Raw genomic sequence first — 111,879 nt, 5'->3', positions numbered from 1 at the left:
GTGACGAACCTTGTGGTCGGCATGCTCTCCGAGTCGTCGATCGCCAAGCTCATCGCGGGCCCCCTGGAAGCGCTGGGTGTCCCGTCCTCCGCGTCGAACTCGGTGGCGCTGCTCATCGGTACGGCGCTCTCGACCGTCTTCCTGATGGTCGTCGGCGAGCTGGTGCCCAAGAACTGGGCGATCTCCTCACCGCTGTCCGTGGCCAAACGGGTGGCGACGCCGCAACGCTGGTTCAGCGCCGCGTTCCGCCCGTTCATCGCCCATCTGAACAACACCGCGAACCACGTCGTACGCCGCTTCGGCCTCGAACCCGCCGAGGAACTGGCCTCCGCCCGCGGACCCCAGGAGCTGGTGGCGCTCGCCCGGCACTCCGCCAAGGAGGGCGCCCTGGAGGCGGACACCGCCGAGCTCTTCGTCCGCACGCTGAACCTCGCCGACCTGACCGCGGAGAACGTGATGACACCGCGCGTCCAGGTCATGGCACTGGACGTCCAGGCGACCTGTGAGGACGTGGCGAACGCGACCCGGGCGACCGGCCTGTCCCGGTTCCCGGTCTACCACGAGAGCCTCGACGAGGTCGTCGGGGTCGCGCACATCAGGGACGTGCTGACCGTGCACGCCGCGAGCCGGACCCAGACGCCCGTCTCGCAGATCATGCGCGAGCCGCTGCTCGTACCGGAGTCGCTGACCGTCGACCGCCTCCTGGACCGGCTCGCCGGCAAGCGCACGATGGCCGTGGTCATCGACGAGTACGGCGGCACGGCCGGCGTGGCCACCCTGGAGGACATCGTGGAGGAGGTCGTCGGCGAGGTGCGCGACGAGCACGACCCGCACGAGACGCCCGACCTCGCCCCGGCCGGAACGGACGCCGAGGGCCGGGCGCTGTACTCGGCCGACGGTTCCGCCCGTACCGACCAGCTCGCCCGGGTCGGACTGCGCGTGCCCGACGGGCCGTACGAGACGCTGGCCGGTTTCATCGCGACCGAGCTCGGCCGGATCCCCTCCGAGGGCGACAGCGTCGAGGCCGGTGACTGGCGGCTCGACGTCGTGGACGCCTCGGGACGGCGGGCCGCACGGGTCCTGCTGCACGCCCCGGACGACGCCGAGGAGAGCACGCGATGACCGTCGTACAACTGCTGATCGGCCTCGCGACGCTCGTCGTGAACGCCTTCTTCGTCGGGGCCGAGTTCGGGCTGATCTCGGTGCGCCGCAGCCAGATCGAACCGCACGCCGAGCGGGGCGACCGGAGGGCGCGCAGCGTGCTCTGGGGCCTCGAACACGTCTCGGTGCTGCTCGCGACCGCGCAGCTCGGCATCACGCTGTGCACCCTGGTCCTCGGCATCGTGGCCGAACCCGCCATCGCGCACCTGCTGGAGCCGGTGTTCCACGCGGTGGGCGTCCCCTCCGGCGCGGGCCACGCGGTCTCCTTCGTCATCGCGCTCACCCTGGCGACGTATCTGCACATGCTGCTCGGTGAGATGGTGCCGAAGAACGTGGCCCTCGCGGAGCCCGTGCGGACGGCGCTGGTGCTCGGACCGCCGCTGGTCGCGCTCTCCCGAGCGCTGCGCCCGGTGATCTTCGCGATCAACGCCTTCGCCAACGGACTGCTGAAACTGCTGCGGGTCGAGACGAAGGACGAGGTCGCGGCGACCTTCTCCGACGACGAGCTCTCCCGTCTGGTGAAGGACTCCAGCGCGGCGGGGCTCATCGACCACCGCGCCCAGGAGCGGCTGCGGGACGCCCTGGAGCTCGGCCGCCGCCCGGTGCACGACGTCGTGCTCCCCGTGGAACGCGTCGTCTACGCGCGCGTGGGTGTCACCCCGGAGGAGCTGGAGCGGCTGTCGGCGGAGTCGGGGTTCTCCCGCTTCCCGGTCGTCGACGACGGGCGCCGGATCGTCGGCTATCTGCACGTCAAGGACGCGCTGGACGCGGCCCCTCGCGAGGTGCCGTTCCGCGTGGAGGACATGCGGCAGATCGCCCGGGTCCGGGAGAGCACCCCGCTCGACGACGTCCTGACCGCGATGCGGCGCAGCCGTACCCATCTCGCGGCGGTCATGGGCAGCGACGGCCGGCTCACGGGACTGGTGACCATGGAGGACGTCCTGAGAGAGCTGTTCGGACAGCCGGCGTAGGGGTTGCCTTCGGGGGCCGGTACGGAACAGGCGTTCCGTACCGGCCCCCGTCCCGACTCCATCCCCGACTCCAGTCCGACTCCGGTCCGACCCCGACTCCGGTCTGGCCCCGACTCCGGTCCGACCGGCACCCCCGCCCGGCCCGACCCCGACCCCTGGGTCGGCCCCGGTACGGCGCCGACCCCGGTAGGACGGTCCGACCGACCGATGGGTATGTGTTCGGGTTACCATCTTTGACGCCATGCAGATGAATGCCTCATACACCAGCCTCGTCGCGGTCGGCGACTCCTTCACCGAGGGCATGTCGGACCTGTTGCCCGACGGCTCCTACCGAGGATGGGCCGACCTCCTCGCGGGCCGCATGGCGGCCCGGACCCCCGGTTTCCGCTACGCGAACCTCGCGGTGCGCGGCAAGCTGATCGGGCAGATCGTCGACGAGCAGGTGGACGTGGCCGCCGCCATGCGGCCCGATGTGATCACGTTGGTCGGCGGCCTCAACGACACCCTGCGCCCCAAGGTCGACATGGGGCGGGTCCGCGGTCTCCTGGAGGAGGCCGTTGAGCGGCTGGCCCCGGCCTGCGAGCGACTCGTCCTGATGCGCAGCCCCGGCCGCAACGGTCCGGTCCTCGAACGCTTCCGGCCCCGCATGGAGGAGCTGTTCGTCGTCGTCGACGAGCTCGCCGAGCGGCACGGCGCACTGGTGGTCGACCTCTACGGGGCACCCGCGCTCGCCGACCCCCGCTCATGGGACGTCGACCGGCTGCACCTGACCGGCGAGGGACACCGCCGGGTCGCGGAAGCGGTGTGGCAGACCCTCGGATACGAGGCCGAGGACCCGGACTGGCACGTCCCGTCGGCGCCCACCCCGCCACCGGGCTGGGTCTCCCGCCGCACCGCCGACGCCCGGTTCGCCCGGCAGCACCTGCTGCCGTGGATCGGGCGACGGCTGACGGGCCGCTCGTCCGGCGACGGCCGGCCGGCCAAGCGTCCCGAGCTGCTGCCCTACGAAGGTCCCGTCACGGGCGGACGCCGGGACTGAGCGCGCACGGCGTCCGAGCGGACGGGGCGGTGAAGCCGGCCCGAAGGGGCGGCCTCCGCCGTGTCAGCTCTCTCGAGTGACACGGCGGCCCATGCTCCGCATAGGTGAGGACGCTACCGGATCACCCCTCGGCCGCCACAGGGCGCACGGGGGGCGCTCGACAGCGCGGGTATGCAGTTGATGCGCCCGCCCACACGCCCGTGAGTACGGCCGGGCCCGGCGCGTACGCCGGGCCCCGCCGACGGCCCCTCCAGCTTTGCGGAGCATGGAGAGGAGCCGTCTCGCCATCCCTGTGAGGGATGGCAAGTAACAGGCCAGCCGGGAGTTCCCGCTGGAATCAACATCAAAGCACTCGAGCGTTGGCCTGAGAAGTACACCCCTGAGCACCGCCCAGGGAACTTGCCGGCACCTGTCCGCGGGCGTGGCCGGGGCAAAGGCGTGGGAGCACCTTTTGGCACTGACACGCCAACGGTGGACCGATCAGGGCCGATGTGCCCCATCGGCACCGTTGCGGTGGGTTGCGGGCAGGGTGAGAAACCAGCCATCCCGGGCAACGGTGCCTACTGCCTGCCAGGATCGCTCTGCGCCAGGTGCAGTACACGGATAGTGAGCGTTCGTGGACGCGTCGCCCCGATTCGCCTCGTACAGAGGCGCTGGGCACCACGAGTGAGAAACAGTCAGCCGAAGCGGCGCCCCCTCCGGGGATCACGCACTGTCGCCGGTGATTCCGCCGGAGGGCAGGGGGGTGGCCGTCAGCGGGCCGTGCGCCATGACGATCGAGGCGAGCGGGTACGGGGGCCCGTCCGTGCCGCGCAGGACCAGCAGCGGCATCCCGCGCTCGTCCTGGCGCCGGCCGAGGGACAGCCAGATCCGGTCGGTGCGGTCGACCTGCCCCATCCCGAGGTCGTAGATCCGCCCCCAGAGGAAGAACGGATCGGCGGCCGTGTCGCTCGCTTCCTGGAGGAGTTCGGGGACACCGTGCGCGGTCAGGTGGACGGCGACGCCGTCGAGGGTTCCGGCGGCCACCTGGGCGTGCCCGGCCGTCCTGGTCCGGACGTTGCGGGGAGCGCCGATCGCGTCGAGCCAGTACTCCCAGTCGTCCAGGCAGGTGGCCTTGATGGCCACCGTGACCCGCTCGCCGTCCGCCATGATCTGCATGGCCTCCAGGCGGGCGAGGTGGTCGGACTGCAGGCTCGCGGCCACGGAGACCGCGCGGGCGGAGGCACTGCCCCATCCGACCGTGCGCGACCGCGCGGCAGCCGGCCGCACCCGCGGGACCTGGCCGTCGACGCGCTGCGGTACGGGTGCGGCCCCGTGGTCCGCCGTGCCCCGTCCGGCGCCGCGGGCGGCGAGATGCAGCACGATCGCACCGCGCGCGGGCGGCACGAGCGGCGAGGCCAGGGCGGTGCGGTCGTGCCGGGGCTCCGTGTCCTCGCCGCCGGGAACCGGTCCCGCGTGGTCCGGTACGGACGCGGGAGCGCGATCGTGCCGGGGCTCGGACTCCTCCCCGCCGGCCGCGGTCTCCTCACCGTCCGGCCCGGGCGCGGGGACACGGTCGTGCCGCGGCTCGAAACCGCCGGCAGGGCCCTGCTCCGCACTATCGGGCGCGGGTGCGGACGCGTGGTCGTGCCGCGGTTCGAGGTCGCCGCCGGAGATCCACCCTCTGACGTCGGGCACCGACGCGGGCCCGGCGTCACGCCGGAACTCGACATCGCCACCGGAGATCAGGTCCCTGACATCGGGCAGGGAAGCACGCACAGCCTCGCGCCGGGGCTCGACGTCGCCGCCGAGGACCAGGCCCTTGCCGTCCGGCACGGCCGAGGACGTGCGGTCGTGCCGTGGTTCCACATCGCCGCCGGAGATCCGGCCCCTGGCGTCCGGCACGGAAGCGGGCACGGCGTCGTGCCGTGGCTCGACATCGCCACCGGGGGTCCGCCCCCTGACGACCGGCAGGGAAGCGCGCTTGACGTCATCGCCCGGCTCGACGTCGGCGGCAGGGGGCCCGGCCTCGTCGTCCGGCGCGGTCGAGGGCGCCCGGCCGTGTCGTGGCTCGACATCGTCGCCGGGGATCAGCCCCTTGCGGTTCAGCGCGGTGGCGATCCGCATCGCGACCTCGCTCGGGTAGCCGCAGTCCTCGACGATCGTGTCCACGGCCGCGTGGTAGGCCTCCGGACAGTGCACGGCCTCGACCTGTGTCCGCAGCCGTTCGAGGACACCGGCTCCGCCGGCCTCCACCAGACGCCCCTGCGCCTCCAGGTCTGCGACGAACTCCCGGGCGAACGCGCTGAGTTGCTCGGCAAGATTGGCTTCGACGACCGAACGGATCCCGGGCACGGTGGTCATGCCGCCACCCCCAGGTACTCACTGCGGAGCTTGGCCAGGGCCCTGAACTGCAGGGTCTTCACGGCGCCTTCGGACCGTGACATCTGCCGTGCCGTCTCCAGCACCGAGAACTCCATCAGGAAGCGGCGCGTGAGGACTTCGCGCTGTGGTGGCCGCAGCTGCTCCAGGGCCCGGCGCAGCAACTCCTCGTCCAGACTGATCAGTACGGTGTCCTCGGTGCTGACCGTGAGGTCCTCGTCGAAGCCGAGCATGTCCTCGACCACGAACTCGCGTCGCTGGGCACTCTTGCAATGGTCGATGACCTTGTTCCGGGCGATGGTGATCAGCCACCCGACAAAGCCGATGCCGCGATAAGTGAAGGTCTCGCGTTTCATCCAGGCGTTGAGAAAGGTCTCGCCGGTGATGTCCTCGGCGACCTGCCGATTGCGTACACGGCGCTGTACGTAAGCCAGTACCGCGGGGTGATGCAGAGCGTAGAGCTCCCCGAAAGCGTCCCGGTCGCCCGCGAGCGCGCGGGCGATAAGGGCCGGTTCTCTGGTGTCGAACCGCGGTGTGGCGGCGTTAGCCTCGGCGATCAAGGCCTACTCCGTTCATGAGTGGATGAACTGTGGTGGGCAGGTGCTGCGACGGTCCGCTCCGGCCATGGCCGGGCTCGGGCGCCGGATGACCGGGTCGTCGTGTCCGAAGGTTTCGAGGCGTCCCCACGGTTGCCTCGCAGCTCCGGAGCCTGGTCGAGCTGATGCCGAGGCGGTGCAAATAGGGTCCCCTCAAAGGGACTTGCATACGTGCGACTAACTCACAGTCATGCAACATATGCAACTTGCGTACACGTACGCAAGTTGCTTCGCCGGTATGAAGACGAGACTTTTTGTGGGGAACTGGCGTACGAGCCGTCCCCCTTGGCCTGCCATGACTCTTAAATGCCGATTGACCTGCGAAGATGCACGCATGCAAGTCGCGTGCAAGTTGCATACACGCGCGCTACTCTCCGGAACATGCGGAGCATGGAAGAGTCCCCCCACGAGTCCCGCGGTGAGCGACAAGCTCTCGCAAGGAGGGTGGGCGAGTACCTCACAAATGCCGCGACAGCGGCCGGGTACGACGTACGCCCACGAGCCGGTGGCCGGGCTCAACTGGCCATCGCGATTGGAGTGAGCCTGACGACGATCAGCAGAACACTGGAAGGAAAAACCCTCCCCCTTCCCTCGCAACTGACCACATGGGCGTCAGTACTTGGCCTCGACCAGCGAGAGATGTTGGTGAACAGCGGCATGCTTCCGCCGGAACACGGGCCTCAGCCTGCGACACGGAGGGTAGCCTCGGTATCACTCACCCCGGAGGAGGCCATGGACGCATGGGGAATCACTGATCTCAGAATCCGCACAATGCTCAGCGGGAACATCGTCCAAGCGATCGAGCTCCAAAAGGATCTCGATGCCGACGACAGCCGGGGGGCCACTGCAAGGGGGTAACAAAACGTGGCGTACAGACTGGCAACCGCGTCCGCCGCCAGCTGCACAGCCGGCTGGACATTCGTGGGCGTGGGCGTCTGGCACCATGCATGGGAATCGGCGACAGTCGGGATCGGCCTGTTGACCATGGGCGTGGCCGGGGCACTAGCTGCCCTGCTCCGCCATACGGTGACTCAGGTCGACACCCGCACACGACATGATCTCAGCGTCCTGGCGGAACACCGACGACGTCTCGAGCTGGACCTGCAAAAACACGAGCTGGACCTGGCCCGGCGAGAGAAGGCCATGGCTCGCAGGGCCACCATCACAGCCATCCGACTCGGCAGTCATGCCAGAGCCCTCGACGAGGCGCGCAACGCGAACACGGCACTGCGCGCCAAGAACTCCCAGCTCATGCAGGAGATCGAGGAAGTCAACGACGAGCGCAACCAGCTGATCACGGCAGAGCTCACCTTTGCCCACGACCGGTTCACCTCACGGACGTACGGGGGTCTGCGCGCTGTCGTCGGCAGCGAGCAGTCCCACCCCGATCCGCACGCACAGGCGGGCTACGGAAGCCGCCCCCCGCGTTCCGGATCCTGAGCACCACCCTGCGAAAAGGTTCCACCGAGCCATCCACCCATCAATACGGTGAACAACTCCCCTCTGTTCAAAGGAGTTGAGCGTCAATCCGCCGCGATGACAGGCGGACGCAGGAGCGACGACGCGGTCTGCGGTGCGCGCCGAGTGCGACACCTCCGTCCCGTCCCCGCACCTCTCACGCACGCCCCGGTCCGCCGGGGGGTGCCGCTCCGCGACGACCTGGGCATCCGGGACGCCGCGGACATAACAGGAGTGGCGCCGGACAGCCGGTATGCTCCATACACGTGACTGCCGCGCCTGCTAAGCCCCGTATCCCCAACGTTCTCGCCGGACGCTACGCCTCCGCCGAGCTCGCCACGCTCTGGTCCCCCGAGCAGAAGGTGAAGCTGGAGCGTCAGCTCTGGCTCGCCGTGCTGCGGGCGCAGAAGGACCTCGGGATCGAGGTGCCGGACGCCGCCATCGCCGACTACGAGCGCGTCCTCGACCAGGTCGACCTCGCGTCCATCGCCGAGCGCGAGAAGGTCACCCGGCACGACGTGAAGGCCCGGATCGAGGAGTTCAACGACCTCGCCGGCCACGAGCACGTGCACAAGGGCATGACGTCCCGCGACCTCACCGAGAACGTCGAGCAGCTTCAGATCCGGCTCTCCCTCGAGCTGATGCGCGACCGCACCGTGGCGGTCCTCGCCCGGCTGGCCAGGCTCGCCGGCGAGTACGCCGAGCTGGTCATGGCCGGCCGCTCGCACAACGTGGCCGCGCAGGCCACCACCCTCGGCAAGCGCTTCGCGACCGCAGCCGACGAGATGCTCGTCGCGTACGGCCGTCTCGAGGAACTCCTCGGCCGCTACCCGCTGCGCGGCATCAAGGGCCCGGTCGGCACGGCCCAGGACATGCTCGACCTGCTGGGCGGTGACGCAGCGAAGCTCGCGGACCTGGAGCGCCGGATCGCCGGGCACCTCGGCTTCTCCGAGGCCTTCACCTCCGTCGGCCAGGTCTACCCGCGCTCGCTGGACTACGACGTCGTGACCGCGCTGGTGCAGCTCGCGGCCGCCCCGTCCTCCACCGCGAAGACCATCCGTCTGATGGCCGGGCACGAGCTGGTCACCGAGGGCTTCAAGCCCGGTCAGGTCGGCTCGTCCGCGATGCCGCACAAGATGAACACCCGCTCCTGCGAGCGCGTCAACGGTCTGATGGTCATCCTGCGCGGCTACGCGTCGATGACCGGCGAGCTGGCCGGCGACCAGTGGAACGAGGGCGACGTGTCGTGCTCGGTGGTGCGCCGGGTCGCGCTGCCTGACGCGTTCTTCGCGCTGGACGGTCTGCTGGAGACTTTCCTGACCGTCCTCGACGAGTTCGGCGCGTTCCCGGCCGTTGTCGCCCGCGAGCTCGACCGCTACCTGCCGTTCCTGGCGACGACCAAGGTCCTGATGGGCGCGGTGCGCGCCGGTGTCGGCCGTGAGGTCGCCCACGAGGCGATCAAGGAGAACGCCGTCGCCTCCGCCCTGGCCATGCGCGAGCAGGGCGCCGAGCGCAACGAACTGCTCGACAAGCTCGCCGCGGACGAGCGGATCCCGCTGGACCGCGCGCAGCTCGACGAGCTGATGGCCGACAAGCTGTCGTTCACGGGAGCCGCGGCCGACCAGGTGGCCGTCGTCGTCGGCCGTGTCGAGGAGATCGTGAAGCAGCACCCCGAGGCCGCGGGCTACACGCCCGGCGCGATCCTCTGACCCACCTCGCACACGCGGACCGGGAGGCCGCTCGCGACCGGCTCGTACCGTCGTCGCGGGCGGCCTCCCGGCGTTCACCGTCGGTGTGGAGCGCTGACGCAAGCCGTGTTCGGCCGCGCCGAAGACGCTGGTCAGCCTGGGCAAAAGCGGAGTTCAGCCGCCGCGGGAGCGGTGTACAGCCCTGGCGGGAGCGGGATGCAGCCGTCGCGAGAGCGGCGTGGAGCCGTGCCGGAAAGGGCGTAGAGCCGTGCCGAAATCGGGTCGCGGACCGGGCTCCGTCTGGGCAGAATCCGGCACATGGAGCGCCTGTCGGAGATCGCGAGCGACCTGACCGAGGTCAACGGCATCGTCGGCGTGTGCCTGGGCGGCAGCCGGGCCAGTGGTACGCACGGTCCCGACTCCGACTTCGACCTGGGCCTGTACTACCGGCCACCGCTGGACACCGCGGCCCTGCGCCGGCTCGCGGCCCGGCTGACCGGTGGCCCGGTGGAGGTGACCGAGCCCGGCGGCTGGGGGCCGTGGGTGGACGGTGGCGGCTGGCTGACCGTCGACGGCCATCGCGTCGACTGGATCTACCGCGACCTGGACCGGGTGCACCGCGTCTGGCGGGACTGCCGGGCCGGGCGCTTCGAGATCGGTGTCCAGCCGGGCCACCCGCTGGGCGTGTACTCGCACTCCTACGTCGGTGAGGTGGCCGTCGGGCAGGTCCTCGCCGATCCCGGTGGCGAGCTCAGGAACCTGCGGGAGCTGACGCGCCACTACCCCGGACCGCTGCGCGAAGCGCTCATGGACAACGCGCGGTGGGAGGCGCCGTTCATCCTCGCGGCCGCCCGCAAGGGAGCTGCGCGCGGAGATGTCTTCTACGTCTCCGGCTGCCTCTTCCGCGCGGTCGGGCTTCTCACGCACGCCCTCCATGCCCGGGCCCGGCGCTGGGTGCTGAACGAGAAGGGGGCGGTTCGGGCCGCGGGGGAACTCGCCGTCGCCCCGGCGGACTTCACCGCGCGGGCTCACGGGCTGTTCTCCGCGCTCGGCACCACTCCGGAGACACTGACCGCCACGCTCGACGACGCCGCCGGACTGGTCGCCGACGTGTGCGACCGCCTCGACCGCTGATCAGCTCCCCGCAGGGGCTCGACGCGTCACGGCGGGTCCGTCTCCGTGATCACCGCCAGCAGCCTGAACTCCTGGCCCTCGCCCAGCCGGGAGACGCCGAGAGCGAGCCAGCGGCCGGTCTCCTGCACCCGCCACACCTGGGCGTTCCTCATGTGCGAACCGAGGGAGGCCCAGGGCTCCGGTATTCGCTCGTCGCCCTGCTCGGCACGCAGGAACACTCCGTCCAGGCTGATCCACTCCGGATCCCCCCACCGGTCGGCGAGCCGCTGAGCGAGCGCTTCACGCAGGGCTTCGTACTGCTCGGCCTCCTCCCGCTCGCCGTGACCGTCCCCCGTTGGACCGGCGCCGCGCTCCAACTCGACGACATGGAAACCGGGTCCCCCGGGAGGGCCGTACGACCCGGCGACCGACCCGCCGCGCCCCGTGGGAAAGTCCTCGGCGCACAGCCGGTCGATCGTGGCGAGATGCCGCGCGATGGTCATGACGTCCAGTAAAGCCGCCGCCACTGACAATTGGTGAGGCGTCAGGAAGCCAGTGCGCTCAGGCGTCCCGGCGCCGGACGCACCACGCGCCCGCTCCCAGAGCCGCCGCCGCCCACAGCGCCGTCACCGCGAGCCCGCTCCAGGGTCCGAGAGCGCCGTCCCACGAAGCGTGCAGGACCGTCTGACCGGCCTTGTCCGGCAGGAAGTCCGCCACGCTCCCCGACGCCGACCCGACGACGAAGGACACGATCAACAGGAACGGGATCAGGATGCTCAGTGTGGCGACGCCGCTGCGCAGGACGGCCGTCAGGCCCGCCGCGAACAGGGCCATCAGGGACAGGTAGACCGCGCAGCCCACCACGCCCCGCAGTTCCGCCGTCCAGGTCAGGGCGTCCGCCCGGGACCCGAGCACCGACGTACCGACCACCAGACTGGACACGCCGGTCACCAGGCCGATCCCGAGGGCCGGCACGCCGATCGCCACCGTCTTCGCCAGGAACCAGCGCCCCCGGTGCGGAACCGCCGCGAGCGACACCCGAAGCGCGCCGCCCCGGTACTCGGCCGCGACCGCCTGGGCTCCGAAGGTGATGGCCGCGATCTGGCCGAAACTGACACCGAAGAACGTCGAGAACAGCGGGTCGAACTCCGGGCCGTCGGAGTCGTCGAGGCCCGCGAGCGCGGAGAACGCGACCGTGGAGAGCAGGACGGCCAGCAGGCCCCAGAGGAGCGGGCGCAGGGTACGGATCTTGATCCATTCCGCGCGGAGTGCGGGTGCGAAGGACATGGTCACGCCTCCTGGGGCTGTGTCGGGGCGGCGGCGAACTCGGTCTCGGTGGCGGTCAGGTCCAGATAGGCCTGCTCCAACGTGCCCTCTTCCGCGGCGAGTTCGAGGATGGAGAGTCCGGCGGCCGAGGTGAGGCGCCCGATGTCCTCCAGCCGCGCGTCGTACGCGGTCCAGCGGCCCTCCTCGCCCTCGGCGGCCTCGACGCCGTGTTCCGCGAGCAGGGCGCCCAGCGCGCGGCTGTCCGTGCTGCGCACCCGGACGCGGGGCTGCACGCGCGCGTCGATGAACTCACGCCTCGGCATGTCGGCCAGCAGCCTGCCGCGGCCGAGGACGACGAGCTGGTCGGCGAAGGAGGCGGTCTCGTTCATGAGGTGGCTGGAGACGAGGACGGTGCGCCCCTCCCGGGCCAGCCGGCGCAGCAGCTCCCGGATCCAGATGATTCCTTCTGGATCCAGCCCGTTCGACGGTTCGTCCAGGAGCACCACGGGCGGGTCGCCGAGGAGGGCGGCCGCGATGCCCAGGCGCTGACGCATGCCCAGGGAGTACGTCTTCACCCGGTGGCGGGCTACCGCGGCGAGCCCGGTCTCCTCCAGCACTTCGTCGACCCGGCGTTCGGGGATCCGGTTGGTGGCGGCGAGTGCCCGCAGGTGGTTCCGGGCGGTCCGTGACCCGTGGGCGGCTCCCGCGTCGAGCAGGGCGCCCACCTTCCGGAGCGGTTCGTCGAGGGTGGCGTACGCGCGGCCGCCGATGACGGCGGTGCCGGAGGTGGGCCGGTCCAGGCCCAGCACGAGCCGCATGGTGGTGGACTTCCCGGCGCCGTTGGGGCCGAGGAATCCGGTGACACGGCCCGGGAGGACGCTGAAGGTCAGGTGGTCCACGGCGCGCCTGCTGCCGTACTCCTTGGTCAGGTCTTGGACGTCGATGCTGGTCATGGGCACAGCCTGGCCGCCGCCCGCCCCCGCTCGCCTCCCCCGCGGGTGGAGATCGTCTCCCCCGCCCGGGGGAGGTCTGTTGTCGGTGCCCGCTGGCAGGATGGCGCGATGGCCCGATTTCTGCGCCCGCTGCTGTGGGGGACGACGTACACGCGACTGCTGCACCTGTGGGTGCCGATGCTGTTCGTCAGCGTGTGGCTGTTCATCGACATGTCGAAGCCGTGGGTGCCGGCGGTGCTGCTGATACCGCTCGGACTGATCCCGGCCGTGCGGCGGGGCGAGGGTGTGCAGGCGCGGTTCATGCTGGCGCCGGGCGAGCGGGGCGGCGAGGACACGGTGTTCTCGGTCGCTCCCTCCTCCTGCTGGCGGGACCGGTGGCGGACGGTGCTCTGGCTGGAGGCGCGCCTGCTGCTGGGGGCGGCGGCGTCCGTGGTCACCGTGTGGCTGCCCGTGTTCGCCGTCGACCTCACCCGAGCGGCCCTCGGCCACTGGCCGTCCGGCGACCCCGTGGTGCGGCTCCTGGACCCGCACTGGAGCTGCGCGCTGCTGATTCCTGTGCCCCTGCTCGCCCTGTACGGCGCGGTGGTCGGGCTCGGTGAGCTGGTCACGGCGCTCGCGCGACGGCTCCTCGGCCCCTCCCCCGGCGAGCGGCTGGCCGCGCTGGAGGAGCGCACGGAGCAACTCCTGGAGCGCAACCGCATCGCCCGTGAGCTCCACGACTCCATCGGCCACGCGCTCACCGTCGCGGTGGTGCAGGCCGGTGCCGCGCGCGCGGCCGGCGACCCGGAGTTCACCTCCCGCGCCCTGACCGCCATCGAGGAGACCGGAAGGGCCGCTCTGGAGGACCTGGAGCGGGTGCTCGGGGTGCTGCGCGAGGCGGAGCGCCCGGCGAGCGGCCGCCCCACGCTGACCGACGCGGACCGGCTGCTCGAATCGGCACGCACCTCGGGGGCCAAGGTGGACGCCGAGGTCTCGGGCCCGTTGGACACGGTGGCCGGTCCGGTCTCCCGGGAGGGCTACCGCATCCTCCAGGAGTCGCTCACCAACGTGCTCCGGCATGCCGGGAGTGTTCCGGTGCGGGTGCGTATCGAGGTCAGGGACGGCACGCTCTCCCTGGAGGTCCGCAATCCGCTGCCGGACGGCAGATCCGGCGCCGGGCGGGGCAGCGGTCTGCGCGGCATACGGGAGCGGGCCGCGCTGCTCGGCGGCAGCGCCCGTACGGGCCCGCACGAGGGCGACTGGCAGGTCCATGCCGAGCTGCCGTTGCACTGATCTACGCTGGCCGGATGCCGGTCACCGTTCTGCTCGTCGACGACGAACCCCTCGTACGCGCGGGTCTGCGCGCCGTTCTCGAGGCGCAGCCCGACATCGAGGTCGTCGGTGAGGCCGCCGACGGCGCCGCCGTGATCCCGCTGGTCCGCCGGCTGCGACCGGACGTGGTCGCCATGGATGTCCGGATGCCCCTGATGGACGGCATCGAGGCCACCCGCGCGCTGCTGCGGACGGTCGCGGACCCGCCGAAGATCCTCGTGGTGACGACGTTCGAGAACGACGAGTACGTCTACGAGGCGCTGCGCGCGGGTGCCGACGGCTTCCTGCTGAAGCGGGCGCGGCCGGCCGAGATCGTGCACGCGGTGCGGCTGGTGGCCGAGGGCGAGTCCCTGCTGTTCCCCGCCTCCGTGCGGCAGTTGGCGGCCGACTACGGTGAGGGCGGGGCCAGTCCGGCGGCGCGGGCGGCCATGGAGCGGGCCGCGCTGACCGAGCGCGAGGCGGACGTGCTGCGGCTGATGTCCCGGGGCATGTCCAACGCCGAGATCGCCGCGCGGCTGGTCGTCGGCACGGAGACGGTCAAGTCGCACGTCAGCTCCGTACTGGCGAAGCTGGGGGCCCGGGACCGTACTCAGGCGGTCATCGCGGCCTACGAATCGGGGTTCGTGGCGCCGGGCTGACGGCGGCCCGCGGACGGAAAGGGTCCCCGGCCCTCGCCGGGGTCCGCCGCGACGAGTACGATCCGGCCAACACGCGTACGAGCTGGGAGGACGGACGTTGGGGCAGTTGACCGGCGGGGATCCCTCTCTGCTGCGACGGATCAATTCCGCTGTGGTCCTGCACGCCTTGCGTGCCACGGACTGTGCGACGCTCACCGAGATCACCCGGGTGACCGGACTGTCACGGCCGACGGTCGAAGGGGTCGTCGAGGGACTGATCGAGAACGGGCTCGTCGTCGAGAAGGCGGCCGAGGAGGGCGCCACGCGGCGCCAGGGGCGTCCGGCGCGCCGATACCGGTTCCGGGCCGAGGCGGGGCACCTGCTGGGCCTGGAGATCGGCCCGCACCGCGTCGCGGCGCTGCTCGCGGACCTGGACGGGCGCGTGATGGGCGCGATGGCCAAGGACGTGGACGAGCGGGCGTCCGCCGACGAGCGGCTGGAGCGGCTGCGGGTGGCGGTCGCCGAGCTGCTGCGCCGGGCGGGCGTCGCCCGCAGTTCGCTGCGCGCGGTGGGTGTGGGAAGTCCCGGGATCGTGGAGGCGGACGGCACCGTACGCCTGGGCACCGCGCTGCCGGAGTGGACCGGGCTTCCGCTGGGCGAGCGGCTGAGCCGTTCCTTCAAGTGCCCGGTGCTCGTGGAGAACGACGCCAACGCGGCGGCGGTCGCGGAGCACTGGAAGGGCGCGGCGACCGAGTCCGACGACGTCGTGTTCGTCCTGGCGGGGCTGAGCCCGGGGGCCGGCGCCCTGATCGGCGGGCGGCTGCACCGCGGATTCGGCGGCGCGGCCGGTGAGATCGGCGCGCTGCATCTGCTGGGGCGTGACGTCACCCCCGAGACGCTGCTCTCGACGACGGACGAGCCGTTGCACCCGCTCGACGAGCAAGCCGTCGCCAAGGTGTTCGCGCTGGCCAAGGACGGCGACCAGCGGGCGCGCGCGGCGGTCGAGCGCTTCATCCAGCGGCTGGTGCACGACGTGGCGGCCCTGGTCCTGGCCCTCGACCCGGAACTCGTCGTCATCGGCGGCTGGGCCGCCGGCCTCGACGGCGTACTGGAGCCGCTGCGCAGGGAGTTGGCGCGCTACTGTCTGCGTCCGCCCAAGGTGGCGCTCTCGATGCTGGGGGAAGCCGCGGTGGCGACGGGTGCGCTGCGGCTGGCGCTCGACCACGTGGAGGAGCAGTTGTTCGCGGTGGAGGGATCCGTGACCGCGCGCCGCTGAGACGCGAGCGACGCGGCGGTCCGGGCCGGGCGACGGCTCAGGAGGCGCGGCGCTCCGGGTCGTGGTGGATCTCCACGCCGCCGGAATCGCCGAAGGTGAGCCGGCAGGTGTCCGCGCGGTACGTGGCCACGGACACCGCGACGGTACGCCCCTCGGTGAAGAAGCGGGTCGTGACGACGAGAACGGGCGCGCCGGGAAGCCGGTCGAGCTCCTTGGCGTCGTCCGCGCGGGCCGAGCCCAGCTCGACGGCACGGTCCTGGCCCTCGAGGTCCAGGCGCTGGAGCTCGCGCAGCACGGCACGCGCGCGTGCGGCGCCCGAGGGCGCGTCGATCGCCGACAGGTCCGGCACCGAGGACGCCGGGATGTAGAGGAGTTCGGCGGCGACGGGCTGGCCGTGCGTCACCAGGGAACGGCGCACGGTGTGCACCGGCTCGCCGTCGGCTGTCTCCAGGATGCCGGCCACCGCCGCGGGGGGCGCCGCCACCGTGCAGTCCGCGGCGTGCCAGGTGTCACCGGCCGCCCCGGGCCACACATGCTGTTCCGTTCCCACGGCCACGCCCATGCGCGGGGGCGCGACGGTGGTGCCCACACCGCGACGGCGCTGCAGCCGGCCTTCCAGTTCGAGCTGCTCGAGTGCCTGGCGCAAGGTCGCCCGGGCGACACCGAAGCGGGCCGCCAGATCACGTTCGTTGGGCAGGATCTCGCCCACGGTGAACTCGGAGTCCAGCGCTTCGCTGAGCACGGTCCTCAGGTGCCAGTACTTCGGTTCCGGCACCGATTCCAACTGCGTGGTCCCCACCCTGTCCTCCGCAATCGCCGTGGCCCGGCGGCGTTTTAACGCCCTTGTTTATTAAAGGTTCCTGCACTATCCGCGACGATAGGGCCGCCCCCACCCTTGGTCAAGACCAATCCTCGAACCCTTACCGATTGCACAGGCGCCCGGCCGCGGAGCGTTCACGGGGTGTTCTCACCGGGCGACGTCCGTGACACAACGCCGAAAGCCCCCGTACAAAGACGGGGGCTTCCGTTGTCCCGGGGCAGCTCGGTGGAAGGTGTCCGCCGCCGGCTAGCCGGCGGGGATCGACACCAGCTTCTCGGGGTTGCGCACGATGTAGACGCACTGGACACGGCCGTCCGCGACGTCGAGTTGGACGATGCTGTCGGGCTTGCCCCCGGACAGCACGAGCACCGCAAGACCGCCGTTGACCTCGAGGAAGCGCAACTCCAGTGCGGACACGCTCTTCTTGGTGACCCCGACGACGAACCGGCCCACCTTCTCGGCCCCGTCGAGGACGCGCTGCGGCGCCCGGGTGAGGCCGCCGCTGTCGCCGATGAGCCGCGCCTCCGGAGCCAGCAGGGCCATCAGCCCCTCCAGATCCCCCTCGCCCGCCGCGGCGAGGAACCGCTCGGTGAGGTCACGGCGTTCGGCCGGGTCCACCTCGTAGCGCGGCCGCCGTTCCCCGACGTGCCTGCGCGCACGACCGGCGAGTTGACGCACCGCCGGTTCGGTCCGGTCGAGAATCGCCGCGATGTCGGCGTACGGGTAGCCGAACGCCTCCTTCAGGACGAACACCGCGCGCTCCAGGGGTGACAGGGACTCCAGGACGACGAGGACGGCGAGGGAGACGGAGTCCGCGAGCAGCGCCCGTTCGGCACTGTCGGGCACGGTGTCGCCGAAGTCGGTGACGTACGGTTCCGGGAGCCAGGGTCCGACGTAGGCCTCGCGGCGCGTCTGGACCTGGCGCAGCCGGTCGATGGCCAGCCGGGTCGTCACGCGGACCAGGTACCCGCGCGGTTCACGCACGTCCGACCGGTCCTCGGCGGACCAGCGCAGCCACGCTTCCTGGACGACGTCCTCCGCGTCCGCCACGCGTGCGAGCATGCGGTACGCCACACCCATCAGGACGGGGCGGTGTTCCTCGAAGACGTCGGTCGCCGTGTCGATTGCCACCGCACCATCCCACCCGACACATTCCCGGGTGTCCAGGCGAAACAGCCGGGCGAATCCGCCGCGCCGGAGCACAATGACCGCGGACCGCCGGTGGCCGACGGTCCGGACAACGGGAGGAACGACGATGCGATACGGGGTACTGGGCACGGGAGACGTGGGGCGCGCCCTGGCCGGCAAGCTGGTCGAGCTGGGCCACGAGGTCTGCCTGGGTTCGCGGACCAAGGACAACGCGGCGGCCGTCGAGTGGGCGGACGGCGCGGGTCCCACGGCCCAGCACGGCACCTTCGCGGACGCGGCGGCGTTCGGCGAGGTGGTCGTGAACGCGGTGGGCGGGCGGATCGCGCTCACCGTGCTGCGGTCGGCCGGGGAGGAACACCTCGACGGCAAGGTGCTGTTGGACGTCTCCAATCCCCTGGCGATCGAGGACGGCGAACTGCGGCTGTCCCCGGTGGAGTCGGACAGTGTGGGCGAGCAGATCCAGCGGGAGTTCCCGGGCACCCGCGTGGTGAAGAGCCTCAACACCGTCAACTGCCAGGTGATGGTGGAGCCTTCACGGGTGCCGGGCGAGCACCAGATCTTCGTCTCGGGTGACGACGAGAGCGCCAAGGAGCAAGTGACGGCGCTGCTTGGCGAGTTCGGCTGGCCCGCGCAGCGGGTGTTCGACCTCGGGGACATCCGGACCGCGCGGGCGGTGGAGATGTACCTGCCGCTGTGGGTCAAGCTCATGCAGAACATCGGGCACGCGGACTTCAACATCGAGGTGCGCGGGGCGCGTTAGCTCGGGCCGCTGGGCCGGAAGGGGCCCAGGTGCGGCATGCGGCGAGCGTGGGGGTACGGGCATCCGGCCGACGCCGGTTGCCCGGGCCCGGCCCGGCGCCACCGTCCCCGCGGTGCGGCGCCCGGCTTCAGGCACACGGCTCGGGGTTCGTGTCGGCGTGGGGTTCGCGACGGCGTGGGGTTCGTGACGGCTCGGGGTTCGTGACGGCTCGGGGCTACCCGTCGGTAGCAGTTGCTGACAAGCTGTCTACGAGATGGTTCGTCACGGCGCTCAGACGAGGAGCAGTCCCATGTCCGACACGGTCACCGTCAGCCTCCCCTCACCGCGCGGCCCGAAGGCGGTCACCGTGTCCTACGCGCGCGAGGGCACCGGCGAACCGCTGCTCCTGCTGCACGGCATCGGCCACCACCGCCAGGCCTGGGACCCGGTCATCCCCATCCTCGCCGCCGAACGCGACGTCGTCGCCGTCGACCTCCCCGGCTTCGGTGTGTCCCCGGCGCTGCCCGACGGGCTCACCCACGACCTGCCGACGGTGGTTCCCCTGCTCGGCGCGCTGTGCGAGGCGCTGGAGATCGGGCGGCCGCACGTGGCCGGCAACTCGCTCGGCGGTCTGCTGGCCCTGGAACTGGGCCGCGAGAAGCTCGTACGTTCCGTCACCGCTCTCTCGCCCGCCGGCTTCTGGTCGCCGGTGGAGCGGCGGTACGCCTTCGGCCTGCTGATCGCCATGCGCCAGACGGCCCGCCGCATGCCCCTCCCGGTGATCGAGCGGCTCTCCCGCTCCGCGGCCGGGCGGGCCGTGCTGACCAGCTCCATCTACGCCCGGCCCGGCCGCCGTTCACCCGAGGCGGTCGTCGCCGAGACCCTCGCGCTCGCGCACGCCGAGGGATTCGCCGAGACCCTCCGGGCGGGTACGAACGTCCAGTTCACGGACGACATCCCGACGCTCCCCGTCACGGTGGCCTGGGGAACCCGCGACCGGCTGCTGATCCGCCGCCAGGGCGTCCGGGCCAAGCAGATCATTCCGCGGGCCCGGCTGGTGCGGCTGCCCGGCTGCGGCCACGTCCCGATGAACGACGACCCGGCGCTCGTCGCCCGCGTCATCCTCGACGGAAGCCGCTGAGCCCTCCCGGGTCACGGTCGTCGGGCGGCTCCTCGTGGCAGCCCGGTGACCGCGCCGAAGGACGAGGCTCAACGCACCCGATCCGAGGGCGACTCCGGCACCCACGAGGGCGCTTCCCGCCGCCTGCGCGATCCCGTAGGCACCCGTGCCCACGAACGGCGCGGTGCCGGCGGCGGAGACCGGGATGAGGCCGGAGAAGAGCGTGGCGCGCTCCGCGCCGATGCGCTGCACGCCCATGTACCAGCAGACGAAGCCGACGACCGTGACGACCGCCGCCTGCCACAGCAGGGCGGTCGCCTCGGTCGCGTCCGGCACCCGCAGCCACGCTCCGCGGTCGGTGATCACCCCGACCAGCGCCGATTCGGCCGCGGCGACGGCGCACACGGTGGCCGACAGCAGCCGTGGCCCGAGCGGACGCAGAACCGGTACGGCGAGCACGGCGAAGCCGGCCTCCCCGGCCAGCGCGCCCACCGAGCAGAGGATCCCGGCCGCGTCCGTGCGGCCCCATCCCTGAACGGTGAAGGCGCCGAGGGCGACCAGCAACGCCCCGTACAGGACACGGCGTTGTGGACGGCGGCCCTCCTGAAGGGGCACGAGCACCGCGACGACGACGGGGGCGCAGCCCACGAAGACGCCGGGGACCGCCGGTTCGGCCGTGCGCTCGGCGGCGAGCACCGCCAGGTTGAAGCCGACCATGCCGACGGCCGCGACCAGCGCGAGCCGCCCCCACTGGCGGGCCGTGAGCCGGCGCAGCGGGGCGACACCGCCCCGGCCGACGAGGGGCAGCAGAAGGACGCAGGCGAGGCCGTAACGCAGGAACTGGCCGCCCGCGTACGGATAGTGGCCCAGGAGACTGTTGGCGGTGAAGGACCCTCCGACGAGGACACAGGCGAGGGCGGCGAGCAGCGCGCCCCGGGCGGTGGTGGCGTTCATGACCGTCACGCTATGAACGGGCGTGGCCCGGTTTAAGGTCCACTTCCATGACGTCATCGGGGACCAATCGCGGCGGGCCACCGCGTCCCGCTCCGACAGCACCGGCCACGGCTCCGGCAGGTCCGGCCACGGCTCCGGCAGGTCCGGCCGCGGCTCCGGCAGGTCCGGCGGAATCGGCGCGCCCGTGGACGGCCGCGTGGGAGCTGCTCCTTCCGGCCGCGTCCGCTCCGGCGCGCGCGCGTGGACGCACCCTTCAGGCCGCGCTGCGCGAGGCGGTCCGCTCCGGGCGGCTCGCTCCCGGCACCCGGCTGCCGTCCAGCCGCGAGCTGGCCGGGGATCTCGGCGTGTCGCGGGGGCTGGTCACCGAGGCGTACGAGCAGTTGACGGCGGAGGGCTATCTGCGCAGCGACCGGGGGTCCGGCACCTGGGTCGGCGGCGCGGTCCGGGGCGTCGGCCCACGCGCGCGTGACCGTGCCCCGGGGGCGGCGGGCGTGCGGGCCGACTTCGTAGCCGGAAGCCCCGACCTGTCGCTGTTCCCGCGCTCCGCCTGGGCCGCCGCGCACCGGGGAGTCCTGGCCGAACTGCCCCACCGGACGCTGGGATACCCGGACCCGCGCGGTCTGCCGCGACTGCGGACGGCCCTGGCCGAACTCCTCGTGCGCCGCCGGGGTGTGGTCGCGGACCCGGAGCGCCTCGTCGTGGTCTCCGGGGTCGCCCAGGCGATGACACTGCTCGGATTCACGCTGCACGCGCGCGGGACACCCCGCGTCGGCGTGGAATGTCCCGGCAGTCCGGACCTCGGCTCGCTGTTCGCCTCGGCCGGCGTCGACACCGTGGCGCTGCCGCTCGACGACGACGGTCTCGCGATCGCCCCGCTCGAATCCTCCGGTGTACGAGCCGTGGTGACGACACCCGCCCACCAGTTCCCCACGGGGATCGCGTACTCGGCGCGGCGCCGGACCGAACTCCTCGACTGGGCCCGGTCCGTGGACGGGCTCGTGATCGAGGACGACTACGACGGGGACTTCCGCTACGACCGTGCCCCGGTCGGTGCCCTCCAGGGGCTGGACCCCGAGCGCGTCGCCTACACGGGCTCGGTCAGCAAGTCGCTCGCGCCCGGGCTCCGGCTCGGCTGGCTCCTCGTCCCTGCGGACCGTTTCGAGGAGGTGGTCGAGCGCAAACGCACCATGGACCTCGGCAACCCCGTCCTCGACCAGGCGCTCCTGGCCCGCTTCGTCGAACGCGGCGACTACGACCGGCACCTGCGCCGCTGCCAGCGCGCCTACCGGGAGCGGCGTGACGTCCTGGTCACCGCCCTGACGGAGCACTTTCCGGGTGCGGAGGTCTCCGGCATCGCGGCCGGTCTGCACGTCGTGGCCGCGCTGCCCGGCCGGTACGGGCCACAGGACCGCTTCCTCGCACGGGCGGCCTCGGCCGGTGTCGTGGTCCGGCCGACGTCGCACTACGGAGCGACGGCCGCGGACGGCGTACGACTCGTGCTGGGCTACGCCCATCTGCCGCCCGCACGGATACGGGACGGCGTGCGGCTGATGGCGCAGGCCGTGCACGGCCGGGGCGCGCTCGACGGGTCGTCGGCGCCTTGAGACGCCGTGGACGGGGTGGGTGCCTCTTGGCCGACGCGGCGCGGCGACGCGGTCACCCGGCCGGCACGGCTCCACGGGCGGCACCATGGCTGCGGCCCAGTAGACGCGGCAACGTAGTTGCGGGCCAGCGGGCGCCACTCCGTGGGCGCTGCTCCTTGGGCGCGACTCCATGGGCGGCATGTCGGCCCTCCACACCCCAAGGCCGGTTGTTCACCCGTGGTTTGCGTGCGCGCTGCGGCGCACCAGTAGGTGTGGCTCTGCACACTGGCCGAATCCGTCCCCGGAGGCGTATCCATGGCGCACCATCCGTCCAGCTCGTTCCCCCATCGCCGCAGCGTGCTGCGCGGCTCCCTGGCCGCCTCGGCGGCACTGACCCTGCCCACCACGCTCGGCGCGGCGCCGGCGTCCGCCCTGTCCGGCCGGCCGACGGCGGGCTGGGGCGTCCAGACCGGCGACGTGACCACCGACTCCGGTCTGGTGTGGGTGCGTTCCGACCGGCCCGCGCGGATGATCGTCGAGACCTCGGCGACCGCCTCCTTCCGGAACCCGCGCAGATGGCACGGTCCGCTGCTCGGCGCGGACACGGACTTCACGGGAACCACCCGGCTGCGCGGGCTGCCGTCCGGTGAACAGATCCACTACCGCGTCGTGCTCGCCGACCCGGACGACCCCCGGCGCACGGGCGAGCCGGTGAGCGGGACGTTCCGCACGGCTCCGCACGGGCGGCGCGGCGGTGTGCGCTTCCTGTGGTCGGGCGACCTGGCGGGGCAGGGCTGGGGCATCAACCCGGACATCGGCGGCTACCGCATCTTCGACGCGATGGCCCGCCTCGATCCCGACTTCTTCCTGTGCAGCGGCGACAACATCTACGCGGACGGACCGATCGCCGCGACGGCCGCGCTCCCCGGCGGGGGCACCTGGCGGAACATCACGACCGAGGAGAAGTCCAAGGTCGCCGAGTCGCTGGCGGAGTTCCGCGGCAACTTCCGCTACAACCTGCTCGACGAGAACCTCAAGCGGTTCAACGCCCAGGTGCCGTCCGTGATCCAGTGGGACGACCACGAGGTCCGGAACAACTGGTACCCCGGTGAGGTGGTCGCCACCACGGACACGCGTTACACGGAGAGGAGCGTCGACGTCCTGGCGGCGCGGGCGCGGCGCGCGTTCGGCGAGTACTTCCCCGTGTCGACGCTGCGGCCGGGCGACCGGGAAGGACGCGTGCACCGGGTCGTCCGTCACGGCCCGCTCCTGGACGTGTTCGTGCTGGACATGCGCACCTACCGCAACGCCAACTCACCGGACATTCAGACGACGGATCCGCAGGGCATCCTCGGTGCCGAGCAGCTGGACTGGCTGAAGCGCGAGATGTCGCGTTCGCGGGCGGTGTGGAAGGTGATCGCCGCGGACATGCCGCTCGGCCTCGTCGTGCCGGACACGACCGAGGGACAGCCGAACATCGAGGCCGTGGCGCAGGGCGACCCCGGCCTGCCGCTCGGGCGCGAACTTCAACTGGCCGAACTTCTGCGGTTCATCAAGCACCGGCGGATCACCGGAACCGTGTGGCTCACCGCCGATGTGCACCACACCTCGGCGCAGCACTACCAGCCGTCGCGGGCCGCCTTCACCGACTTCGAGCCGTTCTGGGAGTTCGTCTCCGGCCCGCTGAACGCCGGAGCATTTCCGGCGAGCGCGCTGGACGCCACCTTCGGACCGGAGCGGGTCTTCGTGAAGGCACCCGTCGCCTCGAACGTCTCGCCCGCGGGCGGCTACCAGTTCTTCGGCGAGGTCGACATCGACGGCGGCAGCGGCGAACTGACGGTACGCCTGCGCGAACAGGACGGAACCGTGCTGTTCACCCAGACACTCCAGCCGGGCCGCGTAGGCGAGTAGACACCCCGAGCCGCCGTGCCCGGCACACCGGCCCCCCCGGCCACCCGGCACGGCGGACCCACCGCGTGAGCTCACCCTCCGTCGACCTCACGACAAGTCTTCGCAGGTCAGGGAGGATTGTCAGTGGTCGGATCTACGGTTTTTGCATGACGCGATCTTTGCAGGCCGTGGCCTACACCCGACCCTCCGCTCTGGAGTCCGTGCCCGGTGGGCGGCGGCTGGGCCTCGAGACCTCGCGGGGTGCCACGCCCGCGGGGATCGAGGACCATCCGCGCTTCTTCGCGGGCTTCCTGACCTCACCTCAGGTGGCCGCCGCGGGGCTGCTGGCGGTCGCCGACGTGGCCGCCGCGCGTTACTACCAGCCTCAGCTGCCGGCGTCCCTGGATCCGGTGGTCACGGGCAACGGTGACCGTCTCCGCTTCGAGTCCTTCTCGGGCTGCGGCGGGGTGTACGCGCGTCTGGACGTGCTGACACCGGGCCTCGACGGCGACGAGATCGGGCACGGGACGACGAACGTCGACGTCAACAACCCGCTGCGCGAGGCCCTTTCCCGCATCGGCACGGACGATCCGCTGCATCTTCGGGTCGGCCCCGACGACATGGCCGTCACCACACTGGACGGACCGGTGGTGGAGAAGAAGGTGCCGCTGCCCGACCGCTGGCTGCGGGGGTTCGCCGAGGCCCAGGTGACGGCGGCCGGGTTCGACCTGCGGGCCGAGCTGCCCGCGGCGGAGGCCGTGCGGTTCCTGCGCTCGCTCCCGCGCGGCCCCGTGCGCGGCAGGTCCGGCGGCCCCCAGTGGGTCGTGCCGGTGGGCCGGGGTCTGCGTCCGACGACCCGGCCGGTGCCGGGAGCCGTGTGTCTGCCCGGACCCGACCGGCTGGTCGCTCTCCAGCGGGTGCTGCGCCACGCGACGGCCCTGCGCGTCTACGGACCGCCGGTCACCGGGAACGCCGCCCCACTGGCCGGCGCCTGGGAAGCCGTCCTCCCCGGAATGCGGCTGACGCTCACGCTCTCGCCGGACGCGTCCCGGGGCTTCTCCGGGGAGGGCGGGGTGCTGGACGCCCTCGCCACCCACGAGGCCGCCGAGGACGCCGAGCCGATCGCGGTCCTGCTGGCCTGGGAGCCGCGCGTCGACGTGGGCGACCTGGCCGCCGCCTCCGGCCTGCCGGCCGAGCGGGTGAGAGCCGCCCTGGTCCGTCTGGGCACATCGGGCCGCGTGGGCTACGACACTGCGGAAGCCGCGTACTTCCACCGGGAACTGCCCTACGACGCGGGGCGGGCCGAGCGGCACAACCCGCGCCTGAAGTCCGCCCACGCCCTGGTCTCCGCGGGTGCGGTCGCCCTGGACGGAGCCATGGGCACGGTGACCGCGGACGACGGACATGTGCACCGGGTCCGCGACGACGCCGGAACGCTGAGCTGCTCCTGCCTCTGGTGGGCGAAGTACCGGGGCGGCCGCGGGCCGTGCAAGCACGCCCTCGCGGTGCGGATGGCACGGCGGGGCACGGGACAGGACCAGAAATTCCAGGAAGTTCCGTTCGACGGGGGCCATGGACGATGAGTGACGAAGCGCTGATGAAAGCCGTACGGGCGGGGCGGACGGTCGAGGCCGCCGGGCTCCTGGACGGGATGACCGATGCCGAACGCCGGTCCTGTCTGCCCGCGTTGAAGGAGCTGCGCAAGGAACTGCGGTCCGCGCCGTGGAACGCGGCCTCCCGCGTGGCCCATCCCGCACTTCATGCGGCGGGAGCGGCGTGTCACACGGGCGCCGCCGGCGCGGCGGCCTGGATCGCCGGCGCCGACATGCGCTGGTCCCAGGCATCCCCCGGTGTCCTGCTCCATGTCCTCGGCGACCGCGAGTCCGACTGGCTCGCCGATCTGACACACCGCCTGGCCGCCCGGCCGACGACGTCCCAGGTCCCGTTCGCCCTGCTGTCGGGCCTGGTGGGGCTGTCCGGCTGCCCGGTTCCCGCGACCGATGCGTACATCGAGGGCTGGTTGCTGCACGTCGGCAGCTCGTGGCCCGGCGGCGGCAGCGTGGCGCAGCGACTGCGCAAGGAACCGCATCTGTCCGAGATGATCAGCGCGTTCTTCGAGTCGGCGGGCCTCACGATCCAGATCGCCTGGGTGTTCGGCGACGGACCGGGGAGCTGGTACAACGCGCTCGCGGAGCTGGCCGAGGAAGGGACCCTCGACCGCAAGGTCTTGGTGGACGCCTGTGTCGCTCGGCTGCTGCGGGGTGGCGTCCCGGCCGACCAGCGGGTGTTCGTGCGTCTGCTGTCGTCGCTGGCCCCGACGCGTGACGAGGAACGCGAGCGCGTCGCCGACTGGACGGCGCTCGCCTGCCAGGCCGTGCCGGCCGTCGCCTGGCACGCGCAGTCGGTGCTCGCCTCGCTCGCGCTGGACGACGAGTTGACGCTCAGGCAGCTCGCCGAGATGTCCTCGGGCGTGCTCTTCCGTACGGAGAAGAAGCTGGTGCGCGCCCAGCTCGTGCTGCTGGGGAAGGTCCTGAGACGTGATCCGTCCGCGGCGGACGTGCTGCTGCCCGTCGTCGCGGAAGCCTTCGGGCACGAGGACACGGAGATGCAGGAGCGTGCGCTGAAGCTGCTGGAGCGCCATGCCGTCGCGCTTTCCGCCTCCGCCGGCACGCCTTCCTCCGACGCGCCTTCCGCCTCCGACGACGCGCGAGGCCGACTCGCCGAGCTCAGCGCCGACTTGAGCCCGGGACTGCGGCTGCGGGCCCAGCAGGTCCTCGGCATCGAGGGCGCCGTGTCCGCCGAGACGGTCCAGGAAGAGGTGCTGCCGCCCGTTCCTGAGCGGGAGCGGCTGGCGGCGGCTCCGGAGTCGGTGGCCGAACTGGCCGAGGAGGTCAGCGCGATACTGGCCTCGGGTGGCGGGGTCGCCGCGTTCGAGCGTGCCCTGGACGGCCTGGTCCGCCATGCCCACCGTGACCGGGACGCGCTGGTGAAGGCCCTCGGTCCGGTGGTCGCGCGCTGCTGGTGGAGGGACCGCGAACCGAGCTACCCGGTGGTGAACCGCGTCTTCCGTGAGTCGGCGCAGGGTCTCGAAGTCGTCCTGGCCTCCCTGTTCGAAGGGGTCGGCATGGACACCCTCCATGCGGCGGTGCAGCACGGACCGGCGAGCGGGGACTGCCACCACACCGCGCTCACCCGCGCCGTCGACGCGCGCCTGTGGGAGGCGGCCCACCGTCTTCGCACCGATCCGATGCCGTTCCTGCTGGCCACTCCCACCTGGGACAGCGGGCTGCTGGAGCCGGACGAACTCGTGGAACGCCTCACCGAGTACCGACGGCTCGACGCCCGGCCGGGCCCGGCAGACTTCGCGCAGGCCCTTCTGCGCGTGCGGCGCGACGACGCCGCGACGGTGTCGGCGGCCGCGGCACGGGCCCGGACGCTCGGCAGCCCGGAGGGGTACCGGCTGGCGCAGTGGCTCACCTCCGAGGGCCCCCTGCTCCCGGTGGTCCGCCGACGGACCCATGGCCTCCGCGTTCTGTTGGAACTCGGCGAGCTCGAAGAGATACAAGGGCTGTTTCCCAGGGAGTTCCGGCCGCTGGGCCGCCCACTCACCGTGTTCAAGGATCGCTCGTACTGCCGGCACTGGGGCGCCACGGACCAGCAGCACTGGATCGCCGTCGTACCGGGACGCCGGGAACTGGTGGCGGCGCGTCTGCTGCGTGACTTCAGCACGGCCGTGCTGGAAGACGGCCGCATGGGTGCGGCGGTGCTGCCGTTGCTCGCCGAGGCCGACGGCACGGCGGGCGAGGCACTGCATCTGTGTGTGGCGTACGGGCTCGGGGCCCGGCATCCGGAGGACCGGCTCGCCGCGGTGGACGCCCTGCTGGTCCTCGCGGCCCGCGGTCAGCTCGACGCCGGGCGGCTCGGCGCGGACCTCGGGGAACTGGTGCGCAGGGGCACGCTGAAGAAGTCCCGGCTGGCCGAGTCGATCCGCACGGCGGCGGCCACGGGTGCGTACGCCACCGTGTGGGCGGTGCTGCGCGGCCTGTTGCCGGTCGTGCTGGCCGACCTCGCCGACGGTGCGGGCGGTGCCGCCGTGCGAGGGCTCGGTGACCTCTTGGCGGTCGCCGCCGACTGCGCCGAGCGGTCCGGGGCGCGTGACGATCTCCCGCATCTCGCCGGTGCCGCCGGACAACGGGGTTCGTCCAGGGTGGTGATCCAGGCCCGCCGGCTGCGGACCGCGCTGACACCGGGGGCCGTTGCCTGAGAGAGGCCCTCAAGAGAGCAGGCCGTCACGTGACACGGAAGGTGCCTCGCCCGACACACAAGACCTTCGCAGGACGCCGGAGACGGTCCGGCGTCTCTGACCAGGTGGGCGGCCACGTCCCGCGTTCGAGGCAAAAGCCCCGTAAAAAGAACTTCAAAACGGACAGAACGACACTTAACCGATCAGTCACAAGCCGTTCGTGATCACGCAACACCGTTCCTTCACAGTGACTGTATGACTCCAGACATGTCTGATGTGACGCGTGCGAAGCACGGACGGCCCGTTCACCACTGGCGCCGGGACGTCGTCGAACTCGCCGCGCTGTTCACGGCCGTGGCGGTCGCGGACGGCGTGGCCAATCTGATCGGGCACGGGCCCGACGGTCCAGCGCTGCTGGTGATCTCAGCGGTGTTCCTGGCCGCCACGGCGGGATTCCACACATGGTGGGCACGCCGCCACGGTCACGCGCCGCCGACGAGCGATACCGGCGCCCGGCCGCCCTCGGACGGGCGAACGGGCGCGCTTCCCGGGGAGGACGCGGCGGCCTCCCCGGCACTGCCCGCCGTCGAGGCGACGGTGCTCCTGCGGATGCGTACGACGGTGAAGGACGCCCCGGGTTCGCTCGCGGCGCTGTGCACGGCGCTCGCACGGCACCGGGTCGACATCCTGAGCCTCCAGACGCACCCGCTGGCCGACGGCACGGTCGACGAGTTCCTGCTGCGCGCGCCCGCCGAGCTGGCCACCTCCGAGATCACCCGCGGTGTGGCACAGGCCGGCGGCAGCTCCACCTGGATCGAGCGGGCCGACGCCCACGATCTGGTGGACGCGCCGACCCGGGTGCTCGGCCTGGCCACCCGTACCGCTCTCGACGCCTCCGAACTGCCGCTGGCGCTGCGGCAGTTGCTGGGCCGGTGCACGATCCGTTCACTGCCCGCCACCTCTCCCGTCTCCGGCCGGGCGACGGAGGGGGCTCCCGTGGAGGGCGCGCTCGAGGACACGGTGATGCGGCTGCGCGCCCCGCAGGGCGGCGTGATCACGGTCGAGCGGCCGTATCTGCCGTTCACCCCCACCGAGTTCGCCCGGGCACGGGCGCTGGTCGAGCTGGACGCGCGGCTCGGCCCGCGCGTTCCGCTCGGACAGGACATGCTGACGCTGCCGGAGGGCAACGCGATCACCGTGCGTCGCGCGGACGTCTCCGATCTGGAGGCCGCCAAGGAGATGCACGAGCGCTGCTCGCCGCGCACGCTGAGCATGCGGTACCACGGCCCCGTCGGGGACGCGGACCGGTACCTCAACCACCTGCTCAGCCCCAGCTTCGGGCGCACCCTCGCCGTGCGGACGGCGTCCGGCAGGATCGTCGGGCTCGGCCATCTGCTCTGGGACGGCGACGAGACGGAGGTCGCGCTGCTCGTCGAGGACGAGTGGCAGCGGCGCGGCATCGGCGTCGAACTGCTCGGCCGTCTGGTGGCGATGGCCGTCGAGGCCGGCTGCGAGAGCGTGTACGCCGTCACGCAGGCGTCGAACACCGGCATGGTCGCCGCCATGCGCGGCCTCGGCCTCCCGCTCGACTACCAGATCGAGGAGGGCACCCTGGTCATCACCGCCCGCCTGGAGACGTCGTCGGTGACGTCGCCGTACGCCCAGCACCATGGTGACGGCTACGCCCAGTACGGAACGGCGACCGAGACGGGCGGCGCGGGAACGGGCAAGCGCCGCAGCTAGCCCGGAAAGTCCGCGCTGGGCCCGGACGCCGTGGTGCTCGTCCACGAGTGCACCGGCACGCACACCCTGGACCCCCTGCCCGACGAACTGATCCCGGACGAGGGAGCGCCCCCGGCAACCTTCACGGTGCCGGGGGCGCTCCCTCCCCCGTTCCCCCGGCTCATGCCCCGGCGCGGAGCCCCAGCGCCGAGTCCAGGTCGGACCACAGGTCCTCCACGTCCTCCAGGCCCACGGACATGCGCAGCAGCCGGTCGCTCACGCCCGCGTCGTGGCGGTCCGCCGTGGGGACGATGCGGTGGCTTATGGAGGCCGGGTGCTGGATGAGGCTGTCCACGCTGCCGAGGCTCACGGCGGGAGTGATCAGCCGGACGCCGGCGATGACCTCGTGCGGGTCGCCGTGCACCTCGAAGGCGATCATGGCTCCGCCGATGCGCGGGTAGTGGACGCGGGCGACGCGGGGATCGTCGGAGAGCCGGCGGGCGAGTTCCGCGGCGTTCGACGAGGCGGCCCGGACCCGGACGGGCAGGGTCGACAGGCCACGCAGCAGCAGGTAGCCGGCCAGCGGGTGCAGCACACCGCCCGTCGCGAAGCGCACCTGGCGCAGCTTGCGCGCGAACTCCTCGTCGCACGCGACGACGCCGGCCATCACGTCCCCGTGACCGCCCAGGTACTTGGTGGCGCTGTGCAGCACCAGCCGCGCGCCCTGCTCGACGGGGCGCTGCAGCACGGGGGTGGCGAAGGTGTTGTCGGCGAGGAGCGGGACGGTCCCGCAGGCGTGGGCCACGGCACGGAGGTCGAGTTCGGCGAGCGTCGGGTTGGCCGGCGACTCGACCATCACGAGACCGGTGTCGGGCCGCAGCGCGTCGGCGATCCCGGCCGGGTCGACCCAGGTGACCTCGGTGCCGAGCAGCCCGGCGGTCAGGAGGTGGTCGCTGCAGCCGTACAGCGGGCGGACGGCGACGACATGGCGCAGGCCCATGGCGTTGCGTACGAGGAGGACGGCGCTGAGGGCGGCCATGCCGCTCGCGAAGGCGACGGCGCTCTCGGTGCCTTCGAGGCGCGCGAGCGCGGTCTCGAAGCGGGCGACGGTGGGGTTGCCGAGGCGGGCGTAGACGGGCGGGCCCTCGGGTTCGGCGCCGTCGGCCGCGAAGGCGTCGATCCGGGCTGCCTCGCCGCGGCTGTCGTACGAGGGGTAGGTGGTGGACAGGTCGATCGGGGCCGCGTGCAGCCCCAGTGCGGCCAGATCCTCCCGGCCGGCGTGCACGGCTTCCGTGGCGAGTGCCCTGGCCGGAGCCGTGATGACCTGGCCGATTCCGCTCAGGTCGTCCTGCGCGTCCTGCGCGCCCTGCGTGTCGTACACAACGGAGTCCATGCGCGGAAGCCTGAACACCGGGCGGACTTTCGGCGGCGCATCCCGTGTTACGTTCGCGCCATGGCCGATTCTGTCGTACTCGATCCGGTGGATCTTCATCTGTTGCGGTTGCTGCAGAACGACGCCCGGACGACCTACCGCGATCTCGCGGCTCAGGTCGGCGTCGCGCCGTCGACCTGTCTCGACCGGGTGACCAGGCTGCGCAGGGCAGGAGTGATTCTCGGCCATCAGCTGCGGCTGGACCCGGCGAAGCTCGGACGCGGTCTGGAGGCGTTGCTGTCCGTGCAGGTCCGGCCGCACCGCAGGGAGCTGGTGGGACCCTTCGTCGACCGGATCCGGCTGCTGCCGGAGTCGCGGACCGTCTTCCATCTGACCGGCCCCGACGACTACCTCGTGCATGTCGCGGTCGCGGACATGGCGGATCTGCAGCGGCTGGTGCTCGACGAGTTCACCTCGCAGCGTGAGGTGGCGAGGGTCGAGACGCGGTTGATATTCCAGCAGTGGGACTGCGGCCCCCTGCTGCCGCCCGCGCCGCCGGGCACATCGTCCCCGGCCAAATCCGGCTGATGCGGTGAGAAGCCCGGTAGAGCGGGCTGACGCGGCGCCCATGCCCGTATGAGGATGTGCGCATGTCACAGACGAAGAACCCGCTGCCCCGCGAGGTCGCCGACGCGTACGTCGACGAGCTCATCGCCCTCGACCCGGTTCTCGGTACGTATCTCGGTGTGAAGGAGAGCCACGGCAGGCTTCCCGACAACTCGCCCGCCGGCCAGGAGGCCGTCGCCGAGCTGGCGCGGGTGACGCTCGCGCGGCTGGAGGAGGCGGAGCGTCGGCCGGGCGCGGAACGTGACATCGAGCGCCGTTGTGCCCGGCTGCTGCGTGAGCGGCTCACCGCCGCGCTCGCGGTCCACGAGGCCGGCGAGGGCCTGCGCGCGGTCGGCAACCTGCACACGCCGGTGCACTCGGTCCGGCAGGTCTTCACCCTGACGCCGACGGAGACCGACGAGGACTGGGCCACGGTCGCGGAGCGGCTGCGCGCGGTGCCGGCCGCGCTCGCCGGGTACCGGGAGTCCCTCGCGCTGGGGCTCGACCGGAAGCTGTACGCGGGCCCGCGTCCTACGGCGACGTTCGTCGAACAGCTCACGGAGTGGTCGGACACGGACGGACAGGGCCTCGGCTGGTTCGAGGACTTCGTGACGGCGGGCCCCGGTTCCGCGCGCGAGGAGCTGGACGCGGCGGCGCGGATCGCGACCGAGGCCGTGATCTCCCTGCGGGACTGGATGCGTGATGTGTACGCGCCGACGATCGAGGGCGCGCCGGACACCGTGGGCCAGGAGCGGTACGCGCGGCTGGCGCGCTACTTCAACGGTACGGATCTCGACCTCGACGAGGCGTACGCGTACGGCTGGGCCGAGTACCACCGCCTCCTGGCCGAGATGCGGACCGAGGCCGAGAAGATCCTGCCCGGCGCGGCCACCCCCTGGGTCGCTCTCGCGCACCTCGACGAGCACGGCCGGCACATCGAGGGCGTCGACGAGGTCCAGCAGTGGCTCCAGGGGCTGATGGACGAGGCGATCACCGCGCTGGACGGCACACACTTCGAACTCGCCGAGCCGGTACGGAGGGTGGAGTCCCGCATCGCGCCGCCCGGCGGTGCGGCGGCCCCCTACTACACCGCCCCGTCGCAGGACTTCTCACGGCCGGGCCGCACCTGGCTGCCCACGATGGGGCAGACCCGCTTCCCCGTCTACGACCTCGTCTCGACCTGGTACCACGAGGGCGTTCCCGGCCATCACCTCCAGCTCGCGCAATGGGCGTACGTCGTCGACGACCTGTCCCGCTACCAGGCGACCGTCGGCCAGGTCAGCGCCAACTGCGAGGGCTGGGCGCTCTACGCGGAGCGGCTGATGGACGAGCTCGGCTTCCTGAACGACGCGGAGCAGCGGCTCGGCTATCTCGACGCGCAGATGATGCGGGCCGCCCGGGTCATCGTCGACATCGGTATGCACCTGGAGCTGGAGATCCCCGCCGACTCGCCCTTCCACCCGGGCGAGCGGTGGACTCCGGACCTGGCGCAGGAGTTCTTCGGCGCGCACAGCAGCCGTCCGGCCGACTTCGTGGAGAGCGAGCTGACCCGCTACCTCACGATGCCCGGCCAGGCCATCGGCTACAAGCTCGGCGAGCGCGCCTGGCTGCTCGGCCGTGAGAACGCGAAGAAGCGCCACGGTGACGCGTTCGACGCGAAGGCCTGGCACATGGCCGCCCTGTCCCAGGGTTCCCTGGGCCTGGACGACCTGGTGGACGAGCTCTCCCGGCTCTGACCGCCCCGCGCGGCGGCCGTCTCCCGGCCGCCGCGCGCATGACCGCGGGACCTCGGCGGTGTCCCGCGCCGGGACGCCGCCGAGGCCGCAGGACGCGTTGAGGCGCCAGGACCTCAGGAACTCAGGGCGTCAGCCGACGCAGGTGTACGAGTCCGACCCACGTCTCGGGTCCCGGTTCGACGCGGGCCGCCCGGACCCCGTACCGGCCCGGTTCGAGGATCACGCGCAGATGGTCCGCGCTCCCGGAGGCGGTGCCGGGCCGGGCGGCGTCGAAGAGGACGACGGGGCCCGGCACCCTCCACTCCACTTCCTGTTCCCAGCGGGCCTGCGAGAGCGCCGCCGGGACGAGGGCGAGCAGGTCGGCCTCGGAATCGGCGGCGCACCAGCGGACGAAGGCGTCGTGCTCGGGGAGGTAGGCGGTCGAGGCGGGATCGTCGCCGAGGACCAGGGCCCTGGTGTCGCCCACGGGCAGAAGGCCGATGAGCCCGTCGACGTCACACGCCCGGTCGTAGTCGCAGGAGAGGTCGTCGCCGTCGGCCCCGGACCAGAACGGGAGCACCGTCTCCGGTATCGCTATGAGCGGCCCGCCGCCCGACTCGACCCACTGGACCGCACCGGGCTCCGCGTATCTTGGCATGCGCAGAAGCTACACGGCACGCGTCCGCCCCAATAGGACGCACAGTCCCGCGAAACGGATTCCGGACACCGGCGGGCGCAGGGGGCCGGGACCGTCGCCCCAGCCCCCTCCCCCGGGTCAGCAGCCGCAGTCCTCGGCGTCCACCGGCGCCGTCAACGGGTCCTCGGCGCGGCGCTCACGGCCCTGCCAGGTCTCGAACTCGAAGCCCTCGCGCGCCCAGTACTCGAAGCCGCCGAGCATCTCCTTGACCTGGAAGCCGAGTTCGGCGAGGGCGAGGGCCGCGCGGGTCGCGCCGTTGCATCCGGGTCCCCAGCAATAGGTCACGACCGGAACGGACTTGTCCAGAAGCCGCTCGGCCTGCTCGGGGACGAGGGCCGTGGGCAGGTGGACCGCGCCGGGGATGTGGCCCTGGTCCCACGAGGCGGTGGAGCGGGAGTCGAGGACGACGAACCCGGGGTCGCCGCCGGCCGCGAGGGCCGCCGCCACGTCGGACACGTCCGCGTGGAACGCGAGGCTCGCGCCGAAGTAGGCGGCCGCCGCGGCGGGGGACGCCGCCGGCACGCGCAGGACGGCGTTCGTCGCCGTGGAACCGGTCACCGTGTCGTTCTTCGTGATGCCCTCGGCAGTCGCAGTCATGGCCTGGCCTTTCTTGAACCGTGGCCCCGCCGGACGGATGCCGCCCTTGCCACCCCGGTGCTTCCTGCGCACCTCGTCCCGCGGGACTTCCCGACCAGAAATCTACGGGGACCGGTCCGCTCCCTGAAGTGACGATCCACGGCAGTACTGTTGATCGGCCGGGGATTCTCCTGGTATTCATCGGGGATGACCGCGTATTCCCCGGACGCCACCGACTGGCGCATCCTGGACGTCCTCCAGCGCGAGGGCCGGGCCAGCTTCACCGAGCTGGCACGGGCCGTCTCGATGTCCGCGAGCGCGGTCACCGAGCGGGTGCGGCGCCTGGAGGAGGCGGGAGTCATCCAGGGGTACGCGGCCGTCGTGGACCCCGAGAGCCTGGGGCTGCCGATCCTGGCGTTCGTCCGCCTCCGCTACCCGAACGGCAACTACAAGCCGTTCCACGACCTCGTCGAGGTCACGCCCGAGATCCTGGAGGCACATCACGTCACGGGCGACGACTGCTTCGTCATCAAGGTCGCCGCCCGGTCGATGGGCCACCTGGAGACGGTGTCGGGCAAGATCGGCACGCTCGGTTCGGTGACGACGAGCGTCGTCTACTCCTCACCACTGCCGCGCCGCCCCCTGGGCCACTGAGACCGCCCCGGCGCGGGCCGGAACCATCAACGGCCAGAACTTCCCCCTGCCGGGCCGATCACGCGCCCCGCTGCCGTACGACCGACCCCGTTCTCCCCTTGACGACCTCCAGCTGGGCGTGGATGCGGCGGCGCAGGTCGCCGACGTGGCTGACGATGCCGACGCTGCGGTCGCGTTCCCGCAGCGAGTCGAGGACGTCGAGCACCTCGTCCAGGGTCTGGTCGTCCAGGCTCCCGAACCCCTCGTCGATGAAGAGCGTGTCCAGCCGCACCCCGCCGGCCTCGTCGGTGACCACGTCCGCGAGACCGAGTGCGAGGGCGAGGGAAGCGAAGAAGGTCTCGCCGCCGGAGAGCGTCGCTGTGTCGCGCTCGCGTCCGGTCCAGGCGTCCACGACGTGCAGTCCGAGCCCGCTGCGTCCGCGGCCCGCCCGGTCGTCCGAGTGCACCAGGGTGTAGCGCCCCGACGACATCCGCTGGAGGCGGACCGTCGCGGCGGCGGCGACCTGCTCCAGCCGGGCGGCGAGGACGTACGCCTCCAGACGCATCCTGCGTTCGTTGTCCGCAGAGGTACCGGCAGCGAGCCCGGCGAGCCGGGCTACACGCTCGTACTCCTCGCGCAGCGGGGCGAGCCGTCGGGCGCCGCCGGTCGCGCGGGTGGAGAGCGTGTCCAGCTCGGCGCAGCGCCGGGCCGCGGCGTCCTGCGCCGACGCGGTGTCCCGCAGCCGTCGGGCGGCGCACTCCGCCGCCCGTTCGGCGGCCGTCAGGTCGGCCGGAGGCCGCCGCGCGGCGGCCGTGGTGTCCGCCTCGGCGAGCACGGCGCGCACCGAGGACTCCTCCAGCTGCCAGGCGTCGAGCTGCCGTTGCAGATCGCGATGGGCCACGTCGTCGAGCATCGCGGCGGCCGCCGCCTGCGGGGTCTCGAATCCGGCGCGGAAGGCCGCGTCGGCCAGCCGCGCGTCGGCGTCCTTGAGGCGGCGCGCGACGTCCTCCGCCGCCCGGACGCCGTCCGCGGCCTCGGTGAGCAGCGCGACCTGCCGCTCCAGCTGCGTGGCCCGCTCGGACACGCTCCCGGCCGCGCCCCGTGCCTGCTCCAGCTCCCCTTCCAGCGAGGCCCTCTCGCGGTCGAGGGAATCCCGGTGCGAGGCCCGTGCGGCGACGCGCCGGGCGGCGTCCTGCTGTGCGGTCAGCCGCCGCTCGTGCTCGCGTTCGGCCTGTTCGCGGGCCTCGCGCGCGGCGTGCAGTCCGGAGGCCACGGTCCGGGCCCCGGTGTGCAGGCGCTCCAATTCCTCGGCCTGCTCCTCCAGTTGCCGGGTCGGCGCGTCGCCCGCCTCGGCGGTGGCGGCGGCCAGTGCCTCGCGCACGAAGCCGAGGCGGCGCTCGGCCTCGGCGCGCTGCTCGTCGGCGGTCCGGTGGGCGGCAAGCGCCCGCTCCTCCGTCTCGCGGTCGACGTGACCGGCGATCTTCCGTGCGGGCGCCGGGTGTTCGGTGGCACCGCACACGGCGCAGGACTCGCCGTCCACCAGACCGGCGGCGAGTTCGGCGGCGATGCCCTGGAGACGCTGTTCCTTGAGGTCGAGCCAGCGGGCGTGTGCCTCGGTGGCCCGCTCGCGCGCGGCGAGGCTCAGGTCGTGGGCGGTCTCGGTGTCCCGGGCCAGCTCGTCCCGGAGCCGGGCGGCGGCGAGGCGCTTGACGGCCGGTTCGCGCTGGACGGCGAGCTGTTCGGCGCGCGCCGCGGCCTCCTGCGCGGTCTCGACCCGCGCCTCGACACCCGCGCGGGTCTCCTCCCAGTCGGCGAGCCAGCTCTCGGCGTCCTGGAGGACGTCCTCGTCGGCGCGTTCCTGGCGGTCCAGCGAGGCGCGCTCCGCGGCGAGTTCACCGAGGCGCCGCTCGGCGCGGCGTGCCGATTCCAGGCCGCCCAGTTCCTCGGCGGCCTTGCGCGCGGCGGTCGCGAGACCGGGCGCTCCGGCACCGGCGAACGTCTCGGGCAGGGCGGCACGCGCCCGGGTCTCCTCGGCGGCCGCGCGCCGGTGCTCCGCCTCGGCGGCGTCGCGCAGTTCGAGTGCGGGGGTCACGGCCTCGGCCTTGCGCGCCCGCTCCATGCGCGTCCTGGCGGCGTGGTGGGCGTCGGCGCGCTGCTCCAGGCGCGCGGCCCGCTCCTGCGCCTCGGTGAACCGGCGCTGCAGCCGGTCCACTTCGCGTACGTCGTCGAGCGCGCGGTCGGCGGCGGCCTGCTCGGATTCCGCGGCCCCGCGGGCGCCGCGGGCGACGGTCAGCGCCTCGCGAGCCGTGCTGCGGGCGACGGCGGCCCAGGCGAGCACCGCCTCGGCGAGGCCGGGGTCGCCGGGCGCGAGGTCGGGCAGCGGCTCCTCGACGACGCGCCCGGCCGCCTGCTGCATGCGGTGCGCGTCGGCCAGCAACGCGGTGTCCCCGGCCCGTACTTCGGCCTCGGCGGCGCGGCGGCGTTCGGCGAGGCGCTTCTCGACCTCGGCGAAGCGGTGGGTGTCGAAGAGCCTGCCGAGCAGCTTTCCGCGGGCTTCGGCGTCGGCCCGCAGGAAGCGCGCGAAGTCGCCCTGGGGCAGCAGCACGACCTGGCAGAACTGCTCGCGGCTCATCCCGAGGAGCTGGGTGATCTCCTCGCCGATCTCCTGGTGGGAGCGGCTGAGGTCCTTCCAGGACGCGGCCGTTGAGTCGTACTCGCGCAGCCAGCTCTGGGCCTTCTCGGTCGTCATTCCCTTGCCGCGCAGCTTGGGGCGCTCCCAGGGCGGCTGCCGGGTGACCTCCAGCCGGCGTCCGGCGACACTGAGTTCGAGGCGGATCTCGGTGCGGGCGTCGGGTGCCGCGTGGTCGCTGCGCAGGCCGAGGCCCTGACCGCTCTGCCGGGCGCCGGGAACCGCTCCGTACAGCGCGTAGCAGACGGCGTCGAGGACGGAGGTCTTGCCCGCGCCCGTGGGTCCGTGCAGCAGGAAGAGCCCGGCGGCGGACAGTTCGTCGAAGTCGACGCTCTGGGCGCCGCCGAACGGGCCGAAGGCGGTGATGTCCAGGCGGTGCAGCCTCATCGGTTTCCCTCGGTCTCCGGGCGGGCGGCCCGCTGGGTGTGCGGCGGACGTGCGGTCACCGGGCGGTCTCCCGGACGGTCTCGTCGGCCCGGACGGCGTCGAACGCGTCCCGGAGCACGGCCTGTTCCCGGACGTCGGGGCCCACGCCGCGCACGTGGGCCACGAAGTCCTCGGCGATCTGTTCCTCGCTGCGGCCCGCGATCCGCCGGGCGTAGGAGACGCCCGGGGCCTGCGGGGAGCGTTCGGGGTCGAAGACGAGGCTGAGCGTGTGCGGGAAGCGTTCGGCCAGCCGGGCCATGGGGTCGCCGGGCCGCACCGGGTCGGTGAGGGTCGCCTCGACCCAGGCGTCCGTGTGCCGCTCCAGCGCCGGGTCCGCGAGCAGGTCCTCCAGGTGTCCCCGCAGGCGGGCCAGCGGGCGGGGCACCGGACAGTCGATCCGCTCGGTGGCCAGGGAGCCGTCGGGGCCGAGGTCCACGAGCCACATGCTCTTGCGGTGGTCCGCCTCCGAGAAGGAGTACGGCAGCGGGGACCCCGAGTAGCGGACGCGCTCGGTGATGGTCTGGCTGCCGTGCAGATGGCCGAGTGCCGTGTAGTCGGCTCCGTCGAAGACTCCGGCGGGCACCGAGGCCACGCCGCCGACGGTGATGTCCCGTTCGCTGTCGCTCACCTCGCCGCCGGTGACGAAGGCGTGGGCGAGGACGACGGCGCGGGTGCCCGGCGCGCGGCCGGCGAGGTCGGCGCGCACGCGGTCCATGGCGGCGGCCAGCACGGTCTCGTGGCCCGCCTTCTCCACCCCGAACTCGTCCTTCACCAGGGCGGGTTCGAGATAGGGCAGGCCGTAGAAGGCGACGTCGCCGTGGGCGTCGGTCAGCACCACCGGGGTGCCGCACCCCGCGGGATCGGTGCGCAGATGGACGCCCGCGCGCCCGATGAGTCCGGCGCCGACGCCGAGCCGGCGCGCCGAGTCGTGGTTCCCGGAGATCATCACGGTGGGCACGCCGAGGTCGGCCAGGCGGTGCAGGGCGTCGTCGAAGAGCTGGACCGCGGCCAGGGGCGGCACGGCACGGTCGTACACGTCTCCCGAGACGACCACCGCGTCGACCTCGCGCTCGCGCGCGGTCGTGACGAGATGGCCGATGAAGCGGGACTGGGCGTCGAGCATGTTCACCCGGTGGAACGCCCGGCCCAGATGCCAGTCGGAAGTGTGCAGGAGCCTCATGATCCCCGAAGAGTAACGGCCGGGTCTGACATCACGGGCGGTTACTCCCGTATCGACCCACCCCGACCGCCGCCTCGACGCGCCTCTTCATCCGGAATTGCCTGGATTGTCAGGCATCTCCGTAGGCCTCGCCGCCCAGCTCGAAGCCGGCCGTCCCCGCGGTCACGTCGGCCAACCAGGCCCGGAAGGAGTCCACATCGGCGTCCGGCAGCCCGATCTCGATGGCGACGGCCTCGCCGTAACGCACATCACGTACCTCCCGGCCGGTCGAGCGCAGATCGTTCTGCACCTTGCCGGCCCGCTGGTGGTCGACGGTGACCGTGGCCAGCCGGAAGCGGCGGCGGGTGATCGTGCCCATCGCGTCCAGCGCCTCGCCCACCGAGCCGCCGTACGCCCTGATCAGTCCGCCGGCGCCCAGCTTGACCCCGCCGTAGTAGCGGGTGACGACGGCGACCACGTAGCGCATGTCGCGGCGCAGCAGCATCTGGAGCATCGGGACACCCGCGGTGCCGCCCGGTTCGCCGTCGTCGCTCGCCTTCTGCACGGCGCCGTCGGCCCCGATGACGTACGCGAAGCAGTTGTGCGTGGCGTCCGCGTGCTCCTTCCGCACCGCGGCGATGAAGTCCTGGGCCTCCCGCTCGGTCGCGGCCGGGGCGAGGGCGCACAGGAATCGGGAGCGGTTGACCTCGGTCTCGTGCACGCCCGCGTGGGCCACTGTGCGGTACTCGTCCTGCATCAGGCCAGCGTATGCGCTGCGCGCACACCACCGACGGCCCGGGGCGGCACCCGCGCACGGCGGGCAGGGGACGGGGCCGTCGTGCGGCGCGAGGGCCCAGGGTCGTCCACCGGACGCGCGCACGGCCGCCCGCGCAGGACGGTGCGGCGTACGAGGACGGGCTACGAGCCCCCGTACGGACCGCACGCGCCCGGCCGCGACGGCACCGGGCCCCCCGTCACGGACCGGACACGGACCCGGTCGCACGTGCCCCGGCGGGACGGCATCGGGACCCCGGACACGGACCGGACAACCCCCGCCGCCCGTGCCCGGCCAGGACAGCACCAAAGCCCGGTCACGGACCGACATCCCCGACATCCCCCGCCGCGCGCCCCGGACAGGACAGCACCGGGGCCACGGACACGGACCGGACAACCCCACGCCGCGCGTGCCCGGCCAGGACAGCACCGGGACCCGGTCACGGACCGACCTCACACCCGGCCGACCGCACTCGGCGACCGCACCCGGCCAGCCGCGTTCCGCCGGGACGGCATCCGGACCCGGACAGGTCACCCGGGCACCCGGGCACCCGGGCACCCGTCGGCCGCCTCTCACGCCTTCTTGCCCCTGGGCACCACCACGTCCGTCAACAGCGCGTCGCCCCGGCCGAGTTCGTGCCAGGACGTGCCGTGCCAGACCAGGACCGCGACGGCCGAGGTCGGGAACTTCGTGCGGACCCGGTGCAGTGTGTCGTCGAGGCCGTCCCCGGCCAGTTCGAGGACCAGCTCCTCCAGGCCCGGATTGTGTCCGATCACCAGCAACGTCCGTACATGTTCGGGGACTTCGCGGACGGCTTCCAGCAACTCCGGCACGTCCGCCCCGTACAGCCGAGCGTCGAGCAGCACGGACGGCGGGGTGCCCCACTCCCGCGCCGCCAGTTCCCAGGTCTCCCGGGCACGTACGGCGGTCGAGCACAGCGCGAGGTCGGGCAGCAGGTCGGCCTCCGCCAGGGCGCGTCCGACGGCGGGGGCGTCACGACGGCCGCGCGTCGCGAGCGGCCGCGCGTGATCGGGCACCCCGTCGGGCCAGGCGGACTTGGCGTGCCGCAGGACGATCAGTCTTCGCCGCGGCCCACCGGCCGCCGGGGCGGTCACAGCGCGGCACCGATCTCGCGGGTGAGTTCGAGGCCGAGCAGCCGGTCGGCGTGGGCGTACGTCTCGAACCGGGCGCCTTCCGGGATGCCGGAGGTCTCCACCGACCGCAGCACGTCCAGCACGGCGAGCACGTCCAGGTCGTCCTCCCACGCGGCCCGCAACCGCAGGCGTACGTCCTCGGGGATCGGCTTGGAGGGCCGTGTCGCCCATCCGGCGACGGCGGCGCGCCAGCGCGCGAGCGTGCCCTCCGCCTCGGCGAGCGCGTCGGCGTCGACGCTCAGCGGCTGATCCCGTCGCCGGGCGAGCAGCGCCAGCCGCAGAACGGTCGGGTCCCCGGGCTCGGGAGCGGAACCGTGCGCGGTGTCGACCGGAGCCACCTCGACACGCGGCCCCTCCGTCGCCTCGGCTCCCTGGGCGACCACGTCGATGGTCCGCGTCGCCGCCGGTCCCGGTTCCGTGCCCGGGTGATCCTCGAACGGCCGGATCCCGAGTTCGGCGGCGCGCGTCCGAAGCCCTGCCTCGCCCCAGGAGTCGGCCCGGCCCCCGGGGGCGGCGCGGTCCGCGGTCTCCGCCGGTTCCGGTGCCGAAGTCAGCGTCGCCCAGGCCGGATTGCCGCCGATCTCCAGGGCCCGCACCAGGACGTCAGCGACCAGGAGCACGCGCAGTCCGGTGATGTCGGACCCGGGCGGGCGGGCGTGGACGCGGACGAGACCGCGGCGGGCGAGGGCTGCGTCGACGGGTTCGCCCGTGCGGGCGTCGAGGATACGGAGCACGAGGTGAGCCTAGGCGGACGTGCGGGCGGGCGCGGGGAGGTGGGGACCGTTCCGGACACGCGCCCGCCCGTCGGCCCCGACCGTGACCGGCCGGGGCTCCCGGTGACGGCGGGCGGGGCGACGACGACCGTGAACACCGGCTGCCGTACGGTCCGTTCGGGTCCGGGGCCGGGCGGGGGCTTCGTCGCGCCGGGGCGCGGACACCGCCTTGACATCCGCTCCCACCACCGGAAAGCTGACCGACCAGTCGGTATGAAGGAGTGGGCCGTGAACGGGATGAGCATCTCCACCGCCGCCGGTGTGTTCGACGCCGTCACGGCGGGTCCGCCCGACGGCCGCCCGGTCCTGCTGCTGCACGGCTTCCCGCAGACAGGGCTCGTCTGGCGGCGGCAGATCGCCGCGCTGGCCGCCGAGGGCCACCGCGTCGTGGCGCCCGACCAGCGCGGCTACTCCCCCGGCGTGCGCCCGGAGCGGGCCGAGGACTACCGCATCGGCCTCCTGGTCGCGGACGTCCTCGCGATCACCGAGGAGCTGGGCTGGCCGACGTTCGACCTGGTCGGCCACGACTGGGGCGGCGCGGTCGCGTGGTGGACCGCCGTCGGCCATCCCGGGCGCGTCCGCAGCCTGACGGTCGTCTCCACTCCGCACCCGGGCGCTCTCGCCGAGGCCCTGCGCTCCGACGACGACCAGCACGCACGGTCCCAGTACATGAGGGACTGGCGCGAGACGCCGGCGACCGAGCAGCGCATGCTGGCCGACGACGCCAAGCTGCTTCGTTCGCTCTACGGCGAGAAGGTGCCGCGGGCGAGCGCCGACGCCTACGTCCGGCACCTCACCCGGCCGGGCGCCCTGACCGCGGCACTGAACTGGTACCGGTCCGGCCGCCCCGACGGCGAGATCGACGTCGTCAAGGTGCCCACGCTGTACGTCTGGAGCACGGGCGACACCGCGTTCGGCCCGGGCCCCGCGCGGGAGACCGGACGCTGGGTCGACGCGCCGTACCGGTTCGAGATCCTGCCGGACCTCGGCCACTGGATCCCGGAGGAGGCGCCCGAGACGCTGAGCCGTCTGCTGCTCGACCATCTGCGAGCGCACGGCGGGCGGAATCAGCACGCCCCGCTCACTGTTGACGATGACGGCAGACACTGACCGATTCCCCTGGAGGCCGAGCGTGTACGGCGACTCAGAGACGATCCGCAGGATCCTGACCGAGACGGGCGACACCTGGGCGATCGTGGGACTCTCGTCGAACCGGCGCCGCGCGGCCCACGGCGTCGCCGACGTCCTCCAGCGGTACGGCAAGCGGATCGTGCCCGTGCACCCGAAGGCCGAGACAGTCCACGGCGAGCAGGGGTACGCCTCCCTCGCGGACATCCCCTTCGAGGTGGACGTCGTCGACGTCTTCGTGAACAGCGACCTCGCGGGGCCGGTCGCGGACGAGGCCGTCGCCGTCGGCGCCAAGGCCGTCTGGTTCCAGCTCGACGTGATCGACGAGGCCGCGTACGAGCGGACGCGTGCCGCGGGGCTCGACATGGTGATGGACGTCTGCCCGGCCATCGAGATCCCGCGCCTGGGCTGACGCCGGAGGGCGACCCGCGCAGCCCCGATGCGATCAAAGGCGGCCTGGGTCAATGCTGTTGACGCCCCGCGGCCCGCACCGGTTTCCTGCTCGGGTGCCCACCACCCTTCGCGTCGAAGCGCCGGCCGACGAGACCCGTCTCGCGGACTGGCGGCATGTCCACAATGTGATCGTCCCGCCCGCCGCGATGTCGCTCGACGAGGTGCGCGAGCGCGCCCGCCGCTATCGCCTGGAGGTCGCCTATCTCGGCGACGTCCTCGTGGGCTGCACGACCGTGCGTCCGCCCACCGGCGGCAGCGCGACGGCGACCGTGATCGCGCGCGTCCTGGCCGAACACCGCGGGCGGGGCTTCGGCGAGCAGCTGTACGCGCGCGGCCTGGCGCAGGCTCGCTCGATGGGGGCCCGGGTGATCGAGACCGTGGTCCTCGCGTCCAACGAGGCCGGACTGCGCTTCGCCCAACGTCACGGCTTCACGGAGATCGAGCGCTATGTCCTCCCCGGTGAGACCGCGGAGTGGGTCGACCTCAGACGGGACTGACGTCCCGCCGGGCACCCGGGCGGTCCGGGCGCCCGCGCCCTCCGCGCCCCGGGGCGTCCGCCGGCCGGTCCCCGGCGGGCCGCCCGACCGTCACCGCGTCACGCCGGAAGACCGAGGTCCGGATCGTTGGGGCGGTCGCCGCGGCGGCCGGCCTGCCGGTCGAGGAACGCGGTGATCGGCGCGCGGAAGGCCTCCGGGTCGTCGATCCAGGGGAAGTGGCCCGCGCCCGGCAGGACGGCGAGGTCGGCCCGGGCGAACAGTTCCGCGACGGCCCCCGCCACCCGCGGCAGCGGTCCGCCGTCCAGCTCGCCCGCGACGAGCAGCACGCGTGCGTCCCAGGCCGCCACGACGGCTCGGGCCTCGTCCGGCCGGAAGGCTCCGGGGCCCGCGTAGCGCTCGGCGGCCTCCTCGTTGTACTGGTCGGCGTCCTCGGCCGCGTGCGCCTTCGCCGCCGCGTCCCAACGGCCGTAGAAGAACGGGGCGGCGGTGTCGACGTCGGCTTCCGTCGCGGTGCCCGCCCAGAGCCGTGTGTACGCCTCGTGCGCGCCCTCGAACCACGGTTCAGCCTTGCGCAGCACCGCACTCTCCGCGCGGTGTTCCGGGGTGAAGTCGACGCCCAGGGCCCGCGCCCGTCCGGTGACCATGGTGAGCGTGCGGACGTGCCCTGGATGGCGGACCGCCCACAGGAGCGCGAGATCGCAGCCCGCGGAGTGCGCGAGGAGATCGACCCGGTCGAGTCCGAGGTGCGCGCGGAAGGCCTCGACGTCGGCGACCTGCCGGTCGCAGCGGTACGTCGCCGGGTCCGCCGGACGCTCCGAGTCGCCGGTGCCCCGCAGATCGAGCACGTAGAGCCGGCGGTTCCGCGTCAGTCCGCCGAGATCTCCCAGGTACGCGGAGGCGCGCATCGGTCCGCCGGGCAGACAGAGCAGCGGTTCGCCCTCGCCCCTTGCGTGGTAGGTGAGTCGGGTTCCGTCGGGTGCGATGAAGGAGGGCATGCGGGACATCGTCAGCCGCATCGCAGCGCGCGGGCAAGCTGTTTAACGACGCGTCAAACCGCGTGCTCCAGACCGTCGTTGACCGTCCCGGTGCTGGGCATACGCGCATCTCGACGCCGGCTCGCGTGGCCTTCGCCTCCGGTTCTCCTGCCGTACGCCTCCGATCGCTTCCATCGGGGGATGGACCACGCCGTTCCGCGATTCCGCCGAAACGGCGGGAACAAGGTGATCGGCGGACAATCGGAGCACGGGCAGAGGAGGGCCGGATGACGGAACTGCTGGCAGGGATGCGGGTGGACTACACCGATCACGACGACCCCGTACTGATCCGGCCGGACGGCAGCCCGGTGGACACCTGGCGGGAGAACTATCCGTACACGCGGCGCATGGAGCGCAAGGAGTACGAGTGGCACAAGCGGCTCCAGCAGATCGAGCTGCTGAAGCTGCAGGGCTGGATCAAGGAGACCGGCCGGCGGCTCGTCGTCGTCTTCGAGGGGCGCGACGCGGCGGGCAAGGGCGGCACGATCAAGCGGTTCACCGAGCACCTCAACCCGCGCGGCGCCCGTGTGGTGGCGCTGGAGAAGCCGACCGAGCGGGAGCGCGGGCAGTGGTACTTCCAGCGGTACGCGGAGCATCTGCCGACCGCGGGAGAGATCGTGATGTTCGACCGGTCCTGGTACAACCGGGCGGGCGTGGAGCGGGTGATGGGATTCTGCACCGACGACGAGTACCGGCGCTTCATGCGGCAGGCACCCGCCTTCGAGCGGATGCTCGTCGACGACGGCGTGGACCTGGTCAAGTTCTGGTTCTCGGTCTCGCAGAGCGAGCAGCGCACCCGCTTCACGATCCGTCAGGTCGACCCCGTACGGCAGTGGAAACTGAGCCCCATGGACCTGGCCTCGCTGGACCGCTGGGACGACTACACGGCGGCCAAGGTCGCCATGTTCCGCGAGACGGACACCGCGCAGGCACCCTGGACCGTGGTGAAGAGCAACGACAAGAAGCGGGCCCGCGTCGAGGCCATGCGCAGTGTCCTCGCCCGCTTCGCCTACGCCGACAAGGACGAGGAGGTCGTCGGCAGCCCCGACCCGAGCATCGTGGGCGCGGCGGCGAACCTGCTGGAGGAGGGCGAGGACGACGCCCCCTTCACGGGTGACCGCACGGTCACGAACGACGGCACGCTCACGCGCTGACGCCCGCACCCGCGAACGGCCTCAGTCGTGCGCCGGGCGGTCGGAGAGGCGGTGGTCGGCCAGGCTCAGCGCCTCGTCGACCACCCGGCGCAGATGACCGTCCCCGAGCGAGTAGATCACCCGGCGCCCTTCCTTCCGTGTGTTCACGAGCCCGGCGAGACGGAGCCGGGCCAGGTGCTGGCTGACGGCCGGGCGGGCGGAGCCGCACCGCTCGGTCAGCGTCGTGACATCGGCCTCGCCGCCGGTCAGGGCGTGCAGCAGCGTGAGACGGGTGCGGTCGCCGAGAAGGGCGAGGAGTTCGGCCGCGAGCGCGAACTGTTCCTCGCCGGGGGTGCGCGGGTGCGCATCGTGCGCAGGTGATAGGTGCATGCGTGCGCTCATACGCACATAATGGCCTCGTGGACACCAGCGCGTCCACTCCCGCGCACGGAAGGGGACGCACGTGAACGACCGGCAGGAACATCACCACGAGGCCGGGGGCCACGACCACCACCTTGCGCAGGGCCACGGCCACGGCGCCGGCCAGGGCCACGGCACCGACTCTGGCTCCGGCACCAGCTCCGGCACCGGTTCCGGCACCGGCTCGGGCTCCGGCCACGGCACCGGCTCCGGCACCGGCTCCGGCAGCAGCGGCAGCGGCAGCGGCAGCGGCAGCGGCAGCGGCAGCGGCCAGGGTCACGGCTCCGGCACCGGTTCCGGCGGCGGCAGCGGCAGCCACGACGGTGAGGACGACCGTGGACGGCCGCACCGCCACGACCACGCGCATGCGGGCGAGGACGGACATGTTCACGGCGCCGGCCACGGGCACTCCCCCGGCCGGCCGCACCCGCGCACCCGGCAGGGGAGCCACGGTCACCCGCACGGCCGCGGGAGCCGGCTCCGCCATCTCCTCACCCCGCACTCCCACGAAACGGCCGACAAGCTCGACTCCGCGCTGGAAGCCTCGGCCCGGGGCATGCGGGCCCTGTGGGTCTCGCTGGCCGTCCTCGGCACAACGGCCCTGGCGCAGGCGGCCGTTGTCGTCCTGTCGGCATCGGTGGCGCTGCTCGGCGACACCGTGCACAACGCCGCCGACGCGCTGACCGCCCTGCCGCTCGGCATTGCCTTCACGCTGGGCCGCCGGGCGGCGACCCGGCGCTTCACCTACGGCTACGGGAGGGCGGAGGACCTGGCGGGCATCGTCATCGTGCTGACCATCGCGGCCTCCGGGGCCTTCGCGGCCTGGGCAGCGGTCGGCCGACTGCTGGACCCGCAGCCCGTACGGCACCTCCCGGCGGTCGCGCTCGCGGCCCTCGTCGGCTTCGCGGGCAACGAGTGGGTCGCCCGGTACCGCGTCCGCGTCGGGCGCGAGATCGGCTCGGCCGCCCTGGTCGCGGACGGACTCCACGCCCGTACCGACGGATTCGCCTCGCTCGCCGTGCTGGTGGGCGCGGGCGGCGCGGCCCTCGGGTGGCAACTCGCGGACCCGATTGTGGGGTTGGCGATCACCGCCGCGATCCTGCTGGTGCTGCGCGACGCCGCCAGGGAGGTCTTCCGGCGTGTGATGGACGCCGTGGAGCCCGAGTTGGTGGACCGGGCCGAGCAGGCGCTGCGGCGGGTCGACGGCGTGCGCGACGTGGGGGAACTGCGGCTGCGGTGGATCGGGCACAGGTTGCGGGCCGAGGTGGCGGTCGTGGTGGACGGTGAGGCGACCGTGCGTCACGCGCACGACATCGCCGTGAACGCCGAACATGCGCTGCTGCATGCCGTGCCGAAGCTGACCGCGGTCCTGGTCCATGCCGATCCGGCTCCCGCGCCCGGTGTCGCGGACCCGCACCGGGCGCTGGCGCATCACTCGGCCGCGTGAGCGGATGACGCCGCGGGCGGGGATGGAGCGGGCAGGGGCACAGGCGACTTTCGCCCCCTCCGCCCCTGCCCGTCCCGTACCTGGGGCTCCGCCCCAGACCCCGCTCCTCAATCGCCGGAGGAGCTGAACTGTTGCCCCGTACCCGAGAGGTGGACCCCTGGGGCTCCGCCCCAGACCCCGCTCCTCAAACGCCGGAGGGGCTGAACTTTTGCCGGTCGGGGCTGAATGGCTTCGGCTCAGGCCGGGATGCCCAGGCCCTCCAGTACCACCGCGTTCGGGAGTTCCGCGAACGCCTTGCCCGGCAGCAGGAGTTTGCCGCGTCGGCGGCCGCTGCCCACCAGCACGTACGGCAGCTCGACCACGGCCGAGTCGACCAACACGGGCCAGTCGCCGGGGAGTCCGACGGGGGTGATCCCGCCGTACTCCATGCCGCTCTCGCCGGTCGCGAGGTCCATCGGGGCGAACGAGGCCTTCCGGGCGCCCAGTTGACGACGGACGACACCGTTCACGTCGACGCGGGTGGCGGACAGCACGACACACGCGGCGAGCGTGGTCTCGCCGCCCCGCTTGCCCGCGACGACCACGCAATTGGCGGACGTGTCGAGCAGTTCCTTGCCGTAGTGCTCGACGAAGACGGCGGTGTCGGCCCATTCGGGGTTCGTATCGACGTAGACGATCTGTTCCGCGGGGGTGCCACCGCTCCACTCGCGCACCGCGTCGGCGACGGGGCGGGTGAGTTCGTCCAGGCGGTCGGGGGCCGGGAAGGCGTGGTCGAAGTGTCCGATGGGTGCGCGCATGCCCGCACGCTAACAGCCGCACGGACCCGCCCGGGGCGGGCGCCGGGCCTCAGTGCACGAGCGGGACCGAGACGGCCATGACCATCGCGACCGGGACCTCGCCCTCGTTGGCGTAGGCGTGGGGGGCGTCGGCCTCGAACGACGCGCTCGCACCCTCGGGGACGAGGTGGTCGACGCCGTCGACGGTGATCGTCAGATCGCCCGAGATGACGTGCACGAGTTCGACGGTGCCCGCGGGGTGCGGGTCGGAGGGGCTGCCCTCGCCCGGCATGAGCCGCCAGTCCCACATCTCCAGCGGGCCGGGCGCCTCGGTGCCCGCCAGCAGCCGGTTGTAGCTGCCCGCTTCGGTGTGCCACAGCCGTACGGCCTGGTCGGCGGGGACGATCCGGACCCGGGGACCCTGCTCGTAGTCGAGCAGGGTGGTGATGCTGACGCCGAGCGCGTCACCGATCTTGACGACGGTACCCAGACTGGGATTGGTCCTGGCCTGCTCGATCTGGATGAGCATGCCGCGGCTGACTCCGGCGCGAGCGGCCAGCGCCTCCAGGGTGAAGCCGCGCTCGGTGCGCCAGCGCTTCACATTGCGCGCCAGGGATTGAGTCAGCAGGTCGAGATCCGACACATTCCGTCCAATATTTTGAATGACAGAGTTCAATCGGGTGAACTATCGTGGGATGCACCTGATCGTTCACCGAACTGTACTGCGAGGCCCCCCGTGACAGCACTCTTCGCCCTGGCCACCAGCCTCCTGTGGGGCCTGGCGGACTTCGGCGGAGGTCTGCTGACCCGGCGCACGCCCGCGCTCACGGTGGTCGTCGCCTCCCAGTCGATCGCGGCGGTGGTCCTCGGCGCGATCGTGCTGGCCACCGACGGCTGGAGCGCGGCGGGGCCGGAACTGTGGTTCGCGGTCGCCGCCGGCCTGGTGGGCCCGGTCGCCCTGCTCTCCTTCTACAAGGCGCTCGCGCTCGGGCCGATGGGCGTGGTCTCGCCGCTCGGCTCGCTGGCCGTGGCCGTCCCCATCGGCGTCGGCCTGTTCCTCGGCGAGCGCCCGGGACTCACGCAGATCGCGGGCATCGCGGTCGCGGTCGCGGGTGTTGTCCTCGCGGGCGGACCCCAGCTCCGGGGAGCGCCGGTGCAGCGGCAGGCGGTCCTCCTGACCCTGATCGCGGCCGCCGGCTTCGGCACGGTGTTCGCGCTGATCGCGGAGGCGTCGTCGTCGGTCACGGGGCTCTTCCTGGCGCTGTTCGTGCAGCGCCTGACCAATGTCGTCACCGGCGGCGCCGCCCTGGCCGTCTCCGTGCGGCGCGGCGGCGAGGCCCTTCCCGAGGGCGGCTTCCCCTGGGCCTCCCTGCCGGCGCTGGCCTTCGTGGGCCTGGCCGACGTCGCGGCCAACGGGACGTACTCGGTCGCCGCCCAGCACGGCCCGGTCACCGTCGCCGCCGTCCTCGCCTCGCTGTACCCGGTGGTCACGGCCCTGGCCGCGCGCGGGGTCCTCAGGGAACGGCTACGCGGGGTGCAGGCCACCGGGGCGGCGCTGGCCCTGGTCGGCACGGTACTGCTGGCGACCGGCTGAGCCGGTTTCGGGCCGCCGGCGACCGGCTGAGCCGGTTCCGGCTGCGACCCTCCGGGTCCACGGGCCGTCCGCGGTCCCCGGGTCAGGAATCGGCGCGGACGTCCGCCGGCTGCGCGTGCACGTCCTCGGCCGCGTCCCGCGGGTCGAGCTCCAGCTCCGCGAGCCGCGCCACGGTCTCCTCGTCCAGTTCCGCGAGCGCCTGCAACTGCTCGGGGGTCACCCCGTCGGGGATCGGCACGGGCGGCGGTGTGCGCAGGGGCGGCTGCCATCCGGCGACCGGATCCCAGCGCCGTACGACCTTGGCGGGGGCTCCTGCGACGACGGAGTGGTCCGGCACCCGACCCCGTACCACCGCACCGGCGGCGACCACGACGTTCCGGCCGATCCGGGCGCCGGGAAGGATCACGGCGTTGGTCCCGATCCAGCAGCCGGGACCGATCTCCACGGGCTCCATCCGGGGCCACTGCTTGCCGATGGGCTCGTGCGGATCGTCGTACGAGTGATTCGTGGAGGTCACGTACACATAGGGCCCGAAGTAGCAGTCGTCGCCGATCGTGACCGTCGTGTCCGCGATGACGTGGCTGCCACGGCCGAGCACCACGCCGTTCCCGATCCGCAGGATCGGCTCGGGGCCGAGGTCCAGGTCGGGCATCAGGCCCGCGGTCAGCGTGACCTGCTCGGCGACGATGCAGTACGAGCCGAGGTGGATCCAGGGTTCGCCGAAGACCGTGCCCAGCGGGAAGGCCAGCCGGGTGTTCTCCCCCATGGAGCCGAAGCGGAAGCGGCCCGGCTGCTCGGCCGAGACCGTACCGGCGCGCCGCATCCAGGCCCAGCCCGCGTGGACGGCGCGCTGTGCGAGGCGCCGCCGCCATGATGAGAACGTGTTCTTGCTCCTGGACACCCGCTCACGGTACTCAGCACCGACCACGCCCACGCGACCGCAGGGCTGTGATCTTCGCCCCACCGGGGGAACGCGTGGCCATGGCATACGGTGCCGGTGTACTCAGAAGGCCCGACGACGACACGACGAGACGGTGACACGGTGACGACGCATCAGGCGCTGATCAAGGGGATCGGCTGCAAGGATCCGCAGGTGGACCCGGAGGCGTTCGTCTCCCCGACCTCCGTGCTGATCGGAGACGTCACGCTGGGGGCGGGCGCGAGTGTCTGGTACGGCGCGGTGCTGCGCGCCGACTGCGGCCCGATCGTCATCGGCGCCGGCAGCAATGTGCAGGACAACTGCAGCCTGCACGTCGACCCCGGTTTCCCCATCACCGTCGGGGAACGGGTCTCCGTCGGCCACAACGCCGTCCTGCACGGCGCGACCGTGGAGGACGACTGTCTGATCGGCATGGGGGCGACGGTGCTCAACGGCGCCGTGATCGGGGCCGGCTCGCTGGTGGCCGCGCAGGCGCTGGTGCCGCAGGGGATGCGGGTCCCGCCGGGCTCGCTCGTCGCGGGTGTCCCCGCGAAGGTCAAGCGCCCGCTGACCGACGAGGAGCGCGAGGGTCTGTCCCTGAACGGGGTCTTCTACGTGGAACTGGCGAAGGCGCACCGCGAGATCCACGCGTAGGACGCCCGCCCGGACCGGCCCCGCGCCGCGCTTCCAGGCGCTCGCACCGCGGGGCGGTGGTGCTACTCGGCGGCGGGGACGGTCTCCGTCTCCGCCGTGCCGTGCCGCGCCGCCGCCTGCTTGGCCTTGCGGCGGACGATCAGCATCGAGGCGAGACCCACGAGCACCGCGGCGACCAGACCGAGGTACGAGAAGCGCTTCAGCCAGGACTCGGCGACGACACCCACGTAGTAGATGACGGCGGTGGTGCCGCCGGCCCAGACGATGCCGCCGAGGACGTTGGCGATCAGGAACTTCCAGTAGGGCATCCGCAGCACACCGGCGAGCGGGCCCGCGAAGATGCGCAGCAGGGCGATGAAGCGGCCGAAGAAGACGGCCCACATGCCCCACTTCTGGAAGGAGCGCTCGGCCGTGGCGATGTGTGCCTCGCCGAAGTGTCGGGGGAACTTCGCGCCGAGCCAGGCGAGCAGCGGGCGTCCGCCCTTGCGGCCGATGGCGTAGCCGATGGAGTCGCCGATGATCGCCCCGAGGCTCGCGCAGACACCGAGGATGACGGGGTTGATGCCGTCGTGCTGCGAGGAGAGCAGCGCCGCCGAGACCAGGACGATCTCGCCGGGCAACGGAATGCCCAGGCTCTCCAGGCCGATCACCAGGGCCACGAGCGCGTAGATACTGACCGCCGGCACCGTCTCGAGCCAGTCCTGGACGTGCAACGCCGGTTCCTCCCGTTTCGGTGTACGTGACCGGGCGACCGTGTTTCGCATGATCACCGAGGCGCGCTTCCCCTCGGCGCCCGCCGGGAAGCCTACCTGGTCGTCCCGAACAGCGGTCCGGACGTAAGGCTCGTCACGCCCTCCGTCGCCTCCAGCTCTCGTAGTGGTCGAGCAGGGTCTCCTCGACCGGCCGGTAGGTGATTCCCAGTTCCCGCACGCTGCGGCTGTTGTCCACGCGGAACCGGATGCCGAGGTGCTTGCGGATGTAGTCCTGGGTCAGTCCGAACGCCGGCCCGAGGATGCGGACGGGCCAGTGCGGGAGCGCGGTGCGGGGCAGTCGGAGCGAGCGGGGATACCGGGCGCGGACGACGCGTGCCATGGCGTGGAAGGACGTCATCGTCTCGGCCGCGACGATGTAGCGGCCCTCGGCACCGTCGTGCTCCGCCGCCGCGATGTGCGCGTCCGCGACCTCGCGGACGTCCGCCGTGGTGAAGCTGAAATCGGGTGCGCCGTAGAAGAAGTAGCCCTTGAACAGTTCGTCCAGCAGGAACAGGCTGCCGGATTCCGAGGCGGGGGTGAGTGACGGGCCGAGGACCAGACCGGGGTTGACGGTGATCAGACGCCATCGGTCCTGGGCCGCCTCCGCCGCCCACGCCGCGCGTTCCGCGAGCGTCTTCGCGTAGTGGTACGGGTTGTTCTCGACCGTGCTGGTGGTGTTGAAGTACTTCTCCGACAGGACACCGCCGTCCATGCTCCGGACGTCGACGTAGTCGCCGAAGACGGCGCCGACGGTGGAGGTGAGGACGACCTTCCCGACCGTGGGTGTCCGTTCCACCGCGCCCAGCACGTTGCGGGTGCCGAGCAGGGCCGGGTCGACCATGTCCCGGTGGCCGTCCTTGATCTTCTCCGGCATGAGGAACGGCGACGCCACGTGGAAGACGACACCGCAGTCCTGCATCGCCGCGTCGAAGGACCCGTCGGCCAGCAGATCCGCCTCGAACAGTTCGAGCCTGCCGGGAAAGGTCTCCTGCATCTCCCGGAGCGGCAGCACCTTCGCCGTGTTCGCGGTGGTGCGTACGGTGGCGTGGACGCGGTAACCCCGTTCCAGCAGCCGCCGCACCAGGTGGCTTCCGACGAACCCGCTGCCACCGGTCACCAGAACGGCGCCCCGCCCGCGTCGATCCACGCTCGCACTCCTCAACCCCGTCACCAGGCCCTGGCCTTCGGGCGGTGCGCGCGCATCGCCCGGAGGTCAGGGTCGGTCATGTCCGGCCTGAAGGGAACAGCCGCACCACGGTCCGCCTGATCGCCCGTGGACGCGACGGCACCGGAACACCCGCCGAAGGCAAGGGAGTTGATAGAAAGGATCAACGACTTACGTCTCGCAACTCCCACAAGGAGCCCGATGTGACCGTCACCGCAGACGACATCTACGCGATGGCCCCCTACGCCAGGACCCTGGGCGTTCGCTTCACCGCCCTGTCCGCCGACGGGGTGGACGCGGAACTCGACTTCGCGCCCGAACTGTCCACCGTGGGCGGCGGGTTGCACGGCGGCGCGCTGATGGGGCTGGCCGACGTCGCCTCGGCGGTGTGCGCCGCGCTGAACGGCCCCGCGGGTGCCGTCCCGGCCACCACCACCTCCACGACGCACTTCCTGCGCCCCGTGCGCGAGGGTGCCGCGTACGCGAAGGCCCGCGTACTGCGGGTGGGACGCGACACGGCGGTGATCGAGTGCGACATCGAGGACGACGGGCGGCGGCTCTGCACCCGGATCACGCAGACGGTGAGCATCCGCGTCCCCCGCGGCTGAAGGGCTCTGCGACGGCGCGGGGCCCCGATCGGCTCGTACTCCCGATCAGGGCCCCGCGGGTGAAATCCGTCTCAGCCGTTCGGGCGGAGGGTCCAGATCACCGTCATCTCGCCGGTCACCGCACCGTCACCGCGCTGGATGGCGATGGCGACGGGGAACTCGGGGCGCTGACCGGCGTCGAGCTCGGCGATGACGTCGGCGGCGGGCCGCCCGAGCGTGGCGGTGGCCGTGACGGGGCCCATCGCGAGCTTCTTGTACGCGATCTCGGCGCTGACCGCGAGCGGGACGGCGCGGGAGAGCTGGTCACCGAAGGCGGCGAGCACGATGGCCCCGCTCGCGGACTCGCCCAGCGTGAACATGGCGCCGGCGTGCGGTCCGCCGACGTGGTTGTGGAAGTCGCCCTGGTCCGGGAGCGCCACGACGGCCTTCTCCGGGGTGGTCTCCACGAACTCGAGGTTCAGGGTCCGGGCCATCGGCACGGTCGCGGCGAGCATCTCGCCGATCGTCATCTGGTCTGCGCTCATACGACGATGTTACCCATGAGTAGCAATGCTTGACCAGCCCTGTGACCTGGCACCGAAGTCGATCAGCTCCGGCGCGGGCGGCGGCGCGCTCCGGTACAGGCCTGACGAGACGCGGTGACAGAAACGTTTCACAAGCGCCACTACCGTGACTGCCCATGTGGCCAGGACAGCAGCCGCCCGGAGGCGAGCAGAACCCGCAGGGACAGAACCCCTACCAGCAGCCGGGGTATGGGCAGCCGAACCCGTATCAGCAGCCCGGCTATCAGCAGACGGGCCACCCGCAGCAGCCCGGCCCGTACGGGACGCAGCCCGGGCAGCAGCCGTGGGGGGCCGCCGCTCCCGCGGGCGCGCCCGAGCCGCCGCGGGGGAACGGGAACCGGACCAGGGTGATCGCGATCGTGGCGGCCACCGCGGTCGTCGTGGCCGCCGGAGTGACCGGCGCCCTCCTGCTCGGCGGCTCCGAGGACGACCGGGCCGCCGTCGGCGACAAGGGCACGGCCCCGAAGCCGTCCGCACCCGCTCCGAAGGGCCCCGGCGCCTCCCCCTCCGACGGCACCGCGCGCGGCGGGGCGGCCGAGCAGCCGACCGTCCCCGGCTGGAAGGTCGTCGTCAACCCCAAGTGGGGAACGGCCTTCGACGTCCCCGCGGACTGGGAGGTGGCCTCACCGGGCACGTCGATCGGCTTCGAGAAGCACGACGCGAAGGCCGACGACAAGCCGCTGATCATGATGTCGGCACCCGCCTACTTCAAGTCCGCGTGGTGCAGTTCCGACGAGGACAAGGACGGCCGTACGGAGGACACCGCGCTCGGGGCCGCGGGCACCAAGGGGGCGAGCGGAGCGAAGAGCACCGACGAGGTCGCCGTGAACCAGGTCCCCTGGTGGGTGTTCGGCGGCTACACACAGCCGGACAAGAAGAGCCTGACCTTCGACAAGAAGGCCAAGCCGTACACCACCGCCTCGGGCATCACCGGGAGTGTCGCCTGGGCCAGGTCCGAGAACACGCCGCGGAAGGGGAAGTGCGCGAGCGACGGCAAGGCGGTGACGTTCGGATTCAAGAACTCCGCGGGCGACTTCGTGGCCTGGAACCTCTACGGAGCCACCGGCGTTCGGGACGAGATCCCCGACGCCACCATCCTGAAGATCCTCAGCACCGTGCGTCTGCACGGCGACCCGACGGGGGCCTGAGCCGGGAGGGGGCAGCGGCCTGAGCCCGGACTGATCCGCGGCCTGAGCAGGTGTCAGACGCGTTCCGAGCCGGGATCAATGGGACAAGTGCCCTGACGGCACGGTGATTCCGGGTACCGCCGTGGCACCCGGGTCACAGGCACCTCTATCGTTACCAGCCATGTGGCCAGGACAGCAGCCGCCCGGGGGCGAGCAGAATCCGCAGGACCAGAACCCGTACCAGCAGCCGGGTTATCAGCAGCCGAATCCGTATCAGCAGCCCGGCTACCAGCAGACGGGGTACCCGCAGCAGCCCGGTCCGTACGGACAGCAGCCGGGGCAGCCGCAGTGGGGGGCGCCGTCGGATCCCCTCGGCGCGCCCCAGGTGCCCGGCGGCAATGGTGGTGGCGGGAACAAGACGAAGATCACCGCGATCGTCGCGGCCCTGGCCGTCGTGATCGCCGCCGGGGTCACCGGTTTCCTCGTCCTGGGTGGCGGTGACGACACGGACGACAAGGCCGGCGGCGACACGTCCAAGTCCCCCAAGGCGTCGGCCTCCACGTCGGCGAGCCCGAGCGAGGCGAACCCGCGCGGCGGTGACGGCGAGAAGGCGACGATCGCCGGCTGGAAGGTCGTGGTGAACCCCAAGTGGGGCACCGCCTTCGACGTTCCGGCGGACTGGAACATCAGCAGCTCCGGCACCTTCATCGGTTTCGAGGACGACAAGAAGGGCGACGGCTCCGTGCTCATCGGCATGTCCGCGCCCGCGTTCCTCAAGGAGAAGTGGTGCACGTCCGACAAGAACAAGGACGGCCGCACCGAGGACACCGAGCTCGCCGCCGCCGGCACCAAGGGGCAGAGCGGCGCCAAGAACACCGACGACGTGGCGCGCAACGATTCCGCGTGGTGGGTCTTCGGCGGCTACACCGACCAGAAGGACGCCTCGAAGAAGCTCCTGAAGATCGGCAAGCCCGAGGCGTACACCACGGCCGCGGGCATCGAGGGCAGCGTCGCCACGACGTACTCCAAGGGTGTCCCCAAGAAGGGCAAGTGCGACTCCGACGGCAAGGCGACCACCTTCGCCTTCAAGAACTCGGCGGGCGACTTCGTGTCCTGGACGCTCTACGGCGCCAAGGGAGTCTCCGAGGAGATCCCGGACGCGACCGTGAAGAAGATCCTCAGCACCGTACGTCTGCACGGCGAACCGACGGGGTCCTGAGCCCCGCGGGGGCGCCCCCGGCACCGCCGGGCGGGGTGAAAAAGCACAAGGGCGCAGGTCATGGGTTTGGCAAGTCGGGCACCGGGCGGCGATAGTCTCCCGGTGACCTCAGCCCCCGGCCTCGCCCGACCCTCCCGCCGCCCCTCCTGGGCGGGCCGGAACTACACCCTCCTGACCGCCGCCGCGGTCGTCACCAACCTGGGCAGCCAGGGTGCGCTGATCGCCTCGGCGTTCGCGGTGCTCGGCGCGGGCGGTGACGGGGGCGACGTCGGCCTGGTGGCCGCGGCGCGGACCCTGCCGCTGGTGCTGTTCCTGCTGATCGGCGGAGCCGTCGCGGACCGGCTGCCGCGGCACCGGGTGATGGTCGCGGCCAACGCCCTCAACTGTGTGTCGCAGGCTGCGTTCGCGGTGCTGGTCCTCTCCGGAGAGGCACGGCTGTGGCAGATGATGCTGCTGTCCGCGCTCGGCGGCACCGGGCAGGCCTTCTTCAACCCGGCCGCCGAGGGCATGCTCATGTCCTCCGTCCGCGGTGAACAGGCGAGCCGCGCGTTCGCGATGTTCCGGATGGCGATGCAGGGCGCGGGCCTCGGCGGCGCGGCCCTGGGCGGCGCCCTGGTGGCCGTCATCGGACCGGGCTGGGTGCTCGCGGTGGACGCGGTGGCCTTCGCGGTCGCCGGTGCGCTGCGTTCCTTCCTCGACGTGAGCCACATACCGCCGCGCGAGCCGGGCGGCGGCCTGCTAGCGGATCTGCGGGACGGCTGGCAGGAATTCGTCGGACGGCCGTGGCTGTGGACGATCGTCGCGCAGTTCTCGGTGGTGGTCGCGGTCGTCGGGGCGGCGGACGCCGTCTACGGTCCGCTGGTCGCCCGGGACAGTCTGGGCGGGCCGGGCCCCTGGGGCCTGGCGCTCGGCGCGTTCGGTGCCGGGACGGTGGGCGGCGCGCTGCTCATGACCCGCTGGAAGCCCCGTCGCCTGCTGCTCACGGGCACCCTGTGCGTCTTCCCGCTCGCGGCGCCCGCCGCCGCGCTCGCGATCCCCCTGCCGGTGGGCCCCCTGTACGCGGTGATGTTCGTCAGCGGTCTGGCGATAGAGGTGTTCGGCGTCTCGTGGATGACGGCACTCCACCAGGAGATCCCCGAGGACAAGCTCTCGCGGGTGTCGGCCTACGACTGGTTCGGCTCGATCGCGATGGTCCCGCTGGCGACGGCCCTGGCGGGCCCCGCGGAGCAGGCCTTCGGCCGGACGCCCGCGCTGTGGGGCTGCGCGACGCTCGTCGTGGTGGCCACGGCGGCGGTGCTGTGCGTCCCGGACGTCCGGAACCTGACGCGGCGGACCCGGGCGGTGGCGCAGGGCACTCCCGCCGCGGCGCCCGGCACCAAGTACGCGTCAGCCGATACCGAAGGACCCGCCGGGCGGCTCGGGTGAGGGAACCGCGTCCTCGTCGCGCACCGGGGCGGCCCCGCCGATGAAGTCCCGCAGCGCGGGGCCGTGTTCGACGCGGGCCGGAAAGGCGTCGGCGGCGGTACGCCGGGCCAGCGCCGCGGTGTCGAACGGGTGGTGGGAGGCCACGAGCACGGCGTTGCCGAAACGTCGGCCGCGCAGCACGCCGGGTTCGGCGATGAGGGCGATCTCCTCGAACACGGTGGAGAACGTGGCGAGCTGGGAGCGCAGGAAGGCGAAGGGCGCGGCGTCCGCGAGGTTGGCGAGGTAGAACCCGCCGGGGCGCAGCACCCGCTCGGCGGCGCTCGCGTACGCGGTGGACGTCAGGTGCGCCGGTACGCGCGAGCCGCCGAACACGTCCGCGATCAGGATGTCCGCGGAGTCGGGGGCGGCCGCCTCGATCCAGGCGCGGGCGTCGGCACGGTGCAGTTCGATGCCCGAGCCGCCGGGCACCGGCAGACACTCCTCGATCATGGCCAGCAGGCCCTTGTCCGCCTCGATCACGTCCTGGCGTGAACCGGGCCGGGTGGCCGCGACGTAGCGGGGCAAGGTGAGTGCCCCGCCGCCGAGGTGCAGCACGTCCAGGGCGCGCCCCGCCTGCGCCACCGTGTCCAGCACGTGGCCGAGACGCCGCGTGTACTCGAACTCCAGGTGCGTCGGCTCGTCCAGGTCGACGTACGACTGGGGTGCGCCGTCCACGGTCAGCAGCCAGGCCCGCTCGCGGTCCACGTCGGGCATCAGCTTGGCGGTCCCGTGATCCACGGCCCGCGTCACGGGTATCGGCTCGTCCACGGGTCCATTGTGGGGCACGGGGGCAGGCCGCAACGCCGCGCACAGGGCCCCTCGGTGGCACGGGAACGCGGCGGCCGGGGCACCGTGAACCCGGCCCGCCCGGGCGACAGGGACGGGGCCGTTCCGGCGACAGGACGGAGCCGTTCCAGGACACCGCGAATTGGCCCCGCCCCGACGGCGCGAACGGGGCCCGCCCCGATGAGGCGGGCCCCGCGTCCCGGCGTGGCCGGCCGTCAGCCGACCGACGTGACCGTCCCGGCGCCGACCGTGCGGCCGCCCTCACGGATCGCGAAGCCGAGACCCGGCTCCAGCGGTACCTCGCGCCCGAGCTCGACGGTCATGACGACGGTGTCGCCGGGCCGGGCGACGGCCGCCTCACCGAGGTCGACGTCGCCGACCACGTCCGCGGTGCGGATGTAGAACTGCGGCCTATACCCGGTGGACACCGCCGTCGTACGGCCGCCCTCGCGCGTCGACAGGACGTACACCCGCGCCGTGAAACGACTGCTGGGTACGACACTGCCGGGAGCGGCGACGATGTGCCCGCGGCGGACCGCGTCGCGGGGCACCCCGCGCAGCAGCAGCGCCACGTTGTCGCCGGCCTGCGCCTCCTCCATGGGCTTGCCGAAGGTCTCCAGGCCGGTGACCACCGTGTCGACGCCCGCGCCGAGCACGTCGACCCGGTCGCCGACGCGGACGGTGCCGCGCTCCACGGCACCGGTGACGACCGTTCCGCGTCCGGTGATGGTGAGCACGTTCTCGACGGGCATCAGGAACGGCGCGTCGAGATAGCGCTCGGGCATCGGCACGTACGTGTCCACGGCGTCGAGCAGCGCGTCGATCGCCGCCGTCCACCGGGGGTCCCCCTCCAGCGCCTTGAGGCCGGAGACCCGTACGACGGGTACGGAGTCGCCCCCATACCCTTGGGCGGAGAGCAGCTCGCGGACCTCCAGCTCGACCAGGTCCGTGAGTTCCTCGTCGCCCGCGTCGGCCTTGTTGAGGGCGACGACGATGTGGTCGACACCCACCTGCCGGGCGAGCAGCACGTGCTCGGCGGTCTGCGGCATGATCCCGTCCAGCGCGGACACGACGAGGATCGCCCCGTCGAGCTGCGCCGCGCCGGTGACCATGTTCTTGACGTAGTCGGCGTGGCCCGGCATGTCCACGTGGGCGTAGTGCCGGGTGTCCGTCTCGTACTCGACGTGCGCGATGTTGATGGTGATGCCGCGCGCGGCCTCCTCCGGCGCCCGGTCGATCCGGTCGAACGGGACGAACGTGCCGGAGCCGCGCTCGGCGAGGACCTTGGTGATGGCGGCGGTCAGGGTGGTCTTGCCGTGGTCGACGTGACCCATGGTGCCGATGTTCAGGTGCGGTTTGGTGCGCACGTAAGCCGTCTTGGGCATGGTGATTCCTCGAAGCCTCTTCGATGTCGGCGAAGCCGGGTGATGGTCCCGGCGCGTGCCGGCCGGGACGGGGACCCCCAGGAGTTACCGACCCTCCCCCTGCGGGGTCCGCCGGACGATCCGGGAAGGGTCAGCTTCGGGCGCCGTCGACGGCTGCCGTGATGATCCGGACGGCAGCCTTCGGCGCATCCGCGACTGCGGATGCTGCGAGGAGGAAGGCGTACCGGAACATGAGGAGATCATCTCCGACGGGTCTCCCCGCGTCGAATGGTTTTCGTTGCCCCGCGGACCGGTGGGGCGGGGGCGGCTCCTGTGGTGTTCCGGGGGCCGTGGGGTCCGGGCTCGTACGGTGTTCGCGCGCCCGGCGTCCGCGGTCTCAGGGACCGATGTTCTTGAGGGCTTCGCGCACGGACAGCGGCGAGAGTTCCGCCCGCTCCGCGGCGACGAAGTCCCGTACGGCCTGCGGGTCGGTCTTGGCGTATTCGCGCAGGCACCATCCGATGGCCTTGCGGATGAAGAAGTCGGGGTGGCCGGCCCGCAGGACGCAGTACGAGAACAGCCGCCCGGTGTCGGTGGCCTCCTTGTACCGGAGCTGATGGAGCAGCGCCGTACGGGCGACCCACAGATCGTCGTCCTCGATCCAGGCGTCCATGTCGCCGCGCAGCCGGGGGTCGGCGGCGACGAGGCCTCCCACCACGTGCGCGGCGAGCGCGTCGACGGTGTCCCACCAGGAGACGGTGGTGACGAGATGCCGGGCCACGGGAAGGAAGCCCGACGACAGGCGCCGGACGTGGCGGCGCAGATAGTCGACGGCGAAGTACTGGTACTCGCGTTCCGGCAGCCGCCAGCAGCGCAGGGCGATCGCCGTGCAGTCCTCCTCGTCCGGCCGGGCGGTGTCGAGGAGCACGGTGCGGGACAGGGTGCGGCGCTCGGGGGTCGTCAGCCCGAGGAAGGGGGCGATGTCCTTCATGTAGGCGCGCATCGACGCGGCCCGCTGCGGGTCGGCGGCCGCCGGATAGACGGTGGTCAGCCGCTCCAGGAGGGTGTCCGCGAGCGCGCTGTCCGGGACCTCGGACCGCGGACCTGACGTTCCGGAAGCTGTGACGCCCATGAGACGAACCATACGGCGATCACATACATCCGTCGGTTAGGGTCACCGGATGCTCGATGCCACCACCCGCTCTGGGGGCACCGCCACGGCCACTCCCCAGGCCGCCGCCACACAGCTCACCGTCGCCACCGACCTGGTCGTCGGCCCGGAGACCGCCGTCGCCGCACCCGCGGTCCCGACCGCCGTACGGACCGATCCGGCCGCGCGCCTGCTGAGAGCGCTGCTCTCACCCTGGTCGCGGCTCTCGCTGCTGGTCGTGCTGCTCGCCGCGGCGGCGTCGAGCGTGCTCCTCTTCGACCCCCAGCGGCTGCTCGCCGACGGCTGGCCGCCCCAGCTCGGCGGAGCCGCGGCGGCGGCCGCGTTCGCGGTGGCGTACGGGCTGTGCACGGTCGCCTTCGTGCCCCGGCCGCTGCTCAACCTGGCGGCGGGCGCCGTGTTCGGCTCCCAGCTGGGCCTGGGCACCGCCCTGGCGGGCACGGTGCTCGGCGCGGGTGCCGCGTTCGGGCTCGGCCGGATCCTCGGACAGGACGCGCTGCGGCCGCTGCTGCGGGCCCGCTGGCTGAAGGCGGCGGACGGCCAGCTCAGCCGGCACGGCTTCCGCTCGATGATGGTGGCCCGGCTCTTCCCCGGGGTGCCGTTCTGGGCGGCGAACTACTGCGCGGCCGTGTCCCGCATGGGCTGGCTGCCGTTCCTGGTCGCGACGGCGCTCGGGTCGATCCCGAACACCGCCGCGTACGCCGTCGCCGGCGCCCGTGCGTCGTCGCCGACCTCCCCCGCGTTCCTGATCGCGATGGCCCTGATCACGCTCCCCGCCCTGGCCGGAACAGTGGTGGCCTGGCGCAAGCGCCACCACCTGCGCGGCCGCTGACACCCGTACCGGCACACGCACAGGCACCGGCCGCCACCCGGCACCCGCCACCCGGCACCCGGCACCCGGCGCCCGGCACGGAGAACGGCTCGCGCGCGGGACAGGCCCTAGGGACGCAGGGCTTCCAGGATCATCGCGTTCGCCAGTCCGCCCGCCTCGCACATCGTCTGCAGCGCGTAGCGGGCGCCTCGGGCGCGCATCGCGTGGACGAGGGTCGTCGTGAGGCGGGTGCCGCTCGCGCCGAGCGGGTGGCCGATCGCGATGGCCCCGCCGTGCACGTTGACCTTGGACAGGTCGGCACCCGTCTCCTGCTGCCAGGCGAGCACGACGGAGGCGAAGGCCTCGTTGACCTCGAAGAGGTCGATGTCACCGAGGTCGAGACCCGCCTTGCGCAGCACCTTCTCGGTGGCCGGGACGACTCCGGTGAGCATGAGCAGGGGGTCGGAGCCGGTGACGGCGAAGCTGTGGAGCCGGGCGACGGGCCGCAGCCCGAGGCGGGCGGCGGTCTCGCTCGACGTGATGAGCACGGCGGAGGCGCCGTCGTTGACCGGGCTCGCGTTCCCGGCCGTGACGGACCAGTCGATCTGCGGGAAGCGCTCGGCGAAGCCCGGGTCGTAGTACGCGGGCTTCAGCCCGGCGAGCACCTCGGGTGAACTGCCGGGGCGGACGCTCTCGTCCCGCAGGAGACCTTCGAGGGGCGCGACCTCGGCGTCGAACAGACCGCCGTCCCACGCCGTCGCCGCCTTCCGGTGCGAAGCGACCGCGAAGTCGTCCATCCGCTCGCGGGTGATGCCCCACTTGGCGGCGATGAGCTCGGCGCTGATGCCCTGCGGAACCAGACCCTCGGGATAGCGCTCCGCGACGCCGGGTCCGAAGGGGTCCGCGCCCGCCGGCACGTTGGACCACATGGGCACACGGCTCATCGATTCCACGCCGCAGGCCACGACCATGTCGTACGCCCCCGACATGACGCCCTGCGCGGCGAAGTGCACCGCCTGCTGCGACGAGCCGCACTGGCGGTCCACGGTGGTCGCCGGGACCGTGTCGGGGAATCCCGCGGACAGCACGGCGTACCGGGTGGTGTTCATGGCCTGCTCGCCGACCTGGTCGACGGTGCCGCCGATGACGTCGTCGATCAGCGCCGGGTCGATCCCGGAGCGCTCGACGAGCGCGCGGAGGGTGTGGGCGAGGAGTTCCACGGGGTGGACGTGGGCGAGCGAACCGTTCGGCTTGCCCTTGCCCACGGGGGTGCGTACGGCTTCGACGATCACGGCGTCACGCATGGGAGGCCTCTCAGGTCGGTCGATCTCTGACGTCGGGCGCGGCAACCGGGCGGACCGACCACCGGAACAAGTGGGTTGGTTTTCCAAACCCACTAAGTGACCCAAGAGTAACCCAGTGGGTTGGAACATCCAACCCACCTTCGTAGACTGGCGGCATGAAGGACCCCCGCCCCTGTTCGATCGCCGCGACGCTCGCCCTCGTCGGCGAGAAGTACTCCCTGCTGATCCTGCGCGAGGTGTCGCTCGGCGCGACGCGCTTCGACCAGCTCGCACGCAACATCGGCGCCCCTCGCGACGTGCTGACCACCAGGCTGAAGCGCCTCGTCGACGCCGGACTGCTGGAGAAGGCGGAGTACAGCGACCGGCCCAAGCGCTACGAGTACCGGCCGACGCGCGCGGGCCTCGAACTGAGTCCCGTCCTGATGATGCTGATGTCCTGGGGCGACCGGCACCTCCAGGAGGACGGCTTCCGGCCCATGGTGCTGGAGCACGACTGCGGCCACGAACTGGTCCCCCAGGTCGTCTGCCGGGAATGCGGCGACCGGGTCGAGCACGAATCCCTCACGGCCCGCCCCCAGGCCCCGGGCTGGACGGTGACGGGCCCCGTGTCGCAGTAGCCGCCGGCGGCGGCGCCGGTGTCGGCCGACGATCGGCTGCGCAGGGTGGGCGGGCGGTCACGGAAGCCCCCATGGCCGGGCCGCCGACCGCGTTGGTTAGGCTTCCCTGAGCGTCCGCGATCGCCGCACACCGCGGTCAGGCGTGCCCATCTCCCTTTCCACGATCAGCACTTGGACCACGTAACTTCATGTCTTGGTTTCAATCCCTCGTCCTCGGGCTCGTCCAGGGGCTGACCGAATTCCTTCCCGTCTCCTCCAGCGCGCATCTGCGGCTGACCGCCGCCTTCGCGGGCTGGGACGACCCCGGCGCGGCGTTCACCGCGATCACGCAGCTCGGCACGGAGGCCGCGGTGCTGATCTACTTCCGCAAGGACGTGGGGAGGATCCTGTCCGCGTGGTTCCGCTCGCTCGTGAACAAGGCGATGCGCAGCGACCACGACGCCCAGATGGGGTGGCTGGTGATCGTCGGCTCGATCCCGATCGGGGTGCTGGGGGTCACGCTCAAGGACCAGATCGAGGGGCCGTTCCGCGATCTGCGGGTCACCGCGACCATGCTCATCGTGATGGGCGTCGTCATAGGCATCGCCGACCGGCTCGCGGCCCGTGACGAAACGGGTGGCAGGCACCGGGCGGCGAAGCAGCGCAAGGGGCTCGAGGACCTGAACACCAAGGACGGCCTGCTGTACGGCCTCTGCCAGGCGATGGCCCTGGTCCCCGGCGTCTCCCGGTCCGGTGCCACCATCAGTGGCGGTCTGTTCATGGGCTACAGCCGCGCGGCGGCGGCCCGCTACTCCTTCCTCCTCGCCATGCCGGCCGTCCTCGCCTCCGGCGCCTTCGAGCTCAAGGACGCGGCCGCCGAGGGCCATGTCTCCTGGGGACCGACCGTCTTCGCGACGATCATCGCCTTCGCGGTCGGATACGCCGTGATCGCGTGGTTCATGAAGTTCATCTCCCACAAGAGCTTCATGCCGTTCGTCTGGTACCGGATCGTCCTCGGATTCGTCATCATCGGCCTGGTCGGCACCGACGTGCTCAGCCCGCACGCGGCCGAGTCCGGCTGAGCGGAGCACCGGCCGGCGTGACGCCGGGGCCCCGCCCCGAGCGGTAGGCCGTCTGGCCGTACGCTTCTGCGGTTCCGGTTGCGGCGATTTAGCGTGGTCTCTCCGACTGGAGGTGGAGCATGCCGAAAGATCCCGCGCTGAGCAGGTTGGGCACGGAAGCGCGCAGTGTGAAGTTCCCGGATGGCAGCCGCGGGGTCATCCTCGTCAGGGCGGGCATCCCTCAGAACGAGGCCGAGGCGCTCGCGGCACGGATCTGGGCGGAACGGGCCGATTCGGCCGGGCCGACGGTCGACCTCTCGGCCGCCGTGGGGTCCGACCGCCCTCGCTCGTCCCAGTGATCTTGCCCGTCCCGGCCACTCCGCTCTTCTCACGCGGACGTGGCCAGGGACGGGCCCGCACGTCCCCGCCGCCCCTCCTCTCCGGGGACAGCGGTCCGGTCGGCCAACTCCGGTCACCGGAGAGGGAGTTCGGCCGCCCCGGAGCCCTCGCCCACGAACACCGTGACGCAGCACATACGAGTTGAGTAGCCGCCCGGTAGCGCAGTGTCAGTCCTTGCGCCTAGGCTGGTCCGCATGTCCCCCGAAGCCACTCCGCCTGGTTCCGTGCGGTCTGCCGCCGCGTTGAACGAACAGATCCGCGCCCTGTGGACGCGGACGGGCGGCTCCCTGTCCGCACAGGAGCGGGCGGAGTACGAGCTGTTGATCGTGAAGTGGGCCGAGGCGATACGCGGCGAGATCATCGAAGCCGCGTAGGCCCCGTTCACCGCACGGCCTCACCGCCCGCCCGACACCCGAAGCACCGCCCCCGTCGTGTAGGACGCGTCGGGCGACAGCAACCAGGAGATGGCCGCGGCGACCTCCTTCGCCTCGCCGACGCGGCGCAGCGGAATCGACGGGGCGGCCCGTCCGAGGCGGCCGGGATCGCCCATGGCCGCGTGCATCTCGGTGTCGATCATGCCGGGCGCGACCGCGTTGACACGGATGCCATCGGGGCCGAGTTCCTTCGCGAGCCCCGTGGTCAGCGCGTCCACGGCCGCCTTGCTCGCCGCGTAGTGGACGTACTCGCCGGGACTGCCGAGCGTGGCGGCCGCCGAGGACACGTTCACGATGGCACCCCCTCCCCCCGCGGCCATGGACCGGGCGGCGCGGCGCGAACAGAGCAGCGTGCCCATCAGGTTGACCTCGACCACACGGCGCAGATCCCCGGGGTCGGCGTCCACGAGCCGCCCGAGCGGTCCGGTCACCCCGGCGTTGTTCACCAGTCCCGTCACCGGCCCCAGCCGGTCCGCCGCCGTGTCGAACAGCCGCTCCACGGCGGCCTCGTCGGAGGTGTCCACGCGTACGGTGACACAGCGCGCCCCGGCCTCGCGGACGGCGGCCGCGGTGCGCTCGGCGGCCTCGCCGTCGCTCACGTATCCGACGACCACGTCATGCCCGTCGGCGGCGAGCCGTGCGCAGGTCGCCGCGCCGATCCCCCGGCTGCCCCCCGTGACGATCGTGACCGGACGTGCCATACGAGCCTCCTGGACGGTACGACCCGACGCGATCACCGTCGCCGGGATCACGCGCGACGACCACAAGCGGCAACCACGCGCAGCCACCACGCAGGGCAACCGCACGCGGCGATCACGCGCGATGGATCTTGGATCACCCACGATCGCAGATCCGCTTCGGCCCCGGCACGGCGGTCCCCGACCCTGCCGGACCCCGAATATCCCCGCCCGGCCCCTTGGCGTGGCGGGCCCGGTGGCCAACACTGAGCCGATGACGCAGCGTGTGGAGCTCGCGACCGTGCTGGACCGGTTCTCCGTGGACGAGATCGTCACCGCGTACGCGGTGGCCGTGGACGACGGCGACTGGGAGGGATACCGGGGGCTGTTCGCACCGAAGGGCCGCGCCGACTACCGCTCGGCCGGGGGTATCGAGGGCGACGCCACCGAGGTCGCCGCATGGCTCGCGCAGAGCCTCGACCTGTTCGCGATGCGCCAGCATCTGATCGTCAACCGGCGGGTGCTGTTCGGTGTCCTGGACCAGGACACCGGCGACACGGCCGAGGTGCGCGCGGACTACATCAATCCGATGCGGTTCGCGGGGCGGGACGGCGACTCCACCGGCGACTCCACCGCGCCCGACTTCGTGTGCGGCGGACGGTACGCCTTCAGCCTGCTGCGCACCGGTGACGGCTGGCGGCTGAGCGGGGTGATCGTCGAGGAGAAGTGGCGCCGGATGCCGCAGCCCCGGCCGGCACCCGCCACCACCTGAACCGCGGACGCCCACAACCTGAACCGCGAACGCCTGCCCCCGACCCCGTCCTCGCCCCCGACCTCGTCCCTCTCCTCGTCCTCGTCCCCGTCCTCGCCCTCACCCTCGCCCCCGCCCCCGCCCCCGACCCCGTCCTCGTCCTCGCCCTCGTCCTCGTCCCCGTCCCCGTCCCCGTCCCCGACCCCGTCCTTGCCCCCGCCCTCGTCCCCGTCCCCGACCCCGTCCTCGCCCTCACCCTCGCCCCCGTCCTCGCCCTCGTCCCCGCCCCCGCCCCCGCCCCCGCCCTCGTCCTCGTCCTCGTCCTCACCCTCGCTCCCGTCCCCGTCCCCGTCCCTAGTCGGGCCGTGCCACCGCCCTCCGTACACCACGAGCCCTCCCCGTCCTGCTACTCGCGGGCCCTCCGCGCCCGGCGGCCCTGAGGTCGACCCGACTCCGGGGTCGCGGGAGCGCCCACCCCGCCGCGCGCCCCCTGCCGATCACCACGCCCCCTGTCGTAGATCGCCCCCGGCGCGCACACTGGAGACACCCCGGGGCAGGGAGGCGGAGGATGGACAGGCCCGACCGTGCGTTCGGCCCATGGCTGGTCTCCCCCTGGCGGCGCGGTGTCGTCGCGGCGCTGGCGGGCGCGCTGCCGATGCTGTCGTTCCCCGCCCTGTCGTGGTGGTGGTTCGCGTACGTGGCCCTGGTGCCCTGGATCCTGCTGGCGCGCTCGGCCCCGACGGCACGGCGTGCCGCTTACGACGGCTGGCTCGGCGGGTTCGGTTTCATGCTGGCCGTGCACCACTGGCTGCTGCCGAGCCTGCATGTCTTCACGGTGGTCATAGCGGCGCTGCTCGGCGCGCTGTGGGCTCCCTGGGGCTGGCTCGTCCGGCGGTTCCTGGCCGGGCTGCCGTCACCGGGCCGGGTCGGTGCCGCCCTGCTCGTCCTTCCCTCGGGGTGGCTGATGGTCGAACTCGCCCGGTCCTGGCAGGGCCTGGGCGGTCCCTGGGGTCTGCTCGGTTCGAGTCAGTGGCAGGTGGAGCCGGCCCTGAGGCTGGCCTCGGTCGGCGGGGTGTGGCTGCTCAGCTTCCTGGTGGTGGCGGTCAACATCGCGTTCGCCGTACTGGTCTCGGTGCGCGAGTCCCGTATGCCCGCCGTGGCGGGACTGGTCGCGACGGCGGCCGCGACCTCGGCGGCCTGGGTCTGGTCGCCGCGCCCGGACGTCGACGGCCACGTGCGGATCGCGGTCGTGCAGCCCGGTGTCGTGGACGGGAGCACGAGTGGCGACAGGCGCTTCGCACGCGAGGAGGCGCTGACCCGTGAACTCGCGGGCCGGGGCGCCGACCTGGTCGTCTGGGGTGAGAGCAGCGTCGGCTTCGACCTGGCCGACCGGCCCGATCTGGCGCTCCGCGTCGCGGCGTTGTCCCGCGAGGTCGGCGCCGACATCCTGGTGAACGTCGACGCGCGCCGCTCGGACCGGCCGGGCATCTACAAGAGCTCGGTCCTGGTGGGGCCGCACGGTCCGACCGGCGACCGCTACGACAAGATGCGACTGGTCCCGTTCGGCGAGTACGTGCCCGCGCGGTCCCTGCTCGGCTGGGCCACCTCCGTCGGCAAGGCCGCGGGCGAGGACCGGATGCGGGGCACCGAACAGGTGGTGATGAACGTCGGGCACGGGCTGCGCGTCGGCCCCATGATCTGCTTCGAGTCGGCGTTCCCCGACATGAGCCGCCATCTCGTCCAGGAAGGCGCCGAGGTGCTGGTGGCCCAGTCCTCGACGTCGTCGTTCCAGCGGAGCTGGGCGCCCGAGCAGCACGCCTCGCTGGCCGCGCTGCGGGCTGCGGAGACCGGCCGGACCATGGTCCACGCGACGCTCACCGGCGTCTCCGCCGTCTACGGCCCGGACGGCGGACGCGTCGGCTCCTGGCTCGGCACGGACACGAGCGGCGCGACGGTCTACGACGTGCCGCTGGCCCGGGGCGTCACTCCGTACGTCCGGTTCGGCGACTGGCCGGTGCACGGCGCGCTCCTGATCATCGCCGCGCTGTGCGTGGCGGAGGGTGCCCGCGCGTTCAGGCCCCGGCGGACTGTTCGCGAACCGCTCGGACCACCCGCTCGCACAACTCGTGAGTCGCCAGCGCGTCCCGGGCGCTGAGCACCTTTCCCGTGCGCACGGCGTCGAGGAACGCGAGGACCACCTGCTCGATGCCGCGCTGGCGGGCCACCGGCACCCAGTCGCCGCGCCGGCGCACGGTCGGCTGGCCCTTGTGGTCGATCACCTCGGCGAGATTGACCACCTGCCGCTTGGTGTCCTGGCCGGAGACCTCGAGGATCTCCTCGCTCGAACCGCTCAGCCGGTTCATCACACCCAGCGCCGTGAATCCGTCCCCGGCGAGCTGGAGGACGACATGGTGCAGCAGCCCCTCCTCGGTCCGGGCCCGCACCGTCACGTCGTCGACCGGACCCGGCACCAGGAAGCGCAGGGTGTCGACGACGTGGATGAAGTCGTCGAGAACCATGGTGCGCGGCTCCTCGGGCAGCCCCGTGCGGTTCTTCTGCATCAGGATCAGCTCGCGGGGGTGTTCGAGGCACTGTGCGTACGCGGGTGCGTGACGCCGGTTGAATCCGACCGCGAGGCTGAGATTCCGCTCCTCCGCGAGCCGCACCAGCCGCTCCGACTCGTCCAGCTCGTACGCGAGCGGCTTGTCGACGTACGTCGGTACGCCCGCCTCCAGCAGCCGGGTGACGATCTCGGGGTGGGCCACGGTGGGCGCGTGCACGAACGCCGCGTCGAGATCCTGGGCCAGCAGTGTCTCCAGGTCACTGTGGCGCCGGTCCGGCGGCAGATGAAGGCTGTCGGCGACCCGGTCGAGCGTGGCGGGCGTCCGCGTCTGCAGATGCAGTTCGATCCCGGGCTGCACGCCGAGCACCGGCAGATACGCCTTCTGCGCGATGTCGCCGAGTCCGATGCAGCCGACCTTCACGGGGGTCTCCTTCACTCGCCGACGCGGGTTCCGTCGGAAGCATACGGCCGCGGCGTCCCCGGGCGGCCGGGCACCCTGGGCGGCGGCCGGCCCGGCGCGCGCGTTTCGCGGCGGCGTGCTGCGCGGCAGCCTGTCAGCCCGCCGATGCCCGTGCCCTCCGGAGGAGCGGAAGGATCACCCGTGTGGGGCATCCCGCGCCTCTCCGCTCCCTGGAAGCCGTCCGGAACCAGCAGAGTTGCGCGGGTGCATCGAACGACGACGACCGCGACGCTCCTGGTCGCCGTGGTGGTCACCACCCTCTCCGGGTGTGTGACCGTCCAGCGGCCGGCCGCTTCCGGAACTCCCGCCGCCCCGGCGCGGCACACCGCTCCTCATACGGACAGCAAGGAGGGGCCCCGGATCGTGCAGGCACCGGCGCGGGAGGCGCTGGAGCGCGTCGGCCCGTCGCCGGAGTCCTCACCCGACACGGGGGCCCGGCATCGGGTGGCTCCCCCGCCACGGCCCGTGGCACCACCGGCCCCTCCGCGGCACGCCCGCCCGGCCCCGCGCCCGGAGCCGCCGCACCCCAGGCACCGTACGGCCGTCCGGCCCGGCGCCCCCGCCGTGCCGAAGCGTCCGGACGTGTGCGCGCTCGGCAGGAAGTACGGGGGCTGGACGGCGGACAGCCCGGAGGCGGTCCTCTGCGCGAGGACGTACGGGAGCTGACAGCGCCCGCGGCATCGGTTCGGAGCTCAGGGGCGCTGTCTCGGCGGGCCCAGGGTCTCTCCGCCGGGTCCGTCGAAGCGGTCGGAGACCCCCGCCTCCGCCGCGGTGTCGCTGTCCCGGAGCCTCAGCTCCAGGCGGCCGATCGCCGCGCGGACGCCGTCCCCGTACCGGTCGTCCGCGAGGGCGCCGGCCGCGCCGCGGGCCCGGCGCAGATGGGTGCGGGCGGCCTCGGAGCGGCCGAGCTTGGCGTAGTCGGCGGCGAGGTTCAGATGCAGCGAGGGGTAGAACGCGCGGACGGCGAGCGACCGGTGCGGTTCGCCGACGCGGCCGTCGCTCAGTTCCTCGGCCGCGGCGAGAGCCCGCAGGTCCCAGGCGAGTTCGTCGGCCGGGTCGTCCTGGGTGTCGGCCATGTAGTGCGCCAGGGTGCAGCGGTGCAGTGCGTCGCCGCCGTCCCCGATCTCGCCCCACAGGTCCAGGAAGCGGCCCCGGGCCTCCTCACGGTCCCCGGCGTGGTGCAGCATGACGGCCTGTCCGATCCGGGTCATCATGGCGTCCGGCGCCGCCTGCTCCTGTTGCTCCGCCACCGCGTCCTCCAGGCTCGTCAGTGTCCCTGACGAAGCTAACCGGAGCCGGTGGCAATCGCGCTCAGGCGCCCCCGTGGGCCGCTGGGCCAGGCCGGTGACGGCCCGGCCGGCGGCCCGCACGTCAGCCGAGGTCGGGGATGGTCCAGTCGATCGGCTCGTGGCCCTGGGCGGCCACGGCCTCGTTGATCTGGGTGAACGGGTGCGAGCCGAAGAACTTCTTGGCGGACAGCGGTGACGGGTGCGCCCCCTTCACCACCACGTGCCGCTCCTCGTCGATCAGCGGGAGCTTCTTCTGCGCGTAGTTGCCCCACAGGACGAAGACGGCCGGGTCGGGGCGGTCGGCCACCGCGCGGATCACCGCGTCGGTGAACTTCTCCCAGCCCTTGCCCTTGTGCGAGTTCGCCTCGCCCGAGCGGACGGTGAGCACCGCGTTGAGCAGCAGCACACCCTGCTCGGCCCACGGCATCAGATAGCCGTTGTCCGGGACCGGGGTGCCCAGCTCCTCCTTCATCTCCTTGTAGATGTTCCGCAGCGAGGGCGGCGTCTTGACTCCGGGACGGACCGAGAAGCACAGGCCGTGGCCCTGGCCCTCGCCGTGATACGGGTCCTGGCCGAGGATCAGCACCTTCACCCGGTCGTACGGGGTGGCGTCGAGCGCGGCGAAGACCTCCTCCCGGGGCGGGTAGACGGGACCCTTCGCACGCTCCTCCTCGACGAACTCGGTGAGTTCCTTGAAGTAGGGCTGCTGAAGCTCGTCGCCCAGGACGCCGCGCCAGGACTCGGGCAACATGGCGATATCGGTCACGTCAACTTCCTTCGATGTGCGGTGACTTCCAGACCAAGAACCTACCGTCGCCCACTGACAATCGGTTCCGCTACCAACTCGTCTTGCGGTCCAGCTCCCACATCATCATGATCGTCGAGGGGTCCAGGGCCCGCTCTCCGCCCGAGATCTCCTCGTTCGCGGCCACATACTGCCTGCCCTGCCACAGGGGCAGCAGCCGGGCGTCGTCGACGAGGATCCGCTGGGCCTCCTCGAACTGCTTGGCCACCGCCCCGCGATCGCGCACGCCCCGCGACTCGGGCAGCAGGACGTCGGTGATCCGCGGGGTCGGATAGGGCGTCCCGAGGGCGTTCCGCTCCCCGACGAAGGGCGCGATGAAGTTGTCGGCGTCCGGGAAGTCGGGGAACCAGCCGCGGCCGAACACGGGGTACTCGCCGCTGCGGTAGCCCGCTTCGTACGTCTTCCAGGGCCGGCTCCTGAGCGTGACGGTGAACAGGCCGGAGTGGTCGAGCTGGCGCTTGAGCTCCTGGAACTCGGGGCCGGTCTCGGAGCCGTAGCGGTCGGTCGTGTACCAGAGGGTGAGCGGGACGCGTTCGTCGATGCCGGCGTCGTGCAGGATCTTGCGGGCCTTGGACGGGCTGGGGCTGCCGTACTGGTCGAAGTAGCCGGTGGTGTGCCCGGCCAGTCCCGCGGGGACCATCGAGTAGAGCGGGTCGACGGTGTCCTGGTAGACGTTGTGGATGATGGCCGACCGGTCGACGATCTGGGCGACGGCGTGGCGGACGGCGGGCTTCCCGGCCCACGGGTCCCTGGGGTTGAAGACCAGGTAGCTGATCTCGGTGCCCGCCCCGTCGACGAGCTGGATGCCCTTCCGGTCGCCCTGCCCCTGGAGGTCGACGATGTCGGAGGCGGCGAGGCCGCGGTAGGTGACATCGATCTTCTTGTCCTTCAGGGCCCCGACCAACTGGGCGGAGTCCTGGAAGTAACGGATCGTCACCGCGTCGTTCCGGCGCTCGGCGAAGCCCTCGTAGAGGTCGTTCCTGACGAGTTCGGCCCGCTTGTCCTCCGTGTAGGAGCGCAGGGTGTAGGGGCCGGAGCCGAGGACCTTGTCGCCCTCGCGCACGGCGTCGGCGGGGTACTCGCCGGGGTCGACGATCGACATCGCCGGCGTGGCCAGCACCAGCGGAAACGTGGCGTCCGGCTTGTTGAGCCGGAAGACGACCTCGTGCTCGCCGACCGCCTGCACCTGGTCGAGGCTGCCGAGCAGACCGGCCGGCCCGCCCTGCACACCGATCTTCCTGATCCGGTCGATGGAGTACTTGACGGCCGACGCGTCGAGCGGGTCGCCGTCGGAGAACTTCAGGTCCGGACGCAGTTCGCAGCGGTAGACCGAGTTGGTTTCATCCGTGAACCCGCAGCTCCGGGCGGCGTCGGGCTGCGGGGACGCCGAGCCGGTCGGATAGCTGAGCAGCGTCTGGTAGACGTTGCGGAACAGTTCCCACGACCCGTCCCAGGAGGCCGCCGGGTCCAGGGTGCTGGGGGCGCTGGTCGTGCCCACCACGATGGGCCCCTCCTCGGCCGGCGATCCCTCGGAGATCGCGCTGCACGCCGCCACCAGGGATATGGACGTGATCGCCGCCAGCTGTCGCAGGTATCGGTTCCGGTTGAACACGCACACGCTCCTGGATCTGCCATGCCAAGGGTCGGCAGACCATACCCCGACGCTCCGCCAGAACGACCACCTTTCCCTGACATGGCACTTGATCAGCATGTATGTGACTACGTTGTCAGCATGCTGTGAACGTGTCGACGCTCCGTCCTCCCAACTCCGCGCCGCCCGGACCGAACAGAGTGTTTGTCAACTTTCAACAAAAGACCGGTCGGGGGGGGGGGGGGGCGGGGGGGGGGGGCGCCCGCCGGGGGGGGGGGGGGGGCGGGCGGCGGGGGGGGGGGGCCCCCCCCGGGGGGGCCCCCACCCCCCGCACCCCCCCCCCCCGCCCCCCCCCCCCCCCCCCCCCCCCCCCCCCCCCCCCACCGGTCTTCGTGTCACTCGGCTCCGGCCTGGTGTCACTCGACTCCGGCGTTGAGGAACATCCCGCCGTCGACCACGAGCGTCTGACCGGTGACCCAGTCCGACTGCTGCGAGGTGAGGAAGGCGGCGGCGCCGCCGATGTCGGAGGGCACACCGAGCCGGCCGAGCGGGTAGGCCGCGGCGGCCTCCGCCTCGCGGCCTTCGTACAGTGCGGCCGCAAACTTCGTCTTCACCACGGCGGGCGCGATGGCGTTGACCCGGACCTTGGGCGCGAACTCGTGCGCGAGCTGCACGGTCAGGTTGATCATCGCGGCCTTGCTGATGCCGTACGCGCCGATGAACGGCGAGGGCGCGAGGCCGGCTACCGAGGCGATGTTGACGATCGCGCCGCCGTTCTCGCCCTGCCATGCCTTCCAGGTCTGCTGGGCGAAGCCGAGCGCGGAGACGACGTTGGTCTCGAAGACCTTCCGCGCCACATTGAGGTCCAGTTCGGCGATCGGCCCGAACACCGGGTTCGTACCGGCGTTGTTGACCAGGAAGTCGACGCGGCCGAACGCCTCCATGGTGCGCTCGACGGCGACGGCCTGGTGGGCCTCGTCGTGGGCCTTGCCGGCCACGGCGATGACACGGTCGGCGCCGAGCGTCTCGACGGCCTCCTTGAGGGCGTCCTCGTTGCGGCCCGTGATGCAGACCCGGTCGCCGCGGGCGATCAGTGCCTCCGCGACGCCGTAGCCGATGCCGCGGCTCGCGCCCGTGATGAGCGCGACCTTGCCCGAGAGTTCGGGGAGCGTGGTCATATGCGTTTTCCCCGTTTCTAGTTGAGCGGTCCGCCGGCCACGTACAGCACCTGGCCCGAGACGAATCCGGCGGCCTCGCCGGTGAAGAAGGCGATGCTGTTGGCGATGTCGTCCGGGTTGCCGACGCGCTGCACGGGGATCTGGGTCGCGGCGGCGGCCTGGAAGTCGTCGAAGTCCATTCCGAGGCGGGCGGCGGTGGCGGCGGTCATGTCGGTGACGATGAAGCCGGGCGCCACGGCGTTCGCGGTGACGCCGAACTTGCCGAGCTCGATGGCCAGGGTCTTGGTGAGGCCCTGGAGACCGGCCTTGGCGGTGGAGTAGTTGGCCTGGCCGCGGTTGCCCAGGGCCGAGGAGGACGACAGGTTGACGATGCGGCCGAACTTGGCCTCGACCATGTACTTCTGGACGGCCTTCGCCATCAGGAAGGCACCGCGCAGGTGCACGTTCATGACGGTGTCCCAGTCGGACGCGCTCATCTTGAACAGCAGGTTGTCACGGAGGACACCCGCGTTGTTCACGAGGATGGTCGGCGCGCCGAGCTCCTCGGCGATCCGCGCGACGGCGGCCTCCACCTGGGCCTCGTCGGAGACGTCGCAGCCGACCGCGAGAGCCTTCCCGCCGGCGGCCGTGATCTTCTCGACGGTGTCCTTGCACGCGGCCTCGTCGAGGTCGATCACCGCGACGGCGCGGCCCTCCGCGGCCAGTCGTACGGCGGTCGCGGCACCGATGCCGCGCGCGGCACCGGTGACTACGGCGACGCGCTGCTCAGTGGTGGACATTGCTGGTTCTCCTCGCCCTTGGAAAAGCCGGCCCAAGCCCGGCCAAGCTGTCTCGACAACCTTGCGGAGTCTTCGAGGTCCCGCAGGACCCGCGGCTCACGGTACGCCCATCCGGTGAGCGACCGCTTAGTACCTTCAGCAGACGTGACGCTAGAAGCCCTGGCACCCGGTGTCAACGGCGCACCGCGCGCATGTGATCCATTACCTGACCAGGAGCTGGAGCAACCGCTCGGTCTCGGCCGCGGGATCGGCGGTCAGCCCGGTGTGTACGGGACCCGGCTGGACCACCGTCGAACGCGGCGCGATCAGCCAGCGAAAACGCCGCCCGGCATCGTCGTGTGCGGCTTGACCGGCGGCTTCTCCTCCGGCGCAGACTCCCTCGACGGCGCGCAGCGCGGCCCGTACGCCCCGTACGTCCGCTTCGGGGTCGAGCGCGAACAGCTTGCTCTCGTCCAGATGGGTCCGCGCCGCGACGAAGGAGTGGGCGCGGCAGTACACCAGCACACCCGCGTTGAAGCACTCGCCGCGCTCGACCCGCGGCACCACCCGCAGCAGCGCGTACTCGAAGACGTCCCGCTCGTTCACTTGTCCCCCTCGGTGCCGTCGCGGCCGTCGATGCCCTTGATCCGCTCGTGGATGACGGCGGCGCGGGCCAGCAGCGGCCGTGCGTAGGCGCGCCGCAGCGCGTCGACCGTGTCGAAGCCCGGTTCGCCGGCCAGCCACGCGTCCGGGATCTCCGCCGTGACCTCGGCGAGCAGGTCCTCGGTGACCAGCGGGGCCAGTTCGGCGGCGGCCGAGGCGATGTCGGGGCCGAAGGGGGCGAGTGCGTGGTCGGAGATGTCGTACGGCTTGGCGGCGGAGGTCTCGGCTCCGGGCCAGTGGTGGTGCCAGATCATCGTGGCGCCGTGGTCGATGAGCCACAGATCGCCGTGCCACATCAGCAGGTTGGGGTTGCGCCAGGAGCGGTCGACGTTGTTGACGAGGGCGTCGAACCACACGATCCGGCCGGCTTCCTCGGCGCTCACCTCGAAGGCGAGGGAGTCGAAGCCGATGGCGCGCGGGAGGAATTCCATCCCGAGGTTCGGGCCGCCGCTCGACTTCAGCAGGTCCTGGACCTCCTGGTCCGGTTCGCCGAGCCCGAGGACCGGGTCGAGGCCGATGGTCACCAGACCGGGCACCCGCAGGCCGAGACGGCGGGCGAGTTCACCGCAGACGACCTCCGCGACGAGCGTCTTGCGCCCCTGTCCGGCGCCGGTGAACTTCATGACGTACGTCCCGAGGTCGTCGGCCTCGACGAGTCCCGGCAGCGAGCCGCCCTCGCGCAACGGCGTGATGTAGCGGGAGGCGTTCACTTCCTTGAGCATCGCCCCAGGTTACTGGGGTGGTCCCGCCCGGGAGACACGACCCGGTGATGGGGAGGGGCGCGGCGCCCGGCGTCCGTGTCCAGGGGGTCGTGCCGCTGCACACCGGGCTGTCGGCATGCTGTGGATCAGGTCAAGAAGTCGCCATTGCCTGAACAGCGCGCGCTGGTGGACCGTACCTCCCGACAGATACAGATCATGTCCGCTGAAGGGAAAGCCAGCATGACCAGCGAATCGCTTCACTCCGCACAGGCACCCGCCCGGCGCACCGTCGTGGCGGCGGTCGGCGCGGCAGGGCTCGCCGTCGCGCTGACCGCGTGCGGTGCGGACGACAAGGCTTCCGACTCCGTGGGCTCGGGCGACGGCGCGGCGGGCACGGAACTCGCCAAGACCGGCGACATCCCGGAGGGCGGCGGCAAGGTCTTCGCCGACCAGGGGGTCGTGGTGACCCAGCCGACGGCGGGCACGTACAAGGCCTTCTCGTCCAAGTGCACCCACCAGGGCTGTGCCGTCAAGGGCATCGCGAACGGCGTCATCACCTGCCCGTGTCACGGCAGCGAGTTCTCCGCCACCGACGGCAGCGTGAAGAAGGGGCCCGCGACGACGGGCCTGGCCGCCGCGAACATCACCGTCGAAGGGGACGCCATCAAGCTCGCCTGACCGCCGGCGTCAGGTCCGTCGGCGCGCGAAGCAGGCGAGCACGTCGTCGGTGGTCGTGATGGTGGCGACCAGCGCGAGCGTGTTCCGGACGATGGCGGGGGTGTACTCGGAGGGCACCCCCGCTATGGCGTCCGCCGGGACGACGACGGTGTAGCCGCGGTTCACGGCGTCGAACACGGCGTTGGGAATGGCGATGTTGGCCGAGACTCCCGTCACGACGAGGGTGCGGCAGCCCAGGTTGCGCAGCAGCGGGTCGACATCGGTGCCCGAGATCGGCGACAGACCGTGCAGCCGCCGTACGACGAGGTCCTGCTCGGCGACCTCGACGGGCGGCGCGACCCGCACCGCCGTCGTCCCGGTCGTCTGCCGTACGGGCAGTCGCTCCGCCGCCCGGAACAGCCGGGCGTTGTGGTTGGCGCCGCGGCCGTCCGGGCGGCGCTCGGCGACCGCGTGGATCACCTGCACTCCGCTCTCGTGCGCGGCGGCCACCAGCCGGGCGATCCGGTCGAGCGCTCCGGACGACCGCGCCTCCTGGGCGAGTTCGGGCAGCGCGCTGTCCGGGCCCACGACGCCCTGTTGGCACTCCACGGTGAGCAGTACCGTGCCGGCGGGGTCGAGGAGTTCGCTGAGGTGCTCGAACGACGGCATGGCTCTCCTTGTCGTCGCGGATCGGGACGGCGGAGCGTAACGACCATTGCGCGAGGACGGAAGACGATTCATGATTTCCTGACGGAACGTCAGAAATCAAACACACGCGATACATGGAACACGAGGGGACCTTATGACCGTCACTCAGCGCAGGGGCCGGAAGATCATGATGACCCCCGGTGAACTGGACGAGTTCCTCACCACCCAGCGCACCTGCCGCGTGGCCTCCGTGTCGAAGGACGGGGTTCCGCACGTGAGCGCCCTGTGGTTCGCCTGGGACGGCACGTCGCTGTGGCTGTACTCGGTGGTGCGCAGCAAGCGCTGGGTGCAGCTGCGCAACGACCCGCGGGTCGCGGTGGTGATCGACTCCGGCGAGGAGTACGGAGAGCTGCGGGGCGTCGAGCTGTCCGGCACGGTGGAGTTCGTCGGCGAGTTCCCGCGCACCGGGGAGCTGTGCGCCGAACTCGACGTCCCGGAGACCCTGTTCGCCCGCAAGAACTTCGGCCTGGAGGAGATGCCGCACGACGGCCGGCACGCCTGGATGCGGCTGACACCGTCCGCGATCGCCTCGTGGGACTTCCGCAAGCTCCCCCCGATGTAGCCGGAGCCGAACCGGTCCCTCCAGTACAGGCAGAGCCGAACGGCTCCCTCCGGTACAGGCGGAGCCAAGCCGCTCCCTCCGGTACAGGCGGAGCCGAACCGCTCCCACCGACGCGGCGGGAGCGCGGTCGCTCCGTCGACGCGGGCGGGCCGAACCGCCCCTGATCTCCCGTTACTCGACGGCCGCTCCGGCCCTGCGCAAGGCGTCCACCGCCGCCCTGATCGAGGGCCGGCGGTCGGCGTCGGCCCGCCACACGACGTACACATGGCGGCGCACCCGCTCCCTGACCGGCACCATGACGACTCCCTCGGGCATCGGATGGCGTCCGAGGAGCGGGGCCACGCACACGCCGAGCCCCGCGGCGACGAGTCCGAGCTGGGTGTGGGTCTCCCCGGCGCGGTGTCCGATGCGCGGCTCGATGCCCTGGGAGCGCAGCGTGAACATCAGCCATTCATGACAGAACTCGCCCTCGGCCCAGGTGATCCACTCGTCGTCGGCGAAGTCCCCGAGGTCCACCTCCGCCCGGCCCGCGTGCCGGTGGCCGGCCGGCATCGCCACATCCGCGGGATCGTCGAGGATCGACGCCTTCACCAGCCCCTCGGGCAGGGGCATCGGCTTGTTGTACCAGTCGAGCACGACCGCGAGGTCCAGGTCCCCGCGCACCACCGCCGCGACCCCGGCCTCCGGCTCCAGCTCACTGGAGCGCACCCGCAGTCCCGGGTGCTCGGCGCGCAGCTCCGCGATCGCCGCCGGGAACAGTCCGCGCGCCGCGGTCGGGAACGCGGACAGCCTGAGCTCACCGGCCACCTGGCCGCGCTGCGCCTCCAGGTCGGACTGCGCGAGCTCGACCTGGGACAGGATGCGGGCCGCGTGCTCGGCGAGGAGCCGCCCGGCGTCGGTCAGCCGCACGCCCCGGCCGTTCTTGGCGAGCAGTTGCTGGCCGACCTCGCGCTCCAGCTTGGACATCTGCTGGGAGACGGCCGACGTGGTCACATGCAGCCCTTCGGCCGCGCCGCTCACCGAGCCGTGCCGGGCGAGGGCGTCCAGGGTGCGCAGTCTCTCCAGATTCAACATGTAAGCAATGCTACGAGATATTGCTTGAACTTTCTCGCTTGTGCTACGAGATCGTTCTGCCTCATTCTTGACCGCATGAGCACCGTCGCCTCCTCCCGCCCCGTCACGCCGAACGGCGTCGCACCTCGCCGCCGTACCGCCCTCGACTGGCGGATCCGCTTCGGCGTCCTGTCGCTGATCTGGGGTTTCAGCTTTCTGCTGATCAAGGTCGGCACGCACGGCTACGCGCCGTTCCAGGTCACCTTCGGCCGGCTGCTGTTCGGCAGCGCGGTGCTCGTGGCGGCGATGGCGGTGAAGCGGGAGCGGCTGCCGCGCGGCGCGCGGACGTGGGGGCACCTCGCGGTCGCGGCCTTCCTGCTGAACGCGCTGCCCTTCTCCCTCTTCGCCTACTCCGAGCTGACGATCCCGTCCACGCTCGCGGGCATCTGCAACGCGACGTCGCCGCTGTGGGGCATGGCCCTGTCCCTGGTCGCCCTCTCCGAGGACCGCCCGACCCGGCGCAGAGTGGCCGGCCTCGGCATCGGCTTCCTCGGCGTCCTGACGGTGCTCGGTGTCTGGCAGGGCTTCCACGGCCTGGACGCCATGGGTACGGCCATGGCCCTGCTGGCGTCGCTGAGCTATCCGGTCGGCTGGATCTACGTCCGCCGGACCCTGGCGGGCACCGGCCACTCCCATCTGTCGATGACCGGCGCCCAGCTGCTCCTGGCCACCGCCCAACTGGCCTTCGTCACCCCGCTGTTCACCACGTTCCCGAGCCGGGTCGCCTGGCTGCCGCTGCTCGCGATCGCGGCCCTCGGAGCACTCGGCACCGGACTGGCCATGCTCCTGCAGTACAGCATCGTCGCCGAGGTCGGCCCGACGACGGCCCAGATGGTCACGTACTTCATCCCCGTCATCGCCACCGCCGCGGGTGTCGCGATCCTCGGCGAGTCGCTGACCTGGTCGACACCGGTCGGCGCGGTGATCGTCCTCGCGGGCGCGGCCCTCACCCAGGCGAAGCCGCGCCGCTGAGAACGCGGCCCGCCCTGAGCCGCGGCACGACGCCGGGACGGCAGGGCGGCCCGGCCGCACGGCGGCACGGCGGCACGGCGGCACGGCGGCACGGCGGCACGGCTCAGACGTAACGGCGCGCGGGGGCCGGTCCCACGGCGGACGCGACGGCGTCCGCGAGCGGCCCGGCGTCCTCGGGCCGAAGCGTCGAGACGGTGATCCGGACACCGGGCGCCGAGTTCAGCCTGAAGCGGGCGCCGGGCGCGACCGCCCAGCCGCGGTGCAGCAACCGGGAGACGGCCCCCGTCTCGTCCGGGACGGCGATCCAGACGTTCATCCCGCTGCGTCCGCGCGCCTCGACACCGCGCTCCCGCAGCGCGTCGATCAGCATGTCGCGGCGCGCGCCGTACGCCGCCGCCACGGCCGCCACGTCGACCGCGCCGGACGTCCACAGGTGCACCACGGCCTTCTGGAGCAGGCGGCTCACCCAGCCGGGGCCGACCCGCTGCCGCCCGTGCACACGGTCGGCGGTGACGGAGTCCCCGGTGAGGACGGCGAGCCGCAGATCCGGCCCGTACGCCTTCGCGACGGAGCGCACGAAGGCCCAGTGGTGCGTGACCCCGGCCAGCGGATGCACGGGCAGGTCGACGATCTGATGGCCGTGGTCGTCCTCGATGAGCAAGGTCGCCGGATACTCACGGAGCACGGAGCGCAGGGCACGCGCGCGGGCGGCGGTGACCGCGGCGCCGGTGGGATTCTGCGCCCGGTCGGTGACGATCAGGGCCCGCGCCCCGGCCTCCAGCACCCGCCGTACGTCGGCGGGAAGCGGGCCCTCGTCGTCGACCCCGACCCCTGCCGTACGCAGCCCCAGCGCCGGAAGGAGGTCGAACAGGCTGCCCCAGCCGGGGTCCTCGACGGCCACGGTGTCGCCCGGCCTGAGGTGGACCATCAGGACGCGCTCGATCGCGTCGAGCGATCCGGAGGTGACGACGACGGGCCCCCCGGGCACTCCGTCCGCGTCGAGCCCGGCCCGGGCCAGACGCTTCAGCTCCGGCTCGACGGGATCCTGCCCGTACTGCACGGGATGCCGGTCCGACTCGTCGGCCGCCACCGCGAACGCCTCGGCGAGGGACGGCAGCAGGGCCGGATCGGGATTGCCCTCCCCCAGGTCCCGCACCCCCTCGGGCACCTCGACGCGCAGGTGTTCGCGCCCGGTGGTGGCCGGCTTCGGGCGCACCCGGCTGCCCCGACGGCCCGCGGTCTCGATGACCCCGCGCTCGCGCAGCGTGCGGTAGGCCGCCGCGACCGTGTTCGGGTTGACCCCGAGGTCCTCGGCCAGCTCACGCATGGGCGGCAGGAGCTGACCGGGCTCCAGGGCCCCCGCCCCGACCGCCCGCTCGACGTCGGCGGCGATCTCGGCTGCGCGACGCCCTACGATCCGATACTCTCCTAGCACAAAAGAGATTATGCACTAGTGCAATGGAGATGGCAATGTCGGAGACGAGCACCCAGCAGCCGGGGACGACGGCGTCCGCTGCCTACAACCCGACCGACCGCACTGTCCCCACCCGCTCCAGGGAACGCGCCTCGTACGACCGGGAACAGGTGCACGCGATACTCGACGAGGGGTACCTCTGCCATCTCGGGTTCGTCCGTGACGGCGCTCCCGTCGTCCTGCCCACGCTGTACGCGCGGGTGGGCGAGCGGCTCTACGTGCACGGATCGACGGGTTCGCGCCCCCTGCGCATGACGGGCGGCACCGATCCCGGGCTGGCCGTCTGCCTCACCGTGAGCCATGTCGACGGACTGGTGCTGGCCCGCTCGGCCTTCCACCACTCGATCAACTACCGCTCCGTGGTCGTGCACGGCATCGCCCACCAGGTGACGGACCCCGAGGAGAAGCGCCTGGCGCTTGACGCGCTGGTCGACCACGCCGTCCCCGGCCGCTCGGCCGACTCCCGTCCCGCCAACGCCAAGGAACTCGCCGCCACGGCCGTGATCAGCCTGGATCTCGACGAGGTGTCCGCCAAGCTGCGCACCGGCGGCCCGAGCGACGACCCCGAGGACCTGTCGCTTCCGCACTGGACCGGCGTGGTCCCGCTGGCCAAGGGGTACGGCGTCCCCGTCCCGGCGGACACCCTCGCACCGGGCATCGAACTGCCCGACTACCTGAAGGCCCTCTAGGCCCTCTCCAGGCCCTGTAGGCCCTGTAGGCCCGAGCAGGCCATGGCACGAGGCACGTCCGTCCGCCTCCGCCGGGCGCGGCCGCACGACGCGGGCGCCCGGCTTCCGGCCGGCCTCACCCCACGGGAGCGGTCACCGGGGAGGCGTCACACGGGGAGGCGTCACACGAGAAGCGGTTCCTCGGGCACCGCGAGCCGTTCGGCACTCGCGGTGCGCGCCTCCGCCACCGCGAGTCCGGTGACCGAGCCGAGCATCAGCAGGGTGCCGACGAGTGTCGCCGCCGTGAGCCGTTCGCCGAGCAGACCGACGGCCAGCACGGCGGCGCAGACCGGCTCCAGGAGCATGATCACGGACACGGCGGCGGAGCGGACGGCGGCGGCGCCGGCGAAGAAGAGCGCGTAGGCCAGCGCGGTGGGAACGGCGGCGATGTAGACGAGCAGTTCCAGGAGACGGACGGGCTGCGCGGTGTGCGGGATCAGCCCCTCGGCGAGCCCGAGCGGCAGCAGGCACACGGTGGTGACGGCGAACGTCCACACGGTCGTGGCCGCCCCGTCGACGCGGCCGTCACGCCCCCACCACCGCGTGAGCAGCGTCATCGCGGAGTAGCCGGCCGCGGAGAGCACGGCGAGCAGGACACCCCAGGGACGCACGGTGGCGTCCCCGCCGCCCAGCACCAGGACGCCGAGTCCGGTCAGCGCCCCGACGACGGCGGCGCTCCCGCCCCGGCCGAGCAGTTCCCCCAGGGCCAGCCGGGCGCCGAGCGCGATGAGGACGGGCCCCGCGCCCAGGGTGACGACGGTGGCCACCGCGAGGCCGGTCGCCTCGACGGCGGCGAAGTAGGCGGTCTGGAAGAGGGCCAGCCCGAGGCCGGTCAGACCGATCCGGAGCGCCGTGCGGCCCAGGGGCTCACGCCGGGCGGGACGCTCCCCCGGCCGCTCGGAGGCAGGGCGCGGACGAAGGCGCAGGCCGCCGCGCAGACGGACGGCGAGCAGCAGGGCGAGTCCGCCCGCGCAGCGCCAGAAGGAAAGGGCGACGGGCCCCATGTCACTGGCCCGGTAGACCAGTGACGCGGCGGCGCCCGCGGTGCCCCAGGCGGCACCGGCGACGATCAGATAGAGCAGGCCTCGCCCGACGGGCAGGCCGACAGCGGTGTTCGACACGTGTTCTCTCCGCAGATCCGCAGAAGTTCGGGAAGGGACCGCGTCGCCGCCCGTGCCGTGGCGGCAGGGGCGTACGGAAGGTCCTCGGACTTCTTCTGCGGGCAGCGCCGTTCCGCCCGGCACGGGGCCGGGCGGTGTTCCGGTACGCCCGCCTCAGGCGGCCGGAGGCGGAAGAACGAGCGTCGCAGGCATGATCAGCATTTTAGACGGCCGTCCCGCGGGCCGACAACTGCCGGTCGGCGTCGCTCGCCCCGCTCGCGACCGGCTCCGGCGAGGACTTCGCCGGGGCCGAGGACTGCGCGATGAAGGCACCGAGCAGGACCACGGCGCCGCCCACGATCTGCGGCGCCGAGAGGTGCTCGCCCAGCAGCACCCACGCCAGGACCGTGGCGATCACCGCTTCGAGGCACGCCACCACGCCCGCGACCTGCGGGGAGAGCCTGCGCACGGAGAGGACTCCGGTGACGTAGGCGACGACGGTGGCGATGAGGACCGTCCAGCCGAGGAGCAGCGCGGCGGGCACGGCCGTCCCGTCCATGTCCGCGCTGCCCGCGAGAACGGACCAGTGCATGGCCCAGGGGCGCGCGACCACGGTGAGGACGAGAGCGCCGACGAGAAGTCCGTAAGCGATCACGCCCAGCGGGTCGGGTGCCTCGTCGCCCGCGTCGCTGCCCTGGTCGGACAGGACGAAGTAGCCGACCTGGCAGCAGGCGGCGCCCAGCGCGAGCACGAGTCCGACGACGTCGAAGCCTAGCCCCGACCACACCTCCACCACGCAGGCGAGCCCGCCGACCGCGAGGACGACTCCGAGAGCCGCGCCGCGGGTGACGGGCCGGCGCTGCACGAAGCGCACCCAGCCGAGGACCAGCGCGGGGGCGAGGTACTCGACGAGGAGGGCGACGCCGACGGGGATGCGGGAGATCGCGGCGAAGTAGAAGGCCTGGACACCGGCCACGCCGAGGAGACCGAACCCGGCGAGCAGCGCGGGGCGGCGCCTGAGCAGCGCCCGGTGCCGCACGGCGAGGGGCAGCATGACGAGGGCGGCGCCGGCAACGCGCAGCCACACGACGTGGAGCGGGTCGAGCCCGGCCTCGATCAGCGGCTTGGCCGCGACGCCGGATCCGCCGAAAGCGGCCGCCGACACGAGCGCCAGGCCCAGACCGACGCCTCTTCCCTGGTTGTCCTGACTGCCCTGAGAGGTGTGCACCGGCACATGATGACAGGCGACGACATGACCGTCACCCCGGAAGACACCTGTCTCATCGACTGGACGGAACAGGCTCGCCCCCGGCGGGCCACGGGGAGGCCGGGGCGGACGACGGGGCGGCCGGCCGGGGCGGACGACGGGGCCAGTGGGGCGGGCCCGTTCCGTCTACCCCGGGCAGGCGACGGGGCGACCAGGGTGGACGACGGGCCGGCCGACCGGGGCGGACGACGGGGCAGCCAGGGTGGACGACAAGGCAGCCGGGGCGGACGGGCGGGGCGGCCCGGGTGGACCCGTTCCGTCTACCCGGGCGGGACACGGGGCGGCCGGCGCGGGCCCCTTCCGTCTACCCAGGGCACGCCACAGGGCGACCAGGGTGGACCGTTCCGTCCGGCCCAGGCGGGCCACGGGGCGACTGGGGTGGACGACGGGGCCGGCGGGGCGACCCGTTCCGCCTACCCCGGGCAGGCCACGAGGCGACCGAGGCAGGCCACGGGGCGGCCGGGGCGAACGACGGGGCGACCGGTCCAGGCGAGCCATGGAGCGACCCGGGTGGACGGAACGGGTCCGGCAGGTCCGGGCGGGCCACGGGGCGGCGAGCGCTATCCCCGGCCGCTCGTCAGCCCGCGTCGCCCCCGCCGACGCGCTCCTCGCGTCCGCGCTCCGCGCGCCCCGTCACTCGCGGGGGCTCGACCCCTGCACGCCGTAGGACCTCGACGGCCCGCGACCGGGGATCGGCGACGAGCGCCGCGAGCAGATCGAGTCCGCGGGCCCGCTCGTCGCCGCGCAGCACGGCACGCTCGTACGCGCCCCTCAGGGCGTCGGCCGCGACGGGGGACCAGCTCCCTCCCGTCACCGCCGGTCCGCCGCCCGAGTTCTCGTCGGCGCTCTGCCAGCGCAGCCCGTAGCCGATACTGCGCTGCACGAGGTAGCCGAGCAGCCGGGCGAGCTGCGGCCCGCCGTCAAAGACGGCCCGTACCTCGGGGTCGCACTCCAGCAGGGAGTGCAGCAGGTGAGCCGTGTCGATCTGCCGGTCCCCGTCACGCAGCGCCCTTCTGCGCGCGCCGGAGACCACCGGGGCCAGCTCCGCGCCGAGTCCGGCCTCGATGCCGGCGTGCTTCGGTCCGCTCGTGGCGGCGGACTGCTGGGGAATACGGGGCGGCACAGCCTCCACCTCACCAGCCCCGCGGCTCCGGGTCATCGGCGGCGGGCAGCATCTTCGGATCCGACACAGGGTGGGCATCCGTGCGCGGTTCCTCCTCCTTGCGGATGACTTCGCGCCGATCCGCCCCCAACGGCGCGCGCCGCCTTAACTCACCTTCGCGCGGCCGGTCCGCCCGCGCCGGTACCCGTCCGGCCACCGTCTCCACAATTTCTGACGGTTCATCAGTATTGAATGTTCCAGGGCCTGGAGCTACGTTCCGCGACACCGTAGCTGCGCCGGGCGCAGCGCCTGACACGAAGGGGTGGTCGCATGGCCGAAGTCAGCGCGGAGGCACGGATCGAGGCGCCCGCCGAGAAGATCTGGGCCCAGCTCACGGACTGGTCCGCCTACGGCGAGTGGAACGCGACGCACACGAACTTCCCGCAGGGCGGTCCGGAGAAGTTCGAGGTGGGCGGCACCTTCACGGAGAACATGAAGCTCATGGGCTTCCCGGCCGAGGTGACCTGGACCATCGAGGAGCTGGAGCCCGGCCGGACGCTGGCGATCCGCGGCAAGGGCCCGATGTCGGTGATCGTCTCCACCCGCTACACGCTCACCGCCGACGGTGACGCCACCTCGGTGCGGATCGACGGGGAGTTCACGGGCGCGGCCGTCTCGTTGATGGCCGGCAAGCTCAAGGACTCGGCGACGGCCGCCCTCGACGAGTCGCTGCGCAAACTGTCCGGACTGGTGGCCTGAGCCTCGCGCCTCCGCGCGATGTCCGAGGCGGCGCCCGGCGTTCCGTAGACGGACAGGCGCCCCGCGGAGACACTTCCACGGGGCGCCGGCAGGTACCACAGCACGCCGTCAGTCCTCGTCGGCGAGGATCAGGTACAGCTTCTTGCGGGCTTCGTTGATGACCGCCAGCGCCTTCTCGCGCTGGCCCTTGCTGCCGGTCTTCCAGACCTGACCGAAGGCCTCCATGAGACCGAAACCGGCCTGCCGGATCTCGTGCAGCGTCTCCCAGTCGACCCCGCGCCCGGCATCCTCCCAGGGCGCGTCGGGACCCTCGTCGGCCGCGCTGCGGCCCGACTCGGTGAGCGAGAACAGCTTCTTGCCGCCCTCCGCCTCGCTGGTGATCAGGCCCTCGTCCTCCAGCATCTGGAGGGTCGGGTACACCGAACCCGGGCTGGGCTTCCACGCCCCGCCGCTGCGCTCGGCGATCTCCTGGATCATCTCGTAACCGTGCATGGGCCGGTCCTTGAGCAGGGCGAGGATCGACGCGCGTACGTCGCCGCGCCGCGCCCTCCCCCGCGGTCCGCCCCGGCCGCCGCGCCCGCCCCAGGGGCCCGGACCGAAGCCGGGTCCACCGAAGCCGAAGCCGGGACCGCCCGGGCCACCGCCGGGACCACCGGGACCGAAGGGCCCGAAAGCCCCCCGCAGCCCCTCGAAGCCGCCCCGACCCCGACGGCCGGGTCCGCCATGGTGTCCATGTCCGTGCTGGTGCTCGTATCCGAAGTCTTCTCCACGGGAACGCATCGCAATCACTCCATTCCATCGTTGATCGGTCGCGATGCGTCAACGATATATCGGAAGAGTTCGCGTGACAACCCCCTGCCGAGAAGCGGCCTCCACCCGCAGGGGTCCAACTCCCCCGGATTGGCCTTGGCCTGATCCCCATGACAGGCCCTAGCTTCGGAGCATGCGGATTCGTATCGTCGACGCCTTCACCGACCGCCCCTTCGCCGGGAACCCGGCCGGGGTCCTCCTCCTCGACTCCTTCCCCGGCGATCCCTGGCTCCAGAACGTGGCCATGGAGGTCAACCACGCGGAGACGGCGTTCACCCACCGCCTGCCGGAGGGCGGCGAGGCCGACTGGGCGCTGCGCTGGTTCACCCCCACCACCGAGGTCGCCCTGTGCGGACACGCGACCCTCGCGGCTGCGCACGTCCTCACCGCCACCGGCGCCCACCAGGGCCCGGTGCGCTTCGCCACCCGCAGCGGTGTCCTCATCGCCACCCCGGAAGCCGACGGCTCGATCACCCTCGACTTCCCGACCGCGCCCCTCACCCCGGTCGAGATCCCCGACGGTGTCGCCGAGGCCCTCGGCGCCGAACCGCTCCGCACGCTCGACACCGGGCCGAACACCGGCGACCTGCTGGTCGAGGTCGCCGACGAGAAGACGGTCCGCGCGCTCGCCCCGGACCACAAGGCGCTCGCCCGCCACTCCGAGCGCGGCATCATCGCGACCGCCCTCGCCGAGGACCCTTCACAGGGCTACGACTTCGTCTCCCGCTGCTTCTTCCCGAACGTCGGCATCGACGAGGACCCGGTCACCGGCAGCGCCCACACGGCCCTGGCCCCCTTCTGGTCGGAGCGTCTGGGCCGCCCTGCCCTCACCGGCCTTCAGGCCTCCCCGCGCTCCGGCCGGGTCCGCACCGAGGTACGCGGCGAGCGCACCCTGCTCTCGGGCCACGCGGTCACGGTCATCGAGGGCGACCTGCTCGCGCGGTGAGCCCCGCGCGGGGCTCATGCAACGCACGGGGCTCACGCAACTCACCGGGCTCACGCAACTCACGCACGGGGCATGTGAAAGGGGCGTACGACATGGTCGCACGCCCCTTCGGAACCGGTTCCCCGCTCAGCCGCAGCGAGCGCCCCTCACGCCGTCGGGAGCCATCCCACCTTGCCGGCGAGCAGGGCGTACCCCACGAAGGCACCGATGTCGAGCAGCGAGTGCGCGACGACAAGCGGCCCCACCCGGCCCCAACGCCGGTACAGGTAGACGAAGACCACGCCCATCACCATGTTGCCGACGAACCCGCCGATGCCCTGGTAGAGGTGGTACGAGCCGCGCAGCACCGCACTCGCCATCAGCGCCGTCCCCGGTGTCCAGCCCAACTGCCCGAGCCTGCGCAGCAGATACCCGACGACGATGACCTCCTCCAGCACGGCGTTCTGCACGGCCGAGAGGATCAGCACCGGGTACTTCCACCAGACGTCCGGCAACGCCTCGGGCACCACGGTGAGGTTGGCGCCGAACGCGCGCGCCGCCAGATAGAAGGCGATCCCCGCGCTGCCGATCACCGCCGCGACCATGGCCCCGCGTCCGAGGTCCGGCCCGGGGCGCGTGCGGTCGAACCCGATCACGCGCAGCCCCTGGCCCTCACGGATCAGCAGGTGCGCGACGAGCGCGACCGGCACCAGGGCGGATGCGATGCCGAAGAGCTGCCAGGCCAGGTCGAGCCAGGGACGGCCCGGCGCCGCAGAGGCGTTGAGCGTGGCCGCCTGGTCCTTGAGCCCGCCGGGTTTCGTGACCGATCCGACGAAACTGATCAGCGCGGACACTCCGCTCGCCCCGAGCGACAGCGCGAGGACGAGGAGCGTCTCGTCCCTGAGAAGTCGCCGGGTCAGCCTCTCGGCCGGAAAAGAATCGGCCACCGATCCCGCCTCCACCTGCACTCCCGCCTCCAGTTGGGTATTCCCGCCGCATCCCCGTCCGCGCCCCGCTAGGGTCTCGAAAGAAGTTACGAAGATCGTGCGCGACAGGCCGTCGGGGGGCGGGCACCGTACGGGGCGTACGTCCCCCTCCGCCTGTTCCACGGCTGTCTCACGGCTCAGGCTCACCCGGGAGGACCTCACCGTCATGGGACGTCACAGCTTGCCCGATGCTCGACGGGCGGGCTCCGCCGACCCCCGGATCCGCGCGCGCCGCCGCAACACGGCTCTCGCGACGGCACTCGTCCTCACCGTCGTCGGAGGCACCGCCGCCGCGGTCCACGCGGGCCTGTTCTCCCTCGCGAGCTCCTGCGAGGACGACGTCGTGCACATCCAGGTGGCCGCCTCCCCGGACATCGCGCCCGCGCTCAGGGCCGTCGCCGAGGACGCCCGCGACAAGAACGTCACCTCCGACGGCCGATGTCTCGACGTCGGCGTGACCGCGCGCGAGTCGTACGAGGTCGCGGCCTCGCTCGGGGCGGGCGAGAAGTCCGACGTGCAGGTGTGGGTGCCGGACTCCGACGCGTGGGTGCAGCGGGTCGCCGACACCAGCGCCGCCACGCCCGTCACCAGCCTGGGCAACGTCGCCTCCTCACCCGTCGGCGTCGCCGCCATCCCGTCGGCCGCCAAGGCACTGGGCTGGCCCTCGAAGACGTACACCTGGACCGAACTGGCCGGGGACACGACGGCGGCCAAGAAGCTCAGGCTGGGGACGGCCGATCCCGCGCGCAGCTCGACGGGACTGCTCGCGCTGGCCCGGATCAGCGCGGCCGCGACCGGTGTCAAGGACGGTGACGTCCGGGCGGCGGCCCTGGCCAAGACGCTGTCACGGCACACGTCCGACAGCGCCACCGAGCTGCTGGCCACCCTGCCCCAGGAAGGGTCGGGCAGCGGGCGCAAGGGCTCCGACGGCAATCAGGCGCTGATCCTGTCCGAGCAGGCCGCGTTCGCGCACAACAGAGCGCGGGACGGCGGCCAGGCCCTCGACCTCTTCTATCCCAAGGACGGCTCGCCGCTGCTCGACTACCCGTACACGCTGGTCGACGAGCCGGGGCTGAGCACCGACGAGGGCCGTGCGGCCCTGCGGTTCATGACCCTGCTGGGAGAGGCGGCGCCCCGGCAGTTCCTGCGGGTGTTCGGGTTCCGCACCGACGCGGAGAGCCCGGCGGCCACGCTCGTCGCCGAGGCCGGCGGAAGGTCGCCGCAGCCCTACGCGCGCATCCTGGCCGACTCCGCATCGAAGGGCGCGGTCCAGGAGGCCCTGGGCATGTGGACGATCACCGTGGAGAGCGCACGGATCACCACGGTCGTCGACGCCTCCTCCTCCATGGGCGTGACTCTGCCGGACGACGGCCGGTCCCGCATGGACGTCACCAAGGAGTCCCTGCTCCAGGCCCTCGCCACCTTCACCGACGAGGACGAGATCGGGCTGTGGAAGTTCTCCACGAAGCTCGACGGCGACAAGGACTACCGCGTCCTCGTGCCGACCGAGCGCCTCGGGGACGGCAAGAAGAAGGGAAGCCAGCGCGCGAAGCTGACCGCCGCCTTCAAGTCCCTGAAGCCGGTCCCGCACGGAGAGACCGGTCTGTACGACACCACGCTCGCCGCGTACAAGGAGGCGGTCGCCTCCTACGCCAAGGGCCGGTTCAACGCGCTGGTCGTCCTCACGGACGGGGTCAACCGGGACCCCGGCAGCATCTCCCGTTCCGAACTGATCACCGAGCTGCAGAAGCTGGCCGACCCGGAGCGCCCGGTGCCGCTCATCGCGATCGCGGTGGGCCCCGAGAGCGACCGGCAGGAGGTCGACCAGATCGCCAGGGCGACCGGCGGCTCCGGCCAACGGGTCAACGAGCCCTCACAGATCCACGCGGCCATGCTCAAGGCGATCACAGCAGCCGGCACAAGCGCCCCGAACTGACCACACCAGACGGACAGCCCCGACTGCCGACGCCCCGGGCCGGTCCGGGCGACCGTGACGCGGGTAGTCCCGGCCGAGCGTGCCCCGCGGACAGTCCGGCTGCCTACGCCCTACGGGCACTCCCGGCTGGCCACCATCCACGGGCAGTCCCGGTCGGCCACACCTCGCGGGCAGCCCGGCCCGTCCATGCCCCGCGAGCACTCCCCGGCCGAGCGCGGCCCCGCGAACGGTCGCGGCCGACCGCGACCGCGCGGGCGAGGCTGAACCGAGGCGCTTCGGCGGTCGTCCGCCGCCTGCCCGTGTGGCCCGCGTGGGCCGGGACGCCGCCGGGCGCGGGCCCGCTCCGCTCGCGTCCGGCGGCGGCGTGTCCCGTGCGGGTGCGCCCGTCCGGTGCCGGGACGGGCGCACCCGCACGGGGCCCGGCGTCACCCCAGCGGGACCGGCTCCGGCAGGCCGACCGGCCAGGTGTGCACGGGCTCGCCGAGATGCATCAGCTCGCCGTAGCGCCGCGTCGTCGCGGCCAGCGCGGCCTCCCGGCCGAGCCCCTTCTCCAGGGCCCGGTGGAAGGTGGCCGCCTGCCAGGTCGCGCCGTTGACGCGCAGCCGGCACCGGTCCTCGATCACGCCGAGGTAGAGGTCCCGGTCGGCGGGCTCGATGCCCCACGCGTCCAGGCCCGCGGCGGCCAGCGGCAGCAGCTCGTCGCGCACCAGGTTCACCACGTCCACCTGCGCGGTCCCGCCGTAGCGGCCACGCCGCGGCCACTCCAGGCGCGCCTCGATGCCGTGCCGGCAGGCCGCGTCGAAGTTGGCCGCGGCCGCCTCGAAGGACAGCCGGCTCCACACCGGACGCTGCTCCTCGGCCAGCGCGCGCACCAGGCCGTAGTAGAAGGCGGCGTTGGCGATGACGTCGGTGACGGTCGGCCCCGCGGGCAGCACCCTGTTCTCGACCCGCAGATGCGGGACGCCGTCGGCGATGCCGTACACAGGCCGGTTCCAGCGGTACACCGTGCCGTTGTGCAGCACCAGTTCGGCCAGCTTGGGCACGCCCCCGGCGTCCAGGACACCGAGCGGGTCCTCCTCGTCGCAGATGGGCAGCAACGGCGGGAAGAACCTCAGGTTCTCCTCGAAGAGGTCGTACGCCGAGGTGACCCACCGTTCGCCGAACCAGGTGCGCGGCCGGACGCCCTGCGCCTGCAGCTCGGGCGGCCGGGTGTCGGTGGACTGCTGGAAGAGCGGAGGCCTCGACTCCCGCCACAGCTCGCGCCCGAACAGGAAGGGCGAGTTGGCGCCGATCGCGACCTGCGCGGCCGCGACCACCTGCGCGGCGTTCCACACGTCCGCGAACCGGCCCGGTGTGACCTGCAGGTGCAACTGCACGGACGTGCAGGCGGCTTCGGGCGCGATGGACGCCGACCTGCAGACCAGCCGCTCCACCCCGTCGATGTCGAGTGCGAAATCCTCTCCGCGCGCGGCCACGATCTGATCGTTGAGCAGTGTGTAGCGGTCGACCTCCGAGAGGTTGGAGGAGACGAGATCGTCCTGCCCGAGCGTCGGCAGAATACCGATCATGACGATTCCGGCGTCGACCTCGCTGGCTTTCCTGTGGGCATAGGCGAGCGACGTGCGGATCTCCTCGGCGAGCCGGTCGAATACCCGTCCGCCCAATCGGTGTGGGGCTATGTTGACTTCCAGGTTGAACATGGCGAGTTCTGTTTGGAAGTCGCGGCTCGCGATCCTTTCGAGCACTTGTCCGTTCATCATTCTTGGCATGCCGTCGGGCCCCGCGAGATTCAATTCGATCTCCAGGCCCATCAGATTCTTCGGGCGGTCGAACCGCTTCTCCTCCAGCAGTCGCTCCAGCCCCGCCAGACACTGTCGGAGCTTGTCGCGGTGGCGCTGCCGATCGGACAGGCCGAACGTCCCTGCCACGACCTTCTCCCCCATCGAAGTGTCCCTCCTCGGATGGGCAGGCCGAGTTCCGGCCCTGGCGTCCCGGGTCACGGTGGATGATGCCCAGGCAACACGATCCATAACGTCCCGCGCGCGCTCTTCGACCGCTAGTCTGGACATCGGCCCCGGGCACATTCACGGGGCATGGAGCATTCAGCAAGTTTACCGGCCGGAACGATCTCGTGAAAAACGCCGACGAGAATCGGCCGACCGCTCGGGCGAAGCATTACGAGGTCACCGCGATTCGATCGCGCAGAACCGGGATGAATACCGCATTTCGCCGACCGGATATCGCCTTGCTCCTCGAATTCGGGACGACTAGACGAAACACCGCCTGAACACGCGTCGTATAAACTCCGCTACCGAGGCAGAGAGTTGGCGCTCGCGGTCCTAGGTCCTGTCGTCACGGTGACGACGGCAGGCGACACCCTGTCGGCAGATCCAGACCCCTCGCCCCTCTGACCCGAGAGCTGACAGCGCCGTCCGCCCCCGCCCTCGCGCCACTGTGCCTGTCGAATGAGAGGCGACCCACCATGCCGCTGCACGTACCCCCGGCTCCCGCGCCCGCCCTGCGCACCGTACTCACGGCACTCGGTTCCCCCACCGCTGTCCGCGAAGCCCGTACCCCGTCCCTGCGCCTGGCCCAGGGACCCGTCACCCCCGAACTCCCGCTGCCCGTCCACGTCCTGGATCGCATCACGCCCGCGGGCGCCTCCGCCACCCGGCTCGCGGGGTGGCGCTTCCTGATCCGCTCCGGCGACCGCGCGGTGGCCGCCGCCGACACGATGCTGACCCCGGACGGCTGGGCCTTCTCACGGTTCTTCGAGGGCCCGTACATCACCGCGACCGAGCACGCCCTGCGGCAGGCCGAGACCATGCAACAGCCCTACCAAGCACGACTGCTGTCCGTGCCGGAGCTGTACATGCTGACGCTCTGGCTGCACGGCGACTGCGCCGCGGACGGCGCCTCCGGCCATCCGGCCGCCACCGACCTCCTGGTCCCGCTCGCACCCGCCCCGCCCGGCATCGCCGCGCACCGGCCCTATCTCGTCACCGAACTGCTGCCGGTCCTCACCCACCGGGTCACCCCTGCACCGCTCCTCGGTTCGCCGGCCTGAACCTCCGGCCCTTGCTCTCCGTGCCCCGCGGCCGTGCCCCACACGGGTAAACATGCCGCGGGGCACGGCGCTGCCACAAACCCGGAAGGCTGCTCGCTCGTTAGCGCTGAAGACCGCTCGTACGAGGGAAAACGCGCTCCACGCCCAACCGGACTAGCCCGATCCGGCTACCGTGAACCACCCGAAAGGACAGCGCAGTTGGGGTGAACCCTCCGCACGGGTGATGCGTCATCAACCTGTGAGAAGCGGTGCCCTCAAATCCCTGCGGATTGGCGCCCGTGGGGCAACACTGGGTTCCAGACCACACACCAAACGGGGGGCGGCGATGAGTACCTCGGGCCGCAAGACCGACACCACAGCCATCACTCACATCTCGACCCAGCGAAAGATCCCATCCATGTGCCAGCACCAGCCACTGTGTCCCTCAGCCGAGTCAGCCGACCGGGAGTCCGCCCGCCTCGTGGCGCATCACCCGGAGCAGGGATGGAGCCTGCTGTGCAACGGCGTTCTGCTCTTCGAGGACACCGGTGAGCTCCTGCCGGACGGCCAGATCATCGCCCCGCACCGCCCGCTGGGCGGCGCGCCGGTGATGACGGCCGCCTGAGCCGCACGACGCCGGGCGGCCATGACAGGCCGCCCGGACACACGAGGGGCCGGCCCGGAGACGTACTCTCCGAACCGGCCCCGACGCATGTCCGAGGAGGATCACTCCTCGTAGGCGTCCGCGTGCCGAGCGCTGATCAGTCCTCGTAGGCGTCCAGCGGCGGGCAGGAACAGACGAGGTTCCGGTCGCCGTACGCCTGGTCGATGCGACGCACCGGCGGCCAGTACTTGTCGGCGGCCGAGACACCGGCCGGGAAGACGGCCACCTCGCGGCTGTACGGGTGCTCCCAGTCGCCGCCGAGCGCGGCGGCCGTGTGCGGCGCCCCGCGCAGCGGGTTGTCGTCCACGGACCACTCGCCGCTGCCCACCTTCTCGATCTCCGCGCGGATCGCGATCATCGCGTCGCAGAACCGGTCGACCTCGCCCAGGTCCTCGGACTCGGTCGGCTCGATCATCAGCGTGCCGGCCACCGGGAACGACATCGTCGGCGCGTGGAAGCCGTAGTCGATCAGACGCTTGGCGATGTCGTCGACGCTGACGCCCGTCGCCTTGGTGAGCGGGCGCAGGTCGATGATGCACTCGTGCGCGACCAGACCGCCGGGGCCGGTGTACAGCACGGGGTAGTGCGGCTCCAGGCGCTTGGCGATGTAGTTGGCGGAGAGCACGGCCACCTGCGTGGCGCGCTTGAGGCCCTCGCCGCCCATCAGCCGGACGTACGACCAGGAGATGGGCAGGATGCCCGCGGAACCCCAGGGAGCGGCCGAGATCGGGCCGACACCGGTCTCGGGACCCGCCTCGGGCTGGAGCGGGTGGTTCGGCAGGTACGGCGCCAGGTGCGCGCGCACACCGACCGGGCCGACGCCGGGACCGCCGCCGCCGTGCGGGATGCAGAAGGTCTTGTGCAGGTTCAGGTGCGAGACGTCGCCGCCGAAGTGACCCGGCTTGGCGAGGCCGACCAGGGCGTTCAGGTTGGCGCCGTCGACGTAGACCTGGCCGCCGGCCTCGTGCACCTGGGCGCAGATGTCGGCGACGTGCTCCTCGAACACACCGTGCGTCGAGGGGTACGTGATCATCAGCACCGACAGCTCGTCGCGGTACTGCTCGATCTTGGCGCGCAGGTCCGCGACGTCGATCTCGCCGTCGTCCGCAGTCTTCACGACGACGACCTTCATGCCGGCCATCACGGCGCTGGCGGCGTTGGTGCCGTGCGCGGAGGACGGGATGAGGCAGACGGTGCGCTGGTCGTCACCGTTGGCGCGGTGGTAGCCGCGGACGGCCAGCAGACCGGCCAGCTCGCCCTGCGAACCGGCGTTGGGCTGGAGCGAGACCTTGTCGTAGCCGGTGACCTCGGCGAGCTGGTCCTCCAGCTCGTGGATCAGCGTCAGGTAGCCCTGGGCCTGCTCGGCGGGCACGAAGGGGTGGATCTGCCCGAACTCGGGCCAGGTGACCGACTCCATCTCGGTGGTCGCGTTGAGCTTCATGGTGCAGGAGCCCAGCGGGATCATGCCGCGGTCGAGCGCGTAGTCGCGGTCGGAGAGCTTGCGCAGGTAGCGCAGCATCGCGGTCTCGGAGCGGTGGTCGTGGAACACGGGGTGCGTGAGGTACGCGTCGGTGCGCAGCAGCGCCTCCGGCAGGGTGTCCTCGGTGCTCACGTCCAGCGCCGCGACGTCGCCCTCGACGCCGAACGCGGTCCACACGGCGGCCAGCTGCGCGCGCGTGGTCGTCTCGTCGCACGAGATCGACACGTGGTCGGCGTCGACGGGGTGGAGGTTCACGCCGTTGTCGCGGGCGGCGGCCACCACGGCGGCGGCGCGGCCCGGGACCCGCACGGTGAGCGTGTCGAAGTAGGCGCCGTGCACGACCTCGGCACCGCCGGCGGTGAGTCCGGCGGCCAGGACCGTGGCGTAGCGGTGGGTACGCCGTGCGATGGTCCGCAGGCCCTCGGGGCCGTGGTAGACGGCGTACATGCCGGCCATCACGGCGAGGAGCACCTGAGCGGTGCAGATGTTGCTGGTCGCCTTCTCGCGGCGGATGTGCTGCTCACGCGTCTGCAGGGCGAGGCGGTACGCCTTGTGCCCGTCGGCGTCCACGGAGACGCCGACCAGTCGGCCGGGAAGGCTGCGCGCGAACTTCTCGCGGACCGCCATGTAGCCGGCGTGCGGACCGCCGAAGCCCATCGGCACACCGAAGCGCTGCGTCGTACCGACCGCGATGTCGGCGCCGAGCTCGCCGGGCGAGGTCAGCAGGGTCAGGGCGAGCAGATCGGCGGCGACGGTGACGACCGCGCCCAGCTCGTGCGCCTGCTCGATGACCGGCTTGATGTCGCGTACGGCACCGGAGGCGCCCGGGTACTGGATCAGCACGCCGTTGATCTCGCGCCCGGCGAGGTCGGCCGGGATGCCGTCGGCGAGGTCGGCGACGACGATCTCGACACCGGTCGGTTCCGCGCGGGTCTCTATGACGGCGATGGTCTGCGGCAGCGCGTCCGCGTCGACCAGGAAGAGGCCCTTCTTGTTCTTGCCCATGCGGCGGGACAGCGCCATCGCCTCGGCGGCGGCGGTGCCCTCGTCCAGGAGGGAGGCGCCGGAGGTCGGGAGACCGGACAGCTCGGCGACGACGGTCTGGAAGTTCAGCAGCGCCTCGAGACGGCCCTGCGAGATCTCCGGCTGGTACGGCGTGTACGCGGTGTACCAGGCCGGGTTCTCCATGACGTTGCGCAGGATCACCGGCGGCGTGAACGTACCGTAGTAACCGAGGCCGATCATCGAACCGAGCACCTGGTTGCGGTCCGCGAGGGAGCGGAGCTCGGCCAGTACCTCGGCCTCGGTGCGCGCGGCCGGCAGGTTCAGGGCCTCGACGTTCTTGATCACGTCCGGCACCGCGGCGGCCGTCAGCTCGTCGAGCGAGCCGTATCCGACCTGCGCGAGCATCTTGGCCCGTGCTTCGAGGTCGGGTCCGATGTGGCGCTGCTCGAAGGGGATTCCCTGTTCGAGCTCGGAGAGCGGAATGCGAGGGGCGGTCATGGCGGAGGCCTCCTGGTCTGACGCGACCTTCGAGGGGCACCCCGGCACGGGTACCCCGACGGCCTCCCCCTCTGTCATCTCAACCTGAGAGTTTCACCGGATGGTCCCGTGGACGATCCGGCTTTCACCGTCGGTGAGAGCGGAGGCCATCGGCACCCGCCCTGCTTTCCAGAGTGACCTCGTCCGTGCGGTACGTGAGCCTGAGAGATTCCGGGGAGGATTTGCTCCTTCGGCGCCTCCGGTGAAATTCCGGAGGACTCTCCCGCACGGGATCAGCAGCCGCTTGCCAGCCTACCAGCGGGGACTGGGCCGGAGCCTTCGAGTGGCCACCTTCACAGATGTGCTCTTTTGTAGTACTTACGGATGAGTTTGCGACCACTGGAGGGACCGTGCAGACCGACATCGATCCGCGCAACCTGATCGGCCGCAAGGCGTTCGACAGCAACGGCACCAAGATCGGCACGATCGACGAGGTCTACCTCGACGACGCGACCGGCGTCCCGGAGTGGGCGGCCATACGCACCGGGCTGTTCAGCAGGGACGCCTTCGTGCCCCTGGAGCCCAGCGAGATCATCGAGGGGACCCTGCGCATCCCCTTCGACCGGGCCCTGATCAAGGACGCCCCCGACTTCGGCGTGGGGCGCCACCTCTCCCCCGAGCAGGAACTCCAGCTCTACCACCACTACGGCCTCGACGTGGCGTCCCCTCCGCCGCCGGACCGCGACTTCGGCCGTCTGGCAGGCTCGGAGGACGCCTGACCCCCGGCCCCGTCCCGCTCCCGCCCCTCGGACCCGCGGTCCCACGCTCCCGCGTCCGGCCCCGGGGACCCGGGGCCCGCCGGAAGTCCGCCGGGGTCCTCGGGTCTTCGCTCCACCAGGGGCAGCGGGTCGGCCGGTTCGAGCCGCGGATCGTCCGTCCGGAAGGTCCGCACCCGGCCGGGCCCGGAGTACGGCGTCTCGAACCGCACCGTGACCCGCCCCAGCCCGCTGCCCTGAACCCAGCCGTGCCCGTACTCGGCATGGGTCACGTCGTGCCCGGAGGGCCACCGCCGCTCGGCCGGTGCGGCCGTTTCGGCCGCGGCGGCCGGCTCGGCGGGTTCCTCCGCGGCGTGTTCCTCGGCCGCCGTCTCCCCCACGGCCGCTGCCTGCGCCTGCGCGAACAGGTCCTCCTGCGTGTAGTCGGCGAGCCCGGAGACACCGACCCCCAGCAGACGGACGCCCCCGGTCGTGTCCACGCCCTCCAGCAGCCGGGCGGCGGCCTCCCGGACGACGCCGGGGTCGTCCGTGGGCCCCCGCAGCGTCTCGGACCGGGTCAGCGTCGAGAAGTCGTACCGGCGGACCTTCAGCACGATGGTCCGCCCCGACAACCCGGCCCCGCGCAGCCGCCGCACGCACCGGTCGGCGAGCCGCTGCACCTCCAGCTCCACCCGGACCCGGTCGTGGATGTCCACGTCGTACGTGTCCTCGACCGACACCGACTTGGTCTCCCGCTCGGCCACCACCGGCCGCTCGTCGTGGGCCAGCGCCATCGCGAACAGCGCGTGCCCGTGCGCCTTCCCCAGCAGCCGTACGAGCTCGTCCTCACCCGCCTCGGCGAGCTCCTCGACGGTGGTGATGCCCGCCCGGCGCAGATGATCCCCGGTGGCCGGTCCCACGCCCGGCAGCGTCCGCACCGACATGGGCCCCAGCAGCGCACGCTCGGTGCCCGGCTCTATCAGGACCAGACCGTCGGGCTTGGCCTGCTCCGAGGCGATCTTCGCGAGCATCTTGGAGGCGGCCAGACCCACCGATCCTGTGAGCCCCGTCACGGCCCGGATGTCCGCGCGCAGCTTGACGCCGGCCAGCCGGGCCGACGCCTCGTCCCACGCCGTCCCGCCCGCCTCCAGGTCCACGAACGCCTCGTCCAGGCTCAGCGGCTCCACCAGCGGCGACAGGGCCCGCAGCAGCGCCATCACCTGCTCGCTGACCTCGCGGTACAACCCGAAGCGCGGCACGAGGTAGGCGGCGTTCGGGGCGCGCCTGCGGGCCTGGGCCATGGGCATCGCGGAGTTCACCCCGAAGACGCGTGCCTCGTACGAAGCGGTGGCGACCACTCCGCGGGGTCCGAGACCGCCCACGACGACGGCCTTGCCCCGCAGGCTCGGCTTGGACGCCTGCTCCGCGGAGGCGAAGAAGGCATCCATGTCGAGATGCAGGATCGTGGGCGCGGTTCTCACATCTCCGATGCTGCCCTACGCCACTGACAATGCCCCGGAGCACCGGGGCATCGCGTCATCGGAGGCGGCTCACACAGCTCGGTTGCGCCGGCGCGCCAGTTCGTCCGCGGGATTGTGCGCGAGGAGCGTCTCACCGGTGTCCACGCGCTCTCCGTGCAACTGGGACAGGGCGCCCTCGACGTCCCGCCACACCACGCCCACGGCGATGCCGAAGACGCCCTGGCCGCCCTGGAGCAGCGCGTGGACCTCGTCCGGGGAGGTGCACTCGTAGACCGTCGCGCCGTCGCTCATGAGCGTCATGCGCTCCAGGTCCTGGAAGCCGCGCTCCCTGAGGTGCTGGACCGTGGTGCGGATGTTCTGCAGCGACACCCCGGTGTCGAGGAACCGCTTGACGATCTTGAGGACCACCACGTCCCGGAAGCTGTAGAGGCGCTGCGTGCCCGACCCGTAGGCGGGACGCACGCTGGGCTCGACCAGTCCGGTCCGCGCCCAGTAGTCGAGCTGCCGGTAGGTGATGCCCGCGGCGGCACACGCCGTGGGCCCTCGGTAACCGACCTCCGCGGGAGCCGTCGCCGCCTCGTCGGGCACTGCTGCCGACCTCAGCGGGACATGCTCGGCCGCGCTGCCGTGATGGGGGCGCCCCCTGCTCGAGCCGAGCCGAGAGCTTGGGGGAGGGTACGGGCCGCTCTCTCCCGGACCGTGTCCGGGAGCACCCCCAGCCGTACCGTCGCCGCTGCTTCTCACGCCGACCTCCGTCCTTGACCTGCCTTCTCGACGGTAGGCAGTCACCCGGGGCGCGTCAACGATCGCCACACTCGGCACGCCGAGTGATAATCACCCTAAGAGTGGTTTCCCGTGCCCTACCGCGGGGAAAGGCTAGCCGAATGCTCTCGGCGCGACCCGCGGCACACCACACTCGCCGCGGGCAAATGCCGCCCGGAAACGCCGTCCGGCCGGCTCACTGGCTGTTGGTGCCGAAGTCCTCGGGCGAGATCTGGTCGAGGAACTCGCGGAACTTCTCCACCTCGTCCTCCTGCTCGTCCGGGATCGCGATCCCGGCATCGTCCAGCACCCCGTCGCTGCCGTAGATGGGCGTCCCGGTGCGCAGCGCGAGCGCTATGGCGTCGGACGGTCTGGCACTCACCTCGACCCCGCTGGCGAAGACGAGCTCGGCGTAGAAGACGCCCTCACGCAGGTCGGTGATGCGCACTTCGGTGAGTTCCTGGCCGACGGCCTCCAGCACGTCCTTGAACAGGTCGTGGGTCAGCGGTCGGGCGGGGGCCATGCCCTGCTGAGCGAAGGCGATCGCCGTCGCCTCCCCCGGTCCGATCCAGATGGGGAGGTAGCGGTCGCCTCCCACTTCACGCAGAAGCACGATCGGTTGGTTGGAGGGCATTTCGACCCGGACACCTACGACATCGAGCTCGTTCACACAGCAACCCTAGGCCGTGCCCGGGACGTTTGGGTAGTCGGGCACAGAACGGGTGGACGATCCACACCCCGCGCCGGTGCGCGGATCAGCGCAGACGCACGCCCAGCGCGGTCTGCACGAGCGCCGCGTGCAGCTTCACCGTGAGGCCCGCGAGTTCCTTCGTACGGGCCTCCGCGTGCGCCCGGGTCTGCGGATTGCGATGGCGTCGCAGGGGGGCGACCACCTGGTCCACCAGCCCCGCGTCACGCTCCGCCGCGGCCTTCATCGCCCTCAGATGGCGCGGCTCGATCCCGAAGCGTCCCAGCTCGACCACGAGGGCGGCGACGGTCACCGCCTCCGCGTCGTAGACACCGTCGGGCAGCGGTCCGATCAGGCCGTACGACTCCCACTCCTGGAGCTGCTGCTCACCGATCTCGGCGGCGGCCAGCAGCTCCTCACGGCCCACCCTGGCCACCGTGGGCCCCTCGGGCTCGCCGTACAGCTCCGCGAGGGGTTCCTGCTCCCCCGCGTCGCGCTGACGGCCCACGGAGGGCAGGCGCACCTGCTCACCGCGCGCCATCGCGTCCAGATGCTCACGGATCACCTTCAGCGGAAGGTAGTGGTCACGCTGCATCCTCAGCACATGGCCCAGGCGATCGACATCGTCCGGGCTGAACTTGCGATACCCCGACGGGGTCCGCCGCGGCTCGACGAGCCCCTCGGACTCCAGGAATCTGATCTTGGAGATGGTGACTTCGGGGAACTCGTCGCGCAGCAGGCTCAGCACCGCACCGATGCTCATCAGCCCACTGTCCGCGGCGGCGGTACCGCTGCCGGCACCGCCGCTCGGTGTTTGAAGCATGGACATTCCCTCGATGGCCCCCCGGACGGAGTCGGGGGAGGGTCAGATGCCCCGCTGGCTCGCGTAGAACACCAGCCGGTACTTGCCGATCTGCACCTCGTCACCGTTCGACAGAGGCACCTGGTCGATCCGCTCCCGGTTGACGTACGTGCCGTTCAGGCTGCCGACGTCGGCGACCGTGAACGAACCGTCCGCGACACGACGGAACTCCACGTGCCGGCGCGACACCGTCACGTCGTCGAGGAAGATGTCGCTCTGCGGATGACGTCCCGCCGTGGTCAGCTCACCGTCCAGCAGGAAGCGGCTGCCCGAGTTCGGGCCACGGCGCACCACCAGGAGCGCCGAACCGACCGGCAGCGCGTCCACGGCCGCCTGCGCCTCCGGAGAGAGCATCGGCGAGGGCGTCTGGCCCGTCACCTCGGCGTCGTAGGCCTCGATGCCGGAGATGGAGATCGTGGACGTCGTCTCCGACGGACGCTCCGGTCCGCCCCGCAGCGGCGCGCCGCAGTTGGAACAGAACCGGCTGTTCTCCGCGTTGCGGTTCCCGCACCTCGTACACACCTGGGCCGACATGGACGGATCCTCCTGCCGCGGCTGCCCACCAGGGGCATGGGACGCATACGGATCTCCGAAACCTATGCGGCCGGGCTGGCCAGGGTCAACAGACGACGCGCCCGGACCACCGGGACCGCCGACCTGGTCCCGGAACAGCGGGCGGTCGCCGCTCTGGGACTCCGCGTCACCTTGACGCGGTGCGCGATGGCGGGCAGCCGCGCTGTCGCCGCTGTCCTCTCGCGAGCTCTTGCCGAACAACTTCGCAAACAACTTCACGGGCGATTCCCCTTGACCGAAACAGACCCGCCCGTGGGGCAGGACGAACCCTGATTGAACACACCGGTCGACCCGGACATCCTCACAACGTCCGTATCCACCAGACAGTTTCCACCACGCACCACCCATTCGGTGCGCCGACCCCCCGCAACCTCCTGCCCTCGCCCGACGGCCCGCATCCGACCGCCGTTCACCGGGAGGACGACCGAGCGTAGTCAGGCCGCTCCGCCGCTCGCAAGGCATCTACGACGATCTTCGTGGAGCGCTCCACCGTGACGGTGGCCTGCTCCTTCTCCAGTGTCTGCACCACGCCTCCCGGGATGTTCAGCGCCGGTTCCAGGTCCTGCGGCTTGCCGATGACCTTGAAACGATAGGGCTGGGTGATCTTGTTCCCGTCGACCTTCACTCCGCTGCCGGAATCGGACAGATAGGTACCGGCGACCACACGCACGCCGTTCACCTGGATCGCCTCCGCACCGGCGGCGCGCAGCTCCTGGACGGCGTCGAGCAGCATGTCCGCCTTGACCGTCCCCTTCGTGTCGTCGATGGTCAACGTGATGCCGGGCCCCTGAGCGGCCACGGTGCCCGCCAGAATGCCGAGTTGCCTCTCCTTCTCGACCGTCTGCTTGCGGGCCTCCTCGGCCTGGTCCGAGCTGTTCTCCAGCTCGGTCCGCTGATCCTCGAGACCCTGCTTCTCGTCCTCAAGACGCTGAGTGCGGCTGTCGAGTTCATCGAGAATGCGCACGAGATCTTCCTGGCGCGCGCCGCGCAGCGCGCTGTCACCGTCGCTGTTGGACGCCACCTGGACGGCCAGACCGAATCCCAGGCCGAACAGCAGCACGGCGACGATGAGTTGGGCACGCGACACCCGCGGCGGCCACAGCCCCTTCACCAGCCTCTGACGGCCGGACAGCGTCGGCACGCCACTCTCCTCGGCCGCCTGCGGCGCGGGCTCCTCCGCGGCCGGGGGGACCTCCTCCGGCAGCTCTCTGCGCAGCGGGTTCTCGGGGGTCGAGGCTTCGTTCTCGTCGCTCATCGGCCTCACGCCCGGAACACGTGCCGGCGGATGGCCGCGGCGTTGGAGAAGATCCGGATGCCGAGGACGACCACGACACCCGTGGACAGCTGCGCGCCCACGCCCAGCTTGTCGCCCAGGAAGACGATCAGCGCGGCGACGACCACGTTCGACAGGAACGAGACCACGAAGACCTTGTCGTCGAAGATGCCGTCCAGCATCGCGCGCAGACCGCCGAACACGGCGTCGAGCGCCGCCACGACGGCGATCGGAAGGTAAGGCTCGACGACCGCCGGAACCTCGGGCCGGACCAACAGTCCAGCCACGACTCCCACGACGAGGCCCAGTACGGCGATCACGGTGTGCCCTTCTCTGTTCTCGGCTCTGCTGTACGTACGATCACACTCGGTGCGGCGGACAACCGGACGTCCGCCTCGACGGAGATACCGGTCCTGATGCCGTAGTTCTCCTGCAGGGCATGCAGATACAGCCCGTCGGCACTGTTCTGGAACCTGGTGCTGAGCCTCTGGCCGTCCCCCACCGCGAGCACCGTGTACGGCGGCACCAGCGGCTTGTTGTCGACCAGTATCGCGTCACCCGCGGCCCTGATGGCCGACAGGGCGGTCAGCCGCTGCCCGTTGACGGAGATGGCCTCCGCGCCCGACTCCCACAGGCCGTTGACCACACGCTGCATGTCGCGGTCCCGCACCCGCCCGGTGTCGGAGAATCCCGAGGTCTCCCGCGGATTGGTGCCGTCACCGCCCGTGCTGGCTTCCTTGGCGTCGTCGACGATGAGCTTCACACCGGGCCCGTGCACATCGGTGGCACCGGACAGGACGCTCACCAGGTCGGCCTGGTCACCGCCGTCCGCCTTCAGCGCCGCACGCTGGCGGGCGCTCACATCGGCACGCAGGGTGTCGACGCCGCTCTCCAGCTTGTCCGCGGCCGCCGTCTCGCGCTCGATGCGGTCGATGAGCTCCTGGCGCTCCTTGGCGACGACAGGAGCCGCGATCCGGGCGTTCGCCGCTCCCACGGTCACCACGAGCGCCGCCAGCACCAGACCCGCGGCGAGACCCACCTTGGCCCGGAGCGTCTTGGGCAGGCCACCGGCGCCCTCGGCCTGCTTGCGGGCAGCCGCTTCGGCGTATCCCTCGTCGAGGCTGTGGTCCATGACGTTGGTGAGCAGCGACATGGAGGCGTCCGGGCGCGAGGGGCGCGGAGCGCTGCTCCGAACGGGGGGCTGCTGCGGCATGCCGCACATCGTCGCACGTCGCGGGTGCTACCTCCGAATGGCCCCACCGACGTGCCGGACAGGCCCCCTTGGGGGCACTTGTCCGACACGTACGGGTGAAGAAGGTTTCAGCGGCCGGCGCTGTCCACCACGGCCGCCCACTCGTCCAGCAGCGCCTCCGCGGAGGCGTCGTCCGGCCCCTCCGCCCACAGATGGGTGACGGCCTCTGCGGGGTCCGGCAGCACCATCACCCAGCGCCCGTCCGTCTCCACGACACGGACACCGTCCGTCGTGTCCACGAAGCGGTCTCCCGCCTCCTCCACGACCCGGCGCATGACCAGACCCTTCACGGCCCACGGAGTCGCGAGATCCCGCTTGAGGACGTGCGCCCGCGGAATCCGGGCGTCGATCTGGCTGAGCGTGAGCTGCGTCCGCGCCACCAGGCCGATCAGCCGTACGAACGCCGCCGCGCCGTCGAAGACGCCGCTGAACTCGGGAATGATGAAGCCGCCGCGCGCGTCGCCGCCGAAAATCGTCGACTCCTCGCGGCCGACCCGGGTCAGGTCGTCCGGCGACGTGGTCGTCCACTCCACCTGCGTGCCGTGGTACGCCGCCACCTGTTCGGCGATCCGCGTGGTCGTCACCGGCAGCGCCACCCGCCCGCTGCGCCGCTCCGCGGCCACCAGGTCGAGCATCACGAGCAGGGCCCGGTCGTCCTCGACGATCCGCCCCTTCTCGTCGACGAGCGACAGCCGCTCCCCGACCGGGTCGAAGCGCACCCCGAACGCGGCCCGCGCGGACGCGACGATCTCACCGAGCCGCACCAGGCCGGCCCGCCGCGTCTCGGCCGTCTCGGTCGGCCTGGACTCGTCGAGGCCGGGATTGATCGTCAGGGAGTCCACACCGAGCTTGCCGAGGAGGCTGGGCAGCACAAGACCGGCACTGCCGTTGGACGCGTCGACGACCACCTTCAGACCGGAGTCCGCGATCCCGGTGGTGTCGACGTTCCGCAGCAGCGATCCCGTGTACGAGTCGAAAACGCTCGCGGGGAAGTGCAGGTCCCCGATCTCACCGGGGAACGCACGCCGGTACTCCTGCCGCGCGAACACCCGGTCCAGTTTCCGCTGACCGCCCTGCGACAGGTCGGCCCCCTGCCCGTCGAAGAACATGATGTCGACGGAGTCGGGCACACCGGGCGTCGTCCGGATCATGATCCCGCCGGCACTCCCCCGGGCCGTCTGCTGCCGCGCCACGGGCAGCGGTACGTTCTCCAGGTCGCGTACGTCGATGGCGCTGGCCTGCAGCGCCGAGATCACCGCCCGCTTCAGCGCACGAGCGCCGCGGGAGTGGTCACGGGCCGTGGTGACGGTGGAGCCCTTCTTGAGGGTCGTCGCGTAGGCACCCGCCAGACGTACGGCCAGCTCCGGGGTGATCTCGACGTTCAGGATCCCGGAGACGCCACGAGCGCCGAAGAGCTGGGCCTGGCCGCGCGACTCCCAGATCACCGAGGTGTTGACGAAGGCGCCGGCCTCGATGGTCTTGAACGGATAGACCCTGACGTTGCCCTGAATGATCGATTCTTCACCGACCAGGCACTCGTCGCCGATCACGGCGCCGTCCTCGATGCGGGCAGCCCGCATGATGTCGGTGTTCTTTCCGACCACGCAGCCGCGCAGATTGCTGTGCTGCCCGACGTAGACGTTGTCGTGCACGACGGCCCGGTGCAGGAAGGCCCCGCTCTTGACGACGACGTTGGAGCCGACGACGGTGTGTTCGCGGATCTCGGCGTTCGCCTCGACCTTGGCGTAGTCACCGATGTAGAGCGGCCCGCGCAGCACGGCGTCGGGGTGCACCTCCGCACCCTCGGCCACCCACACGCCCGGGGAGAGCTCGAAACCGTCGAGTTCGACGTCGACCTTGCCCTCGAGGACGTCGGCCTGGGCCTTCACATAGCTCTCGTGGGTGCCGACGTCCTCCCAGTAGCCCTCGGCGATGTAGCCGTAGACGGGCTTGCCTTCCTTCATCAGCTGGGGGAAGACGTCGCCCGACCAGTCGACGGAGACATCCGCCTCGACGTAGTCGAAGACCTCGGGCTCCATGACATAGATGCCCGTGTTCACCGTGTCCGAGAAGACCTGGCCCCAGGTCGGCTTCTCCAGGAAGCGTTCGACCTTGCCTTCCTCGTCCACGATGGTGATGCCGAATTCCAGCGGATTGGGAACGCGCGTCAGACAGACGGTGACGAGCGCGCCCTTTTCCTTGTGGAAGTTGATGAGTTCGGTGAGATCGAAGTCGGTAAGGGCATCACCGGAGATGACGAGGAAAGCGTCGTCCTTCAACGCCTCCTCGGCGTTCTTGACGCTGCCGGCAGTACCGAGTGGCTTCTCCTCATTGGCATAGGAGAGCTCCATGCCGAGCTCTTCGCCGTCACCGAAGTAGTTCTTGACCATCGAGGCCAGGAACTGGACAGTGACGACGGTTTCGTTGAGCCCATGCCTTTTGAGCAGCCTCAGCACATGCTCCATGATCGGGCGGTTCGCCACGGGCAGGAGCGGTTTGGGCATGCTCGAGGTCATCGGGCGAAGGCGTGTGCCTTCGCCTCCGGCCATCACGACGGCCTTCATGTCGGAAGCGTCCTCCTTGAAGAGACGACGGTACAGCCGACTTCACCCGTCCTGATTGTCCCGCAGATTTCGAGCGGGGGCCATCGGGCACTGCTGTCGCCCCATCGGGCCGAGCTCAATCGGTCATGGTGTCCGCTCGGATCAACCGGCGGACCTGCACCACGTAGAGGACTCCTGCCCACCAGTAGAGGGTTGTACCCCATCCGGCGAACGCCCATCCGAAAATAGATCCGAGTGTCCCGATCCAGCCGCTCATGTCACTGAGCAGCAGCAACGGGAAGGCGTACATCAGGTTGAAGGTGGCCGCCTTCCCGAGGAAGTTCACCTGCGGAGGCGGATAGCCGTGACGCCGGAGGATCCACACCATCACCAGCAGAACCAACTCGCGTGCGAGAAGAGCGGCCGTGAGCCAGATCGGAAGAATCTCGCGCCAGGTGAGTCCGACGAGCGTCGACAGAATGTAGAGACGGTCGGCCGCGGGATCCAGCAGCCGGCCGAGGCTGCTGATCTGGTTCCAGCGCCGGGCGAGCTTGCCGTCCAGGTAGTCGCTGATACCGCTCAGCATGAGGACGAGCAGCGCCCAGCCGTCGCTGTTGGGACCACCGAACTCCGGCCTGAGGATCAACCACAGGAAGAGGGGTACGCCGGCGAGGCGCGCCATGCTGAGGATGTTCGGGATGGTGAGGACCCGGTTCGTCTGAACGCGGGTCTCCTGGACCTCCACCCGGGGGCCTCCTGTGGGAAACGAGCCAACGATGCCCCCTGACCTTACCCGCAGCCATGGCACCGCAGCGCAGAGGGGGAGGCAGGAGCGAGGACGTCGTCCGGAATTTCTGCCGGAAAACAAAAAAGCTCCGGCTCTCGGGAGAAATCCCGAGAGCCGGAGCTCTAAAATTTGTTCGGCGGCGTCCTACTCTCCCACAGGGTCCCCCCTGCAGTACCATCGGCGCTGTGAGGCTTAGCTTCCGGGTTCGGAATGTA

Annotated in this window: 105 protein-coding genes, 1 rRNA gene, 1 pseudogene and 1 riboswitch (1 of these 108 only partly in view); of the genes and pseudogenes, 49 read left to right on the top strand and 58 right to left on the bottom strand. The window is 71.9% G+C overall.

Translation table 11 applies throughout. From position 1 onward, the window contains the following. From ACFYYF_RS09755 to ACFYYF_RS09745, 3 genes are all read left to right on the top strand, one after another. On the top strand, positions 1-1,122 hold the 3' portion of the coding sequence (locus tag ACFYYF_RS09755) for a hemolysin family protein (protein WP_361684213.1). The gene continues 204 nt to the left of window position 1, outside the view; only the last 1,122 of its 1,326 coding nucleotides appear in the window; the start codon falls outside the window, past its left edge; its stop codon occupies positions 1,120-1,122. Continuing rightward, entirely contained in the window at positions 1,119-2,132 is a 1,014-nt protein-coding gene (locus ACFYYF_RS09750) for a hemolysin family protein (protein ID WP_388773223.1), read from the top strand. The genes ACFYYF_RS09755 and ACFYYF_RS09750 overlap by 4 nt, the downstream gene beginning before the upstream one ends. Positions 2,133-2,373: 241 nt before the next feature. Further along, the gene (locus tag ACFYYF_RS09745; protein WP_388773221.1) at positions 2,374-3,171 is read left to right on the top strand and encodes an SGNH/GDSL hydrolase family protein; all 798 of its coding nucleotides are present in this window, start codon (positions 2,374-2,376) and stop codon (positions 3,169-3,171) included. A 705-nt stretch (positions 3,172-3,876) separates the two neighbouring features. Here the strand turns inward: ACFYYF_RS09745 and ACFYYF_RS09740 are convergent. Both ACFYYF_RS09740 and ACFYYF_RS09735 read right to left on the bottom strand, forming a co-directional pair. Beyond that, positions 3,877-5,514, bottom strand: coding sequence for a BN159_2729 family protein (locus tag ACFYYF_RS09740; protein WP_388773219.1), 1,638 nt, complete (start codon positions 5,512-5,514; stop codon positions 3,877-3,879). Then, positions 5,511-6,092 carry a sigma-70 family RNA polymerase sigma factor gene (locus ACFYYF_RS09735; RefSeq protein ID WP_326789111.1) on the bottom strand — a complete coding sequence of 194 codons (582 nt, stop codon included), beginning with the start codon at positions 6,090-6,092 and terminating at the stop codon, positions 5,511-5,513. The genes ACFYYF_RS09740 and ACFYYF_RS09735 overlap by 4 nt, the downstream gene beginning before the upstream one ends. 963 nt (positions 6,093-7,055) lie before the next feature. Here ACFYYF_RS09735 and ACFYYF_RS09730 point away from each other — a divergent pair. The 3 genes from ACFYYF_RS09730 to ACFYYF_RS09720 all read left to right on the top strand — a co-directional run bounded on the left by ACFYYF_RS09730 (position 7,056) and on the right by ACFYYF_RS09720 (position 10,408). After that, complete coding sequence (locus ACFYYF_RS09730; protein ID WP_388773216.1) at positions 7,056-7,568, top strand: hypothetical protein; 513 nt, start codon at positions 7,056-7,058, stop codon at positions 7,566-7,568. Positions 7,569-7,852: 284 nt separating this feature from the next. Further along, positions 7,853-9,295: an adenylosuccinate lyase gene (purB, locus tag ACFYYF_RS09725; RefSeq protein ID WP_361684224.1), complete on the top strand. Its 1,443-nt coding sequence runs from the start codon at positions 7,853-7,855 to the stop codon at positions 9,293-9,295. 297 nt (positions 9,296-9,592) lie between these two features. Continuing rightward, positions 9,593-10,408: a nucleotidyltransferase domain-containing protein gene (locus ACFYYF_RS09720; RefSeq protein WP_388773212.1), complete on the top strand. Its 816-nt coding sequence runs from the start codon at positions 9,593-9,595 to the stop codon at positions 10,406-10,408. Between the two features lie 26 nt (positions 10,409-10,434). Here the strand turns inward: ACFYYF_RS09720 and ACFYYF_RS09715 are convergent, their stop codons facing one another. The 3 genes from ACFYYF_RS09715 to ACFYYF_RS09705 are packed head-to-tail and all read right to left on the bottom strand — an operon-like array spanning position 10,435 to position 12,606. Then, positions 10,435-10,890 carry a hypothetical protein gene (locus ACFYYF_RS09715; protein WP_388773209.1) on the bottom strand — a complete coding sequence of 152 codons (456 nt, stop codon included), beginning with the start codon at positions 10,888-10,890 and terminating at the stop codon, positions 10,435-10,437. A gap of 58 nt (positions 10,891-10,948) precedes the next feature. Next, on the bottom strand, positions 10,949-11,674 hold the full coding sequence (locus ACFYYF_RS09710; protein ID WP_388773207.1) for an ABC transporter permease: 726 nt from the start codon (positions 11,672-11,674) through the stop codon (positions 10,949-10,951). 2 nt (positions 11,675-11,676) lie between these two features. Beyond that, positions 11,677-12,606, bottom strand: a complete 930-nt coding sequence (locus ACFYYF_RS09705) for an ATP-binding cassette domain-containing protein (RefSeq protein ID WP_388773204.1) — start codon at positions 12,604-12,606, stop codon at positions 11,677-11,679. Positions 12,607-12,714: 108 nt separating this feature from the next. Between ACFYYF_RS09705 and ACFYYF_RS09700 the strand changes: the two genes are divergently transcribed. The 3 genes from ACFYYF_RS09700 to ACFYYF_RS09690 all read left to right on the top strand — a co-directional run bounded on the left by ACFYYF_RS09700 (position 12,715) and on the right by ACFYYF_RS09690 (position 15,810). Then, positions 12,715-13,878, top strand: coding sequence for a sensor histidine kinase (locus tag ACFYYF_RS09700; protein ID WP_388773202.1), 1,164 nt, complete (start codon positions 12,715-12,717; stop codon positions 13,876-13,878). Between the two features lie 14 nt (positions 13,879-13,892). Then, positions 13,893-14,555, top strand: a complete 663-nt coding sequence (locus ACFYYF_RS09695) for a response regulator (protein ID WP_388773200.1) — start codon at positions 13,893-13,895, stop codon at positions 14,553-14,555. Positions 14,556-14,652: 97 nt separating this feature from the next. Continuing rightward, a complete protein-coding gene (locus ACFYYF_RS09690) occupies positions 14,653-15,810 on the top strand; it encodes an ROK family transcriptional regulator (protein ID WP_388773197.1) in 1,158 nt (385 codons plus the stop codon). Between the two features lie 37 nt (positions 15,811-15,847). Here ACFYYF_RS09690 and ACFYYF_RS09685 read toward each other — a convergent pair whose 3' ends face one another. Both ACFYYF_RS09685 and ACFYYF_RS09680 read right to left on the bottom strand, forming a co-directional pair. Next, positions 15,848-16,609, bottom strand: coding sequence for a GntR family transcriptional regulator (locus tag ACFYYF_RS09685; RefSeq protein WP_361684240.1), 762 nt, complete (start codon positions 16,607-16,609; stop codon positions 15,848-15,850). 267 nt (positions 16,610-16,876) lie between these two features. Further along, positions 16,877-17,761 carry an RNA polymerase sigma-70 factor gene (locus ACFYYF_RS09680; RefSeq protein ID WP_388773194.1) on the bottom strand — a complete coding sequence of 295 codons (885 nt, stop codon included), beginning with the start codon at positions 17,759-17,761 and terminating at the stop codon, positions 16,877-16,879. Positions 17,762-17,885: 124 nt separating this feature from the next. Here ACFYYF_RS09680 and ACFYYF_RS09675 point away from each other — a divergent pair, with 124 nt between their 5' ends. Next, positions 17,886-18,539 (top strand): NADPH-dependent F420 reductase, encoded by a 654-nt coding sequence (locus tag ACFYYF_RS09675; RefSeq protein WP_388773191.1) that lies wholly within the window; start codon positions 17,886-17,888, stop codon positions 18,537-18,539. A gap of 289 nt (positions 18,540-18,828) precedes the next feature. Further along, entirely contained in the window at positions 18,829-19,659 is an 831-nt protein-coding gene (locus ACFYYF_RS09670) for an alpha/beta fold hydrolase (protein ID WP_388773188.1), read from the top strand. Positions 19,660-19,803: 144 nt separating this feature from the next. Here the strand turns inward: ACFYYF_RS09670 and ACFYYF_RS09665 are convergent. After that, a pseudogene (locus ACFYYF_RS09665) lies at positions 19,804-20,592 on the bottom strand (DMT family transporter); the annotation flags it as partial. A 47-nt stretch (positions 20,593-20,639) separates the two neighbouring features. Between ACFYYF_RS09665 and ACFYYF_RS09660 the strand changes: the two are divergent. The 5 genes from ACFYYF_RS09660 (at position 20,640) to ACFYYF_RS09640 (ending at position 30,051) form a co-directional block, all read left to right on the top strand. After that, a complete protein-coding gene (locus ACFYYF_RS09660; protein ID WP_388773186.1) occupies positions 20,640-22,196 on the top strand; it encodes a PLP-dependent aminotransferase family protein in 1,557 nt (518 codons plus the stop codon). Between the two features lie 294 nt (positions 22,197-22,490). After that, on the top strand, positions 22,491-24,086 hold the full coding sequence (locus ACFYYF_RS09655; RefSeq protein WP_388773183.1) for an alkaline phosphatase D family protein: 1,596 nt from the start codon (positions 22,491-22,493) through the stop codon (positions 24,084-24,086). 146 nt (positions 24,087-24,232) lie between these two features. Further along, entirely contained in the window at positions 24,233-25,648 is a 1,416-nt protein-coding gene (locus tag ACFYYF_RS09650; RefSeq protein WP_388773180.1) for an SWIM zinc finger family protein, read from the top strand. Next, entirely contained in the window at positions 25,645-28,329 is a 2,685-nt protein-coding gene (locus ACFYYF_RS09645; RefSeq protein ID WP_388773178.1) for a DUF6493 family protein, read from the top strand. Before ACFYYF_RS09650 ends, ACFYYF_RS09645 begins: the two co-directional genes overlap by 4 nt. Positions 28,330-28,575: 246 nt before the next feature. Beyond that, complete coding sequence (locus tag ACFYYF_RS09640) at positions 28,576-30,051, top strand: GNAT family N-acetyltransferase (protein ID WP_388773175.1); 1,476 nt, start codon at positions 28,576-28,578, stop codon at positions 30,049-30,051. Positions 30,052-30,211: 160 nt separating this feature from the next. Here ACFYYF_RS09640 and ACFYYF_RS09635 read toward each other — a convergent pair whose 3' ends face one another. Then, positions 30,212-31,423, bottom strand: a complete 1,212-nt coding sequence (locus tag ACFYYF_RS09635) for a trans-sulfuration enzyme family protein (protein ID WP_388773173.1) — start codon at positions 31,421-31,423, stop codon at positions 30,212-30,214. A gap of 60 nt (positions 31,424-31,483) precedes the next feature. Between ACFYYF_RS09635 and ACFYYF_RS09630 the strand changes: the two genes are divergently transcribed. Both ACFYYF_RS09630 and ACFYYF_RS09625 read left to right on the top strand, forming a co-directional pair. Next, positions 31,484-31,990, top strand: coding sequence for an Lrp/AsnC family transcriptional regulator (locus ACFYYF_RS09630; protein WP_361684260.1), 507 nt, complete (start codon positions 31,484-31,486; stop codon positions 31,988-31,990). A gap of 62 nt (positions 31,991-32,052) precedes the next feature. After that, the gene (locus ACFYYF_RS09625) at positions 32,053-33,744 is read left to right on the top strand and encodes a DUF885 domain-containing protein (protein WP_388773171.1); all 1,692 of its coding nucleotides are present in this window, start codon (positions 32,053-32,055) and stop codon (positions 33,742-33,744) included. Between the two features lie 121 nt (positions 33,745-33,865). Here the strand turns inward: ACFYYF_RS09625 and ACFYYF_RS09620 are convergent, their stop codons facing one another. Continuing rightward, positions 33,866-34,381: an immunity 21 family protein gene (locus ACFYYF_RS09620; RefSeq protein ID WP_388773169.1), complete on the bottom strand. Its 516-nt coding sequence runs from the start codon at positions 34,379-34,381 to the stop codon at positions 33,866-33,868. Between the two features lie 117 nt (positions 34,382-34,498). Then, positions 34,499-35,017: a rhodanese-like domain-containing protein gene (locus ACFYYF_RS09615; RefSeq protein WP_388773166.1), complete on the bottom strand. Its 519-nt coding sequence runs from the start codon at positions 35,015-35,017 to the stop codon at positions 34,499-34,501. Positions 35,018-35,203: 186 nt separating this feature from the next. Here ACFYYF_RS09615 and ACFYYF_RS09610 point away from each other — a divergent pair, with 186 nt between their 5' ends. Continuing rightward, positions 35,204-35,650, top strand: a complete 447-nt coding sequence (locus ACFYYF_RS09610) for an Lrp/AsnC family transcriptional regulator (RefSeq protein ID WP_361684268.1) — start codon at positions 35,204-35,206, stop codon at positions 35,648-35,650. Between the two features lie 58 nt (positions 35,651-35,708). On the opposite strand, the gene ACFYYF_RS09605 is transcribed toward ACFYYF_RS09610, so the two are convergent. The 5 genes from ACFYYF_RS09605 to ACFYYF_RS09585 all read right to left on the bottom strand — a co-directional run bounded on the left by ACFYYF_RS09605 (position 35,709) and on the right by ACFYYF_RS09585 (position 42,566). Further along, entirely contained in the window at positions 35,709-38,705 is a 2,997-nt protein-coding gene (locus ACFYYF_RS09605; protein WP_388773163.1) for an AAA family ATPase, read from the bottom strand. Between the two features lie 55 nt (positions 38,706-38,760). Beyond that, positions 38,761-39,924, bottom strand: a complete 1,164-nt coding sequence (locus tag ACFYYF_RS09600) for an exonuclease SbcCD subunit D (protein WP_388773161.1) — start codon at positions 39,922-39,924, stop codon at positions 38,761-38,763. A 109-nt stretch (positions 39,925-40,033) separates the two neighbouring features. Beyond that, on the bottom strand, positions 40,034-40,660 hold the full coding sequence (locus ACFYYF_RS09595; protein ID WP_365492511.1) for a YigZ family protein: 627 nt from the start codon (positions 40,658-40,660) through the stop codon (positions 40,034-40,036). 590 nt (positions 40,661-41,250) lie between these two features. Further along, entirely contained in the window at positions 41,251-41,793 is a 543-nt protein-coding gene (locus ACFYYF_RS09590) for a SixA phosphatase family protein (RefSeq protein WP_388773158.1), read from the bottom strand. Beyond that, a complete protein-coding gene (locus ACFYYF_RS09585; protein ID WP_388773156.1) occupies positions 41,790-42,566 on the bottom strand; it encodes a hypothetical protein in 777 nt (258 codons plus the stop codon). Before ACFYYF_RS09585 ends, ACFYYF_RS09590 begins: the two co-directional genes overlap by 4 nt. Before the next feature lie 276 nt (positions 42,567-42,842). Here ACFYYF_RS09585 and ACFYYF_RS09580 point away from each other — a divergent pair, with 276 nt between their 5' ends. From ACFYYF_RS09580 to ACFYYF_RS09570, 3 genes are read left to right on the top strand one after another with little or no spacing between them, the layout of a single operon-like run. Then, positions 42,843-43,715: an alpha/beta fold hydrolase gene (locus ACFYYF_RS09580; RefSeq protein ID WP_388774334.1), complete on the top strand. Its 873-nt coding sequence runs from the start codon at positions 42,843-42,845 to the stop codon at positions 43,713-43,715. Positions 43,716-43,737: 22 nt separating this feature from the next. Next, on the top strand, positions 43,738-44,145 hold the full coding sequence (locus ACFYYF_RS09575; RefSeq protein ID WP_388773153.1) for a CoA-binding protein: 408 nt from the start codon (positions 43,738-43,740) through the stop codon (positions 44,143-44,145). A gap of 52 nt (positions 44,146-44,197) precedes the next feature. Beyond that, positions 44,198-44,683, top strand: a complete 486-nt coding sequence (locus tag ACFYYF_RS09570) for a GNAT family N-acetyltransferase (protein WP_388773151.1) — start codon at positions 44,198-44,200, stop codon at positions 44,681-44,683. Positions 44,684-44,781: 98 nt separating this feature from the next. On the opposite strand, the gene ACFYYF_RS09565 is transcribed toward ACFYYF_RS09570, so the two are convergent. Next, positions 44,782-45,678: an alpha/beta fold hydrolase gene (locus ACFYYF_RS09565; RefSeq protein ID WP_388773148.1), complete on the bottom strand. Its 897-nt coding sequence runs from the start codon at positions 45,676-45,678 to the stop codon at positions 44,782-44,784. Between the two features lie 266 nt (positions 45,679-45,944). Here ACFYYF_RS09565 and ppk2 point away from each other — a divergent pair, with 266 nt between their 5' ends. After that, positions 45,945-46,871 (top strand): polyphosphate kinase 2, encoded by a 927-nt coding sequence (ppk2, locus tag ACFYYF_RS09560; protein WP_388773145.1) that lies wholly within the window; start codon positions 45,945-45,947, stop codon positions 46,869-46,871. Between the two features lie 21 nt (positions 46,872-46,892). Here the strand turns inward: ppk2 and ACFYYF_RS09555 are convergent, their stop codons facing one another. Then, entirely contained in the window at positions 46,893-47,252 is a 360-nt protein-coding gene (locus tag ACFYYF_RS09555) for an ArsR/SmtB family transcription factor (protein ID WP_388773141.1), read from the bottom strand. Positions 47,253-47,313: 61 nt separating this feature from the next. On the opposite strand from ACFYYF_RS09555, the gene ACFYYF_RS09550 reads away from it, so the two are divergent. Next, positions 47,314-48,717 (top strand): cation diffusion facilitator family transporter, encoded by a 1,404-nt coding sequence (locus ACFYYF_RS09550; protein ID WP_388773138.1) that lies wholly within the window; start codon positions 47,314-47,316, stop codon positions 48,715-48,717. 236 nt (positions 48,718-48,953) lie between these two features. On the opposite strand, the gene ACFYYF_RS09545 is transcribed toward ACFYYF_RS09550, so the two are convergent. Beyond that, positions 48,954-49,514, bottom strand: coding sequence for a YbaK/EbsC family protein (locus tag ACFYYF_RS09545; protein ID WP_388773136.1), 561 nt, complete (start codon positions 49,512-49,514; stop codon positions 48,954-48,956). A 49-nt stretch (positions 49,515-49,563) separates the two neighbouring features. Next, positions 49,564-50,136: an XRE family transcriptional regulator gene (locus ACFYYF_RS09540; RefSeq protein ID WP_361684294.1), complete on the bottom strand. Its 573-nt coding sequence runs from the start codon at positions 50,134-50,136 to the stop codon at positions 49,564-49,566. Between the two features lie 93 nt (positions 50,137-50,229). On the opposite strand from ACFYYF_RS09540, the gene ACFYYF_RS09535 reads away from it, so the two are divergent. Next, the gene (locus tag ACFYYF_RS09535) at positions 50,230-51,087 is read left to right on the top strand and encodes an EamA family transporter (protein WP_388773134.1); all 858 of its coding nucleotides are present in this window, start codon (positions 50,230-50,232) and stop codon (positions 51,085-51,087) included. 82 nt (positions 51,088-51,169) lie between these two features. Here the strand turns inward: ACFYYF_RS09535 and ACFYYF_RS09530 are convergent, their stop codons facing one another. Then, on the bottom strand, positions 51,170-51,988 hold the full coding sequence (locus tag ACFYYF_RS09530) for an acyltransferase (RefSeq protein ID WP_388773131.1): 819 nt from the start codon (positions 51,986-51,988) through the stop codon (positions 51,170-51,172). Between the two features lie 141 nt (positions 51,989-52,129). Here ACFYYF_RS09530 and ACFYYF_RS09525 point away from each other — a divergent pair, with 141 nt between their 5' ends. After that, positions 52,130-52,660 carry a gamma carbonic anhydrase family protein gene (locus ACFYYF_RS09525; RefSeq protein WP_388773129.1) on the top strand — a complete coding sequence of 177 codons (531 nt, stop codon included), beginning with the start codon at positions 52,130-52,132 and terminating at the stop codon, positions 52,658-52,660. A gap of 62 nt (positions 52,661-52,722) precedes the next feature. Here the strand turns inward: ACFYYF_RS09525 and ACFYYF_RS09520 are convergent, their stop codons facing one another. Together ACFYYF_RS09520 and ACFYYF_RS09515 are read right to left on the bottom strand one after the other, a co-directional pair. Further along, positions 52,723-53,373: a DedA family protein gene (locus ACFYYF_RS09520; RefSeq protein WP_361684302.1), complete on the bottom strand. Its 651-nt coding sequence runs from the start codon at positions 53,371-53,373 to the stop codon at positions 52,723-52,725. Positions 53,374-53,506: 133 nt separating this feature from the next. Further along, positions 53,507-54,559, bottom strand: coding sequence for an NAD-dependent epimerase/dehydratase family protein (locus tag ACFYYF_RS09515; protein WP_388773125.1), 1,053 nt, complete (start codon positions 54,557-54,559; stop codon positions 53,507-53,509). Between the two features lie 221 nt (positions 54,560-54,780). Between ACFYYF_RS09515 and ACFYYF_RS09510 the strand changes: the two genes are divergently transcribed. Next, positions 54,781-55,185 carry a PaaI family thioesterase gene (locus ACFYYF_RS09510; RefSeq protein WP_388773123.1) on the top strand — a complete coding sequence of 135 codons (405 nt, stop codon included), beginning with the start codon at positions 54,781-54,783 and terminating at the stop codon, positions 55,183-55,185. Between the two features lie 71 nt (positions 55,186-55,256). Here ACFYYF_RS09510 and ACFYYF_RS09505 read toward each other — a convergent pair whose 3' ends face one another. Next, positions 55,257-55,694, bottom strand: coding sequence for a DUF4442 domain-containing protein (locus ACFYYF_RS09505; protein ID WP_388774331.1), 438 nt, complete (start codon positions 55,692-55,694; stop codon positions 55,257-55,259). Positions 55,695-55,864: 170 nt separating this feature from the next. Here ACFYYF_RS09505 and ACFYYF_RS09500 point away from each other — a divergent pair, with 170 nt between their 5' ends. The 3 genes from ACFYYF_RS09500 (at position 55,865) to ACFYYF_RS09490 (ending at position 59,519) form a co-directional block, all read left to right on the top strand. Next, positions 55,865-56,896 carry a hypothetical protein gene (locus ACFYYF_RS09500; RefSeq protein WP_388773120.1) on the top strand — a complete coding sequence of 344 codons (1,032 nt, stop codon included), beginning with the start codon at positions 55,865-55,867 and terminating at the stop codon, positions 56,894-56,896. A gap of 160 nt (positions 56,897-57,056) precedes the next feature. Next, entirely contained in the window at positions 57,057-58,094 is a 1,038-nt protein-coding gene (locus ACFYYF_RS09495) for a hypothetical protein (RefSeq protein WP_388773117.1), read from the top strand. 60 nt (positions 58,095-58,154) lie between these two features. Next, entirely contained in the window at positions 58,155-59,519 is a 1,365-nt protein-coding gene (locus tag ACFYYF_RS09490) for an MFS transporter (protein WP_388773115.1), read from the top strand. Here ACFYYF_RS09490 and ACFYYF_RS09485 read toward each other — a convergent pair. The 3 genes from ACFYYF_RS09485 to ACFYYF_RS09475 all read right to left on the bottom strand — a co-directional run bounded on the left by ACFYYF_RS09485 (position 59,481) and on the right by ACFYYF_RS09475 (position 62,840). After that, positions 59,481-60,326 (bottom strand): spermidine synthase, encoded by an 846-nt coding sequence (locus ACFYYF_RS09485; RefSeq protein ID WP_388773112.1) that lies wholly within the window; start codon positions 60,324-60,326, stop codon positions 59,481-59,483. The genes ACFYYF_RS09490 and ACFYYF_RS09485 overlap by 39 nt on opposite strands. A 233-nt stretch (positions 60,327-60,559) precedes the next feature. Further along, positions 60,560-61,729 carry an elongation factor Tu gene (gene tuf / locus ACFYYF_RS09480; protein WP_388773109.1) on the bottom strand — a complete coding sequence of 390 codons (1,170 nt, stop codon included), beginning with the start codon at positions 61,727-61,729 and terminating at the stop codon, positions 60,560-60,562. 376 nt (positions 61,730-62,105) lie between these two features. Beyond that, complete coding sequence (locus tag ACFYYF_RS09475) at positions 62,106-62,840, bottom strand: DNA alkylation repair protein (RefSeq protein WP_388773106.1); 735 nt, start codon at positions 62,838-62,840, stop codon at positions 62,106-62,108. A 49-nt stretch (positions 62,841-62,889) separates the two neighbouring features. Here ACFYYF_RS09475 and ACFYYF_RS09470 point away from each other — a divergent pair, with 49 nt between their 5' ends. Beyond that, complete coding sequence (locus ACFYYF_RS09470) at positions 62,890-63,708, top strand: TVP38/TMEM64 family protein (RefSeq protein ID WP_388773103.1); 819 nt, start codon at positions 62,890-62,892, stop codon at positions 63,706-63,708. A gap of 107 nt (positions 63,709-63,815) precedes the next feature. Here ACFYYF_RS09470 and ACFYYF_RS09465 read toward each other — a convergent pair whose 3' ends face one another. Further along, complete coding sequence (locus ACFYYF_RS09465) at positions 63,816-64,991, bottom strand: thiolase family protein (RefSeq protein WP_361694334.1); 1,176 nt, start codon at positions 64,989-64,991, stop codon at positions 63,816-63,818. A 155-nt stretch (positions 64,992-65,146) separates the two neighbouring features. On the opposite strand from ACFYYF_RS09465, the gene ACFYYF_RS09460 reads away from it, so the two are divergent. The 4 genes from ACFYYF_RS09460 (at position 65,147) to ACFYYF_RS09445 (ending at position 67,421) form a co-directional block, all read left to right on the top strand. Continuing rightward, positions 65,147-65,608: a winged helix-turn-helix transcriptional regulator gene (locus ACFYYF_RS09460; RefSeq protein ID WP_388773100.1), complete on the top strand. Its 462-nt coding sequence runs from the start codon at positions 65,147-65,149 to the stop codon at positions 65,606-65,608. A gap of 188 nt (positions 65,609-65,796) precedes the next feature. After that, positions 65,797-66,669: an undecaprenyl-diphosphate phosphatase gene (locus tag ACFYYF_RS09455; RefSeq protein WP_388773097.1), complete on the top strand. Its 873-nt coding sequence runs from the start codon at positions 65,797-65,799 to the stop codon at positions 66,667-66,669. A 119-nt stretch (positions 66,670-66,788) separates the two neighbouring features. Beyond that, entirely contained in the window at positions 66,789-67,007 is a 219-nt protein-coding gene (locus tag ACFYYF_RS09450) for a hypothetical protein (RefSeq protein ID WP_361694327.1), read from the top strand. 234 nt (positions 67,008-67,241) lie between these two features. Further along, positions 67,242-67,421: a hypothetical protein gene (locus ACFYYF_RS09445; RefSeq protein WP_361694325.1), complete on the top strand. Its 180-nt coding sequence runs from the start codon at positions 67,242-67,244 to the stop codon at positions 67,419-67,421. 20 nt (positions 67,422-67,441) lie between these two features. On the opposite strand, the gene ACFYYF_RS09440 is transcribed toward ACFYYF_RS09445, so the two are convergent. Next, positions 67,442-68,182: an SDR family NAD(P)-dependent oxidoreductase gene (locus tag ACFYYF_RS09440; RefSeq protein ID WP_388773093.1), complete on the bottom strand. Its 741-nt coding sequence runs from the start codon at positions 68,180-68,182 to the stop codon at positions 67,442-67,444. 250 nt (positions 68,183-68,432) lie between these two features. Here ACFYYF_RS09440 and ACFYYF_RS09435 point away from each other — a divergent pair, with 250 nt between their 5' ends. The 3 genes from ACFYYF_RS09435 to lnt all read left to right on the top strand — a co-directional run bounded on the left by ACFYYF_RS09435 (position 68,433) and on the right by lnt (position 71,064). Then, complete coding sequence (locus ACFYYF_RS09435) at positions 68,433-68,930, top strand: nuclear transport factor 2 family protein (RefSeq protein WP_388773090.1); 498 nt, start codon at positions 68,433-68,435, stop codon at positions 68,928-68,930. Continuing rightward, positions 68,885-69,349, top strand: coding sequence for a hypothetical protein (locus ACFYYF_RS09430; protein ID WP_388773088.1), 465 nt, complete (start codon positions 68,885-68,887; stop codon positions 69,347-69,349). The genes ACFYYF_RS09435 and ACFYYF_RS09430 overlap by 46 nt, the downstream gene beginning before the upstream one ends. 128 nt (positions 69,350-69,477) lie before the next feature. Further along, on the top strand, positions 69,478-71,064 hold the full coding sequence (gene lnt / locus ACFYYF_RS09425) for an apolipoprotein N-acyltransferase (RefSeq protein WP_388773085.1): 1,587 nt from the start codon (positions 69,478-69,480) through the stop codon (positions 71,062-71,064). Here lnt and ACFYYF_RS09420 read toward each other — a convergent pair. Then, positions 70,982-71,893 carry a Gfo/Idh/MocA family protein gene (locus ACFYYF_RS09420; RefSeq protein WP_388773083.1) on the bottom strand — a complete coding sequence of 304 codons (912 nt, stop codon included), beginning with the start codon at positions 71,891-71,893 and terminating at the stop codon, positions 70,982-70,984. The genes lnt and ACFYYF_RS09420 overlap by 83 nt on opposite strands. 243 nt (positions 71,894-72,136) lie before the next feature. On the opposite strand from ACFYYF_RS09420, the gene ACFYYF_RS09415 reads away from it, so the two are divergent. Continuing rightward, complete coding sequence (locus tag ACFYYF_RS09415; protein WP_388773081.1) at positions 72,137-72,598, top strand: hypothetical protein; 462 nt, start codon at positions 72,137-72,139, stop codon at positions 72,596-72,598. A gap of 26 nt (positions 72,599-72,624) precedes the next feature. Here ACFYYF_RS09415 and ACFYYF_RS09410 read toward each other — a convergent pair whose 3' ends face one another. From ACFYYF_RS09410 to ACFYYF_RS09380, 7 genes are all read right to left on the bottom strand, one after another. Further along, the gene (locus tag ACFYYF_RS09410; RefSeq protein WP_388773079.1) at positions 72,625-73,182 is read right to left on the bottom strand and encodes a hypothetical protein; all 558 of its coding nucleotides are present in this window, start codon (positions 73,180-73,182) and stop codon (positions 72,625-72,627) included. Between the two features lie 121 nt (positions 73,183-73,303). Next, entirely contained in the window at positions 73,304-73,987 is a 684-nt protein-coding gene (locus ACFYYF_RS09405; protein ID WP_361694314.1) for a uracil-DNA glycosylase, read from the bottom strand. Positions 73,988-74,057: 70 nt separating this feature from the next. Further along, positions 74,058-75,638, bottom strand: a complete 1,581-nt coding sequence (locus ACFYYF_RS09400; RefSeq protein WP_388773076.1) for an ABC transporter substrate-binding protein — start codon at positions 75,636-75,638, stop codon at positions 74,058-74,060. A 395-nt stretch (positions 75,639-76,033) separates the two neighbouring features. Beyond that, on the bottom strand, positions 76,034-76,795 hold the full coding sequence (locus ACFYYF_RS09395) for an SDR family oxidoreductase (RefSeq protein WP_365495146.1): 762 nt from the start codon (positions 76,793-76,795) through the stop codon (positions 76,034-76,036). A gap of 17 nt (positions 76,796-76,812) precedes the next feature. Next, positions 76,813-77,574 carry a 3-oxoacyl-ACP reductase FabG gene (gene fabG, locus ACFYYF_RS09390; RefSeq protein ID WP_388773074.1) on the bottom strand — a complete coding sequence of 254 codons (762 nt, stop codon included), beginning with the start codon at positions 77,572-77,574 and terminating at the stop codon, positions 76,813-76,815. A 201-nt stretch (positions 77,575-77,775) separates the two neighbouring features. Further along, positions 77,776-78,159 carry a DUF3037 domain-containing protein gene (locus tag ACFYYF_RS09385; protein ID WP_388773071.1) on the bottom strand — a complete coding sequence of 128 codons (384 nt, stop codon included), beginning with the start codon at positions 78,157-78,159 and terminating at the stop codon, positions 77,776-77,778. After that, the gene (locus tag ACFYYF_RS09380; protein WP_361694812.1) at positions 78,156-78,938 is read right to left on the bottom strand and encodes a HipA family kinase; all 783 of its coding nucleotides are present in this window, start codon (positions 78,936-78,938) and stop codon (positions 78,156-78,158) included. Before ACFYYF_RS09380 ends, ACFYYF_RS09385 begins: the two co-directional genes overlap by 4 nt. Positions 78,939-79,157: 219 nt before the next feature. On the opposite strand from ACFYYF_RS09380, the gene ACFYYF_RS09375 reads away from it, so the two are divergent. Beyond that, complete coding sequence (locus tag ACFYYF_RS09375) at positions 79,158-79,595, top strand: Rieske (2Fe-2S) protein (RefSeq protein ID WP_365495137.1); 438 nt, start codon at positions 79,158-79,160, stop codon at positions 79,593-79,595. A 9-nt stretch (positions 79,596-79,604) separates the two neighbouring features. Here ACFYYF_RS09375 and ACFYYF_RS09370 read toward each other — a convergent pair whose 3' ends face one another. After that, positions 79,605-80,243, bottom strand: a complete 639-nt coding sequence (locus tag ACFYYF_RS09370) for a cysteine hydrolase (protein ID WP_388773067.1) — start codon at positions 80,241-80,243, stop codon at positions 79,605-79,607. 133 nt (positions 80,244-80,376) lie between these two features. Here ACFYYF_RS09370 and ACFYYF_RS09365 point away from each other — a divergent pair, with 133 nt between their 5' ends. Then, on the top strand, positions 80,377-80,844 hold the full coding sequence (locus tag ACFYYF_RS09365; protein WP_361694818.1) for a pyridoxamine 5'-phosphate oxidase family protein: 468 nt from the start codon (positions 80,377-80,379) through the stop codon (positions 80,842-80,844). Between the two features lie 171 nt (positions 80,845-81,015). Here ACFYYF_RS09365 and ACFYYF_RS09360 read toward each other — a convergent pair whose 3' ends face one another. Next, a complete protein-coding gene (locus ACFYYF_RS09360; RefSeq protein ID WP_361694820.1) occupies positions 81,016-81,918 on the bottom strand; it encodes a LysR family transcriptional regulator in 903 nt (300 codons plus the stop codon). Between the two features lie 75 nt (positions 81,919-81,993). Between ACFYYF_RS09360 and ACFYYF_RS09355 the strand changes: the two genes are divergently transcribed. Then, a complete protein-coding gene (locus tag ACFYYF_RS09355; protein ID WP_388773065.1) occupies positions 81,994-82,929 on the top strand; it encodes a DMT family transporter in 936 nt (311 codons plus the stop codon). 103 nt (positions 82,930-83,032) lie between these two features. Here the strand turns inward: ACFYYF_RS09355 and ACFYYF_RS09350 are convergent, their stop codons facing one another. Then, positions 83,033-84,364 carry an aminotransferase class I/II-fold pyridoxal phosphate-dependent enzyme gene (locus ACFYYF_RS09350; RefSeq protein WP_388773063.1) on the bottom strand — a complete coding sequence of 444 codons (1,332 nt, stop codon included), beginning with the start codon at positions 84,362-84,364 and terminating at the stop codon, positions 83,033-83,035. A 23-nt stretch (positions 84,365-84,387) separates the two neighbouring features. Here ACFYYF_RS09350 and ACFYYF_RS09345 point away from each other — a divergent pair, with 23 nt between their 5' ends. Further along, the gene (locus ACFYYF_RS09345) at positions 84,388-85,092 is read left to right on the top strand and encodes a pyridoxamine 5'-phosphate oxidase family protein (RefSeq protein ID WP_388773060.1); all 705 of its coding nucleotides are present in this window, start codon (positions 84,388-84,390) and stop codon (positions 85,090-85,092) included. Between the two features lie 161 nt (positions 85,093-85,253). Here the strand turns inward: ACFYYF_RS09345 and ACFYYF_RS09340 are convergent, their stop codons facing one another. The 3 genes from ACFYYF_RS09340 to ACFYYF_RS09330 all read right to left on the bottom strand — a co-directional run bounded on the left by ACFYYF_RS09340 (position 85,254) and on the right by ACFYYF_RS09330 (position 88,621). After that, positions 85,254-86,252, bottom strand: a complete 999-nt coding sequence (locus tag ACFYYF_RS09340; protein ID WP_388773057.1) for a DMT family transporter — start codon at positions 86,250-86,252, stop codon at positions 85,254-85,256. A gap of 202 nt (positions 86,253-86,454) precedes the next feature. Beyond that, positions 86,455-87,465: a DMT family transporter gene (locus ACFYYF_RS09335; RefSeq protein ID WP_388773054.1), complete on the bottom strand. Its 1,011-nt coding sequence runs from the start codon at positions 87,463-87,465 to the stop codon at positions 86,455-86,457. Positions 87,466-88,075: 610 nt separating this feature from the next. Then, entirely contained in the window at positions 88,076-88,621 is a 546-nt protein-coding gene (locus ACFYYF_RS09330) for a Clp protease N-terminal domain-containing protein (RefSeq protein ID WP_388773052.1), read from the bottom strand. A 309-nt stretch (positions 88,622-88,930) separates the two neighbouring features. Between ACFYYF_RS09330 and ACFYYF_RS09325 the strand changes: the two genes are divergently transcribed. After that, positions 88,931-89,359 (top strand): SRPBCC family protein, encoded by a 429-nt coding sequence (locus tag ACFYYF_RS09325; RefSeq protein WP_361694834.1) that lies wholly within the window; start codon positions 88,931-88,933, stop codon positions 89,357-89,359. Between the two features lie 108 nt (positions 89,360-89,467). Here ACFYYF_RS09325 and ACFYYF_RS09320 read toward each other — a convergent pair whose 3' ends face one another. Next, on the bottom strand, positions 89,468-90,139 hold the full coding sequence (locus ACFYYF_RS09320) for a PadR family transcriptional regulator (RefSeq protein WP_365495110.1): 672 nt from the start codon (positions 90,137-90,139) through the stop codon (positions 89,468-89,470). 163 nt (positions 90,140-90,302) lie between these two features. Between ACFYYF_RS09320 and ACFYYF_RS09315 the strand changes: the two genes are divergently transcribed. Next, the gene (locus ACFYYF_RS09315; protein ID WP_388773048.1) at positions 90,303-91,115 is read left to right on the top strand and encodes a PhzF family phenazine biosynthesis protein; all 813 of its coding nucleotides are present in this window, start codon (positions 90,303-90,305) and stop codon (positions 91,113-91,115) included. 146 nt (positions 91,116-91,261) lie between these two features. On the opposite strand, the gene ACFYYF_RS09310 is transcribed toward ACFYYF_RS09315, so the two are convergent. Further along, a complete protein-coding gene (locus ACFYYF_RS09310; RefSeq protein ID WP_388773045.1) occupies positions 91,262-92,062 on the bottom strand; it encodes a CPBP family intramembrane glutamic endopeptidase in 801 nt (266 codons plus the stop codon). A gap of 184 nt (positions 92,063-92,246) precedes the next feature. Between ACFYYF_RS09310 and ACFYYF_RS09305 the strand changes: the two genes are divergently transcribed. Next, entirely contained in the window at positions 92,247-94,016 is a 1,770-nt protein-coding gene (locus tag ACFYYF_RS09305) for a VWA domain-containing protein (RefSeq protein ID WP_388773042.1), read from the top strand. A gap of 425 nt (positions 94,017-94,441) precedes the next feature. On the opposite strand, the gene ACFYYF_RS09300 is transcribed toward ACFYYF_RS09305, so the two are convergent. Then, on the bottom strand, positions 94,442-95,959 hold the full coding sequence (locus ACFYYF_RS09300) for a glutamate--cysteine ligase (RefSeq protein WP_388773039.1): 1,518 nt from the start codon (positions 95,957-95,959) through the stop codon (positions 94,442-94,444). 539 nt (positions 95,960-96,498) lie between these two features. On the opposite strand from ACFYYF_RS09300, the gene ACFYYF_RS09295 reads away from it, so the two are divergent. Beyond that, the gene (locus tag ACFYYF_RS09295; RefSeq protein WP_365495089.1) at positions 96,499-97,083 is read left to right on the top strand and encodes a hypothetical protein; all 585 of its coding nucleotides are present in this window, start codon (positions 96,499-96,501) and stop codon (positions 97,081-97,083) included. Between the two features lie 397 nt (positions 97,084-97,480). Continuing rightward, positions 97,481-97,687, top strand: a complete 207-nt coding sequence (locus ACFYYF_RS09290; protein WP_326789029.1) for a DUF5999 family protein — start codon at positions 97,481-97,483, stop codon at positions 97,685-97,687. A 136-nt stretch (positions 97,688-97,823) separates the two neighbouring features. Here the strand turns inward: ACFYYF_RS09290 and gcvP are convergent, their stop codons facing one another. Next, entirely contained in the window at positions 97,824-100,709 is a 2,886-nt protein-coding gene (gcvP, locus tag ACFYYF_RS09285; RefSeq protein ID WP_388773034.1) for an aminomethyl-transferring glycine dehydrogenase, read from the bottom strand. Positions 100,710-100,887: 178 nt separating this feature from the next. Further along, positions 100,888-100,984, bottom strand: a riboswitch (glycine riboswitch). 114 nt (positions 100,985-101,098) lie between these two features. On the opposite strand from gcvP, the gene ACFYYF_RS09280 reads away from it, so the two are divergent. Continuing rightward, positions 101,099-101,467: a PRC-barrel domain-containing protein gene (locus ACFYYF_RS09280; RefSeq protein WP_355976818.1), complete on the top strand. Its 369-nt coding sequence runs from the start codon at positions 101,099-101,101 to the stop codon at positions 101,465-101,467. On the opposite strand, the gene ACFYYF_RS09275 is transcribed toward ACFYYF_RS09280, so the two are convergent. The 11 genes from ACFYYF_RS09275 to rrf form a co-directional block, all read right to left on the bottom strand. Beyond that, a complete protein-coding gene (locus tag ACFYYF_RS09275; RefSeq protein ID WP_388773030.1) occupies positions 101,392-102,924 on the bottom strand; it encodes a DNA polymerase IV in 1,533 nt (510 codons plus the stop codon). The two genes, ACFYYF_RS09280 and ACFYYF_RS09275, sit on opposite strands and share 76 nt — an antisense overlap. A 69-nt stretch (positions 102,925-102,993) precedes the next feature. Beyond that, positions 102,994-103,668 carry a MerR family transcriptional regulator gene (locus tag ACFYYF_RS09270; RefSeq protein WP_361694881.1) on the bottom strand — a complete coding sequence of 225 codons (675 nt, stop codon included), beginning with the start codon at positions 103,666-103,668 and terminating at the stop codon, positions 102,994-102,996. 214 nt (positions 103,669-103,882) lie between these two features. Further along, the gene (locus ACFYYF_RS09265; protein WP_006123076.1) at positions 103,883-104,356 is read right to left on the bottom strand and encodes a bifunctional nuclease family protein; all 474 of its coding nucleotides are present in this window, start codon (positions 104,354-104,356) and stop codon (positions 103,883-103,885) included. Positions 104,357-104,441: 85 nt separating this feature from the next. Next, positions 104,442-105,197 (bottom strand): MerR family transcriptional regulator, encoded by a 756-nt coding sequence (locus tag ACFYYF_RS09260; RefSeq protein WP_388773027.1) that lies wholly within the window; start codon positions 105,195-105,197, stop codon positions 104,442-104,444. A gap of 42 nt (positions 105,198-105,239) precedes the next feature. Then, the gene (locus tag ACFYYF_RS09255) at positions 105,240-106,157 is read right to left on the bottom strand and encodes an FHA domain-containing protein (RefSeq protein WP_361694885.1); all 918 of its coding nucleotides are present in this window, start codon (positions 106,155-106,157) and stop codon (positions 105,240-105,242) included. A 61-nt stretch (positions 106,158-106,218) separates the two neighbouring features. Then, the gene (locus tag ACFYYF_RS09250) at positions 106,219-107,064 is read right to left on the bottom strand and encodes a DUF881 domain-containing protein (protein ID WP_388773024.1); all 846 of its coding nucleotides are present in this window, start codon (positions 107,062-107,064) and stop codon (positions 106,219-106,221) included. A gap of 5 nt (positions 107,065-107,069) precedes the next feature. Beyond that, the gene (locus tag ACFYYF_RS09245) at positions 107,070-107,402 is read right to left on the bottom strand and encodes a small basic family protein (protein ID WP_003988855.1); all 333 of its coding nucleotides are present in this window, start codon (positions 107,400-107,402) and stop codon (positions 107,070-107,072) included. Then, positions 107,399-108,304 (bottom strand): DUF881 domain-containing protein, encoded by a 906-nt coding sequence (locus ACFYYF_RS09240; RefSeq protein ID WP_388773022.1) that lies wholly within the window; start codon positions 108,302-108,304, stop codon positions 107,399-107,401. The genes ACFYYF_RS09245 and ACFYYF_RS09240 overlap by 4 nt, the downstream gene beginning before the upstream one ends. A 98-nt stretch (positions 108,305-108,402) precedes the next feature. Next, the gene (locus ACFYYF_RS09235; RefSeq protein WP_361694891.1) at positions 108,403-110,898 is read right to left on the bottom strand and encodes a mannose-1-phosphate guanyltransferase; all 2,496 of its coding nucleotides are present in this window, start codon (positions 110,896-110,898) and stop codon (positions 108,403-108,405) included. A 115-nt stretch (positions 110,899-111,013) separates the two neighbouring features. Beyond that, positions 111,014-111,622 carry a CDP-alcohol phosphatidyltransferase family protein gene (locus tag ACFYYF_RS09230; protein ID WP_361694893.1) on the bottom strand — a complete coding sequence of 203 codons (609 nt, stop codon included), beginning with the start codon at positions 111,620-111,622 and terminating at the stop codon, positions 111,014-111,016. Between the two features lie 173 nt (positions 111,623-111,795). Continuing rightward, positions 111,796-111,879: ribosomal RNA gene (gene rrf / locus ACFYYF_RS09225) — 5S ribosomal RNA — on the bottom strand; the annotation flags it as partial.

This window comes from Streptomyces sp. NPDC001914, from assembly GCF_042891215.1.
In the GTDB taxonomy this organism is placed as follows: domain Bacteria; phylum Actinomycetota; class Actinomycetes; order Streptomycetales; family Streptomycetaceae; genus Streptomyces.
Note: the sequence above shows the minus strand (reverse complement) of the source record. Positions and strands in the feature narration are given on the sequence as shown.

What these genes read in the sequence shown, in the direction of transcription:
- ACFYYF_RS09750 (WP_388773223.1), top strand. Translation starts at nt 1,119, where the DNA reads ATGACCGTCGTACAACTGCTGATCGGCCTCGCGACGCTCGTCGTGAAC.
- ACFYYF_RS09745 (WP_388773221.1), top strand. Translation starts at nt 2,374, where the DNA reads ATGCAGATGAATGCCTCATACACCAGCCTCGTCGCGGTCGGCGACTCC.
- ACFYYF_RS09740 (WP_388773219.1), bottom strand. Translation starts at nt 5,514, where the DNA reads ATGACCACCGTGCCCGGGATCCGTTCGGTCGTCGAAGCCAATCTTGCC.
- ACFYYF_RS09720 (WP_388773212.1), top strand. Translation starts at nt 9,593, where the DNA reads ATGGAGCGCCTGTCGGAGATCGCGAGCGACCTGACCGAGGTCAACGGC.
- ACFYYF_RS09715 (WP_388773209.1), bottom strand. Translation starts at nt 10,890, where the DNA reads ATGACCATCGCGCGGCATCTCGCCACGATCGACCGGCTGTGCGCCGAG.
- ACFYYF_RS09710 (WP_388773207.1), bottom strand. Translation starts at nt 11,674, where the DNA reads ATGTCCTTCGCACCCGCACTCCGCGCGGAATGGATCAAGATCCGTACC.
- ACFYYF_RS09705 (WP_388773204.1), bottom strand. Translation starts at nt 12,606, where the DNA reads ATGACCAGCATCGACGTCCAAGACCTGACCAAGGAGTACGGCAGCAGG.
- ACFYYF_RS09700 (WP_388773202.1), top strand. Translation starts at nt 12,715, where the DNA reads ATGGCCCGATTTCTGCGCCCGCTGCTGTGGGGGACGACGTACACGCGA.
- ACFYYF_RS09695 (WP_388773200.1), top strand. Translation starts at nt 13,893, where the DNA reads ATGCCGGTCACCGTTCTGCTCGTCGACGACGAACCCCTCGTACGCGCG.
- ACFYYF_RS09675 (WP_388773191.1), top strand. Translation starts at nt 17,886, where the DNA reads ATGCGATACGGGGTACTGGGCACGGGAGACGTGGGGCGCGCCCTGGCC.
- ACFYYF_RS09670 (WP_388773188.1), top strand. Translation starts at nt 18,829, where the DNA reads ATGTCCGACACGGTCACCGTCAGCCTCCCCTCACCGCGCGGCCCGAAG.
- ACFYYF_RS09660 (WP_388773186.1), top strand. Translation starts at nt 20,640, where the DNA reads ATGACGTCATCGGGGACCAATCGCGGCGGGCCACCGCGTCCCGCTCCG.
- ACFYYF_RS09655 (WP_388773183.1), top strand. Translation starts at nt 22,491, where the DNA reads ATGGCGCACCATCCGTCCAGCTCGTTCCCCCATCGCCGCAGCGTGCTG.
- ACFYYF_RS09650 (WP_388773180.1), top strand. Translation starts at nt 24,233, where the DNA reads ATGACGCGATCTTTGCAGGCCGTGGCCTACACCCGACCCTCCGCTCTG.
- ACFYYF_RS09645 (WP_388773178.1), top strand. Translation starts at nt 25,645, where the DNA reads ATGAGTGACGAAGCGCTGATGAAAGCCGTACGGGCGGGGCGGACGGTC.
- ACFYYF_RS09640 (WP_388773175.1), top strand. Translation starts at nt 28,576, where the DNA reads ATGTCTGATGTGACGCGTGCGAAGCACGGACGGCCCGTTCACCACTGG.
- ACFYYF_RS09635 (WP_388773173.1), bottom strand. Translation starts at nt 31,423, where the DNA reads ATGGACTCCGTTGTGTACGACACGCAGGGCGCGCAGGACGCGCAGGAC.
- ACFYYF_RS09630 (WP_361684260.1), top strand. Translation starts at nt 31,484, where the DNA reads ATGGCCGATTCTGTCGTACTCGATCCGGTGGATCTTCATCTGTTGCGG.
- ACFYYF_RS09625 (WP_388773171.1), top strand. Translation starts at nt 32,053, where the DNA reads ATGTCACAGACGAAGAACCCGCTGCCCCGCGAGGTCGCCGACGCGTAC.
- ACFYYF_RS09620 (WP_388773169.1), bottom strand. Translation starts at nt 34,381, where the DNA reads ATGCCAAGATACGCGGAGCCCGGTGCGGTCCAGTGGGTCGAGTCGGGC.
- ACFYYF_RS09615 (WP_388773166.1), bottom strand. Translation starts at nt 35,017, where the DNA reads ATGACTGCGACTGCCGAGGGCATCACGAAGAACGACACGGTGACCGGT.
- ACFYYF_RS09610 (WP_361684268.1), top strand. Translation starts at nt 35,204, where the DNA reads ATGACCGCGTATTCCCCGGACGCCACCGACTGGCGCATCCTGGACGTC.
- ACFYYF_RS09605 (WP_388773163.1), bottom strand. Translation starts at nt 38,705, where the DNA reads ATGAGGCTGCACCGCCTGGACATCACCGCCTTCGGCCCGTTCGGCGGC.
- ACFYYF_RS09600 (WP_388773161.1), bottom strand. Translation starts at nt 39,924, where the DNA reads ATGAGGCTCCTGCACACTTCCGACTGGCATCTGGGCCGGGCGTTCCAC.
- ACFYYF_RS09595 (WP_365492511.1), bottom strand. Translation starts at nt 40,660, where the DNA reads ATGCAGGACGAGTACCGCACAGTGGCCCACGCGGGCGTGCACGAGACC.
- ACFYYF_RS09580 (WP_388774334.1), top strand. Translation starts at nt 42,843, where the DNA reads ATGAGCATCTCCACCGCCGCCGGTGTGTTCGACGCCGTCACGGCGGGT.
- ACFYYF_RS09570 (WP_388773151.1), top strand. Translation starts at nt 44,198, where the DNA reads ATGCTGTTGACGCCCCGCGGCCCGCACCGGTTTCCTGCTCGGGTGCCC.
- ACFYYF_RS09565 (WP_388773148.1), bottom strand. Translation starts at nt 45,678, where the DNA reads ATGCCCTCCTTCATCGCACCCGACGGAACCCGACTCACCTACCACGCA.
- ppk2 (WP_388773145.1), top strand. Translation starts at nt 45,945, where the DNA reads ATGACGGAACTGCTGGCAGGGATGCGGGTGGACTACACCGATCACGAC.
- ACFYYF_RS09555 (WP_388773141.1), bottom strand. Translation starts at nt 47,252, where the DNA reads ATGAGCGCACGCATGCACCTATCACCTGCGCACGATGCGCACCCGCGC.
- ACFYYF_RS09545 (WP_388773136.1), bottom strand. Translation starts at nt 49,514, where the DNA reads ATGCGCGCACCCATCGGACACTTCGACCACGCCTTCCCGGCCCCCGAC.
- ACFYYF_RS09505 (WP_388774331.1), bottom strand. Translation starts at nt 55,694, where the DNA reads ATGACGATCGGCGAGATGCTCGCCGCGACCGTGCCGATGGCCCGGACC.
- ACFYYF_RS09500 (WP_388773120.1), top strand. Translation starts at nt 55,865, where the DNA reads ATGTGGCCAGGACAGCAGCCGCCCGGAGGCGAGCAGAACCCGCAGGGA.
- ACFYYF_RS09495 (WP_388773117.1), top strand. Translation starts at nt 57,057, where the DNA reads ATGTGGCCAGGACAGCAGCCGCCCGGGGGCGAGCAGAATCCGCAGGAC.
- ACFYYF_RS09490 (WP_388773115.1), top strand. Translation starts at nt 58,155, where the DNA reads ATGGGTTTGGCAAGTCGGGCACCGGGCGGCGATAGTCTCCCGGTGACC.
- tuf (WP_388773109.1), bottom strand. Translation starts at nt 61,729, where the DNA reads ATGCCCAAGACGGCTTACGTGCGCACCAAACCGCACCTGAACATCGGC.
- ACFYYF_RS09475 (WP_388773106.1), bottom strand. Translation starts at nt 62,840, where the DNA reads ATGGGCGTCACAGCTTCCGGAACGTCAGGTCCGCGGTCCGAGGTCCCG.
- ACFYYF_RS09470 (WP_388773103.1), top strand. Translation starts at nt 62,890, where the DNA reads ATGCTCGATGCCACCACCCGCTCTGGGGGCACCGCCACGGCCACTCCC.
- ACFYYF_RS09465 (WP_361694334.1), bottom strand. Translation starts at nt 64,991, where the DNA reads ATGCGTGACGCCGTGATCGTCGAAGCCGTACGCACCCCCGTGGGCAAG.
- ACFYYF_RS09460 (WP_388773100.1), top strand. Translation starts at nt 65,147, where the DNA reads ATGAAGGACCCCCGCCCCTGTTCGATCGCCGCGACGCTCGCCCTCGTC.
- ACFYYF_RS09455 (WP_388773097.1), top strand. Translation starts at nt 65,797, where the DNA reads ATGTCTTGGTTTCAATCCCTCGTCCTCGGGCTCGTCCAGGGGCTGACC.
- ACFYYF_RS09450 (WP_361694327.1), top strand. Translation starts at nt 66,789, where the DNA reads ATGCCGAAAGATCCCGCGCTGAGCAGGTTGGGCACGGAAGCGCGCAGT.
- ACFYYF_RS09445 (WP_361694325.1), top strand. Translation starts at nt 67,242, where the DNA reads ATGTCCCCCGAAGCCACTCCGCCTGGTTCCGTGCGGTCTGCCGCCGCG.
- ACFYYF_RS09440 (WP_388773093.1), bottom strand. Translation starts at nt 68,182, where the DNA reads ATGGCACGTCCGGTCACGATCGTCACGGGGGGCAGCCGGGGGATCGGC.
- ACFYYF_RS09435 (WP_388773090.1), top strand. Translation starts at nt 68,433, where the DNA reads ATGACGCAGCGTGTGGAGCTCGCGACCGTGCTGGACCGGTTCTCCGTG.
- lnt (WP_388773085.1), top strand. Translation starts at nt 69,478, where the DNA reads ATGGACAGGCCCGACCGTGCGTTCGGCCCATGGCTGGTCTCCCCCTGG.
- ACFYYF_RS09395 (WP_365495146.1), bottom strand. Translation starts at nt 76,795, where the DNA reads ATGACCACGCTCCCCGAACTCTCGGGCAAGGTCGCGCTCATCACGGGC.
- fabG (WP_388773074.1), bottom strand. Translation starts at nt 77,574, where the DNA reads ATGTCCACCACTGAGCAGCGCGTCGCCGTAGTCACCGGTGCCGCGCGC.
- ACFYYF_RS09380 (WP_361694812.1), bottom strand. Translation starts at nt 78,938, where the DNA reads ATGCTCAAGGAAGTGAACGCCTCCCGCTACATCACGCCGTTGCGCGAG.
- ACFYYF_RS09375 (WP_365495137.1), top strand. Translation starts at nt 79,158, where the DNA reads ATGACCAGCGAATCGCTTCACTCCGCACAGGCACCCGCCCGGCGCACC.
- ACFYYF_RS09370 (WP_388773067.1), bottom strand. Translation starts at nt 80,243, where the DNA reads ATGCCGTCGTTCGAGCACCTCAGCGAACTCCTCGACCCCGCCGGCACG.
- ACFYYF_RS09365 (WP_361694818.1), top strand. Translation starts at nt 80,377, where the DNA reads ATGACCGTCACTCAGCGCAGGGGCCGGAAGATCATGATGACCCCCGGT.
- ACFYYF_RS09360 (WP_361694820.1), bottom strand. Translation starts at nt 81,918, where the DNA reads ATGTTGAATCTGGAGAGACTGCGCACCCTGGACGCCCTCGCCCGGCAC.
- ACFYYF_RS09355 (WP_388773065.1), top strand. Translation starts at nt 81,994, where the DNA reads ATGAGCACCGTCGCCTCCTCCCGCCCCGTCACGCCGAACGGCGTCGCA.
- ACFYYF_RS09345 (WP_388773060.1), top strand. Translation starts at nt 84,388, where the DNA reads ATGGAGATGGCAATGTCGGAGACGAGCACCCAGCAGCCGGGGACGACG.
- ACFYYF_RS09325 (WP_361694834.1), top strand. Translation starts at nt 88,931, where the DNA reads ATGGCCGAAGTCAGCGCGGAGGCACGGATCGAGGCGCCCGCCGAGAAG.
- ACFYYF_RS09320 (WP_365495110.1), bottom strand. Translation starts at nt 90,139, where the DNA reads ATGCGTTCCCGTGGAGAAGACTTCGGATACGAGCACCAGCACGGACAT.
- ACFYYF_RS09315 (WP_388773048.1), top strand. Translation starts at nt 90,303, where the DNA reads ATGCGGATTCGTATCGTCGACGCCTTCACCGACCGCCCCTTCGCCGGG.
- ACFYYF_RS09305 (WP_388773042.1), top strand. Translation starts at nt 92,247, where the DNA reads ATGGGACGTCACAGCTTGCCCGATGCTCGACGGGCGGGCTCCGCCGAC.
- ACFYYF_RS09300 (WP_388773039.1), bottom strand. Translation starts at nt 95,959, where the DNA reads ATGGGGGAGAAGGTCGTGGCAGGGACGTTCGGCCTGTCCGATCGGCAG.
- ACFYYF_RS09295 (WP_365495089.1), top strand. Translation starts at nt 96,499, where the DNA reads ATGCCGCTGCACGTACCCCCGGCTCCCGCGCCCGCCCTGCGCACCGTA.
- ACFYYF_RS09290 (WP_326789029.1), top strand. Translation starts at nt 97,481, where the DNA reads ATGTGCCAGCACCAGCCACTGTGTCCCTCAGCCGAGTCAGCCGACCGG.
- gcvP (WP_388773034.1), bottom strand. Translation starts at nt 100,709, where the DNA reads ATGACCGCCCCTCGCATTCCGCTCTCCGAGCTCGAACAGGGAATCCCC.
- ACFYYF_RS09260 (WP_388773027.1), bottom strand. Translation starts at nt 105,197, where the DNA reads ATGCTTCAAACACCGAGCGGCGGTGCCGGCAGCGGTACCGCCGCCGCG.
- ACFYYF_RS09255 (WP_361694885.1), bottom strand. Translation starts at nt 106,157, where the DNA reads ATGGGTGGTGCGTGGTGGAAACTGTCTGGTGGATACGGACGTTGTGAG.
- ACFYYF_RS09250 (WP_388773024.1), bottom strand. Translation starts at nt 107,064, where the DNA reads ATGAGCGACGAGAACGAAGCCTCGACCCCCGAGAACCCGCTGCGCAGA.
- ACFYYF_RS09240 (WP_388773022.1), bottom strand. Translation starts at nt 108,304, where the DNA reads ATGTGCGGCATGCCGCAGCAGCCCCCCGTTCGGAGCAGCGCTCCGCGC.
- ACFYYF_RS09235 (WP_361694891.1), bottom strand. Translation starts at nt 110,898, where the DNA reads ATGAAGGCCGTCGTGATGGCCGGAGGCGAAGGCACACGCCTTCGCCCG.